At 70.5% G+C, this 115,105-nt stretch carries 102 protein-coding genes, 1 tRNA gene and 3 pseudogenes (1 of these 106 cut by a window edge); 49 read left to right on the top strand and 57 right to left on the bottom strand.

Annotated features, from left to right (window positions below):
- Nucleotides 1–31: 31 nt before the first annotated feature.
- The gene (locus OHA30_RS19235; protein ID WP_328915099.1) at nt 32–2,710 is read left to right on the top strand and encodes a DEAD/DEAH box helicase; all 2,679 of its coding nucleotides are present in this window, start codon (nt 32–34) and stop codon (nt 2,708–2,710) included.
- Between the two features lie 66 nt (nt 2,711–2,776).
- On the opposite strand, the pseudogene OHA30_RS19230 reads toward OHA30_RS19235, so the two are convergent.
- The 7 genes and pseudogenes from OHA30_RS19230 to ssd all read right to left on the bottom strand — a co-directional run.
- Nucleotides 2,777–2,974: pseudogene (locus OHA30_RS19230) on the bottom strand (Rv3654c family TadE-like protein); the annotation flags it as partial.
- A gap of 59 nt (nt 2,975–3,033) precedes the next feature.
- A complete protein-coding gene (locus tag OHA30_RS19225; protein ID WP_443045113.1) occupies nt 3,034–3,339 on the bottom strand; it encodes a TadE family type IV pilus minor pilin in 306 nt (101 codons plus the stop codon).
- A 58-nt stretch (nt 3,340–3,397) separates the two neighbouring features.
- Nucleotides 3,398–3,619: a DUF4244 domain-containing protein gene (locus OHA30_RS19220; protein ID WP_328915097.1), complete on the bottom strand. Its 222-nt coding sequence runs from the start codon at nt 3,617–3,619 to the stop codon at nt 3,398–3,400.
- A gap of 151 nt (nt 3,620–3,770) precedes the next feature.
- Complete coding sequence (locus tag OHA30_RS19215; RefSeq protein ID WP_328915096.1) at nt 3,771–4,568, bottom strand: type II secretion system F family protein; 798 nt, start codon at nt 4,566–4,568, stop codon at nt 3,771–3,773.
- The gene (locus tag OHA30_RS19210) at nt 4,565–5,320 is read right to left on the bottom strand and encodes a type II secretion system F family protein (RefSeq protein ID WP_328915095.1); all 756 of its coding nucleotides are present in this window, start codon (nt 5,318–5,320) and stop codon (nt 4,565–4,567) included. The genes OHA30_RS19215 and OHA30_RS19210 overlap by 4 nt, the downstream gene beginning before the upstream one ends.
- Nucleotides 5,321–5,679: 359 nt before the next feature.
- A complete protein-coding gene (locus tag OHA30_RS19205) occupies nt 5,680–6,834 on the bottom strand; it encodes a TadA family conjugal transfer-associated ATPase (protein ID WP_328915094.1) in 1,155 nt (384 codons plus the stop codon).
- Complete coding sequence (gene ssd, locus OHA30_RS19200; protein WP_328915093.1) at nt 6,831–7,943, bottom strand: septum site-determining protein Ssd; 1,113 nt, start codon at nt 7,941–7,943, stop codon at nt 6,831–6,833. Before ssd ends, OHA30_RS19205 begins: the two co-directional genes overlap by 4 nt.
- A gap of 438 nt (nt 7,944–8,381) precedes the next feature.
- Between ssd and OHA30_RS19195 the strand changes: the two genes are divergently transcribed.
- The gene (locus tag OHA30_RS19195) at nt 8,382–9,227 is read left to right on the top strand and encodes an HAD family hydrolase (protein ID WP_328915092.1); all 846 of its coding nucleotides are present in this window, start codon (nt 8,382–8,384) and stop codon (nt 9,225–9,227) included.
- Nucleotides 9,228–9,557: 330 nt separating this feature from the next.
- On the opposite strand, the gene OHA30_RS19190 is transcribed toward OHA30_RS19195, so the two are convergent.
- The gene (locus OHA30_RS19190) at nt 9,558–10,415 is read right to left on the bottom strand and encodes an oxidoreductase (protein ID WP_328915091.1); all 858 of its coding nucleotides are present in this window, start codon (nt 10,413–10,415) and stop codon (nt 9,558–9,560) included.
- Nucleotides 10,416–10,521: 106 nt separating this feature from the next.
- Here OHA30_RS19190 and OHA30_RS19185 point away from each other — a divergent pair, with 106 nt between their 5' ends.
- From OHA30_RS19185 to OHA30_RS19160, 6 genes are all read left to right on the top strand, one after another.
- Complete coding sequence (locus OHA30_RS19185; RefSeq protein WP_328915090.1) at nt 10,522–11,517, top strand: ATP-binding protein; 996 nt, start codon at nt 10,522–10,524, stop codon at nt 11,515–11,517.
- A 283-nt stretch (nt 11,518–11,800) separates the two neighbouring features.
- The gene (locus OHA30_RS19180; protein WP_328915089.1) at nt 11,801–14,113 is read left to right on the top strand and encodes a SulP family inorganic anion transporter; all 2,313 of its coding nucleotides are present in this window, start codon (nt 11,801–11,803) and stop codon (nt 14,111–14,113) included.
- Nucleotides 14,114–14,201: 88 nt separating this feature from the next.
- Nucleotides 14,202–16,160, top strand: a complete 1,959-nt coding sequence (acs, locus tag OHA30_RS19175; protein WP_328915088.1) for an acetate--CoA ligase — start codon at nt 14,202–14,204, stop codon at nt 16,158–16,160.
- A 195-nt stretch (nt 16,161–16,355) separates the two neighbouring features.
- Nucleotides 16,356–17,744 carry a Na+/H+ antiporter NhaA gene (gene nhaA, locus OHA30_RS19170; RefSeq protein ID WP_328915087.1) on the top strand — a complete coding sequence of 463 codons (1,389 nt, stop codon included), beginning with the start codon at nt 16,356–16,358 and terminating at the stop codon, nt 17,742–17,744.
- 58 nt (nt 17,745–17,802) lie between these two features.
- Nucleotides 17,803–18,279 (top strand): phage holin family protein, encoded by a 477-nt coding sequence (locus tag OHA30_RS19165; protein ID WP_328915086.1) that lies wholly within the window; start codon nt 17,803–17,805, stop codon nt 18,277–18,279.
- Between the two features lie 13 nt (nt 18,280–18,292).
- Nucleotides 18,293–19,240 carry an alpha/beta fold hydrolase gene (locus OHA30_RS19160; RefSeq protein ID WP_328915085.1) on the top strand — a complete coding sequence of 316 codons (948 nt, stop codon included), beginning with the start codon at nt 18,293–18,295 and terminating at the stop codon, nt 19,238–19,240.
- A 345-nt stretch (nt 19,241–19,585) separates the two neighbouring features.
- Here OHA30_RS19160 and OHA30_RS19150 read toward each other — a convergent pair whose 3' ends face one another.
- The 3 genes from OHA30_RS19150 to nth all read right to left on the bottom strand — a co-directional run bounded on the left by OHA30_RS19150 (nt 19,586) and on the right by nth (nt 22,512).
- On the bottom strand, nt 19,586–20,785 hold the full coding sequence (locus OHA30_RS19150; RefSeq protein ID WP_328915083.1) for a MarP family serine protease: 1,200 nt from the start codon (nt 20,783–20,785) through the stop codon (nt 19,586–19,588).
- Nucleotides 20,786–20,977: 192 nt separating this feature from the next.
- Nucleotides 20,978–21,688, bottom strand: a complete 711-nt coding sequence (locus OHA30_RS19145; RefSeq protein ID WP_328915082.1) for an NUDIX hydrolase — start codon at nt 21,686–21,688, stop codon at nt 20,978–20,980.
- A complete protein-coding gene (nth, locus tag OHA30_RS19140; protein ID WP_328915081.1) occupies nt 21,685–22,512 on the bottom strand; it encodes an endonuclease III in 828 nt (275 codons plus the stop codon). The genes OHA30_RS19145 and nth overlap by 4 nt, the downstream gene beginning before the upstream one ends.
- 487 nt (nt 22,513–22,999) lie before the next feature.
- On the opposite strand from nth, the gene OHA30_RS19135 reads away from it, so the two are divergent.
- Nucleotides 23,000–23,674 carry a Crp/Fnr family transcriptional regulator gene (locus OHA30_RS19135; protein WP_037911812.1) on the top strand — a complete coding sequence of 225 codons (675 nt, stop codon included), beginning with the start codon at nt 23,000–23,002 and terminating at the stop codon, nt 23,672–23,674.
- Nucleotides 23,675–23,913: 239 nt separating this feature from the next.
- Here the strand turns inward: OHA30_RS19135 and OHA30_RS19130 are convergent, their stop codons facing one another.
- From OHA30_RS19130 to OHA30_RS19080, 11 genes are all read right to left on the bottom strand, one after another.
- Nucleotides 23,914–24,822 carry an alpha/beta hydrolase gene (locus OHA30_RS19130; protein WP_328915080.1) on the bottom strand — a complete coding sequence of 303 codons (909 nt, stop codon included), beginning with the start codon at nt 24,820–24,822 and terminating at the stop codon, nt 23,914–23,916.
- A gap of 3 nt (nt 24,823–24,825) precedes the next feature.
- Nucleotides 24,826–26,076, bottom strand: a complete 1,251-nt coding sequence (gene kynU, locus OHA30_RS19125) for a kynureninase (protein ID WP_328915079.1) — start codon at nt 26,074–26,076, stop codon at nt 24,826–24,828.
- Complete coding sequence (locus OHA30_RS19120; protein ID WP_328915078.1) at nt 26,069–26,905, bottom strand: tryptophan 2,3-dioxygenase; 837 nt, start codon at nt 26,903–26,905, stop codon at nt 26,069–26,071. Before OHA30_RS19120 ends, kynU begins: the two co-directional genes overlap by 8 nt.
- A gap of 146 nt (nt 26,906–27,051) precedes the next feature.
- Nucleotides 27,052–27,909, bottom strand: a complete 858-nt coding sequence (locus OHA30_RS19115; RefSeq protein ID WP_328915077.1) for a DUF3152 domain-containing protein — start codon at nt 27,907–27,909, stop codon at nt 27,052–27,054.
- A 301-nt stretch (nt 27,910–28,210) separates the two neighbouring features.
- A complete protein-coding gene (locus OHA30_RS19110) occupies nt 28,211–28,624 on the bottom strand; it encodes a DUF3151 domain-containing protein (protein ID WP_328915076.1) in 414 nt (137 codons plus the stop codon).
- Between the two features lie 233 nt (nt 28,625–28,857).
- On the bottom strand, nt 28,858–29,880 hold the full coding sequence (gene fbaA / locus OHA30_RS19105) for a class II fructose-bisphosphate aldolase (protein WP_328915075.1): 1,023 nt from the start codon (nt 29,878–29,880) through the stop codon (nt 28,858–28,860).
- A 218-nt stretch (nt 29,881–30,098) separates the two neighbouring features.
- Nucleotides 30,099–30,641 (bottom strand): orotate phosphoribosyltransferase, encoded by a 543-nt coding sequence (pyrE, locus tag OHA30_RS19100; protein ID WP_328915074.1) that lies wholly within the window; start codon nt 30,639–30,641, stop codon nt 30,099–30,101.
- Between the two features lie 113 nt (nt 30,642–30,754).
- A complete protein-coding gene (locus OHA30_RS19095; protein ID WP_328915073.1) occupies nt 30,755–31,552 on the bottom strand; it encodes an aldose epimerase family protein in 798 nt (265 codons plus the stop codon).
- Between the two features lie 20 nt (nt 31,553–31,572).
- Nucleotides 31,573–32,469, bottom strand: a complete 897-nt coding sequence (locus OHA30_RS19090) for a CoxG family protein (RefSeq protein ID WP_328915072.1) — start codon at nt 32,467–32,469, stop codon at nt 31,573–31,575.
- Between the two features lie 336 nt (nt 32,470–32,805).
- On the bottom strand, nt 32,806–34,380 hold the full coding sequence (locus OHA30_RS19085) for a polyamine aminopropyltransferase (protein ID WP_328915071.1): 1,575 nt from the start codon (nt 34,378–34,380) through the stop codon (nt 32,806–32,808).
- Nucleotides 34,381–34,564: 184 nt separating this feature from the next.
- Nucleotides 34,565–35,089 (bottom strand): DUF2617 family protein, encoded by a 525-nt coding sequence (locus tag OHA30_RS19080; RefSeq protein WP_328915070.1) that lies wholly within the window; start codon nt 35,087–35,089, stop codon nt 34,565–34,567.
- Between the two features lie 355 nt (nt 35,090–35,444).
- Between OHA30_RS19080 and OHA30_RS19075 the strand changes: the two genes are divergently transcribed.
- The 4 genes from OHA30_RS19075 to OHA30_RS19060 all read left to right on the top strand — a co-directional run bounded on the left by OHA30_RS19075 (nt 35,445) and on the right by OHA30_RS19060 (nt 38,902).
- Nucleotides 35,445–36,620 (top strand): pyridoxal phosphate-dependent aminotransferase, encoded by a 1,176-nt coding sequence (locus OHA30_RS19075; protein ID WP_328915069.1) that lies wholly within the window; start codon nt 35,445–35,447, stop codon nt 36,618–36,620.
- Between the two features lie 319 nt (nt 36,621–36,939).
- Nucleotides 36,940–38,109 (top strand): Fic family protein, encoded by a 1,170-nt coding sequence (locus tag OHA30_RS19070; RefSeq protein WP_328917905.1) that lies wholly within the window; start codon nt 36,940–36,942, stop codon nt 38,107–38,109.
- 92 nt (nt 38,110–38,201) lie between these two features.
- Nucleotides 38,202–38,462 (top strand): CopG family transcriptional regulator, encoded by a 261-nt coding sequence (locus OHA30_RS19065; RefSeq protein ID WP_328915068.1) that lies wholly within the window; start codon nt 38,202–38,204, stop codon nt 38,460–38,462.
- Nucleotides 38,459–38,902: a PIN domain-containing protein gene (locus OHA30_RS19060; protein WP_328915067.1), complete on the top strand. Its 444-nt coding sequence runs from the start codon at nt 38,459–38,461 to the stop codon at nt 38,900–38,902. The genes OHA30_RS19065 and OHA30_RS19060 overlap by 4 nt, the downstream gene beginning before the upstream one ends.
- Before the next feature lie 83 nt (nt 38,903–38,985).
- Here OHA30_RS19060 and asnB read toward each other — a convergent pair whose 3' ends face one another.
- The 4 genes from asnB to OHA30_RS19040 all read right to left on the bottom strand — a co-directional run bounded on the left by asnB (nt 38,986) and on the right by OHA30_RS19040 (nt 44,892).
- Nucleotides 38,986–40,827, bottom strand: a complete 1,842-nt coding sequence (gene asnB, locus OHA30_RS19055) for an asparagine synthase (glutamine-hydrolyzing) (protein ID WP_328915066.1) — start codon at nt 40,825–40,827, stop codon at nt 38,986–38,988.
- A gap of 557 nt (nt 40,828–41,384) precedes the next feature.
- The gene (locus tag OHA30_RS19050; RefSeq protein ID WP_328915065.1) at nt 41,385–42,134 is read right to left on the bottom strand and encodes a vWA domain-containing protein; all 750 of its coding nucleotides are present in this window, start codon (nt 42,132–42,134) and stop codon (nt 41,385–41,387) included.
- Between the two features lie 188 nt (nt 42,135–42,322).
- A complete protein-coding gene (locus OHA30_RS19045) occupies nt 42,323–43,627 on the bottom strand; it encodes an MFS transporter (RefSeq protein ID WP_328915064.1) in 1,305 nt (434 codons plus the stop codon).
- Nucleotides 43,624–44,892, bottom strand: coding sequence for an ATP-grasp domain-containing protein (locus OHA30_RS19040; RefSeq protein WP_328915063.1), 1,269 nt, complete (start codon nt 44,890–44,892; stop codon nt 43,624–43,626). Before OHA30_RS19040 ends, OHA30_RS19045 begins: the two co-directional genes overlap by 4 nt.
- A 277-nt stretch (nt 44,893–45,169) precedes the next feature.
- Between OHA30_RS19040 and OHA30_RS19035 the strand changes: the two genes are divergently transcribed.
- The 12 genes from OHA30_RS19035 to OHA30_RS18980 all read left to right on the top strand — a co-directional run bounded on the left by OHA30_RS19035 (nt 45,170) and on the right by OHA30_RS18980 (nt 57,962).
- Nucleotides 45,170–47,665 carry a dCTP deaminase domain-containing protein gene (locus OHA30_RS19035; protein WP_328915062.1) on the top strand — a complete coding sequence of 832 codons (2,496 nt, stop codon included), beginning with the start codon at nt 45,170–45,172 and terminating at the stop codon, nt 47,663–47,665.
- Nucleotides 47,662–48,864, top strand: a complete 1,203-nt coding sequence (locus OHA30_RS19030) for a hypothetical protein (RefSeq protein WP_328915061.1) — start codon at nt 47,662–47,664, stop codon at nt 48,862–48,864. The genes OHA30_RS19035 and OHA30_RS19030 overlap by 4 nt, the downstream gene beginning before the upstream one ends.
- Nucleotides 48,861–49,640 (top strand): HAD-IIA family hydrolase, encoded by a 780-nt coding sequence (locus OHA30_RS19025; RefSeq protein ID WP_328915060.1) that lies wholly within the window; start codon nt 48,861–48,863, stop codon nt 49,638–49,640. Before OHA30_RS19030 ends, OHA30_RS19025 begins: the two co-directional genes overlap by 4 nt.
- Nucleotides 49,637–51,319 (top strand): alkaline phosphatase family protein, encoded by a 1,683-nt coding sequence (locus tag OHA30_RS19020; RefSeq protein ID WP_328915059.1) that lies wholly within the window; start codon nt 49,637–49,639, stop codon nt 51,317–51,319. The genes OHA30_RS19025 and OHA30_RS19020 overlap by 4 nt, the downstream gene beginning before the upstream one ends.
- 14 nt (nt 51,320–51,333) lie before the next feature.
- Nucleotides 51,334–52,461 (top strand): DUF6001 family protein, encoded by a 1,128-nt coding sequence (locus OHA30_RS19015; protein ID WP_328915058.1) that lies wholly within the window; start codon nt 51,334–51,336, stop codon nt 52,459–52,461.
- Entirely contained in the window at nt 52,458–53,015 is a 558-nt protein-coding gene (locus OHA30_RS19010) for a DUF6031 family protein (protein ID WP_328915057.1), read from the top strand. The genes OHA30_RS19015 and OHA30_RS19010 overlap by 4 nt, the downstream gene beginning before the upstream one ends.
- Nucleotides 53,012–53,464, top strand: a complete 453-nt coding sequence (locus OHA30_RS19005; RefSeq protein WP_328915056.1) for an SRPBCC family protein — start codon at nt 53,012–53,014, stop codon at nt 53,462–53,464. Before OHA30_RS19010 ends, OHA30_RS19005 begins: the two co-directional genes overlap by 4 nt.
- Nucleotides 53,461–54,534, top strand: a complete 1,074-nt coding sequence (locus tag OHA30_RS19000; RefSeq protein WP_328915055.1) for a hypothetical protein — start codon at nt 53,461–53,463, stop codon at nt 54,532–54,534. The genes OHA30_RS19005 and OHA30_RS19000 overlap by 4 nt, the downstream gene beginning before the upstream one ends.
- Before the next feature lie 15 nt (nt 54,535–54,549).
- Entirely contained in the window at nt 54,550–55,107 is a 558-nt protein-coding gene (locus OHA30_RS18995; RefSeq protein WP_328915054.1) for a hypothetical protein, read from the top strand.
- Nucleotides 55,104–55,715: a dCTP deaminase gene (locus tag OHA30_RS18990; RefSeq protein WP_328915053.1), complete on the top strand. Its 612-nt coding sequence runs from the start codon at nt 55,104–55,106 to the stop codon at nt 55,713–55,715. Before OHA30_RS18995 ends, OHA30_RS18990 begins: the two co-directional genes overlap by 4 nt.
- A gap of 78 nt (nt 55,716–55,793) precedes the next feature.
- Entirely contained in the window at nt 55,794–57,044 is a 1,251-nt protein-coding gene (locus OHA30_RS18985; RefSeq protein WP_328915052.1) for an ATP-grasp domain-containing protein, read from the top strand.
- A 138-nt stretch (nt 57,045–57,182) separates the two neighbouring features.
- On the top strand, nt 57,183–57,962 hold the full coding sequence (locus OHA30_RS18980) for a metallophosphoesterase (RefSeq protein ID WP_328915051.1): 780 nt from the start codon (nt 57,183–57,185) through the stop codon (nt 57,960–57,962).
- Nucleotides 57,963–58,046: 84 nt separating this feature from the next.
- Here OHA30_RS18980 and OHA30_RS18975 read toward each other — a convergent pair whose 3' ends face one another.
- Both OHA30_RS18975 and clpB read right to left on the bottom strand, forming a co-directional pair.
- On the bottom strand, nt 58,047–58,598 hold the full coding sequence (locus tag OHA30_RS18975) for a YbjN domain-containing protein (protein ID WP_328915050.1): 552 nt from the start codon (nt 58,596–58,598) through the stop codon (nt 58,047–58,049).
- A 113-nt stretch (nt 58,599–58,711) separates the two neighbouring features.
- Nucleotides 58,712–61,327: an ATP-dependent chaperone ClpB gene (clpB, locus tag OHA30_RS18970; RefSeq protein ID WP_328915049.1), complete on the bottom strand. Its 2,616-nt coding sequence runs from the start codon at nt 61,325–61,327 to the stop codon at nt 58,712–58,714.
- 301 nt (nt 61,328–61,628) lie between these two features.
- Between clpB and OHA30_RS18965 the strand changes: the two genes are divergently transcribed.
- Both OHA30_RS18965 and OHA30_RS18960 read left to right on the top strand, forming a co-directional pair.
- Complete coding sequence (locus OHA30_RS18965) at nt 61,629–62,855, top strand: cytochrome P450 family protein (RefSeq protein WP_328915048.1); 1,227 nt, start codon at nt 61,629–61,631, stop codon at nt 62,853–62,855.
- Nucleotides 62,856–63,020: 165 nt separating this feature from the next.
- Nucleotides 63,021–63,428, top strand: coding sequence for a pyridoxamine 5'-phosphate oxidase family protein (locus tag OHA30_RS18960; protein ID WP_328915047.1), 408 nt, complete (start codon nt 63,021–63,023; stop codon nt 63,426–63,428).
- Nucleotides 63,429–63,943: 515 nt separating this feature from the next.
- Here OHA30_RS18960 and OHA30_RS18955 read toward each other — a convergent pair.
- Genes OHA30_RS18955 through dnaK form a run of 4 tightly spaced genes read right to left on the bottom strand, consistent with a single transcriptional unit; the run spans nt 63,944 to nt 68,208 of the window.
- Nucleotides 63,944–64,432: a heat shock protein transcriptional repressor HspR gene (locus OHA30_RS18955; RefSeq protein WP_328915046.1), complete on the bottom strand. Its 489-nt coding sequence runs from the start codon at nt 64,430–64,432 to the stop codon at nt 63,944–63,946.
- 4 nt (nt 64,433–64,436) lie between these two features.
- Complete coding sequence (gene dnaJ / locus OHA30_RS18950) at nt 64,437–65,639, bottom strand: molecular chaperone DnaJ (RefSeq protein WP_328915045.1); 1,203 nt, start codon at nt 65,637–65,639, stop codon at nt 64,437–64,439.
- Between the two features lie 35 nt (nt 65,640–65,674).
- Entirely contained in the window at nt 65,675–66,340 is a 666-nt protein-coding gene (gene grpE, locus OHA30_RS18945) for a nucleotide exchange factor GrpE (RefSeq protein ID WP_328915044.1), read from the bottom strand.
- Complete coding sequence (gene dnaK / locus OHA30_RS18940; RefSeq protein WP_328915043.1) at nt 66,337–68,208, bottom strand: molecular chaperone DnaK; 1,872 nt, start codon at nt 68,206–68,208, stop codon at nt 66,337–66,339. Before dnaK ends, grpE begins: the two co-directional genes overlap by 4 nt.
- 427 nt (nt 68,209–68,635) lie before the next feature.
- On the opposite strand from dnaK, the gene OHA30_RS18935 reads away from it, so the two are divergent.
- Together OHA30_RS18935 and OHA30_RS18930 are read left to right on the top strand one after the other, a co-directional pair.
- Nucleotides 68,636–70,882, top strand: coding sequence for a (Fe-S)-binding protein (locus OHA30_RS18935; protein WP_328915042.1), 2,247 nt, complete (start codon nt 68,636–68,638; stop codon nt 70,880–70,882).
- Nucleotides 70,883–71,293: 411 nt separating this feature from the next.
- Nucleotides 71,294–72,253: a Yip1 family protein gene (locus tag OHA30_RS18930; RefSeq protein ID WP_328915041.1), complete on the top strand. Its 960-nt coding sequence runs from the start codon at nt 71,294–71,296 to the stop codon at nt 72,251–72,253.
- A gap of 132 nt (nt 72,254–72,385) precedes the next feature.
- Here OHA30_RS18930 and dcd (OHA30_RS18925) read toward each other — a convergent pair whose 3' ends face one another.
- The gene (gene dcd, locus OHA30_RS18925) at nt 72,386–72,961 is read right to left on the bottom strand and encodes a dCTP deaminase (RefSeq protein ID WP_328915040.1); all 576 of its coding nucleotides are present in this window, start codon (nt 72,959–72,961) and stop codon (nt 72,386–72,388) included.
- Between the two features lie 429 nt (nt 72,962–73,390).
- Here dcd (OHA30_RS18925) and OHA30_RS18920 point away from each other — a divergent pair.
- Nucleotides 73,391–73,464, top strand: a tRNA-Gly gene (locus tag OHA30_RS18920).
- Nucleotides 73,465–73,529: 65 nt separating this feature from the next.
- Here the strand turns inward: OHA30_RS18920 and OHA30_RS18915 are convergent.
- The 4 genes from OHA30_RS18915 to OHA30_RS18900 all read right to left on the bottom strand — a co-directional run bounded on the left by OHA30_RS18915 (nt 73,530) and on the right by OHA30_RS18900 (nt 76,681).
- Nucleotides 73,530–73,997: a DUF6907 domain-containing protein gene (locus OHA30_RS18915; RefSeq protein ID WP_328915039.1), complete on the bottom strand. Its 468-nt coding sequence runs from the start codon at nt 73,995–73,997 to the stop codon at nt 73,530–73,532.
- Nucleotides 73,994–74,428, bottom strand: coding sequence for a hypothetical protein (locus OHA30_RS18910; protein ID WP_328915038.1), 435 nt, complete (start codon nt 74,426–74,428; stop codon nt 73,994–73,996). The genes OHA30_RS18915 and OHA30_RS18910 overlap by 4 nt, the downstream gene beginning before the upstream one ends.
- Before the next feature lie 445 nt (nt 74,429–74,873).
- On the bottom strand, nt 74,874–75,419 hold the full coding sequence (locus OHA30_RS18905; protein WP_328915037.1) for a flavoprotein: 546 nt from the start codon (nt 75,417–75,419) through the stop codon (nt 74,874–74,876).
- Nucleotides 75,416–76,681 carry a helix-turn-helix domain-containing protein gene (locus tag OHA30_RS18900; RefSeq protein ID WP_328915036.1) on the bottom strand — a complete coding sequence of 422 codons (1,266 nt, stop codon included), beginning with the start codon at nt 76,679–76,681 and terminating at the stop codon, nt 75,416–75,418. Before OHA30_RS18900 ends, OHA30_RS18905 begins: the two co-directional genes overlap by 4 nt.
- A gap of 174 nt (nt 76,682–76,855) precedes the next feature.
- Between OHA30_RS18900 and OHA30_RS18895 the strand changes: the two genes are divergently transcribed.
- The 7 genes from OHA30_RS18895 to OHA30_RS18865 all read left to right on the top strand — a co-directional run bounded on the left by OHA30_RS18895 (nt 76,856) and on the right by OHA30_RS18865 (nt 82,974).
- Nucleotides 76,856–78,196 carry a UDP-N-acetylglucosamine 1-carboxyvinyltransferase gene (locus OHA30_RS18895; RefSeq protein WP_328915035.1) on the top strand — a complete coding sequence of 447 codons (1,341 nt, stop codon included), beginning with the start codon at nt 76,856–76,858 and terminating at the stop codon, nt 78,194–78,196.
- Complete coding sequence (locus OHA30_RS18890; protein ID WP_328915034.1) at nt 78,193–79,422, top strand: metallophosphoesterase; 1,230 nt, start codon at nt 78,193–78,195, stop codon at nt 79,420–79,422. The genes OHA30_RS18895 and OHA30_RS18890 overlap by 4 nt, the downstream gene beginning before the upstream one ends.
- Nucleotides 79,419–79,958 (top strand): dCTP deaminase, encoded by a 540-nt coding sequence (gene dcd / locus OHA30_RS18885; RefSeq protein WP_328915033.1) that lies wholly within the window; start codon nt 79,419–79,421, stop codon nt 79,956–79,958. Before OHA30_RS18890 ends, dcd (OHA30_RS18885) begins: the two co-directional genes overlap by 4 nt.
- Nucleotides 79,955–80,491: a dCTP deaminase gene (locus OHA30_RS18880; RefSeq protein ID WP_328915032.1), complete on the top strand. Its 537-nt coding sequence runs from the start codon at nt 79,955–79,957 to the stop codon at nt 80,489–80,491. The genes dcd (OHA30_RS18885) and OHA30_RS18880 overlap by 4 nt, the downstream gene beginning before the upstream one ends.
- Nucleotides 80,488–81,582, top strand: a complete 1,095-nt coding sequence (locus OHA30_RS18875; RefSeq protein WP_328915031.1) for a glycosyltransferase family 4 protein — start codon at nt 80,488–80,490, stop codon at nt 81,580–81,582. Before OHA30_RS18880 ends, OHA30_RS18875 begins: the two co-directional genes overlap by 4 nt.
- Nucleotides 81,583–81,665: 83 nt before the next feature.
- A complete protein-coding gene (locus OHA30_RS18870; protein ID WP_328915030.1) occupies nt 81,666–82,700 on the top strand; it encodes a serine hydrolase domain-containing protein in 1,035 nt (344 codons plus the stop codon).
- Between the two features lie 40 nt (nt 82,701–82,740).
- A complete protein-coding gene (locus OHA30_RS18865; protein ID WP_328915029.1) occupies nt 82,741–82,974 on the top strand; it encodes a hypothetical protein in 234 nt (77 codons plus the stop codon).
- A gap of 40 nt (nt 82,975–83,014) precedes the next feature.
- Here OHA30_RS18865 and OHA30_RS18860 read toward each other — a convergent pair whose 3' ends face one another.
- The 4 genes from OHA30_RS18860 to OHA30_RS18845 form a co-directional block, all read right to left on the bottom strand.
- Nucleotides 83,015–83,764, bottom strand: coding sequence for a hypothetical protein (locus OHA30_RS18860; protein ID WP_328915028.1), 750 nt, complete (start codon nt 83,762–83,764; stop codon nt 83,015–83,017).
- Nucleotides 83,765–83,849: 85 nt separating this feature from the next.
- Nucleotides 83,850–84,998, bottom strand: coding sequence for an ISAs1 family transposase (locus OHA30_RS18855; protein ID WP_328914635.1), 1,149 nt, complete (start codon nt 84,996–84,998; stop codon nt 83,850–83,852).
- Between the two features lie 131 nt (nt 84,999–85,129).
- Complete coding sequence (locus OHA30_RS18850) at nt 85,130–86,623, bottom strand: caspase family protein (protein WP_328915027.1); 1,494 nt, start codon at nt 86,621–86,623, stop codon at nt 85,130–85,132.
- A 207-nt stretch (nt 86,624–86,830) separates the two neighbouring features.
- Nucleotides 86,831–87,151: a hypothetical protein gene (locus OHA30_RS18845; protein WP_328915026.1), complete on the bottom strand. Its 321-nt coding sequence runs from the start codon at nt 87,149–87,151 to the stop codon at nt 86,831–86,833.
- Nucleotides 87,152–87,515: 364 nt separating this feature from the next.
- Here OHA30_RS18845 and OHA30_RS18840 point away from each other — a divergent pair, with 364 nt between their 5' ends.
- Nucleotides 87,516–87,773, top strand: coding sequence for a hypothetical protein (locus OHA30_RS18840; protein WP_328915025.1), 258 nt, complete (start codon nt 87,516–87,518; stop codon nt 87,771–87,773).
- A 336-nt stretch (nt 87,774–88,109) separates the two neighbouring features.
- Nucleotides 88,110–88,249: pseudogene (locus OHA30_RS18835) on the top strand (VapC toxin family PIN domain ribonuclease); the annotation flags it as partial.
- A 249-nt stretch (nt 88,250–88,498) separates the two neighbouring features.
- Here the strand turns inward: OHA30_RS18835 and OHA30_RS18830 are convergent.
- The 3 genes from OHA30_RS18830 to OHA30_RS18820 form a co-directional block, all read right to left on the bottom strand.
- Nucleotides 88,499–88,990 carry a DUF6907 domain-containing protein gene (locus OHA30_RS18830; RefSeq protein ID WP_328915024.1) on the bottom strand — a complete coding sequence of 164 codons (492 nt, stop codon included), beginning with the start codon at nt 88,988–88,990 and terminating at the stop codon, nt 88,499–88,501.
- Between the two features lie 2 nt (nt 88,991–88,992).
- Nucleotides 88,993–89,463: a hypothetical protein gene (locus OHA30_RS18825; protein ID WP_328915023.1), complete on the bottom strand. Its 471-nt coding sequence runs from the start codon at nt 89,461–89,463 to the stop codon at nt 88,993–88,995.
- Between the two features lie 437 nt (nt 89,464–89,900).
- A complete protein-coding gene (locus OHA30_RS18820) occupies nt 89,901–91,139 on the bottom strand; it encodes a helix-turn-helix domain-containing protein (protein WP_328915022.1) in 1,239 nt (412 codons plus the stop codon).
- Nucleotides 91,140–91,513: 374 nt separating this feature from the next.
- On the opposite strand from OHA30_RS18820, the gene OHA30_RS18815 reads away from it, so the two are divergent.
- Nucleotides 91,514–91,792 carry a hypothetical protein gene (locus OHA30_RS18815; RefSeq protein WP_328915021.1) on the top strand — a complete coding sequence of 93 codons (279 nt, stop codon included), beginning with the start codon at nt 91,514–91,516 and terminating at the stop codon, nt 91,790–91,792.
- A gap of 148 nt (nt 91,793–91,940) precedes the next feature.
- Here the strand turns inward: OHA30_RS18815 and OHA30_RS18810 are convergent, their stop codons facing one another.
- Entirely contained in the window at nt 91,941–92,555 is a 615-nt protein-coding gene (locus OHA30_RS18810) for a hypothetical protein (protein WP_328915020.1), read from the bottom strand.
- A gap of 805 nt (nt 92,556–93,360) precedes the next feature.
- Between OHA30_RS18810 and OHA30_RS18805 the strand changes: the two genes are divergently transcribed.
- From OHA30_RS18805 to OHA30_RS18790, 4 genes are all read left to right on the top strand, one after another.
- Nucleotides 93,361–93,585 carry a hypothetical protein gene (locus OHA30_RS18805; protein WP_328915019.1) on the top strand — a complete coding sequence of 75 codons (225 nt, stop codon included), beginning with the start codon at nt 93,361–93,363 and terminating at the stop codon, nt 93,583–93,585.
- Nucleotides 93,582–93,908 carry a helix-turn-helix domain-containing protein gene (locus OHA30_RS18800; RefSeq protein WP_328915018.1) on the top strand — a complete coding sequence of 109 codons (327 nt, stop codon included), beginning with the start codon at nt 93,582–93,584 and terminating at the stop codon, nt 93,906–93,908. Before OHA30_RS18805 ends, OHA30_RS18800 begins: the two co-directional genes overlap by 4 nt.
- A gap of 149 nt (nt 93,909–94,057) precedes the next feature.
- Nucleotides 94,058–94,378, top strand: coding sequence for a hypothetical protein (locus OHA30_RS18795; RefSeq protein WP_328915017.1), 321 nt, complete (start codon nt 94,058–94,060; stop codon nt 94,376–94,378).
- A 308-nt stretch (nt 94,379–94,686) separates the two neighbouring features.
- Entirely contained in the window at nt 94,687–95,103 is a 417-nt protein-coding gene (locus tag OHA30_RS18790) for a hypothetical protein (RefSeq protein WP_328915016.1), read from the top strand.
- Between the two features lie 166 nt (nt 95,104–95,269).
- Here the strand turns inward: OHA30_RS18790 and OHA30_RS18785 are convergent, their stop codons facing one another.
- From OHA30_RS18785 to OHA30_RS18750, 8 genes are all read right to left on the bottom strand, one after another.
- Nucleotides 95,270–96,253: a hypothetical protein gene (locus tag OHA30_RS18785; RefSeq protein ID WP_328915015.1), complete on the bottom strand. Its 984-nt coding sequence runs from the start codon at nt 96,251–96,253 to the stop codon at nt 95,270–95,272.
- Complete coding sequence (locus tag OHA30_RS18780) at nt 96,247–97,269, bottom strand: glycosyltransferase (protein ID WP_328915014.1); 1,023 nt, start codon at nt 97,267–97,269, stop codon at nt 96,247–96,249. The genes OHA30_RS18785 and OHA30_RS18780 overlap by 7 nt, the downstream gene beginning before the upstream one ends.
- A complete protein-coding gene (gene serS, locus OHA30_RS18775; protein WP_328915013.1) occupies nt 97,270–98,565 on the bottom strand; it encodes a serine--tRNA ligase in 1,296 nt (431 codons plus the stop codon).
- Nucleotides 98,558–99,265 (bottom strand): histidine phosphatase family protein, encoded by a 708-nt coding sequence (locus tag OHA30_RS18770; RefSeq protein ID WP_328915012.1) that lies wholly within the window; start codon nt 99,263–99,265, stop codon nt 98,558–98,560. Before OHA30_RS18770 ends, serS begins: the two co-directional genes overlap by 8 nt.
- A complete protein-coding gene (locus OHA30_RS18765) occupies nt 99,262–100,179 on the bottom strand; it encodes a fructosamine kinase family protein (protein WP_328915011.1) in 918 nt (305 codons plus the stop codon). Before OHA30_RS18765 ends, OHA30_RS18770 begins: the two co-directional genes overlap by 4 nt.
- Entirely contained in the window at nt 100,176–101,426 is a 1,251-nt protein-coding gene (locus OHA30_RS18760; protein ID WP_328915010.1) for a methionine adenosyltransferase, read from the bottom strand. The genes OHA30_RS18765 and OHA30_RS18760 overlap by 4 nt, the downstream gene beginning before the upstream one ends.
- 49 nt (nt 101,427–101,475) lie before the next feature.
- The gene (locus OHA30_RS18755; RefSeq protein WP_328915009.1) at nt 101,476–102,282 is read right to left on the bottom strand and encodes a phosphotransferase; all 807 of its coding nucleotides are present in this window, start codon (nt 102,280–102,282) and stop codon (nt 101,476–101,478) included.
- Nucleotides 102,283–102,356: 74 nt separating this feature from the next.
- Nucleotides 102,357–102,920: an ATP-binding protein gene (locus tag OHA30_RS18750; RefSeq protein ID WP_328915008.1), complete on the bottom strand. Its 564-nt coding sequence runs from the start codon at nt 102,918–102,920 to the stop codon at nt 102,357–102,359.
- Nucleotides 102,921–103,161: 241 nt separating this feature from the next.
- Between OHA30_RS18750 and OHA30_RS18745 the strand changes: the two genes are divergently transcribed.
- Both OHA30_RS18745 and OHA30_RS18740 read left to right on the top strand, forming a co-directional pair.
- Complete coding sequence (locus tag OHA30_RS18745; protein ID WP_328915007.1) at nt 103,162–104,607, top strand: carph-isopro domain-containing protein; 1,446 nt, start codon at nt 103,162–103,164, stop codon at nt 104,605–104,607.
- A 10-nt stretch (nt 104,608–104,617) separates the two neighbouring features.
- Nucleotides 104,618–105,568, top strand: coding sequence for an FAD-dependent oxidoreductase (locus OHA30_RS18740; protein WP_328915006.1), 951 nt, complete (start codon nt 104,618–104,620; stop codon nt 105,566–105,568).
- 898 nt (nt 105,569–106,466) lie between these two features.
- Here OHA30_RS18740 and OHA30_RS18735 read toward each other — a convergent pair.
- Nucleotides 106,467–107,522: a Shedu anti-phage system protein SduA domain-containing protein gene (locus OHA30_RS18735; RefSeq protein WP_328915005.1), complete on the bottom strand. Its 1,056-nt coding sequence runs from the start codon at nt 107,520–107,522 to the stop codon at nt 106,467–106,469.
- A gap of 239 nt (nt 107,523–107,761) precedes the next feature.
- Here OHA30_RS18735 and OHA30_RS18730 point away from each other — a divergent pair, with 239 nt between their 5' ends.
- Nucleotides 107,762–108,031: a type II toxin-antitoxin system Phd/YefM family antitoxin gene (locus OHA30_RS18730; protein WP_328915004.1), complete on the top strand. Its 270-nt coding sequence runs from the start codon at nt 107,762–107,764 to the stop codon at nt 108,029–108,031.
- Complete coding sequence (locus OHA30_RS18725; protein WP_328915003.1) at nt 108,021–108,479, top strand: type II toxin-antitoxin system VapC family toxin; 459 nt, start codon at nt 108,021–108,023, stop codon at nt 108,477–108,479. The genes OHA30_RS18730 and OHA30_RS18725 overlap by 11 nt, the downstream gene beginning before the upstream one ends.
- A gap of 391 nt (nt 108,480–108,870) precedes the next feature.
- Here the strand turns inward: OHA30_RS18725 and OHA30_RS18720 are convergent, their stop codons facing one another.
- The 3 genes and pseudogenes from OHA30_RS18720 to OHA30_RS18710 form a co-directional block, all read right to left on the bottom strand.
- On the bottom strand, nt 108,871–109,134 hold the full coding sequence (locus OHA30_RS18720; RefSeq protein ID WP_328915002.1) for a hypothetical protein: 264 nt from the start codon (nt 109,132–109,134) through the stop codon (nt 108,871–108,873).
- Between the two features lie 225 nt (nt 109,135–109,359).
- Nucleotides 109,360–113,931 (bottom strand): DUF6531 domain-containing protein, encoded by a 4,572-nt coding sequence (locus OHA30_RS18715; RefSeq protein WP_328917904.1) that lies wholly within the window; start codon nt 113,929–113,931, stop codon nt 109,360–109,362.
- 318 nt (nt 113,932–114,249) lie between these two features.
- Nucleotides 114,250–114,387 (bottom strand): annotated as a pseudogene (locus OHA30_RS18710) (IS5/IS1182 family transposase); the annotation flags it as partial.
- 263 nt (nt 114,388–114,650) lie between these two features.
- Here OHA30_RS18710 and OHA30_RS18705 point away from each other — a divergent pair.
- On the top strand, nt 114,651–115,105 hold the 5' portion of the coding sequence (locus OHA30_RS18705; protein ID WP_328917903.1) for a restriction endonuclease. Its footprint extends 73 nt past the window's final position; only the first 455 of its 528 coding nucleotides appear in the window; its start codon is at nt 114,651–114,653; its stop codon lies off the right edge, out of view.

Genomic DNA, 115,105 nt, shown 5'->3' with positions numbered 1-115,105 from the left:
GTCCGTCACACCGGTGACACACTGAGTGCCGATGGCCCAGGATCCCGCTCCGCAGTCGGCGCACGGCCGCCCGTCCCCCCGGACCGCTCTTGAGCGGCTCACCGCGGGGGCGGACCGAGCCGTACGCATCACCCATACGGAGCACCTGCCCCCGCGGGTCGGCCGGCATGCATCCTGGCCGGAGGGCATCCGTCCAGAAGTGGTCGAGGCGATTCGGGCAGCCGGAATCGACCGTCCGTGGGAGCACCAGGCGCTCGCGGCGGCCCACGCGGCCCGCGGCGAGTCGGTGGTCGTGGCCACCGGCACGGCTTCCGGCAAGTCCCTGGGCTACCTCGCTCCGGTCCTCAGCGCCCTGCTGGACGGTTTCGACAGTCCAGCAGGCTCCCGGGGGCGTGGCGCGGCCGTCCGGGGGACGGACGCCCGACCGACCGGCCCGCGGGGAGCCACCGCCCTCTACCTCGCGCCGACCAAGGCGCTCGCCGCCGACCAGCGCCGCGCGGTCAGCGCGCTCGCGGAGCCGCTGGGCGAGGCGGTGCGCACCGCGGTCTACGACGGGGACACGCCGTTCGAGGAACGCGAGTGGGTCCGGCAGTACGCGACCTACGTCCTGACCAACCCCGACATGCTGCACCGCGGCATCCTTCCCGGCCACGCCCGCTGGGCCTCCTTCCTGCGCAATCTGCGCTATGTCGTCATCGACGAGTGCCACACCTACCGCGGGGTCTTCGGCTCGCACGTCGCCCAGGTGCTGCGACGCCTGCGGCGGCTGTGCGCCCGTTACGGCGCCGAGCCCGTCTTCCTGCTCGCCTCGGCTACGGCCGCCGACCCCGCCCGGGCCGCTACCCGGCTGACCGGCGTGCCGGTCGTCGAGGTCACCGAGGACGCCTCGCCGCGTGGCGAGCTCGCCTTCGCCCTGTGGGAGCCCCCGCTCACCTCGCTCCCCGGCGAGCACGGCGCCCCCGTCCGCCGCACCGCCACCGCCGAGTGCGCGGAACTCCTCACCGACCTGGTCCTCCAGGGTGTGCGCACGGTCGCCTTCGTCCGATCCCGGCGCGGTGCGGAACTCGTCGCCCTCATCGCCCAGGAACGCCTCGCCGAGATCGACGCCTCGCTCCCCGGGCGGGTCGCCGCCTACCGCGGCGGCTACCTCCCGGAAGAACGCCGCGCCCTGGAACGCGACCTGCACTCGGGCCGCCTGCTCGGCCTCGCCTCCACCTCCGCCCTCGAACTCGGCGTGGACATCTCCGGCCTCGACGCGGTCCTGCTCGCCGGCTATCCCGGCACCCGGGCCTCGCTGTGGCAGCAGGCGGGCCGGGCCGGGCGCTCGGGGCAGGGCGCGCTCGCCGTCATGGTCGGCCGCGACGACCCTCTGGACACATATCTCGTCCACCACCCCGAAGCGATCTTCGAACGGCCCGTCGAGTCCACCGTCCTCGACCCCGACAACCCCTACGTCCTCGCCCCGCACCTGTGCGCCGCCGCGGCCGAACTCCCGCTCACCGACGACGACCTGGTCCTCTTCGGTCCCGAGGCCGCTGTCCTGGTGCCCCAACTGGAGAAGCGCGGGCTGCTGCGCCGGCGCCCCTCGGGCTGGTACTGGACCCGGCGGGAGCGGGCCGCCGACCTCACCGACATCCGTGGCGAGGGCGGCAAGCCGGTCCAGGTCGTGGAGTCCGGCACCGGGCGGCTGCTCGGCACCGTCGACGCGTCCGCCGCTCACACCACCGTCCACGACGGGGCCGTCCACCTCCACCAGGGCCGCACCTACCTCGTGCGGCGGCTGGACCTGGAGGACGGGGTGGCCCTGGTCGAACGGGCCGACCCGCCCTACGCCACGATGGCCCGCGACACCACCGACGTGCGTGTCCTCTCCAGCGAGGTCGAGGAACCGTGGGGCGAGGCCCGCATTCACTTCGGCTCGGTGGAGGTGACCCACCAGGTGGTCTCCTATCTGCGCCGCCGCCTCATCACCGGCGAAGTGCTCGGCGAGACCAAACTCGACCTCCCTCCGCGCACCCTGCGCACCCGGGCGGTGTGGTGGACCGTCACGGACGCCCAACTCGACGCCGCCGGCATCCACCCCGAGGAGCTGCCCGGCGCCCTTCACGCCGCCGAGCACGCTTCCATCGGCCTCCTTCCACTCTTCGCCACCTGTGACCGGTGGGACATCGGCGGCGTGTCCATACCCCTGCACGCCGACACCGGGCTGCCCACCGTGTTCGTCTACGACGGCCACCCCGGCGGGGCGGGCTTCGCCGAACGCGCCTTCCGCACCTCCCGTTCCTGGCTCGCCGCCACCCGTGAGGCGATCGCCTCCTGCGAGTGCGACTTCGGCTGCCCCTCCTGCGTCCAGTCCCCCAAGTGCGGCAACGGCAACGAACCCCTGGACAAGGCCGCCGCCGTCCGCCTCCTCGACTGTCTGCTGTCCGCGGGCACCCCCGAAGAGCCGACCGGCCCGGGGGCCGGGGCCGAGCCCGGTGAGGGCGCCGCAGACGGCGGCACGGGCGTTGGGGGCAACGCCGGCCCCGGGCCTGCGGAGGACGCCCTGGGCGGCCAAGCCGCCAAGAGCGGGACTCGGACCACGGTCGCGGACGGCGCCCCCGACGACTCGGACGACGGTGTCGCGGACAGCGCCCCGATCGGCGCGGAAGCCGGCCGCGTCGATCCGGATCGCCGGGACGGACCTGGTGGCGGTGTCGGCGGCGAGTGACGGGCCCGCGCGTGAGCGCACCCGGGCCCCCGCCACTTCGGCGACGACATCCGAGATCTCGCCGGTGACCCCGCAGTTCCTCAGCACGGCGCCCTGGGCCACTGCCACCCGGACGGCCAGCGCACAGGCGGCGTCCTCACCGTCCAGTGCGTGGTCGGCCGCGGCCAGCGCCGCCAGGTCCGCGGCGGCGCCCGCGCGGTGACGTGCGATCACCGCGTGGTCTATCAGCAGCACCGCCGCGAAGACCCCGAGCAGCAGACCCATCAGCCCGAGCGACCAGACCGTGGCCGACCCGCGATCCGCCCCACGCCCGGCGTCCTCCCTCATGGCCCGCCACCGCCCTCCACACTGTCCTCGTCGAGGGCGACGGCTTCGGCGCTCAGGACGACCGGGAAGCGCGGTCCGGGCACCTTCACCCGGACCCGGACCAGGTCTCCCGTATGCCGCACGCTCACCTCGGCCCCCGCGGGCGCGGCTTCCCGTGTCACCCGCAGCACGTCGGCGGCCGTTTCGGAACGGGCGGCGGCCCGCGCACCGGCCCGGGCCGCGTCCACACAGCGGACCTCGGCCGCGGCCGCCATCAGCCCCCAGACCAGCAGCGCGGCGAGCACCACAAGCGTCGGGATCACCACGGCCGCCTCCGCCGTGACATAGCCGCGGTCCCCTCGGCCCGGCGGCCCGGCTCGCTCAGAAGGACACATTGAGGGCCTTCTCGATCACTCCCGAGAGAGCGGTCCGCACCGCGTCACTCGTCACGATCTTGTAGAGCACGGCCGCGAACCCGCAGGCCGCGATCGTGCCGACGGCGTATTCCGCCGTACTCATCCCGGCCTCCGCCGCGGCACGGCACCGGTGGACCCTCCGGGCGAGCCAGTGCGCGGGCCGGTGGGTGTTCGTTCGCTTCGTCATCGGAAACTCCTGTTGGTCTTGAGTGCTGAAAGTGACTCGGGTACTGATCGGGTGCTGAGGTGACGGATCGTTGATCTCGGTGCGTGAGCACGTGCCGTCGGCGTGCGCGTTCACGCGGTGTGGGCAAGCGGCTGTCCTGCGGCGGTCGGGGTCAGCGCATCCCGCCTCTCAGAACCGGCCCCGCCAGACCGATCACCACGGGCGCGACGCCGACCAGCAGGAAGGCCGGAAGGAAGCACACGCCCAGCGGTGCGGTGGCGAGCACCGCGGCCTTTCTGGCCCCGGCGAGGGCCGAACGGGCATGCGCCGCGCGGTAGTCGGCGGCCAGCCGGGACATCTCCGCCACGGGCGCGCTGCCCGTCGTGGAGGCCCGGGCCAGACAGCGGCCCATGTCGCGAGCCTCGGGGAGCCGGCCGAACCGGTCCCAGCACTCCGCCGCCTCCCCGCCGAGCCGCAGTTCGGCCTGTGCCCGTATCAGCGCGGCGCCCAAGGGGCCGCCCAGACACCGCCCCACGGCGCCCGCCGCCTCGCCGGGTGTGGCCCCGGCGGCCAGGCAGGCGGCCATCAGGTCGGCGCAGAGCGGTAGTTCGGCGGGGTCGGGCCTGACGACGCGGGCCTCCGGGCTGTCAGCGGCCCGCTGCCGCCTTCCGAGCCACGCCCGGGCCCCGAGGGCGGCCGCGACCCCCGCGAGGCCGCCCAGTGGCCCTCCGACGAGCGCACAGGCTCCGAGCCCGGCGGCCACCGTCGGTCCCCACTCCCGGAACGGCCCCCGGATTCGCGCCAGCCGGACGCCAGGCGGCTTCGGGACACGCCGCTCGCCGAGTGCCTTCCGCAACCGCCGCACGCCGACCGTGTGCTGCCGCCTCTCCAGCACCAGGAGCAGTCCCGCGAAGGCGGCCGCGAGCACGGCCACCGTCATCCCCAGGCTGTGGACAGTCGCGCCGCTCATGACGGCCTCCCTTCCTGCACTCCGGAAGGGAGCACCTTCCGTGCGCGTCCGGTGCCGCTCGGGCCGCCGCCCTCCGCCGAGCGGATGATCCGCGCGGTCCACGCCAGCCCGGCCCATTCCAGGAGCACACCCGCCGTCAGGCAGCACAGGCCGACCGGGGTGTGCAGGAGCACCGCCGCCGGATCGGCGCCGAGGCCCGTGCCGAGGACCAGCCCGAAGACCGGGAGCAGCGCGAGCAGGACGGCGGTGGAGCGTGGTCCGGCCAACTGGGCCCGCAGATCGTCGCGTTGGTCGGCCCCGGCCCGTAGTGCGGCGGCCACCCGGTCCAGGGCCGACGCCAGTCCGGCGCCGCCGTCCACCGCGACCTGCCAGCAGGCGGCGGCCGCGGCCAGGCCGTGTGTGCCGGCCCGGCACTGGGACGCCGACCGCAGGGCCTGCGGGACATCGCCGCCGAACCGCGCGGCCGACAACAGCAGCCTTGCCGCTTCGGCGAGTTCGGGCGATCCCGGCCATCCGGCGGACTCCACCGCGTCGGCCAGTGCCGCGTGCGGCGGCAGGCCCGCTCGCAGATCACCCGCCACCGTGCCGCACAGCGCGCTCACCGCGACCGACGCGCGCTCCGCCGCGGCCCGCTCGTCCTGTCGGCGTAACGCCCGCAGTACCAGGGGCACCGCGACCACGCCCGCCGCCAAAGGCAGCACCGACCGCGTCACCACGGCCAGCACCGCCCCTCCGGCCGGGCACAGCGCCATGAGATGTGCCGGTCGGCGACCCGAACCACCGGGCCCCTCCTTCGGCCGGAACAGGTCTCGCACACCCCGACGTCCCGCCAAGGCACGTCTTTTGACGCGGGCCGCCCACGTCCGTCCACGTCGTGTCAGATCACGCCCGGTCGGATTGCGCCCGGTCGGATTGCGCCTCGGCTTCGTCGGGGTGTCCCCGGAACGCGGCTCCCGTGGGGGCCGCCGTTGCGCGTCGCCGCCCTGCCTGAGCCCGCCGGGCAGTCGGCGCGCCCTGCGTCGCTGGTCGTCCCGTTGCAGCACCGCCCAGGCGGCGAGGCACGCGCAGACCGTCGCGGCCCACATCGTGGCTGTCGGGTCCAGCGCCGCCCTCATGACGCACCTGCCGAACACAGCGCCGTCAGACGCTGCCAGCCGGGTCCGCGGTCGAGTCGGCCGCGGGCGTCGCGCACCAGGGCGGGCTCGGTGGCGACCAGCCCGTCCGGACCGCGCCGCAGGACATGGATCTCAGCGACCCTCCGCCGGCCCGAACCGTCGCGCACCAGGTGAACCACGACCGACAGGGCCGCGGCCAACTGACTGTGCAGGGCGGCCCGGTCGAGCCCGGCGGTCGAGCCAAGGGCCTCCAGACGCGCGGGTACATCGGTCGCGGCGTTGGCATGCACGGTGCAGCACCCGCCCTCGTGGCCGGTGTTGAGCGCGCCCAGCAGGTCCAGTACCTCGGCGCCCCGGACCTCGCCGACGACCAGGCGGTCGGGCCGCATCCGCAGGGCCTGCCGGACGAGGTCCCGCAGGGTCACCTGCCCGGCGCCCTCCTGGTTGGCGGGCCGCGTCTCCAGCCGGACGACATGGGGGTGATCGGGCCTCAGCTCCGCGGAGTCCTCGGCGAGGACGATGCGCGCCGCCGGGTCCACGAGTCCGAGCAGGCAACTCAGCAGCGTGGTCTTCCCCGAACCCGTGCCGCCGCTGATCATGAACGACAGGCGGGCGTCGAGTACCGCCCGCAGCAGCGCCGCGGTCTCGGTGTCCAGGGTGCCCGCGGCGACGAGTTCGCCAAGGGTGAAGGCCCTGGCCCGCACCACGCGCAAGGACAGGCACGGGGAGCCGACGACGACCGGCGGCAGCACGGCGTGCAGCCGGGTGCCGTCAGGCAGGCGCGCGTCGACCCACGGTCTGGCGTCGTCCAGTCGCCGCCCGGCGGTGGTCGCCAGCCGCTGGGCGAGACGGCGGACGGCGGCGGTGTCGGAGAAGCGGACATCGCTGCGCTCCAGCCCGCGGCCCCGGTCGATCCACACCCGGTCGGGGGCGTTGACGAGGATGTCGGTGACATGGGGGTCGGCGAGCAGCGGCTCCAGGGGCCCCGCGCCCACGAGTTCGGAGCGCAGCGCGGCGACCACTTCGAGCACTTCGGCGTCGCCGAGCAGCCGCCCTTGGGCACGCAGGGCGGCTGCCACGCGGGCAGGGGTGGGTTCGCCGCCCTGGTCCGCGAGGTGGAGCCGTACGGCATCCAGAAGTGCGGCGCTCATACCGGCACCACGCTCCCTGTGGCGGTGAGCGCCTGGGCGAGGAAGGCGGTGCAGAAACGGGCGAGGGGGCCGCGGGCCACGGAGCCGGGTGGACCGCCCAGTGGGACGACGTCGGCGAGAGCCGGTTCCGGAGGCAGTTCGCCCGCGAGCGGAAGACCGATCAGCCGGGCGACCTCGCGGTCGTCGAGCCCGGAGCCGGGCGTGGTGCGGACGACGACGCGTAAATCCCTGAGGACCAGGTGGACTGCTCCCGCGACCCGGCCCGCCGCGGCCACCGCCCGCAGTTCGGCGGGGACGACGAGCAGCCCGACGTCGATCTGGGCCAGCGTTTCGGCGACCGCGTCGTCCACGCGCCGCGGCAGGTCGACGACCACCACCCCGCCGCGCCGCCGGGCGGCGCCGAGCACGGAGCGCATGGCCTGTGGCGGGATGTGCACGGAGTCGCCGCGGTCCCAGCTCAGGACGCTCAGCGAGTCGAATCTGGGCAAGGACTCCTCCAGAGCCCCGCTGTTGACCCGGCCCCGGGAGTCCGCGAGGTCGGGCCAGCGCAGCCCGCCCGTGCGCTCGGCACCGAGCAGGATGTCGAGGCCGCCGCCGAGCGGATCACCGTCCACCAGCATCGTGCGGCGCCCGGCGCGGGCCGCGGTGACGGCGAGCGCGCAGGCCAGGGTGCTGGCACCCGCGCCGCCGCGGCCACCCACCACGCCGATGGTCAGCGCGGGGTCGCCCGCGCCCTCGGCGGCGTCGGCGATCCGCTCCACGAGCCAGGTCTCGGCTTCCGGCAGCAGCAGGACCTGGTCGGCACCGATCTCGACGGCGTGCCGCCAGACGTCCGGATCAGTCGGATCCCGCCCGATGAGCAGGACCCCTTTACGGCGTGCGGCGCCGCGTACTCTTCCGGAAGCTTCCGTTCCCACCAGAACAAGTGGTGCGTTGTCCCAACTTGTCGCGCGAGGCCGCGCGGTGAAGACGACTTCCGGTTCCGCTCCGGCCGCGGCGCACAGTCGGAGCAGATCGTCGAGGAGGCTTTCGTCCTCGGTGACAATCAGCGGTCCGCCGGGCCGTTCGGCCAAGGCCGGCAGACAGTCGCGTGTCGTGGTTCCGGTCATTTCCCTGTCTCCTGTCGCTTGTCGGGCGAGCACGGTGTGCTTCGCCCGAGATCAGCTTGGGACAGTCCAGGGAATTGAGATGATCTTGGTCGGAATCGGTGGACAACTCAGCGATTGTGGATAACTCCGCCACTCGAACGGGTGAGTTCACCGAAATCGGGAAACGATTACGGAACGTTACTCGTCATACACAACGAAACGCACACACATACGAAGGAGAGAGACATGCACATGTACGGCGAAGACCCCGGGCCGGAGCGACTGAAGGCATCCGGACATGCGACGACCCCCGCCGGGGGGGAGAGCGGGGGTCGTCCCCACGGTCCGACTCGGGGGGGAGGAGCCAGACCGGGTTAGCACGGTCGCGAACGATCCGTGACTTCCATGGTGTACCCGAAGGCCCTCTCAGGCAAACCCACGCGCCTGGGCTTACGCCGAATGGTGGTTGCCTATGCTCGTCCCGTGGAAAACCACCTGCCACCGCGCACCGCGGCGTTCTTCGATCTCGACAAGACCGTGATCGCCAAGTCCAGCACGCTCGCCTTCAGTCGATCCTTCTACCACGGCGGCCTCATCAACAGGCGCGCGGTATTGCGTACCGCATATGCCCAGTTCGTCTACTTGGTCGGTGGTGCCGATCACGACCAGATGGAAGGCATGCGCAGATATCTCTCCGACCTGTGCCGCGGCTGGAATGTCCAGCAGGTGCGGGAGATCGTGGCGGAGACCCTGCATGACCTGATCGACCCGATCATCTACGACGAAGCTGCCTCGCTGATCGAGGAGCATCACGCGGCCGGCCGTGATGTCGTCATCGTCAGCGCCTCGGGTTCCGAGGTCGTCGAGCCGATCGGCGAGATGCTCGGCGCCGACTATGTAGTGGCCACCCGCATGGTGGTGGAGGACGGCGCGTACAACGGGGAGATCGAGCACTACGTCTACGGTCCGGCGAAAGCCGAAGCGGTCCGACGGCTCGCCGAGTCGGAGGGCTACGACTTGGAGCGGTCCTTCGCCTACAGCGATTCGGCTACGGACATCCCCCTGCTGGAGTCCGTCGGCCATCCGTACGCGGTGAATCCCGACCGCCCGCTGCGCAAGGAGGCCGCCGCCCGGGAGTGGCCCGTGCTCACCTTCAGCCGTCCGGTACGGCTGAACCAGCGCATCCCGTCGCTGTCGATGCCGCCCCGGCCGGTACTCGCCGCGGCCGCGATCGGGGCGGCCGTCACCGCCGCCGGCCTGGTGTGGCTGATGTCCCGCCGCCGTCGGCCGGTGGTTATGTCCTGATCCGCTATGAAAAGTAAAAAGTGTAGCCAGGGGTTCCGCTTCGCCTCGCCCGGCGGTAGAAAGGTTGTAGCGGCCCGCGAGACCACGGAGTTCCGAGAGGAAGACCGGAGTGACAGCAGAAGGCCCCACGGACCGAGCATGAAAGCCGGGCACCCACGCGTAGCCGACCCGCCAACCGGGCCAGCCGTACCAGGCAACGGGCGAAGTTTCCGACCTGATCGGCACAATCCACGCACGCACTGGTAACTCGGCCGACATGTCAGCGGCGGCACCTGTCCGGTGCCGCCGCAACCCTTGCCGCCACCGCCGGAATCCGGCCGGGAAAGCCCGTCAGGCCGCGCCGCGCTGAAGTGCCTCACAGACGGCCACGCTCTCGCGTACGCCCAATTCCAATGCCCGGCCGCAGTGCCCGATCCACTCGGCCATTCCCTCGGGCGTACCGGAGGCGTATCCGTCCAGGGCCTTGAGATAGGCGGCACGGCCCAGCTCCGCGTGGCCGACTTCCGCCGGGCAGATGGACTTCGGGTCGAGGCCGCTGCCCACCAGGACGATGCGCTCGGCGGCCCGGGCGACGGGGCCGTTGAAGGAGCCGAAGGGGCGCAGACAGAGCAGTTCACCGTGCACCACGGCCCCCACCACCAGCGCGGGAGCCGACGAGCCTGTACGCAGTAGTTCCGCCAGGCCGTCCAGCCGGGCCGCCACCTCGCCAGGGTCCGGCAGCGGGATGTCGGCGATCCCGATCAGCGGTTCGGCCACCGGCTCCCCCGCCAGCCGGGGCCGTCCCACCGTCGGTTCGTCCGCCGCGCCGCCGGCCGCCACCAGATGCAGACGGGCCAGGGCCTGAGTCGGCGAGCGCCGCCAGATGCTGAGGAGTTGACCGGCCTCCGCGGTCAGCCGCAGCGCCGCGCCGACCGTACGGCCCTCGTCGTCGGCCGAGAAGTCGCTGCGCCGGCGCACCTCTTCCAGCGGCCAGTCGGCGCCCGCGAGCGCCGCCGAACCGCGGGCGCCGCGCAGCGCCGCCTCGGACGCCACCTCATTGGAGCGGCGGCGCATCACCCGGTGCCCGTAGACCGCGTCCACGGCCCGCCGTACGGAGTCCACGGCATCGGGCACGCCCGGCAGCGTGCCGAGTACGGCCAGCGGGTCCGCCTGCCCGGGGGCGGGGGAAGAAGCAGCGTTCGTAGCCATGCCCACGACCCTACGCATCGCCGTTGACCGGGATCGACCCCGATCGAGTGGCCTTCCCCACTCAATGCGCGGGCCCGGGTCAGCGCCCCCACTACGCTTACCGAACATGAAGATCGCTTTCGTTGGAAAGGGCGGCAGTGGCAAGACCACGCTGTCCTCCCTGTTCATCCGTCACCTCGCCGCCGCGCGCGTCCCCGTCGTCGCGATCGACGCGGACATCAACCAGCACCTCGGCCCCGCCCTGGGCCTGGACGAGGACGAGGCCGCCGCTCTCCCCGCGCTCGGCGCCCATCTGCCGGAGATCAAGGAGTATCTGCGCGGCGCCAACCCTCGGATCACCTCCGCCGAGACCATGATCAAGACCACCCCGCCCGGACACGGCTCACGACTGCTGCGGCTGACGGAGGACAACCCGGTCTACGCCGCCTGCGCCCGGAACGTGGCTCTCGACGACGGCGAGGTCCGGCTGATGGTCACCGGCCCGTTCAACGAATCCGATCTCGGTGTCGCCTGCTACCACTCCAAGGTCGGCGCGGTGGAGCTGTGCCTGAATCATCTGGTGGACGGAAGCGACGCCTATCTGGTGGTCGACATGACGGCGGGCAGCGACTCCTTCGCCTCCGGCATGTTCACCCGGTTCGACATGACCTTCCTGGTGGCCGAGCCGACCCGTAAGGGGGTCGCCGTCTACCGCCAGTACAAGGAGTACGCCCGCGACTTCGGGGTGCGGCTCGCGGTGATCGGCAACAAGGTGCAGGGCGAGGACGATCTCGCCTTCCTGCGCGCCGAGACGGGCGACGACCTGCTGACCTTCGTCGGCCACTCGGACTGGGTACGGGCCATGGAGAAGGGGCGCCCGCCGCGGTTCGAGCTGCTGGAGGACGCCAATCGCGAGGCGCTGGCCACGATGCACGCGCACGCGGGCGCGGCGTACGGGGCTCGCGACTGGGAGCGCTACACGCGGCAGATGGTGCACTTCCACCGCAAGAACGCCGAGAGCTGGGGGAACGAGAAGACAGGCGCGGATCTGGTGGCTCAGATCGATCCCGCGTTCGTGCTGAGCGAGGCGCTGCCCGACCGGGCCGGCACGCTTCCCGGCTGACCGCCGCGGGCCGATGACGGCCGGGGCCGCCCATTCCCCCTCCCGAGGACCGGCCCCGCGCCACCCGCCGCCGACCCGGGCCCGTCGGCCCCCAGCAGGGCCTGGACCACGCTCTGTTCACTCGATAGCGGGAAATAACCCCTCAATCGAGACTCCACACTTCACTCTCTGCATTTGCGGCATTACTCTTCATTTACCGACACTTGAATGTGTCGATGGCGTTACACGGAGTCATGCCGCGGCACCACATCCCGCCGCCACCACCCCAGGAGACGGGAAAGCCATGAGAGCCCACCGACCCGATCTGTCCGCCTCGATCACGGTCTTCCTGATCGCCGTCCCGCTCTCGCTCGGCATCGCGCTGGCCACCGGAGCGCCCCCGCAGTCCGGTCTGCTCGCGGCCGCCGTGGGCGGCATCGTCGCCGGAGCCCTGGGCGGGGCGCCGCTCCAGGTGAGCGGAGCTGCCACCAGCCTGGTCGTGGTGACCGCCGGCCTCGTGGAGCGCTACGGCTGGCGGGCCACCTGCGCGATCACCGTTCTCGCCGGACTGGCCCAACTGCTGCTGGGGGCGCTGCGGGTGGCCAAGGCCGCGCTCGCGATCAGCCCCGCCATCGTGCACGGTCTGCTGGCCGGCATCGGCACGGTCATCGCCGTCGGCCAGCTGCATGTGGTCCTCGGCGGCAGCCCGCAGATCTCCGCGATCGCCAATGTCACCGCGCTGCCCGGCCAGCTGACGCGCAGTCACCCAGCAACGCCGGTCATCGGCGCCCTCACCGTCGCCGTGCTCATCGGCTGGCCCCGGCTGCGGGGCAGAGCGGCGGTGCTGCGTACGGTCCCGGCGCCGCTCGCCGCGGTCGCGCTGGCCACCGTCGCGAGCGTCGGGCACGCGATGCCCCGCGTCGAACTGCCGCGCTGGAGCGCCCCGGTGCTGCCCGCCTTCCCCGAAGGGCCCGTGCTGGGACTGACCGCCGCCGTCCTCACGGTCGCGCTGGTGGCGGCCATGGAGTCGTTGCTGTCCGCGGTCGCCGTCGACGCGCTGGCGGCCCAGCGCCCGGGACCGCCCGCCGCGCACACCGCGCCCGCCGACCTCGACCGCGAACTGCTCGGCCAGGGCGCCGCCAACGTGGTCTCCGGGCTGCTCGGCGGACTCCCGATCGCGGGCGGCGCGATGCGCGGCTCGGCCAATGTGGCGGCCGGCGCCCGTACAAGACGCGCCACGGTGCTGCACGGAGTGTGGGTGCTGCTCTGCGCGGGGCTCGCCGCGTCCGCGCTGAAGGCGATCCCGCTGGCCGCGCTCGCCGCGCTGGTGATGCTGGTCGGGGTGCGCATGGTGAGCTTCGCCCACATCCGGCACATTCACCGGCACCGCGAATTCCCGGTGTACGCGGCCACACTCGGCTCGGTGGTGGTCTTCGGGGTGCTCCAGGGCGCGATCGTCGGTGTCGTGGTCGCGGTGCTCCTGGCGTTGCGCGGCCTCACCCGTACCCGGATCGGCGTCACCGAGGACGAGAGCGGCCACCGGGTGCGGGTGACGGGGCAGTTGACGTTTCTCGCGGTGCCGAGGCTGACCCGCGCCTTCGCCCGGGTGCCCGACGGCGCCGACGTGGTGGTGGAGCTGGACGGCTCCTTCATGGACCACGCGGCGTACGAAGCACTGCGCTCCTGGAGTACGCGACACCGGTCCCGCGGCGGCCGGGCGGTGCTCGGCGACGGCACCGGACGGGCCGTCAGCGAGCCGGTCAGCGCCCACGCCTGCCGCCCCTGGACACCGTGGCGCAACCACCACTGCACCCGGCCCGCCGCCGCACCCGCCACCAGCGGCGGCCAACTCCTCGGCGGCGTCAGCGCCTTCCAGCGCCATACGGCCCCGCTGGTCCGTGAAGAGCTGGCGAGGCTGGCCCGCGAAGGGCAGAGCCCCGGCCAGCTCTTTCTGACCTGCGCGGACTCCCGGCTGGTCACCAGCATGATCACGTCGAGCGGGCCGGGCGATCTGTTCACCGTGCGCAACGTCGGCAACCTGATGCCGCCGCCCGGCTCCGACGGCTCGTGCGATTCGGTGGCCGCCGCCGTCGAGTACGCGGTGGACGTACTCCAGGTGTCCAGCATCACGGTGTGCGGCCACTCCGGGTGCGGGGCGATGCAGGCGCTGCTCGGTTCCGACCACGAGCCCGGCGCGCCGACCCCGCTGGCCCGGTGGCTGAAGCACGGGCAGCCGAGCCTGGCCCGCCTGGCCGGAAGCGGCGAGCCGGGCCGCGGCGGGGTCGCGCTCGCGGACCGACCGGTCGCCGACGACCTGGAACGGCTCAGTCTGGTCAACGTGATCACGCAGCTCGATCACCTGACGGCGCACGCGTGTGTCGCCCGCCGCGTCGCGGACGGCAGTCTCCAGCTGCACGGCATGTACTTCCACGTCGCCGAGGCGCAGGCGTACATCCTGGACCGGTCGACGGGCGTGTACACGGCGGTACGCCCGGACCACAGCCCGCAGACCGCCCCGCCCACCACCGCCACACCCGCGCCCGCACCCGCCGCTTCCACCCCCGCCGGCACCGCGACCAGCGGCCCTCCGCACCCCGGTCCGGCCACAAAGGTCTAAACCATTTTTACCCAGGGCCCTTGTCAGGGTGCCCGAGGACTGGTGAGGTAGTGCTGGGACATCTGGGACACCCTGACAAGGAGCTGGCGTGAGCAGCAAAGAGAGCCTGGCCAATCTGCTGAAGGAGGAGCGGCGGTTCGCTCCCCCGGCCGAACTGGCCGCCGCAGCCAATGTCACCGCGGCGGCGTACGCACAGGCCGATGCCGACCGGCTGGGCTTCTGGGCCGAGCAGGCCCGCCGTCTGACCTGGGCGACCGAGCCCACCCAGACCCTGGACTGGTCGAACCCGCCGTTCGCCAAGTGGTTCGCGGACGGCGAGCTGAACGTCGCCTACAACTGCGTCGACCGCCATGTCGAGGCGGGCAACGGCGACCGGGTCGCGCTGCACTTCGAGGGCGAGCCGGGCGACAGCCGCGCCATCACGTACGCGGAGCTGAAGGACGAGGTCTCCCGCGCCGCGAACGCGCTCACCGAGCTGGGTGTCCGCAAGGGCGACCGGGTCGCGGTCTACCTGCCGATGATCCCCGAGGCCGTCATCGCGATGCTGGCCTGCGCCCGAATAGGAGCAGCGCACTCCGTGGTCTTCGGCGGCTTCTCCGCCGACGCCGTAGTGTCCCGGATCGACGACGCCGACGCCAAGGTCGTCATCACCGCCGACGGCGGCTACCGGCGCGGCAAGCCGTCCGCCCTCAAGCCCGCCATCGACGACGCCGTCTCCCGCACCCCGCAGGTCGAGCACGTCCTGGTGGTCCGCCGCACCGGCCAGGAGGTCTCCTGGACCGAGGGCCGCGACGTCTGGTGGCACGAGATCACCGCCCGGCAGTCCGCCGAGCACACCCCCGAGGCGTTCAACGCCGAGCACCCGCTCTTCATCCTCTACACCTCGGGCACCACCGGAAAGCCCAAGGGCATCCTGCACACCTCCGGCGGATACCTCACCCAGGCGAGCTACACCTCGCACGCCGTCTTCGACCTCAAGCCGGAGACCGACGTCTACTGGTGCACCGCCGACATCGGCTGGGTGACCGGCCACTCGTACATCGTCTACGGCCCGCTCTCCAACGGCGCCACCCAGGTGATCTACGAGGGCACCCCGGACACCCCGCACCAGGGCCGGTTCTGGGAGATCGTCCAGAAGTACGGCGTCACCATCCTCTACACCGCGCCCACCGCGATCCGTACCTTCATGAAGTGGGGCGACGACATCCCCGCCAAGTTCGACCTGAGCAGCCTGCGGGTGCTGGGCAGCGTCGGCGAGCCGATCAACCCCGAGGCGTGGGTCTGGTACCGGGAGCACATCGGCGCCGGCGCCACCCCCGTGGTCGACACCTGGTGGCAGACCGAGACCGGCGCCATGATGATCTCCCCGCTGCCGGGCGTCACCAGCACCAAGCCGGGCTCCGCGCAAACCCCGCTGCCGGGCATCGCCGCCACCGTCGTGGACGACGAGGCCAACGAGGTGCCCAACGGCTCGGGCGGCTACCTGGTGCTCACCGAGCCCTGGCCGTCGATGCTCCGCACGATCTGGGGTGACGACCAGCGGTACATCGACACGTACTGGTCGCGTTTCCCGGGCCGCTACTTCGCGGGCGACGGTGCCAAGAAGGACGACGACGGCGACATCTGGCTGCTCGGCCGGGTCGACGACGTGATGCTCGTCTCCGGCCACAACATCTCCACCACCGAGGTCGAGTCCGCGCTCGTCTCGCACCCCAAGGTCGCCGAGTCCGCCGTCGTGGGCGCCACCGACGCGACGACCGGACAGGCCATCGTCGCCTTTGTCATACTGCGCGGCACCGCCGAGGACAGCGACGACCTGGTGGCCTCGCTGCGCGACCACGTCGGCAAGACCCTCGGCCCGATCGCCAAGCCCAAGCGGATTCTGATCGTCTCCGAGCTGCCCAAGACCCGCTCGGGCAAGATCATGCGCCGACTGCTGCGCGATGTCGCGGAGAACCGCGAGCTGGGCGACGTCACCACGCTCACCGACTCGTCCGTCATGGACCTGATCCAGAGCCGGCTGCCCTCCGCGCCCAGCGAGGACTGACCGGCAGCAGTCCCGCAAGACCCTCGAACGAGTGAGGGGCGCCCGGCAACCACCGTCCGCCCCTCACTCGTTCGGGTTAGGCTGACGTCATGTCGCCCCACAGGGCGGCAGGACCCAAGGGCGCGCCGGGAAGTCTGGTCGGCACACAGGACACCTGTGTCCACCGCCGGCAGACGCCCAGGAGGTCACCTCCCCGTGACTGAGCAGCAGCCCCGTCGTTCCCCCGTACTGCTCGGACGCCTTCCGCTCCCCGAACGGGCCTTCGTCGCCGACGCCCTGCGCACCGAGACGGTCGGCGGGGTACTGCTCCTGCTCGCCGCCGTGGTGGCCCTCGTATGGGCGAATGTGTTCCCGCACGGCTACGAGTCCGTGCTCGACGTCCACTTCGGCCCGGCGGCGCTCGGCCTGCACCTGTCCGCCCAGCACTGGGCCGCCGACGGCCTGCTCGCCGTCTTCTTCTTCGTCGCGGGCGTCGAGCTCAAACGCGAACTGGTCGCGGGCGAACTGCGCTCGCCGTCCGCCGCCGCCCTCCCGGTGGTCGCCGCGCTGTGCGGCATGGCGATGCCAGCGATCGTGTACACGCTGGTCAGCAGCACCGGCGGCGGCTCGCTCCGGGGCTGGGCGGTGCCGACCGCGACCGACATCGCCTTCGCCCTGGCCGTACTCGCCGTCCTCGGCACCTCGCTGCCCTCCGCCCTGCGCGCCTTTCTGCTCACCCTCGCCGTCGTGGACGACCTCTTCGCGATCCTGATCATCGCGGTCTTCTTCACGTCGAGCATCAACTACGCCGCCCTGGCCGGAGCGGTGGTCGCGCTCGCGGTCTTCTGGCTGCTGCTGCGGGCCGGCGTACACGGTTGGTACGTGTACGTGCCGCTCGCGCTGGTGATCTGGGCCCTGATGGACAACAGCGGGGTGCACGCCACCGTCGCGGGCGTCGCCATCGGCCTGATGCTGCGCTGCACCACCGCGGACGGCGAGGAGCACTCCCCCGGCGAGCGGGTGGAGCACCTGGTCCGGCCGGTCTCGGCGGGCCTGGCCGTACCGCTGTTCGCGCTGTTCTCGGCCGGCGTGTCGGTGTCGGGCGGGGCCCTCGGCGACGTCTTCCGCAGGCCCGAGACGCTCGGCGTGGTGCTCGGTCTGGTGCTCGGCAAGGCCCTCGGCGTCTTCGGCGGCACCTGGCTCGCCGCCCGCTTCACCCGCGCACGGCTGGACCCCGGCCTCGTCTGGCCCGACGTGCTCGCCATCGCCACGCTGTCCGGCATCGGCTTCACCGTCTCACTGCTGATCAGCGAGCTGGCCTTCACCGACGACCCACGGCTCACCGACGAGACCAAGGCGGCCGTGCTGGTCGGTTCGGTCCTCGCCGCCGCGCTGGCCGCGATCCTCCTGAAGTTGCGCAACAACAAGTACCGGGCCCTGGCCGCGCACGAGCAGGACGAACAGAGCGAACAGACCGAGCGGGACGAGCAGGACGAGCAGGACGAGCAGGGCAAGACGAACGGCCGGCACGGGCGAGAAGCCCGCGAAAGGCCCCGCGGGCGCGCCCGACCGGCCCCGCGCACCGGCACGCCTGACGAGACGTAAGGCATGATCGGGGGCAGACGCACAAAGACCCTGACGGACCGAAACGACGGAGGACGCCATGAGCGCAGCCTCGAACGGTGACGAGCGCAGCCTCGGCCAGCTGTTCGCCTCCGCCACGGCGGAGCTCTCCGCCCTGGTGCACGAAGAGATCGCCCTCGCCAAGGCCGAGGTCATGCGGGACGCCAAGCGGGTGGCGGTCGGCAGCGGCGCCCTGATCGCGGCGCTGACCGTCCTGTGCCTGGCCGTGCCGGTGCTGAGCATCGCCGCCGCGCTGGGCATCCACGCGCTGGGCATCACGCTCGGCTGGTCGTTCGCGATCGTCGGCGGCGCGTATGTGCTGATCGCCCTCCTGGCCGGGCTGTTCGGTTACAGCCGGTTCAAGAAGGTGAAGAAGCCCGAGCGTTCGATCGCGTCCGCCAAGGAGTCCGCCGCGGTGCTGCAGAAGGCCAGGCCGCATCCGCGCCCGACGGCGCCTCAGGACGTCAAGGCGCTGGGCGCCACAGTGGCGGCGCCCGCGATCGAGAGCAAGATGTGACACGCTCTGCCTCATGAATCTCTCTGCCGGGTCGCACGGACAGCCCAGCAAGGGCGCTTCGGTCGCACGGCTCGACGGGCCGTGGACCCACCGGGACGTGGCCGCCAACGGCGCCCGTTTCCACATCGCCGAGATGGGCGACGGGCCGCTGGTGCTACTGCTGCACGGCTTCCCGCAGTTCTGGTGGACCTGGCGGCATCAGCTGCCCGCGCTCGCCGAGGCCGGTTTCCGCGCGGTGGCGATGGACCTGCGCGGGGTCGGCGGCAGCGACCGTACGCCGCGCGGCTACGACCCGGGCAATCTCGCGCTCGACGTCACCGGGGTGATCCGCTCCCTGGGTGAGCCCGACGCCGCGCTGGTCGGCCATGACCTGGGCGGCTATCTGGCCTGGACCGCGGCGGCGATGCGGCCGAAGCTGGTGCGCAGGCTCGCGGTCTGCTCGATGCCGCACCCGCGTCGCTGGCGTTCCGCGATGCTCACCGATCTGCGGCAGAGCAGGTCGGGCACGTACATCTGGGGCTTCCAGCGGCCCTGGCTGCCGGAGCGGCAGCTGGTCGCGGACGACGCGGCGCTGGTCGGCAAGCTGGTCGAGGGCTGGTCGGGGCCGAGGCTGCCGGACGACGAGGCGGTCGAGGTCTACCGCCAGGCGATGCAGATCCCGTCCACCGCGCACTGCGCGATCGAGCCGTACCGCTGGATGGTGCGGTCGATGGCCCGGCCGGACGGCATCCAGTTCAACCGGCGGATGAAGCGCCCGGTTCGGGTCCCCACTCTGCAAATGCACGGTTCGCTCGATCCGGCGATCGGCACCCGGAGCGTGGCCGGCAGCGGGGAGTACGTCGAAGCGCCGTACCGCTGGCGGCTGTTCGACGGGCTCGGGCACTTTCCGCACGAGGAGGACCCGGCGGCGTTCTCGACCGAGCTGATCAACTGGCTCAAGGACCCGGAACCGGACCGCTGAGCCTTCCCCCCGGCCGTGGCGGGCATCGAGAGTATGTCCGATACGACTTTCGCATGATCGCCAAAATGCCGGACGCATAGGCCAATCGGGCAACCGAACGGCGATTACCGACCAAGGGGCGCGGGCACGTAGCTCGGTATGGGTTGGACGCACGACTACCGTGACGTATCACGCAATCGCCGCAGCATCTCCGTAGCAGCCGTCGGTCGCACGGCTCCCATGGCCATACTCCCGCCGGGGGAGAGCCGTCTCGGCATCCCCCGCATCCTGGGGCGCCGGGCCCGCTGGGTCGGCGCCCGGCTGCGCCACGTCAGGGACTGAGCACGTCCGCCGGGACCGCCCCGCTCACAGCGCGCAGTTCTGGCTGTCCACCCGCTGGTCCGCGGTACGCCCCGCGGTCGCGTCGGGCGCGATCTCGTCGGCGGTCAGCGCGTAACCCGTGTTGGCGTCGTCGAGAGACTTCGCGAAGACCACACCCGCGACCTCGCCGCTCGTGGTGAGCAGCGGCCCGCCCGAGTTGCCCTGGCGGACCGTCGCGTACAGCGAGTAGACGTCGCGGCGTACGGTGCCGCGGTGGTAGATGTCCGGGCCCTTGGCCTCGATCCGGTCGCGGACCCGGGCGGCCCGGACGTCGAAGGCGCCGTTCTCCGGGAAGCCGGCCACGATGGCGTCGTCCCGGGTCTGCTCGTCGCGCGTGGCGAAGTGCAGCGCGGGCGCGTCCAGGCCAGGTACGTCCAGGACGGCGATGTCGCGCTTCCAGTCGTAGAGCACCACACGCGCGTCGTGGAGCCGGCCCTGGCCGCCGACCTGCACGGTCGGCTCGGAGACGCCGCCGACGACATGGGCGTTGGTCATCACCCGGTCCTTGGCGAAGACGAAGCCGGAGCCCTCCAGCACCTTGCCGCAGCTCGGGGCGGTGCCGACGATCTTCACGATGCTCCGCCGCGCCGTGGTGACGACCGGGCTGCTGACCAGCGCCGGGTCGGGGGCGGGCACCGAGGTGATCGACTCGGCGCCAAAGGTGCCGAAGACCTGCGGCAGACCGTTGCGCGCGAGGGTGTCGCTGAAGTCGGTGAACCAGGTGTCGGCCCCGGACGGCACCACCTGCGAGACCCCGAGCAGCACCTTCGAGGAGCGCACTTCGCGTCCTATGGTGGGCAGGGTCGTGGTCGCGAGGGCGCTGCCGATCAGCCACGTCACCAGCAGCATCGCCAGGACATTGACCAGCGCCCCGCCGCTCGCGTCCAGCGCCCGGGCCGGTGACCAGGTGATACGGGTACGCAGCTTGTTGCCCAGGTGGGTGGTGAACGCCTGCCCCACCGACGCGCACACGATGACGATGACCACGGCGACCATGATCGTCACCGAGCCGGGGTCGGCCGTGCCGGTCGCCCGGTCCCAGATCAGCGGCAGCAGATACACCGCGGCGAACCCGCCACCTAGGAAGCCGATCACCGACATGACGCCGACGACGAAGCCCTGCCGGTAGCCGACCACGGCGAACCAGACAGCGGCGAGGATGAGCAGGAAGTCCAGGACGTTCACGGGGACACGGTCTCATGGCCGTACGAGCCCGCGGCACTGTACGGGCCAGGCCGTGCAAGCCGTACGGCCCGGTGCGGCGCACGGCGTACGGGCCACGAGGGCGCACGCCGTACCGACCCGCGGCCGCGCGAGCCGCGCCGATTCCTGCCCGGCGAGCCCTACGGGCCAGGGCCGCGTGCTCGCCGGCGCGGTCTAGCCCAGCGGCACCGTACGGTCCCGGTCCCAGGGCCGCTCCCAGCCCGCGAAATGCATGATCTTGTCGATCAGGCCCGCGGTGAAACCCCAGACCAGGGCGCCCTCGACCAGGAAGGCGGGGCCGCGGAAGCCGCTGGGGTGGGTGAGCGTCGCGCGGTTCGCCGGGTCCGTGAGATCGGTCACGGGGACCCGGAAGACCCGGGCGGTCTCGGCCGGGTCCACCACGCCGACCGGGGTCTGGTCGCGCCACCAGCCGAGCACGGGGGTGACCACGAAGCCGCTCACCGAGATGTAGAGCCGCGGCAGCACGCCGAAGACCTGCACACCTGAGGGGTCGAGGCCGGTCTCCTCCTCGGCCTCCCGCAGTGCGGCACGCAGCGGCCCGTCGCCGTCCGGGTCACCGTCCTCCGGGTCCAGGGCGCCGCCCGGGAACGACGGCTGCCCGGCGTGCGAGCGCAGCGCCGCCGAGCGCTCAATCAGCAGCAGGTCGGGCCCGCGGTCCCCGTCGCCGAACAGAATGAGCACGGCCGACTGCCGTCCTCCGGCGGCGGGCGGCAGAAAGCGGCTGAGCTGCTCGGGCCGTATGTCGTCGACCACCTCGGCCACCGGGAGCAGCCAGTCCGGCACGCCTTCCGCGGTGACCTCGACGGGCGGGGCTCCGGAGGCGCCCGACAGATCCGCGGCCCCCGGCCCCCGGGACTGTGTCATGAGGCGGCCAGGGGCGGCGCGGGCTGTCCCGGGTAGTCCGCCGGCGGCTTCAGGCGCTGCCCGGGGAAGCCGCCCTTCTCGTACTTGAGCAGCTTCTTCGCCTTCTCCGGGTCCATCTCGCCCTCGCCGTACGACGGGCACAGGGCGGCGATCGGGCAGACGCCGCACGCGGGCTTGCGGGCGTGGCACATCCGGCGGCCGTGGAAGACGACGCGGTGCGACAGCATCGTCCAGTCCGACTTCGGGAAGAGCGCGGCGACGTCCTTCTCGACCTGCTCCGGGTCCTGGGACTCGGTCCAGCCGAAGCGCCGGGACAGACGGCCGAAGTGGGTGTCGACGGTGATCCCGGGGACGCCGAAGGCGTTGCCAAGGACGACATTGGCCGTCTTGCGGCCAACGCCCGGCAGCTTGACCAGGTCCTCCAGACGGCCGGGCACCTCGCCGCCGAACTCGTCCCGCAGCGCGGCGGACAGGCCGAGCACGGATCTGGCCTTGGCCCGGAAGAAGCCGGTCGGCCGCAGGATCCGCTCCAGATCGGCCGGGTCGGCGGCGGCCATGTCCTCGGGCGTGGGGTACTTCGCGAACAGCGCGGGCGTCGTCTGGTTGACCCGCAGGTCGGTGGTCTGCGCGGACAACACGGTGGCGATCAGCAGCTCGAACGGGTTCTCGAAGTCCAGCTCGGGGTGGGCGTACGGATACACCTCGGCCAGCTCGCGGTTGATCCGGCGGGCCCGCCGCACCTTCGCCACCTGCGATTCCGGCTTGCCCGGCCGTACGACCGCCTTCGTCTCCGACTCGGCCTTGCCGACCTTGCTCTGTGCCATGAGGGAAGGCTACGCCGTGGGTCCGACAACCCGCGGCTGTTCTCGGACAGCGCCGGAGCGGCAATCCGTGGCCGTTGACGGGCACGCCCGCGCGGGCCGCCGCCGAGGACGCGCGAGGGCCGCCGCTGAGGATGCGCGAGGGCCGCCGCTGAGGACTGGACCATTCCCGGCGCCCGGGTGGACACTCTTCGCGATGAGCGACGCGACGGCTCTGCTGGACCGCGACGAGGTGCTCGTCCGCTGCCGGGCAGTCCTCGCGAACGGCGGTGCAGTGCTGGACGACCGGGGGTGTTCGCTCACAGCGGAATCGCCCATCTCGGCCACTCGTTCGGCCGCCGAGCCCTCCCGAATCACGGAAATCCGACGGCCAATCGGACCCCCGAGGCACTACGGCGCGCACACATAAGACATCCTTGTGATTGATCGCACTGTTTGAGACGTCATGCATCATGGGGAAAACCCGGCGATGTCGACAAGGAGAGAGCTCGTGGACGACGTTCTGCGCCGTGCCCCGCTTTTCGCGGCGCTCGACGACGAGCAGGCCGCTGAACTGCGTGCCTCCATGACGGAGGTCACGCTCGCGCGTGGCGATTCGCTGTTCCACGAGGGCGACCCCGGGGACCGGCTGTACGTCGTCACCGAAGGCAAGGTCAAGCTGCACCGCACCTCGCCCGACGGACGGGAGAACATGCTCGCCGTGGTCGGACCCGGCGAGCTGATCGGGGAGCTGTCGCTCTTCGACCCGGGCCCCCGTACGGCCACGGGCACGGCGCTCACCGAGGTGAAGCTGCTGGGGCTTGGCCACGGTGATCTCCAGCCGTGGCTGAACGTGCGGCCCGAGGTCTCCACGGCCCTGCTGCGCGCCGTCGCGCGGCGGCTGCGCCGGACCAACGACGTCATGTCCGACCTGGTCTTCTCCGACGTGCCCGGGCGGGTCGCCAAGGCCCTGCTCGACCTCTCGCGGCGCTTCGGCGTCCAGTCGGAGGAGGGCATTCACGTCGTCCACGACCTCACGCAGGAGGAGCTGGCGCAGCTTGTCGGCGCGTCGCGCGAGACGGTGAACAAGGCGCTTGCCGATTTCGCGGGTCGGGGCTGGCTTCGCCTCGAAGCGCGCGCGGTCATTCTGCTCGACGTCGAGCGGCTCGCGAAGCGGTCCCGCTAGCCGCTTAGCCGCTTCCAGCGCGGTTCCTGTCCGCCCCACCGGCCGGTGGCCGGACCACGACCGTCGGGGCCACGGGCCCTGTTAGGGGCGCCAGGAACTGCGCGCGCAACCACGACCGGCCCGTGGCCCGGGAACGACCGCAAGGGGCTCGGCCGGCGGGCATGTACCGCCACACCGTGGCCGGCCGCGCAGTTCCTCGCGCCCCTACCGGCGGCCGGAGGACCCACCCGCAGGGGCGACTACCAGGCGAGTTGGGCGATCTCGTCCGCGACGGTCGCGGACGATTCCGTCAGAGGATCGATCAACGCGAAGTGCCCCACATCGGCCAGCCACGCGACCGTCGCCTCCTCCCCCGCCCCGGCCGCCGTGCGAGCGAACCCCGCGCTGACCTGCGCCGGAACCACATTGTCAGTGGTCCCGTGCACGATGGTCGTGGCGATGCCGGTGGGGACGAGCGCGGCCGGATCGGCGTGGGGCAGACGGGCGGCGAGGTGGTCCCGACCACCGAGCAGACCGAGCACCGCGTCCGAGCAGACGCGCAACCGTATCGCCGAGGTCAGGTCGGCGATCGGGGCGAGAGCCACGACCCCGCGCAAAGGGGGAGGTGAGGAGCGGTGCCAGGGGGAATCGGGCGGCAGCACATGACGTGCGGCGGCCCACAGGGCGAGGTGCCCGCCCGCGCTGTGCCCGGTGAGCACGGTCCGGCGGGGGTCGACCGTGTCCGCGCCGAGCGCGCGGAGGGCCAGCTCGGGCAGCGCGTCCACCACGGCGGCCACGTCGTCGAAGGTGTCGGGCCACCGCCCGGCGGGCGCCTGCGCGGCCTCCTGCGGGCCCTGGGTCGCGCCGCCGCGGCGGTATTCGATCGAGGCCACGGCGAAGCCGTGCACGTCCGCGAGGTGGGCGGCGAGCGGCGAGACGTGCACCCGGTCGTAGGCCGCCCGCCAGGCACCCCCGTGCAGCAGCCCCACGAGCGGCGCGGGTCCGCTCCCGCACCGCGGCCGGTAGAAGTCGACCACCTGGTCGGGGTGGTCGCCGTACGCCGCGGTGGCATGGGGCGGTACGGGCGGATGGCCGAACACCGACTCCTCCTCGGCCGCCGCCCGGTCGGCGGTCGGTTGCGGGGACGTACGGGGCTCGGCGGCGTTCATCGGTTAAGCGGTCCCTTCGAGTACGGCGGCCAGCACACGCGCGGCGCGCCACGCGTCGGCGTAACGGGTGTAGAGCGGGGTGAAGCCGAAGCGCAGCACGTCGGGCCTGCGGAAGTCGCCGACGACACCCCGCGCGGTGAGCTGTCGCATCACCTCGTCCGCGCCCTGGCAGCGCAGCGACACCTGGCTGCCGCGCTCCTCGTGCGCGGTCGGCGTGACCGGCTCCACCCGCCCGGCGGGCACGAGCGCGGCCACACACTCCAGGAAGAAGTCGGTGAGCGCCAGGCTCTTGTCGCGTACGTCGGTGACCGACACGCCGTCCCAGACGGCGAGCGCCGCGTCCAGGGCGAGCAGGGACAGGATCTCGGGGGTGCCGACCCGCCCGCGCGGCGCCCCCTCGGCGGGCACGTAGCCGGGGGCCATGCCGAAGGGGTCGGCGTGGGAGTTCCAGCCGGGCAGCGGGGAGTCGAAGCGCGGCTGGAGCGCGTGCCGTACGTAGAGGTACGCGGGCGCGCCGGGCCCGCCGTTGAGGTACTTGTACGTGCAGCCGACGGCGAGGTCGACGGCGTTCGCGTCCAGGGCGACGGGCAGCGCCCCCGCGCTGTGGCACAGGTCCCAGACGGCGAGCGCGCCCGCCGCGTGCAGCGCGGCCGTGATCCCGGGCAGGTCGTGCAGCCGGCCGGTGCGGTAGTCGACGTGGTTGACCAGGGCCGCGGCGGTACGTTCCCCGGCCGCGGCGGCGATCTCCCCGGCGGCCACGGCCCGTACGGTGTGGCCGGTCAGCCGGGCGGCGGATTCCGCGATGTAGCCGTCGGTGGGGAAGGTCGCGGCGTCCACCAGGATCTCGGTGCGGGCGGCCGGGGCCATCCGGACAGCGGCGACCAGCGCCTTGAAGACATTGACGCTGGTGGAGTCGCCGACCACGATCTGCCCGGGCGCGGCGCCGACCAGCGGGGCGATCCGGTCGCCGATCCGCTCGGGCGCCGTCCACCAGCCGCTCTCCTCCCAGGAGCCGATGCGCAGTTCGCCCCACTCCCGGGTGATCACGTCGGTCAGCCGGGGCAGCACTCCGGCGGGCAGGGCGCCGAGCGAGTTGCCGTCCAGGTAGACCGTGTCGTCCAGCGTGAAGCGCTCCCGTACGGCCGCCAGCGGGTCGGCCGCGTCCAGGGCGGCGGCCCGCGCGTCCAGTCCGCCGCCGGGACGGCCCGTGGGCGCGCGGTCGGGTCCGGGGCTGTACGTCGTCGGCTCAGACATGGCTGCGGGCCGTCCACAGCTCGGGGAAGACATTCTTCGTGGCCCGTTTCTCCAGCCAGGCCACCCCCGCCGAGCCTCCGGTGCCGGACTTCGCGCCCATGGCGCGCCGGGTCGCCACCAGGTGGTCGTTGCGCCAGCGCCAGACGAGTTCGGCGACGTCGGTGAGCAGTTCGCCCAGCCGGATCAGGTCGGACTCCTGGTCCTCGGCGGCGTAGACCTGCTGCCAGGCGGCCTCGACCTCGGGGTGGGGCTCGTAGCGCAGCGAGGGGTCACGGTCGAGCACCTGCGCGGGCACCGGGTGGCCGCGGCGGGCCAGCAGCCGCAGCACCTCGTCGTAGAGGCTCGGCTCGGTGAGGGCCTTCTCCAGCTCCGCGTGGGCGCTGGGAGTGCCGTGGTGCGGGACCAGCATGGACGCGGACTTGTCGCCGAGCAGGAATTCCAGCCGCCGGTACATCGCGGACTGGAAGCCGGAGCCCTCGCCGAGGGCGGACCGGTAGGCGTTGAACTGGGCGGGGGTGAGGTGCGCGATCGGTTTCCAGGACGCGTTGAGCGATTCGAGTTCCGGCAGACTGCGCCGCAGCGCGGCCATGGCGGTGGTCAGGTCGTCCTTGCGCAGCGCGGCGGCCGCGGTGGTCCACTCGTGCACGAGCAGGGTGAACCACAGCTCCATGACCTGCGTGGTGACCAGGAAGGCCATCTCGCCGGGCTCGTCGGACAGCGGGTGCTGCAGATGGGTGAGGACGGACGCCTGCACGTAGTCCTCGTAGGGAGTCGTGCCCTCGAACGAGAGGTTCGGGGTCGCCGCCTCGTCGGTCGGTGCGTCGGACATGGGGATACCTCCAGAACGGGGCCCGGGATCACCGGGCTGTGCCGCGATCATCTGCGGTGCGGGCCGTTCCGGCAAGGCCCGCGGGCCCCGGCGCCGCGCTCCGGCGGCTTTGGGGGGTGCGCCGTTCGGGTGGGCGCGGCCGCAGGTCAGGCGGTGGGCGGGCCCTGGAGGTAGTGGCCCTTGGTGTCGTACGGCCAGGCGTTGGCGACACACCCGTGCAGGCCCTTGATCTGCTGCATCATCACCGGTGCGGGCTTGCCCGGGCCGGGGCAGCCCTCGTGGCCGTGGCCGATGCGGTGGCCGACCTCGTGGTTGATGATCAGGGCGCGGTAGTCGTGGATCGGGCCGTTGAACTCCGGCGAGCCCTGCACCCAGCGCTTGAGGTTGACCACGACGGTGGCGCCGACGTCGCAGTTGACCTCGCCCCGGGTGAGCAGCCCCGCCTCGCCGCAGATCGCGTCCACGGTGTCGGGCGTGGCGATCTTGATCACGAAGTCCGCGGAGCCGGAGGCCACCAGTTGGAAGGCGTCGTGGCCGTCGGCGGTCCAGCCGCGCGGGTCGGCCAGGATTCCGGCGATCTCATGGGCGGCGTCCGCGGAGGACAGGTCGATACCGCCCTCGACCTGGACCTTGTAGCGGCGGACCGTGCCGTGCCCGGTGGCCGAGCCGCTGGCCTGGGCGGTGCTGAACACACCGGTGCCCGACTTCGGCACCTTGATCGGCTTCGTCGTGGTGGACGAGGGGCGGGTCGGCGCTTTGTCGTCCGTGTTCCTGCCGCGCGAGGGCTTGGGCGCGGCTTGCGCGGAGGAGCCGCCGGCGGGGGTCGTGGTGGCCGCGGCCCCGCGGTCGAGGGCGGCGGTGTCGGCCGCGCCGCCCTTGGACTCGTGCCAGGCGTACCCCGCGCCGCAGCCGAGGACGACGACGCAGAAGAGTACGAGCGGCCCGGAGATCGAAGCCCGGCCCTGCTCGCGGCTGCTGCTGTCCTTGCGGCGCTGTCCTGCCAAGACTCCCCCTGGGGCGGGCGCAGCAAGCGCCCGCGACCCCGGCCCCCCGTGGCGCTTCCGTGCTGCGGATTCGACGTATGTGCGGCGACGCGTGACGCGTCGTGCCGTCCGGTGCGGAACAGCAGGGATCACGATCGCACACGTGTACGCGCATCCGTTGACCAGGGGCAGCCTGTGGCAGGACTGCGACATTCGGCCGGGGTCGCGGTGGAGGGGGCCGGGGCGGGCCGGGGCAGGCCGGGAAGGAGGGGACCAGGGTCCGGACGGGCGAGCGGACCTCAGGCCGGCGGCCCGGGGGCGGTCAGCCCAGGGTGTCGGCGGCGGTCGGCGAGCTGTCCCGCAGGAAGGCCGTGCAGCGCTTGTACTCCTCGTCCTCGCCGATGGCCTGGGCGGCCCGGCCGAGGGCGTGCAGGGCCCGCAGGAAGCCGCGGTTCGGCTCGTGCTCGAACGGCACCGGGCCGTGTCCCTTCCAGCCGGACCTGCGCAGCGAGTCCAGGCCGCGGTGGTAGCCGGTGCGGGCGTAGGCGTAGGACTCCACGACCCGGCCGCCCTCGAAGGCGTCGTCGGACAGCTGCGCCCAGGCGAGGGAGGAGGTCGGGTGCTTGGCGGCGACCTCGGCGGGCGCCGCCCCGGCGGCGAGGAGTTCGCGCGGCTCCGGGTCGTCGGGCAGATGGGTCGGGGCGGGGCCCCCGAGAAGGTTCTCGTGATTGGACATGGGTTCCAGTCTGCCCGAGTCGGCGCGCGGAAGGCCCCCGGCAGTTGCCAGAGGCCTGATTCCGGGCATCCGATTGACGTGTTCCGTACGTCAACCGGCCCCTGGCGACGTACGGCCGCACCGCCCGCCCCCCGGACCGCGCGGCCTCTATCGGCGCGCCCGCCGTACGCGTACGGCCCCCGTGCCGGGCTCGTGCCCGGCGCGGGGGCCGTGGAGTGCTTGTCCGCCGGGGGCTACTTGGACTTGTTGCCCGCCGAGCGGAGGTTCTCCGCCGCGACGACGACGCGCGCGGCCATGCCCGCCTCCGCCGCCTTGCCCCAGACCCGGGGGTCGTACACCTTCTTGTTGCCGACCTCGCCGTCGACCTTGAGGACACCGTCGTAGTTGCGGAGCATGTGGTCCGCGACCGGCCGGGTGAAGGCGTACTGCAGGTCCGTGTCGATGTTCATCTTGACGACGCCGTTCTCCAGCGCCTCGTTGATCTCCTCGATCGTCGAGCCGGAGCCGCCGTGGAAGACGAAGTCGAACGCGCCGGCCTTGCCGTACTTCTGCGCGACGGCGTCCTGGAGCTCCTTGAGGATGCCGGGGCGCAGCACGACATTGCCCGGCTTGTAGACGCCGTGCACATTGCCGAAGGACGCGGCCAGCAGGTAGCGGCCCTGCTCGCCCAGGCCGACGGCCTCGACCGTACGGAAGGCGTCGTCGACGGTGGTGTAGAGGTTGTCGTTGATCTCGTGCGAGACGCCGTCCTCCTCACCGCCGGTCGGGGTGATCTCCATCTCCAGGATGATCTTGGCCTTGACGGCCTCGGCCAGCAGCTCCTTGGCGATGGCCAGGTTGTCGTCCAGGTTCTCCGCCGAGCCGTCCCACATGTGCGACTGGAAGAGCGGGTTGCGGCCCGCGCTCACCCGCTCCTGGGAGATCTTCAGCAGCGGCCGGACGTACGCGTCCAGCTTGTCCTTCGGGCAGTGGTCGGTGTGCAGGGCGACCGTGATCGGGTACTTCTCGGCGACGATGTGCGCGAACTCGGCGAGCGCCACCGCGCCCGTGACCATGTCCTTGCTGTACTGGCCGCCGAGGAACTCCGCACCGCCCGTGGAGATCTGGATGATGCCGTCGCTCTCCGCCTCCGCGAGGCCGCGCAGCGCGGCGTGCAGCGTCTGCGACGACGTGACGTTGATGGCCGGGTAGGCGAACTTGCCTGCCTTCGCCCGGTCGAGCAACTCGCTGTAGACCTCGGGGGTTGCGATGGGCATCGTTTCCGCTCCTCATGATTCCGCGGGGTGGTACTGCTGGCGTGGCGACGTCATCGTCGCCCTTATCTTCCCAGACTCGCTCCGATACACCACCTCCGTGTGTCGCGGGCGCGCGACGGCCCCCGCGATGTTTCACGTGAAACATCGCGGGGGCCGGAAAACCTCAGGTCAGAAGGGGTCGGACAGGCGCTGACGGCGTCGCGTCCGGTCCCGCCCGGTCAGGCCAGGCCGAGTTCCGCGAGCGAGTACGCCGACAGGTACGGCAGGCCCGCCTCGGCGATCCTCGGCGCGGCGCCGCGGTCCACGATGACCGCGACGGCCACCACTTCGCCGCCCGCCTCCCGTACGGCCTCCACCGCGGTCAGCGGCGAGCCGCCGGTGGTCGAGGTGTCCTCCACGACCAGCACCCGCCGGCCCTTGACCTCGGTGCCTTCGATCCGGCGCTGCAACCCGTGCGCCTTGTTGGCCTTGCGGACCACGAAGGCGTCGAGCCGCTGTCCGCGCGCGGCGGCGGCGTGCAGCATCGACGTCGCCACCGGGTCGGCGCCCAGGGTCAGCCCGCCGACCGCGTCGAAGTCCAGGTCGGCGGTGAGGTCGAGCATCACCTGGCCGGCGAGCGGCGCCGCCTCACCGTCCAGGGTGATCCGGCGCAGGTCGACGTAGAAGTCGGCCTCGATCCCGGACGAGAGGGTCACCTTGCCGTGCACGACGGCCTTGTCCTTGATGTGCCGCAGCAGGGCAGCGCGTACGTCGTCGCTCATACGGATGAGGTTAACGGAGCGTTCGGCGCAGAACGATGCGCGGATCGGCGCGTGGAAGGGTTCGCGGCAAGGCGTGCGAAACGGCTCGGCGGAAGGGCGCGGCGGAAGGGCGCTCAGCCGATCCGGTGCCAGGACCAGGTCGTGCTGATCTCCAGCGGATCGATCGGGGTGACCAGCCGGGGAAGGGTGTTGAGGCCGTTGGGCGGGCCGGACTGCGGCTCCACGCAGACCGCCTCCGGCGGCTCGGTGTAGATCACGGCCCACTGCGCCGGGCTCTCCACCTGGACCCGCATCTCGCCCGGCCAGGTCAGGGTGACGTCCACCCCGTCGGGCATTCCGAAGCAGTCGTCCCACGGGCCCGGCTTGGGGTCGACACGGTTGCCGTTCGGCAGGTGGTTGTCGCCGCGCTCCTCCTGCCAGGCGGCGCTGAAGGCGAGTTCGACGTCCTGGCCGCCCTGGCCGAGATTGCGCAGCCACCACGGGTGCCATCCCGCCTGCGCGGGGAAGGAGTCGCCGGTCGCCTCCACGCTCAGCGTCAGCTTCACGGAGTGCGGCGCGAGTTCCACGGTGTGCGTCACCCGTCCGGGGTACGGCCAGGGGTCCGCGAGGTCGAAGTAGTACGCCGCCGTGGTGCCGGTCGCCGGGGCCGCCTCGTGCCAGGCGACATGGCGTCCGGTGCCGTGGATCGCGTGCGGAGGGGCGTCGACGGGGAGTTGATGGCTCACCGCGCCGTTGCGGAACACACCGTTCTCCGTACGGCCGCACCACGGCACCATCAGGAAGGCGCCGTACTTGTCGCCCTGCCGTAGGAGTTCGGTCCCGCCGACGCGCAGCGAGGCGATCCGGCAGCCCTGATCCGGTCGCAAGGTCAGTTCGGCGTCGCCCGCCGTCAGTTTCGTCTCATTCTCCACAGTCCCGAGCGTAGCGGGCGTCACTTGCGACGGCGCAGCACCCGGCCGACGACCACGGCGGAAGCGAGCAGGGCGGCGGCGGCCGGAGCCGCCCATCGCAGGGTCGCCGCAGCGGACGAGGCGTCCGGCGCCGGCACGGGCGCGTACCGGCCGCGGGGCGGGGCGTGGTCCACTTCCTCCGCGCTGCGGCCGATCATCGTACGGCGGGCGTGGGCGGCCTCCGCGGGCGGTACGAGGTCGTCGAGCGCGGCTGCGCTCTCCGGGACCTCCACCTCGACCTCGACCAGCTCGAAGTCGTCCAGCCCGGCGGGGGGCAGGGGCTCGCCCAGGTCGTCGACGACGTCCTCCTCCGGCTCCTCGGGCTCGTCGGGCTCCTCGGGTTCCCGGTCGGCGGGCTCCCGCTCGGACGGCGGCGCCACGGGGGCCTGCGGCTCGTTGAGGCCCGACGGCTCCGGCGAGGGCGGCTCCTCCGGGGCGTGGGCGGCCAGCTCGGCGGCGAAACGGTCCAGCAGGCGGCGGACCGCCGCTTCCACGACCGCGGGCTCGTACGACGCGAGGCGGCCGTCGGCCTGCGCCCGGCCGTGCCAGGTCAGCGTGGTGCCCGGGTCCGGGTGCTCGGTCGGCGCCACGGTGATCTGCGCGGTCAGCCGGACCGTGCCCGAGCCGCGTACCTCCGTGCCGTGCGCTTCCAGCGTGAACGGGGAGGCGGTGCCGCGGACCGTCACGGTGCCGCGGTAGGTGATGGTCGAGCCGGCGACGCGCAGGCGGAGGCGGCCGCTCTGGCCCGGCCCCTCCGCGCCGGCGGGGGGCGACGGGTCCGGCTGCCAGCCCGGCAGGCTCCGGGCGACCGCGCCCGGAGTGCGGAGGGCTTGGGCCAGGAGGGGGGCGGGGGTCGGGACGAAGGACTCGTGCTCCATGCGGCGGAGCCTACCCAGGAGTGCGGGGCCCTGGCGGGTGGGCGGCGCGGTCTTTTTCGCCCACCCGCCCGCCCTTTGTGTCCTCAAACGCCGGACGGGCTGAATTTGGCGGGCGTACGGCGCTGGGGCGGGCAGGGCGGTGGACGGGCTGAATTTGGCGGGCGTACGGCGCCAGGGCCGGCAGGGCAGTGGACGGGCTGAATTTGGCGGGCATACGGCGCCAGGGCCGGCAGGGCGGTGGACGGGCTGAATTTGGCGGGCGTACGGCGCCAGGGCCGGCAGGGCGGTGGACGGGCTGATTTTGGCGGGCGTAGCTCGCCGTAGCGCTGCTGGCGGTCAGGGGGCGAGGCGGGGGCGGAGGAGGGTGGAGGAGGGGAGGTCGCGGGCGGGTCTGACGGTCTGCGCGCGGTGGGACGCCGCCGACAGCGAGGCCGTCGTGACGGTCAGGCCCCGCGGCGCGCCCCTCGGGAGCGCGAGCCGCGGCGCCCCCGGCGAGGCCAGCAGCAGCCCCCAGTCCGCGGGCTCGTCCCGCCCGCAGGCGCGGCCCCCGAGCACGTACGGCGCCGCGGCGAGCCCCACCGCCCGCAGCGTCGCGTCGACCGTCCACAGCTCGTGCGCCGAACCCCCCGCGTGCACGACCAGCCGCCCCCCGCCGGCGAGCGCCCGCGCGGCCAGCCCGTAGAACTCCTCCGAGTAGAGCTTGGCGCTCCGCGAGACCGCTGCGTCGGGCAGATCCGCGACGATCACGTCGTACGCCCCCCGCCCGGCCTGTCCCCGCAGCCAGTCGAAGACGTCCGCCGTCACCGTACGTACCCGCGGATCGGCGAACGCGTGCCCGTTGAGCGCGGCGAGCCCCGCGTCCGTGCGGCCGAGCCGCAGCAGCTCACCGTCGTCGTCCACCACCGTCGCCGACCGTACGTCGCGGTAGCGCAGCACCTCCCGCAGGGCGAGGCCGTCGCCGCCGCCGAGTACGAGGACGCGCCCGCGCGGGCCGGCCATCGCCGGGTGGACCAGCGCCTGGTGGTAGCGGACCTCGTCCGCCCCGCACACCCGCAGCCGTCCGTCGAGGAAGAGCCGGAGCGAGGAGCCGCCCGAGGAGCCGCCCGTCAGCACGATCTCCTGCACGGCCGTCTGCTCGGCCACCCGCACCCGGCCCCCGTACACCGCCTGCCGCGCGACGCGTTCGAAGGGGCCGGCGGCCACGGCGGCGCAGGCCAGGACGGCGAGCACGCTGACGTTCGCGACCAGGAGCCACACCCGGGTGCGGAGCGCGAGATCGCCGCGGAAGAGCCAGAGCACGGTCGCGCTCCCGGCCACCGCGTTGACCCCGCCGGTGGCCAGCGCGCCCGTCAACTGCCCGAAGTGCGGCAGCAGAAGAAAGGGGAACGCGAGGCCGCCGACCAGCGCGCCCACGTAGTCGACGGCGAAGATGTCGGCGACCGCGCCCCCCGCGTCCTGGCGCCGGATGCGCTGCACGAGCGTCATCAGCAGCGGCACCTCGGCCCCGATCAGCACGCCGATCGCGAACGCGCAGCCGACCATGGCGATCCGGGCCTGCCCGTACCAGGCGAAGAAGGCGTAGAGCGCCATGACGGACAGTCCGCCGACGAGGGCGAGGGCGGATTCGACGGCCGCGAAAGCCGCGGCGGCGCGGGTGCGTAACCGTTTTGCCAACAGCGAACCGCAGCCCATCGCGAAGACCATCACGGACAGCACGACGGACGCCTGGGTGACCGAGTCGCCCACCAAATAGGAGGCGAGCGCGACGAGTTCCAGCTCGTAGACCAGACCGCAGGCCGCGCAGACGAAGACCGCGGCGAGGACTACCGCGCGGGCCGCCTTCGGGGGCACGGGCAGGGGCAGCGGGAGGGGAAGTCGGGGGGTCTGTCGGCGGGCCGTCCGGTCGATCATGAGTGCACGTTATGTCAGGGTCGTGCCGCGACAAGTCACCCACAAGGGTGCAATTGGCAGCAGTGGAGGGTTATATGACGCCCAATGGCGGTAGGGGATCGTGCCGCTTTCCGCGCGCCCCCGCGGCGGGCCGGACCCGTCCGTACGACGGTCCGGCCGACGAGAGGGGGGCGCGCGACGGCCCTCACCCCATGACGCTGACCCGCGTCCGTGTCGTCACCAGCCGCCCCTCCTGCGGATAGGCGTGCCATGTGCGCCAGCGCACGCTCCCTTCCGCGCACTGCACCAGCATCGCGGTGAAGGCGTGCGGATCGCCGGGGAAGGTGCCCGCGAGCCCGTTCGGGTGGTCGGCGACGAGCGCGAGCAACTCCTGGGCCCGGCCCGCGAACGAGCCCTGCGACAGGGTCTCGATGCGCGCCGCGAACTCGTAGTCCCACACCCCGACGCGGCGCGCGACGCCGAAGGGCAGCGGAGCCTGGCTGCCGGGAAGACAGGCGACCGTCTCCGAGCAGTCCACTCCCCGCCCGGCGTCCACGAGCACCTGATGGGAGGCGCCGAGCAGCCGTAATTCCACCTCGGCCCGCAGCCCGCGTGCATCGCCGACCCGTACGCCGAGCACGGCGAGGGCGGGCAGCGCGTCTTTTCCGAGGCACCAGGCGAGATCTCCCGCACGGGTGTCCGTATAAGCGGTCTGAAGGGTGGTGAGCATGGGTCGGCTCCGCAAGCACGCAGGGGGATCAAACACGCGGTGGAAGTTGGGCCGACCCGCACCTGTCGGAAGGTGCGCCGGCTCGTGCCCACGTGGGTCCGTGGACCGAAGGGGTCCGTTCACTACGGAATCATGAATCGTGGGCTGCCCTCAGCCTTTTTACCCATCTGTACGTACTTTCCATCCCTTGGAGCGCTTGTGAGTTCAGGTGTTCCGGTATGACGACCAAGTACGCTCGTTTGATCGGTATCAGCATGGGTATCGGGTTCGGGCGCGGGACCGGGCGGTGGGCGCGGGTGACGCGGGTGGTCGGCGTCGGCCGGCGGCGCGCGCGAGGGGAAGCGGGTGTGGGCGTATGCGGGGCAGACCGTTGCTGAACCGGAGGCTGGACGGCCTCGGGACGACGATCTTCGCGGAGATGTCGGCGCTGGCGGTGGCGACCGGCGCGATCAACCTCGGGCAGGGCTTCCCGGACACGGACGGGCCCGAGTCCGTACGGGAGGCGGCGGTGCGGGCGCTGCGCGACGGGCGCGGCAACCAGTACCCGCCGGGGCCGGGAGTCCCAGAACTGCGTACGGCGATCGCGGAGCACCAACAGCGCTTCTACGGGCTGTCGTTCGACCCCGACACCGAGGTGCTGGTCACCACGGGTGCCACCGAGGCGATCGCCGCGGCCATGCTCGCGCTGCTCGAACCCGGTGACGAGGTCATCGCCTTCGAGCCCTTCTACGACTCCTACGCGGCCTGCGTCGCGATGGCCGGCGGGGTGCGGGTGCCGCTGACGCTGCGGGCGCCGGACTTCCGCCCCGACCTCGACGCGCTGCGGGACGCGATCACGCCGCGCACCCGACTGCTGCTCCTCAACTCCCCGCACAACCCGACGGGCATGGTCCTCACCCACGACGAACTGACCGCCATTGCCGCGATCGCTGTCGAACACGACTTGCTCGTCGTCACCGACGAGGTCTACGAGCACCTCACGTTCGACGGCGCGGCCCACACTCCCCTGATCTCCCTGCCGGGCATGCGCGACCGCACGGTCTCCATCTCCTCGGCGGGCAAGACCTTCTCCTTCACGGGCTGGAAGGTCGGCTGGGTCACCGGGTCACGGGAGTTGGTGGCGGCGGTGCGGACCACGAAGCAGTTCCTGACGTATGTGAGCGCGGGACCGTTCCAGTACGCCGTCGCGGACGCGCTGCGCCTGCCCGACACCTACTTCGCCGCCTTCCGCGACGAACTGCGGACCAAACGCGATCTGCTGGCCACCGGGCTCCGCGACGCCGGCTTCCAGGTCTACGTGCCGCAGGGCACCTACTTCATCACCACGGACATCGCCGAACTCGCCCCCGGCACCGACGCCCTCACCTTCTGCCGCACCCTCCCCGACCGCTGCGGCGTCGTCGCCGTCCCCAACTCCGTCTTCTACGACCACCCCGACATCGGCCGCACCCAAGTCCGCTTCGCCTTCTGCAAACGCGAGGACGTCCTGACCGAGGCGGCATCACGCCTCCGGAAGACCTTCAACGGCTGACCGGCAGCTGCCCGCGTAGACCGACGGCCCGGGTGCCCGCGCTCGAATCCACGGTCAGGGACGAACCATGACGGAAGCCGCCCCGCCATCCGCAGACCGCTCCCGGACCCCGAGGCCCCCGAGGCCCCCGAGGCCCCCGAGCATCGTCAGAGTGACTAAAACTTGAATTTGAAACCATACATTTCAAGCCCTCTCGGGTGAGACATCCACACACCGTCTCCGTAAAGACGCATGTTGGGGATCAGATCCAGGTACTCAAGCCGACTTGAAAAGCCGAGGTCGCTTCTCAAGTTTTTCCTGCTAATCTTGATTTGTGGACATGTCTCGCCTTGCCCAGTCCCCCGTCGGCACTCTCGTCCCGATCAGTGGGTTCGATCCGCGCAACCAGCGCGAGTACACCACGCATGCCTTTCTTCCGGCGCCGCCGCCGACGGAAGTCCCGTTGAGTCCCAGGACGTACACAGCAGTAGTCCGGGCTGCCGGCCTGGTGGCCCGGGCGGACCAAGCCGTGACGCACCTTCCCAATCCCGACCTGCTGGCACGGCTCTCGATCCGGCGTGAGGCCCTCAGCACTTCTGCGATCGAGGGCACCTACGCAGCGATGGAAGACGTCCTCAAGGCCGACTTCGAGGATGCCTCCGCGATCAGCCCGGAGGTCGCCGAGATCCGGAACTACGTCACGGCGGCGGAGGCCGCCACTGGATGGATCAAGGACCGGCCACTCACGGTGGCTTTCCTGGAGCACCTGCAGGGCACCCTCGTGCGCGGGACGTCAAGTGACACTGTCCAGGCGGGCCGTGTGCGCACCACGGACGTGTTCATCGGCCTGAAAACCGCTGATGTCGAGAACGCGCGCTTCGTTCCCTGTCCGCACGGCTACCACCTCCGGGACGGATTGCTCGCATGGGAGGGTTGGATCAACGAGACGAGCGATGACATGCCGCTGCTCGTGCGTATGGCGATCGGGCACTACCAGTTCGAGACGCTGCACCCCTTCAACGACGGGAACGGTCGGCTCGGCAGACTCGTCGCCTTGCTGCAACTGATGTCCGCCGGCGAGTTGGCGCTTCACGCCATCGCGCTGTCACCGTGGCTGGAGTCCCGGCGCCGCGCCTATCAGGACCACCTGTTCGAAGTCAGCGCGACAGGCGACTTCGAGCCGTGGGTGCGGTTCTTCTGCGAGGCGGTTGCCGCGCAGGCCAAGGAGGCCGTGGAGCGCATAGGAACGCTTGTCGAACTGAAGAACAGCATGCTCGACACTCTGCACGACGCGCGCTCCAAGGGCATCACCAGGCGCATCGTCGATGACCTGATCGGCTATCCGATGCTCACGATCACCTGGGCCGCAGAACGTTATGACGTCAGCTACCAGGCGGCGAGCAATGCGGTGAACAAGCTTGTCAGCCTTGGGCTCCTGCGCCAGTTCTCCGAAGGCCGCTACGGTCGGATCTTCGTCAGCGACGACGCCCTGCGGGTACTGGTCGGCTGACCCGTCCAACGACCACCACAAGGCCCACGGGTCGGGCGTCGCGGCATAGGGGAGCCGTGGGGCATCTCTGGTACATCAACAACTCTTGGTACATGTCCATGAAACGTACGAACGTCTACGCGGACCCCGAGGACCTCGCGATCATCAAGGAGGCGGCCGCCCGGCGTGGGATCAGTGAGGCCGAGATCATCCGCCAGGGCATCCATCTCGCGGCCATGGCCAATCGAGTCTGGGACGAACCGCTTTTCTCCCGCACCTTCGAGGGTCCGGGCCGAACCCCCTCCAAGGAGGACGTCCGCAGCGCGGTGGCCGACGCCGTCCAGCGCGAGGGTGAGTCCGGGGTCACCGCGTGATCGTCGTCGTCGCCGACACCTCCGGTCTGCTGGCGGCGCTCGACTCCGCGCACCCGGAGCATCAGGGAGCCAACGAAGCGATCATGGCGGCCGGTCTCCTCGTGATGTCTCCGTTGCTGCTCGCCGAGATCGATCACGTGGCCACCCGCGAGCTGGGACGGGCGGCGGCCGTCAGCGCGATCGACGACATCCAGCGGTGGATGCGTGCGAGTCGGATCGCCGTGCCGGAAATCACCGAAGCCCATCTCTCGGCCGCGCAGGCCGTACGAGCCCGGTACACAGCGCTCAACCTCGACCTTGCGGACTCGGTGAACGTCGCCCTCGCGGCCGAATACGACACCGATGCCGTCCTCACTCTCGGCCGCCGCGATTTCCGGGCCGTGCGCCCGATCGGCCGCCACAAGTCCTTCCGACTTCTGCCCGACGACCTTCCGCTCTGAAACCCCGCGACGGCCGCGGCCGCGCCTCGCGGGGGCGCGGGGCGCGGGCGGCGGGCGGCGGGCGGCGGGCGGCGGGGACGGGGTCAGGCGAGGGTGAGGGTGGGGGTGTAGAGGTCCAGCCACAGGGCCAGGTCGAGCGTGCGTTCCAGGCCGCGGCGCGACGCCTGCGTGATCTGCGGCGTCGTGATCTCCACCGCCCGCTTCAGCCACGCGTGGCTGACCAGGTCGAAGACCGGGTGCGACGGCCGGGTCAGCAGCTCCTTGAGGCCGCGCTGGAGCGCGACCGCGTACGCCGGGTCCTGCGTGGACGGGTACGGGCTCTTGACGCGGTCGTAGACCGACCGGGGCAGCACGTCCGCCGTCGCCTCGCGCAGCAGACTCTTCTCCCGGCCGTCGAAGGACTTCAGCGCCCACGGCGCGTTGTAGACGTACTCGACCAGCCGGTGGTCGCAGAACGGCACCCGCACCTCCAGGCCGACCGCCATGCTGGCCCGGTCCTTGCGGTCCAGCAGGACGCGGACGAACCGGGTCAGGTGCAGATACGAGATCGTGCGCATCCGGAACTCGAAGTCGCTCTCCCCGTCCAGCCGCTGGACGCCGGTGACGGCCGTGGCGTAGCTGTCACGTGTGTAGCCGTCGAGGTCGAGCAGCTTGGCGGCGCCCTCGGTGAGGATGCTCTCGTCCTCGCCGAACTGCTCGGCGAACTTCACCAGCCACGGGAAGTTCCCGCCCTTGCGGGCCTCGGGGTCGAAGAACTGCTGGTAGCCGCCGAACACCTCGTCCGCGGACTCCCCCGACAGCGCCACCGTCGAGTGCTCGCGGATCGCCCTGAAGAGCAGATAGAGCGAGGCGTCCATGTCCCCGAACCCGGCCGGCAGGTCCCTGGCCCGGATCACCCGGGAACGCACCTCGGGGTCGGCGAGCTGGTCGGAGTCGAGCACGATGTCCTGGTGCTCGGTCCGTGCGGTGCGCGCGACGTCGTGCACGAAGGGGGTGTCCGGCGTGGCGCGCAGCTCGTCGGCGACGAAGTTCTCCGCCTGACCGACGAAGTCCACGGCGAAGCTGCGTACCGTCTCGCCGGTCTCGGCCAGCTGGCCGGCCGCGATCGCGGTCATCGCCGAGGAGTCCAGGCCGCCGGAGAGCAGGGTGCAGCGCGGGACGTCGGCGACCAGTTGCCGGCGGATGATGTCGTCGAGCAGCGTACGCACGTGCGCGACGGAGGTCTCCTGGTCGTCGGTGTGCGGCCGGGTCTCCAGCGACCAGTAGACGTGGGTGCGTATGCCGCCGCGGTCGACGGTCACCACCGTGCCGGGCTCGATCTCGCGCATCCCCTTCCAGACCGCGTGGCCGGGGGTCTTGACGAAGGCGAACAGCTCGCGCAGCCCGTCCGCCGTCACGGTCCGCTCGGCGAGCGGGTTGGCCAGGATCGCCTTGGGCTCGGACCCGAAGAGCACGCCGTCGGCGGTCGGGTAGTAGTAGAACGGCTTGATGCCCATCCGGTCGCGGATCATCACGAGCTTCTGCTCGCGGTCGTCCCAGATCGCGAAGGCGTACATGCCGTTGAGGCGTTCGGCGACCGCCGCGCCCCACTCCAAGTAGCCGTGCAGCACCACCTCGGTGTCCGAGTCGGTGGTGAAACGGTGGCCGCGCGCGGCGAGTTCACCGCGTAACTCGGTGAAGTTGTACGCCTCGCCGGAGTAGACCATGGCGACCGGCCCGTGCGGGGTGTCGACGCTCATCGGCTGGCGCCCGCCGGGCAGGTCGATGACGGCGAGCCTGCGGTGGCCGAGGGCGGCCGGCCCCTTCACCCAGGTGCCCCGGGCGTCCGGGCCGCGGCAGGACATCGTCTCGGTCATCGCGTCGACGGTGGCCTGCTGTGCCCTCAAGTCGCGCTCGTAGGAGATCCATCCGGCGATTCCGCACATGCGTCGTCCTCCGCTTCGTTCGGTGCCGTGCGCGGCGCCTGGCCGCGCCCCCGTGATGACCGGGCCGCTCGACGGCCCCTCGCAACGTGCCCGTTACACACATTCAGATGTATTGAGCACCTAACGGGATCGTGAGGTGCCTCGGGGTGGCCGTCAACCAAGGGAAAGCAAGGAGAAGTTGCTCAGGGCATCTTTCGGTCAGAGTGCCTTCGACCCGCATAAAGGGCCCTGGGGTCGGGCAACGATTACGTTCCGCCGAGGGTCTGCCCTGAGCTTCGCGCGCCTCGGCGGCACCCGCGGCGGAGTACGGCTCCGGCGCGGCTTCGTATACGACGTATACGACCGCGGGCCTCGCGGCGGGCCCGCCACCGCGTCCGGGGAAACGGCCGAAAGCCCTCCGCCCGTTTTCGGCCGCCGTCGCCGGATCGAGGGCACGCCGGAACGCCGGGCGGCGACCCCGTAGGACAACGGGCGACGCGCGGCGACGCTGTACGACGTACAGCCCTGGCGTCAGGGCCGAAACACGCCCGGCGGCAACTCCCGTACGGCCCCCGGTGTCAGTCCCGGATCACGCCCGCCGCCCGGGCCGCCGTCAGCCAGAGGGGGAACTCCTGGAGGAGCCGGTCGTAGAGGTCCGCGTCGGAGATGGTCGTGGGCGACTTCCCCGCCGCGAAGAACCCGGCGTTGTCGACCACCCGCCGCCCCGGCGCCGGCAGTTCGTCCAGCTTCCGCAGAAAGCGGAACTCGTCGTCGCCGAAGCCGACGAACTGCCAGAAGATCGGCAGCTTCGCCGCCGTGCACAGCACATGCTCGGCGGCGGTCTTGGAACTCGGGGACCCGTCGGTCTGGAAGATCACGAACGCCGGGTCCGTGGCACCGCACGCCTCGTAGTGGTCGATGACCGCCTGCATGGCGACGTGGTAGTTGGTGCGTCCCATGTGGCCCATGGAGTCGTGCAGCGGATTGATCCGGTCGCGGTAGGCGTCGAGGCTGATCTCGGCGGTCCCGTCGATCTCGGTGGAGAAGAAGACGACGGGCACGACGCCGTCGTCGTCGAGGTTCGCGGCCAGCGCGAGCGTCTGCTCGGCGAGGTGCTGCACGGAGCCGTCGCGGTAGTACGGGCGCATGCTGCCGGAACGGTCGAGTACGAGGTAGACGGCGGCGCGCTGACCGCTGACCCGGTGTTTGGCCAGCGAGACCGCGGCGGTCTTGTAGAGGCTGACGAGTCCGGGCGCGCGGCCCGCGATCTTCTCCAGGCTGATGGCGGCGGTGGGCGCCTTGGGACGCTTGCGGTAGTCGATGGCCATACGACGTGATCATCCTCCAATGCGACTACCGGCGACCGAAATTCGCCGAAACATGTCACCGGCCGACAGCGCCCGCGCACACCCGACCGCCGACCCTGCCGAGAAGCGCCGACCCCAGGCGCCGACCCCATGCGCCGACCCCGAGCGACCCCAAGCGACCCCGAGCGCCGACAAAGCGCGGCGCCCCCTCAGCCCGCCGCCTCCGCGGCAGCCGCGTCCCCCGTGTCCGCCGCCTCCCCCGCGCCCTCCTCGGACGCACCCCCGCCGGAGGCCGCCGCCCCGACCGAACCGATCCCGTACCAGGCCGGCACCAGCGCCAGTACGGACGTCGCGCCGATCAGCACCCAGGCGGCCTGGCCCATCCCGCTCCACAGCAGCACGCCCGCCGCCGGGCCGACGGCCGAGCCGATGCCGAACATGGCGTGCGCGGCCCCGATGTAGCGCCCGCTGGACTCGGGCGGTCCCGCCATCCCCGGGTACGCGAACATCGTCGGGCCCTCGACGATCTCGGCCAGCGTCCACAGCAGTGTGCCGACGACGAAGACGGCCGGTCCGCCGGGCAGGGCGTACAGGGCCATGCCGGAGCCGAGCAGGACGAAGCCCACGGTGAGCACCGTACGCATCCGCCAGTGCTGGACGACCTTGGTCATCAGCAGCTCGAAGCAGATGACGACGGCGCCGTTGAGGGCCACCACGGCGCCGTACCAGACGGTGCTCAGGTGCGCGTCGCGCATGGCCAGCGGGAGGGTGCTGAGGTACTGGATGTAGACGGCCGCGTTCAGCAGCATCGCCAGCAGATAGGCCGCGTAGCGCCGGTCGGCCAGCACCTTGAGGTAGCCGCCCGAGGACTTCGCGGCCCCGGCCGCCGGGTCCGGGGAGCCGGTCGCCGCCGGGCGCGGCGGCAGGGCGAACAGGGCGACGACCGCGTAGCCGAGAGCCGCGACGGCCTCACCGTAGAAGAGCAGGTTGTACGACACCGACAGGAGCAGCGCGCCGAGCAGGGGCGCGGCGGTGGTCCCCAGATTGAGGGCCAGCCGGTACATCGCGAAGACCATCACCTGGCGGTGCCGCGGGGTGGCCTGCGACAGCACGGTCGCCGCGGCCGGCCGGTAGACCTGGCTGATCATGCCGACCAGCGCGACCGCCGCCAGCAGCGCCGGGTAGAGCCGCACATGGAGGACGGCGACCAGCAGCACCGCGGTGCTCGACATGCCCGCGGCGATGGTCCAGCGCGCGCCGAGCCGGTCGGTCAGGCCGCCGCCGAGCAGGACGCCGAGCACCGACCCGACACCGTAGGCGGCCAGCGCCAGACCGCCCTGCACATCGGTGAAGCCGCGGCTGGTCATGAACAGCACCAGATAGACCTGCATGAAGGCGCCGAGCTTGTTGACCAGCACGCCGAAGAGCAGCGCCTTGACCGCGAACGACGACTCCGTGAAGGTGGCGCGGATCCCCGCCTCGCCCCCGGCGGGCCCGGTCCCCGTCCCGCTCACCGCGCGTCGACCCGGCCGCCTTCGGTGACCCGCAGCGCCCGTACCGCGGTGTCGAGCGCCGCCTCGCACTCGGCGGCCGTGGGAGCCGCCGCGGTGAGGTAGGCGACGCGTCCCGACACCAGGCCGCGCGGGGGCGGCGAGACGACGTCGCCGGGCCGGGCCAGCACCACCGCCGCCCGTATCTCTGGCGGGAGCGCCGCGGTGTCGAACTCCGCCCGCTCGATGAGGGTGTCGTCGTGGTCGACGTAGCAGAACCGCACGGCTGCCACCAGGTCGCGGTCTGCGGTGATCTCCGGCTCGCGTCCGCAGGCCACCGCGGCGGCGATCAGTCCGGGGTCGACGCCGGAGGCGAGTTGGCCGAGATGAGGGATCAGGTCGCCGCCGAGCCGGGCGTTGACCTCGATCAACCGGGGTCCTTCCGGGGTGAGTTTGAGCTCCGCGTGGGTCCATCCGTCGGTGAACCCGAGCGCGGTGTGCGTCCGCTGCATCAGCGTCAGGAAATCGGGGTCGGACAGCAACGGGTCGCGGTGGGAGACCACATGGCCGGTCTCCTCGAAGTACGGCGGGAAGCCGACGCGCTTGTGCCCGACGAACAGCGGGCGCACCCGCCCGCCGTGGACCACCGAGTCGACGCTGATCTCGGGCCCGGTGAGGTACTCCTCGACCAGGACGGCCCGGTCGTAGTCGGGCATGTGCGGGACCGTGGCGTCGTCGGCGAAGGTGAAGTACCTCGCCATGTCCTCCGGTGACGCCACCAGGGAGACGCCGTAACTGGCCGCCGCCGCACGGGGTTTGACGATCACCGGGTAGCCGATCCGGGCCGCGGCGGCGGTCGCCTCCTCGGCGGTGCCCACCAACGCGAAGGCGGGCTGCGGCAGTCCGGCCTCCGCCAGCGCGGTACGGCTCTGGTGCTTGTCGCGGCAGCGCCAGACCGCCTCGGCGGGGCTGGTCGGCAGACCGAGTTCGCCGGCCACGATCGCCGTCTGGTGGACCCTGGCCTCGTCCCAGCTCAGCACCCCGTGCACCGGCTCGCGCGCGGCGACCTCGGCGGCGGCCCGGGAGACCAGCTCCACGTCGGTGGTGGCCACCAGGCTGCTGCCGACCAGATACGGCCGCTCCCACGTCGGCTCCACCGTGTTGATCAGGTGGATGCGGTAACGGGTGTGCATGGCGGCGAAAAGGTACTCGCGGTAGTCGCGCGGGCCGGTCGAGACGACCAGCAGAAGGGGGCGCTCGTCGGCGCCGCTCTCGCGAGATCGGTCCATCGAGTTCTCCAGGTCGGACCGGCGCGACGGCGCCGTGAGCCGGGGTGGGGGGCGATATCGCGAGGGCGGGGACGAGTGGAGACACCACGGGTCGGCGCACTCCCGACTGGGTGTCGACCGTATCCAACGGGTCCGGCGGCCATGGGTGGAGACCACAAGTGTGACGATCGTCACTATCAACCGGTAGCACTTGCTGTGAATCAGCCAACTGGCGGATGCTTTGCCGTTGTTGAACAGCGGGTGAATACTTGGTCGAAGGTTCAGACGTGGAGGACGCTTGATCCTGACCGGCAGAGAAATCGAGAAGGAAAGGGCGAACGGCCGAATCACGATCGAGCCGTTCACTTCGGATCAAGTCAACCCGAACAGCTACAATTTCCGGCTCGGCGCCACTTTACGTGTCTATCGGGAAGATTCCCTGGACCCTCGGCACGAAAATCCGTACGACGAGATCACCATACCCGAGGACGGATACGTCCTCGAACCCCGGCGCTTATACCTGGCGCACACCGTCGAGACCCTGGGCAGCGATCATTACGCGCCCACCTTCGCCGCCCGCTCCTCCATCGCCCGGCTGGGCATCTTCATCCATCTGTCCTCCGGCCTCGGCGACATCGGCTACAAGGGCCAGTGGACGCTTCAGCTCTACACGCTCAACCGGGTCCGTCTCTACCCGGGCATGAACATCGGTCAGATGATGTGGTGGCGCCCGCAGGGCGACATCGAGTTGTACGACGGCAAGTACCAGGGCGCCAGCGGACCCCGGTCGAGCGATATTCACATCGACTTCGACAAGCAGGTCGCGCGCCGGCGGTTTCCCGGTCTGCGCACCGCCGTCACCGCCGACGAGGTCGGCCCCAAGTTCGCCGCCCTCGCGGCCCGGAGCGCACGGCACCGGGTGCCCGCGGCGATGTGCCTGCCGGCCCGTGAGCTGGCCGACGCGCTCACCGACGAGCAGCGTGCCGCCCTGGCGGAAGCGTTTTCGGATCTGCGCGCCACCGTCGGCGCCTTCTACGCGGAGTCCGTCGCCCGAATCCACGAGATCGGCTCCGCGATCCGGATGCCCGAGGCCACCCGCGCCCTGCTGCGCCTGCGGCTGAAGGACGTGTTCGGCGACCTCGACGCCGAGCGGTTCGCCGTCCGCTCCTCCGGACTGGACGAGGACAGCGCGGGCGCCAGCCTGGCCGGGGTGCACGACACCGTGCTCGGGGTGACCGGTTTCGACGCGGTGGTCGCCGCGGTCGAGCGCTGCTGGGCCTCGCACTACCAGGCCACCGCGGTGGCGGCCCGGGTCCGCGCGGGCGACCACGACCCGCGGCCCCGGCTGGCCGTCGTCGTCCAGCGCATGATCCGGCCTCGGCTGGCGGGCGTGGCCTTCACCGGCCTCGACCCGGCGGCTGGTGACCAGGTCGTCGTCGAATACGTCGAGGGGCTGGCCGACCGGCTCGTCGCCGGGCTGGACACACCGGTCAGGGCCGACTCCACCGCTCTGGCGGGCGCCCCGCACGAGGCGGTGCTGACCGAGGTGTGCGCCCTGGCCGCCGATCTGCGCGACCACGCCGGACACCACGTCGACGTCGAATGGGCCGCCGACGACGAGGGGGTGCACCTCCTCCAGGTCCGGCCGCTCACCGCCACCAACGAGCGTGCCCGGCACCGTACCGAACCGGTCGCCGAGACCAGGCGGCTGTACTTCGACGACCTGCCCGCCGACTTCGACCTCGGTGACGTGGCGGCCGTCTACGCCGGTTACACCGCCAAGCGCGGCCCGGTCCACCGGCTGGCCCGGGAGAACGGCGTGGCCACCGGCGCCGGTTGGGTGCTGCGGTTCAACGGCCGCGGGCTCGCCGACCAGGACCTGGCCGCCCGGCTGCGGGGCGAACTGGCCACCGGAGCCGCCGCCGAGTGCGTCCTCGACCTCGGCGACAGCCTGCGCCAGATCGTGGTGCCCAAGGACGAGGTGCTGCCCCGGCTCGCCCAGATCACCGCTTCCGCCGCCGACGGCAGCCTGCTGCACGCCGCCGTGGTACGGGACTACGTACGCGGTGAACTGGGCGTCATCAGCCACCCGTCCGGCGACGGGCTGATCGTGGAGTTCACCCCGGAAGGGCTGATGGCGCTCAACCGGGGCACCGCGGGCGGCCGGACGATCACGGTGACCGACGTACGGCGCCCGCCCGACGATCCCGGCAACACCACCGCGCCCCCGCAGGCCGCCCCGCTGCTGCCGCATCTGCCCGCGCTGGCGCGCTTCACCGCCGTGATGCGGGACCGCTACGGGCCGACCACGCTGGAGTGGGTGTACGAGGCGGGCACGGTCTGGTTCGTGGACTACTCGGTGCTCGGCGCCGAGGAACAGCTGCTCTCCACCACCGGCGGGGTGCAGATCTCCCCCGGCACCGCGCAGGGCCCCCTGCTGCGGCTGGAGGAGGACGAGTTGCTGGGCCGGCTGTCCATCGGCCCCGCGGTGAGCATCGACAAGTCGACCGATGTGAGCGAGCACGAAGGGCTCGCGGCGATCATCGCGCGGGTGGCCGCCGCGCCGCGCAGGCCGATCGTGCACACCAGCCGGCCCTACGCGGTGCTCTCCGTCCTCATCGGCCATGTCGCCGGCTTCGTCTTCGACCAGGGATCGGCCCTCGGACACCTGGCCATCCTGCTGCGCGAGGCGGGCGTGCCCGCGGTCGCCGCGCCGGATCTGTCCGGCACCGGCGAGGCGACCATCAGCGGGGGCAGCATTGTGCTGAGCAACCAGAGTGAGGAGATCTCGTGACCGTCGACAGCGCCTGGCTCGTCCTGGGCGGCCTGCACCATCTGAACGGGTCGGCCCCGGTGTCCGGCACCGACCCGGTCGTCGTCGTCCCGCTGGGCGCGGCCCCGCACGAGCACTTCCCGCAGAACACGGTCGTCCTCGACTGGGCCGGCCTCGGGGAGGTCGAACTGCGCGGCCGGGGCGCCGGACGGGCGGCGCTCGCCAAGGTCCACGGCGCCGATCTCTTCCCCGACATGCTGCCGGGACCGGTGCTCACCGAGCTGGCGGGCGGCGGCCCCGGCCCGCTGGTGCCGCTCTTCCACGTCGCCGTACGGCACACCGACGAGGGCGCGCGGGCGCATGTGCACGGGCAGATCCGGTTCACGGCCGAGGACGCCTGCTTCATCCGGATCACGCCCGAACCGCTCGCGGTGTCCGCCGTGGAGGAGCTGGACTGGCTCCCGGAGGCGGTGCGGCTGCACGCGGAGAAGGCGCTGTTCCTCAACAACCACCAGCGCTACTACCGCAAGTGCTTCGCCGGCCAGGAGATGGAGTACAAGTACACGCTCCGACCGCCGGTCGACATCTGGACGGCGACCGTGGAGCTGTACCGGCGGCTGCGCGCGGGCGGTCTGCCGGGGTATGTGATGGAGTACCGCGACGAGTTCCAGGCGTGGGACTACACCAACCACCTCTACCAGGTGACGGCTCCCGAACCGGACCGCGGCTATGTGTCGTTCATCCCGACCACCGACGGCCGCAACCTGGTCAAGCGCAAGTGGTACACCGCCGACACGTTCTCCCGCCGGGAGAGCCACACGTACGGCGTGGACGCGGAGGACGGCTTCGACGCCTATGTGCGCGACGAGCTGAAGGTGGTCTCGACGCGGCTGCCCTCCTTCCGCCGGGTCCGTTACGACGTCAACTTCGAGTCCACGCGCACCGGGCACGTCTACGGCATCTTCTTCGACCACGTCAGCCTGATCGACGCCCCTGACGTCGTGCTCAGCCAGTGCGAGCTGGAGTACCTGCGCAGCCGTACCGCCGTCGAGCCGGACGCGGGCGCCGTGCTGACCGAGATCGACGAGATCGCGCGCTGGCTGGAGGCGTACCTCGGCGAGCACGGGCTCAACAACGAGCGGGGCTACTACTCCAAGCTGACCTTCCTGCTCGACTCGGTCGCCGCGCGGCCGGAACTGGCCGCGGTGGTCGCCCGATGACCGCTCCGCCGGTGGTGCTGCTCGACCTGGAGGGCACGCTCTTCGCCTCCGGCGCCGCGCTGCCCGGCGCGGCCGAGGCGCTGCGGGAGCTGCGGGCGGCGGGCGCCCGGCTGCGTTTCCTGACCAACATCGACTCCCGCCCGCCCGCCGCCGTCGCGGCCGAACTCAACGGGTACGGGGTCGATCTGCGGGTCGAGGAGCTGTTCACACCGGTCAGCGCGGCGCATGTGCTCTTCGACAGCGTGCCCGGCGCCCGGGTGCTGCCACTGGTGTCGGCCGCGCTGCGCCCGGAGTTCGCCGCGCTGACCCAGGAGCCGCCGTACACCCATGTCCTGGTGGGCGACTGCCGTGACGTGCTGGACTACCCGGCGCTGGACGGCGCCTTCCGCGCGCTGCGGGACGGCGCCGAGCTGATCGCCTCGCAGCGCGGCCGGTACTTCCGGCGCGGTGACGGCGACCATCTCGACACCGGGGCCGTCGTCGTGGGCCTGGAGTACGCGGCGGGCACCACCGCCCGGGTGCTCGGCAAGCCGTCCACGGACTTCTTCGACCTGGCCGCGCGGTCCCTGGGCGTCGCCGTCACCGACTGCGTGGTGGTCGGCGACGACGCCACCACCGACATCGAGGGCGGACGCGCGGCGGGCGCCCGTACGGTCCAGGTGCGCACCGGGAAGTACGCCGCCCAGCACGCCGAGGGCCTGACCGGCAAGGCGGACGTCACCATCGACTCGGTGCGGGAGCTGCCCGGCCTGCTCGCCGCCGGGACGCCCGTATGACGGTCTACTGGATGGTGTGGGACGCGGCCGCGCGGTGGATCGTCGACCGGCTCGAAGCCGAGGGCGCGTTACCCGCCGTGAGCGAGCTGCGCGCCCGGGGATGCCGGGCCGCGGGCCGGCCGCCCACGCCCAACTGCCAGACACCGCCGTCGCTGGCCACCCTGTTCACCGGGGCCGCCACCGGTGAGCACGGGGTCAGCGGCTTCGGAGTGCCCGGCGACGGCGACGTCTTCGGGTACGAGTCCGGCTTCGCGCCCGGCTTCCCCGCGCGACCGCCCGTCTGGCGGACGCTGGCCGGGCGCGGGGTCCGTACCGCGTTCGTCCACGCGCCGTGGGTCTTCGACGGCGAGGGCCGGGTCGGCGCCACGGTCGACGCCGCCATCGAGGCGTACAGCACCCGGTCGGCCCGGTACGACGTGCTGCCGCTGACGCCCGGGGCCGTCACCGCGTGGCCGGCCGGCGGCCTGCCCGTCGAGGTCGACACCACGGCGGGCGGCGTCCTGCTGCGGGCCGGCGGCACCTCGTACGACCTGACCGGCTCGCCGTCGTGGACGCCGGTACGGCTCGGCGCGGGCACCGGGTTCTGGGCGCGCTGCCGTGACACCGCCCGGGGTCCGGCGCTGGTGCGCACCGGTACCTGGACCGCCAGGACCGCGGGCGCCGACCGGTCGCTGGTCGACGCGCTGGCCGGCACCCCGGTGTTCGCGGGCGAGGGCGTCGGCCCGCTGTACCGCGGCGGGCTGTTCGGCCCGCGGCTCGTCGACGGCGGCGACGGGTCGGCCGAGGAGGAGTTCGTCGCGTCGGTGGACTGCGTGGTGCGGTCCTTCGGCGCCGCCGTGCAGGCCGTCCTCGACGGCCACCACGCCGACCTGGTGGTGATGTACCTGCCGTGGACCGACGACATCGGCCACGAGATGAGCGGCTGGTGCGACGAGCGCAGCGCCGCCCACCGGCCCAAGGAGGCGGCCCGGATCTGGGACGCCGTCCGCCACTGCTACCGGGCCGCCGACGACCTCCTCGGCCGGGTGTTGCGCCGCGCCGCCGAGGACGACACCGTCATCCTGGGCGCCGACCACGGCATGGTCGGCAGTACGCACCTGGTGCACGTCAACGAGGCGCTGATCGCCGCCGGGCTGGCCGCCCGCGGCGCGGACGGCGGCCTGGACCCCCGCCGCTCGGACGTCGTCTACCACCCGGCGAACAACGGGTCGCTGCGGGTGAACCACGAGGGGCTGGCGCACGGCCGGGTGCCCGCCCGGCTGACCGGTGTGACCATGCGCCGCGCCCTGGCCGCCCTGCGGGAGCTGCGCGGACCGCACGGCGCGCTGCCGGTGGTGCGCGGCTTCCTCGACGAGCGCGGCCGCCCGCTGGACGAGGCCGAGCCGGGCCCCCTGGCCTTCGTGGTGCTCGCCGACGACTACCAGCCCTCGTCCGCCGTCGACGGCGGCCCGGTGCTGCGCCCGATGCCCAAGAGCGCCGCGCACGTGGTGAACACCGGCGACGACCGGCTGCACGCCACCTTCGCCGCGGCGGGACCCGGCCTGCCGGCCGGCGCCGACCTGGGCGAGGTCGACAACTCCCTCGCCGCCCGGCTCGTCCTGCACCGGTTCGGCGCCGGTCCCGAACCGGACGAGCCGTGTGTCCCCCTACTGGCCCGGTGCCCGGAAGGAACTCCGTGACAACCGTGACAACCATGAAAAACACGGTGCTGGAAGCCCTGCTGCCCATACCTCCCGCCGAACTCGTCGCCACCCGGTGGGAGGCGGTGTCGTCCTTCCTGGCCGAACGGGAGCTGGACCCGGGTGACCTGGGCGCCTTCATGCTCGACCGGGTCGGCCCCGGCGAACTGCTGCTCACCAGCTCACCGGTGCACGGCCTGGCCAACCCGACCAGCGACCTGGACTTCATCCGGGTGCAGGAGGCCGGGATCTCCGGGCCGCGGATCTCCACGAAGATCTTCGAGCGGGGCCACCACCTGGAGGTCGTGTCCTTCTCCGCCGCCGAGGTCAAGCGCAACCTCGACGCGCTGACGGAGCTGGCCGGCGCCTCCCCCGCCGAGGTCGTGGCGGGCTTCCGCGGCTGGGACAAGCGGTACGAGCCCCGCCGCAAGCAGACCGAGCGGATCGTGAACGGCGTCACCCTCGACGGCCGCGCCCCCTATCTGTCCGCGCTGCCCGCGCTGGCCCTGATCTGGTCCCGCGCGGCGCTTCAGACCGCGGCCGAGCAGACGGCCCATCTGTGCCTGGCCGAGGCCGCCGGGGAGAGGCGCGGCCGCGTCGGCTACGCCTACAACGTCCTGCTGCACCTGATGGACTGTGTGCTCTCGCTGCACGGCGACGTCTACACCACCCGCAAGTGGTACGTGCTGCGCTGGGTCAGGTTCGCCCGGCGGAACCTCTGGCACGACGACCGCTACCGGGCCCTCGCCGCCGGCATCGAGGACGCCCGTACCACCGTCTCCGACGCGCTGCGCCCGGACCACCGCTCGCCGCTCGCCGGGACCTACGCCGGTCTGCTGACCGACGCCGCCCGGGCCACCGGCGCCGCCGCGTCGATCACGGTCGCCGTCACCCCGGCCGACGACGCCGAGTACCACCCCTTCCTGCCGGGCTCCGGGATGGTCTCCGCGGGCGACCGCAGTCTGCTGGTGACCGGCGACTGGCCGCCGCCCGCCGCGCCGGTCCCCCTGGCGGACCTCGCCTCGCTCGACGCCCGTACCGCCGCCACGGCGCTGCGCGCGATCCGGGCGGGCGTCGCGACCGCCCGGATCGCGTACGAGCCGTTCGACGACAAGTCCGACGACAAGGAGGGCACAGCGTGACCGTGACCGACACCACCACCGCCGAGCGGGTGCCGGTGTATCCGGGCCTGCGCGGCGGCCACGGCAGGGGCAGCGCCGAGACCGTGGCCGTCTGGCTGCCGGTGGCGTGGCTGATGCTCGCGGAGGGCCGGGCCTACGCCGAGGACCTGGAGGGCGGCGCCGCGCAGCCGCAGATGCAGCAGGCCGCCAAGCTGAGGTTTCTCGAACAGCTCGCCGACATCGACAACCGGCTCGCCGGCCGTACCCCGGTGGCCGACGCCCACTGTCTGGCGCTCGCGCTGGAGTACGGCACGCATGAGCTGGTGGACGCCTCCGGCGCCGAACTGGCCGAGATCTTCGGCCTGGACGAGGAGTTCGGCGGCGACGACTGCGCGGTCGAGTCCGTCTTCGCGCTCTGGGAGCGGCTGTTGGCCGGCTTCCCCGGTGAACTGCCCGACCGGCTGGTCGCGCAGGGCCAGCGCGACATGCTGCGCACCCTGCGCGTGTGGGCGGAGCTGGCCCGTTCGGCCGGTCTGGACGTCGGCCTGCTCACCCCCTTCATGAAGGACGCGTGAACGCCAAGATGACCGACATGCGCGCCGTGCGGGCGCACACCACCGCGCCCGGGGTCGATCCCGACCGGCTGTGGTCGCTGCTGACGGCGGGAACGGAACTGCCCGCCGTGTGCGACCAGGTGCTCGCCGTGGCGCCCGGGCCCGACGGCAGACAGCACTGGCGGGTCCTGCTCAACGGCAGCGAGGTCGAGTGGGAGCAGACCACGAGGCCGCGCGGCCCGGACCGGCTCGACTTCGAACAGGTGACGGGCGACCTGGCCGAACTGCGGGGCGCCTGGTCGCTCGACGGCGGGCGGTTGGACCTGGCGCTGGAGTTCCATCTCGGCGTCGACGGTCTCGCGCCGCTGCTCGACCCGATGTGGACGCAGTCGCTGCGGGCCTTCGCCGACTCCCTGGTGCGCGGCGTCGCCGGCGCCGCGGCCCACGACCCGGAGGCGCAGACCCCGTGACCGAATATCTGAACTTCCTCGGCACCACACTCCGTATCGACGTCGACGCGGCGGCGGAGGAGGCGTTCGCGCCCGTACGCCGCTTCTTCCGCGGCCTGTTCGCGCCGGACCCCCGGCAGGCGGTCACCTTCACCGTCGCGGTGCACGCGTACGACCCGGACAGCGATGTCGACCCCGGGGTGTGGACGGTCGAGCAGTCCGAGATCCGGCGCAGCACCGCCAAGGAGTTCACCTTCGACGCCCATGTGGTGGACCGGGACGGGCGCAGGCACTACATCAACCGCGCGACCTACCTGGACGCGCCGCTGGACGCGCTGACCGACCCGGTGTTCGGGCTGCGGATCACCCCGGACTCCACCGTGCAGGTGCTGGACTTCCTGCGGGATCTGGTGATCCGGCACGAGGAGTCGCGCGGCACGGTCGTCCTGCACGCCTCGGGCGTGTGCGACAAGGACAGCGCGGTGGCCATCGCCGGTCCCAAGGGCGCGGGCAAGACCACCACGCTGCTCTCGGCGCTGCGCGACCCCGGCTGGCGCTACTTCACCGGCGACAAGCTCTTCTGCGAGCGGGTCGACGGCGAGGTGCTGGTCCACCCGTGGCGCGACTACCCGTACGTCGGGGTCGGCACGATACTCGCCGACCCCCGGCTCACCGATCTGGTCCGGCGCAGCGTCGCGCCGGACGTCGAGCGGCGGCCGGTGGGCGAGAAGCTGCTGATGGATCCGGATGTCTTCGAGTCCTGGCTCGGCGCCGAGTTCTCCGCGGAGCCCAAGCGGCTCGCCGCGCTGCTGCTGCCCCAGGTGCGTCCGGGCGAGCCGCTGCGCGTGCGGGCGCTGACCGAGGACAACGAGCGCTGGGCCCAGCTGAACAAGATCATCGACCGGCAGGCCGACACCACGTTCTTCACCTGGCAGTCCTACCTGGTGCCGGACTACACCTCCTTCTACGCCTCCCTCGCCCAGCTGCGCCACGACCTCGCCGACACCCCGATGGTGCGGCTGCGCGGCACCCTCGACATCGACGTCGACGCGGTGCTCGACCGGGTGCGGACCGGCGCGGAGGCCGAATAGCGAACAGGAGCTCGCGTGTCCGCTCAGCGTTCCGCACTGCGGCTGGCCGTCATCGGCCTGTCGGGCTGCGGCAAGTCGACCACGGCCGGTCTGGTGGAGAGTTTCGCGGACGACCACGGCCTCAGCCACGCCGTGGTCAAACTCGCCAAGCCGCTCTACGACCTCCAGGCCGAGATCTACCGGCGGGCCGGGGCCGAACTCGCCCCCGGCGCGCAGGACCAGGTGCTGCTGGAACAGCTCGCCGACACCCTGCGCCGGATCAGGCCCGACGCGCTCGCCGCCGACTTCCTGACCCGGCTGGCGGAGGTCGACGCCGACATCGTCGTCAACGACGACCTGCGCGACCCGGACGTGGACGCGGTGACGCTGCGCGCCCACGGCTTCCGGGTGCTGCGGGTCACCGCGGACCCCGAGGTGCGCGCCCGGCGGCTGGCCGGGCGCGGCGACCTGACCCGGGCGGACCGTTCCACCGCCCGGCTCGACCTCATCGAGCCCGACGCCGTGCTCGACAACAGCGGGTCGCTCGACGCGCTGTCCGACGCGCTCCACCGTCTGCTGAGGAGCTGGCTGTGATCCTCACCGGCCAGGAGATCGACCGGGAAGTACGGGCCGGCCGTATCCACATCGACGACTACGACCCCGAGCGCCTGGAGCCCAACAGCTACGGGTTCCGGCTCTCGCGCGAACTGCTGTGGTACGACGAGAACATCATCGACGCCCGGGAGAAGTGCCCGGCCACCACCGTCGTCATGGACGACGACGGCCATGTGCTGCAACCCGGGTCGTTCTACCTCGGCGGCACCATGGAGGCGATGGGCAGCCCGCACTACGCGGCCACGCTCTACGCCTGCCGGTCGGTGTCCACCCTGGGGGTGTGGATCCAGTTCTCCGCGCCGCTGGGCCACAGCGGCGCGGTGTTCCCCTGGACGCTGGAGATCGGGGTGGCGGCCCCGGTCCGGCTCTACCCCGGCATGATCATCGGCAAGCTCGCGTTCTGGAACATGCAGGGCGAGGCGACCGACTACGCGGGCCGCTACACCGGCTCGACGTCCGCGGTGGCCTCCCGGCTCAGCCTCGACGCGGTGCCGGGCGGCGTTCCTGCCGGTGCGCCCGGCGGCGTCCCGGGCGGCGTTCCCGGCGGTGGTCCCCTTGGGCGGGCCGCCGCGGCGCCCCCGGCCTGACCCGCCCCTCGACGAGCCCCCGGGACGCGCGCAGGCCCCGGGCGCGCGACCGACCCCGTACAGACAGGAACCCGCCACATGAGCCCGAACCGCGTCGTCGCGATCGTGGACGCCTACTCCACGGCCCGCTACTTCGCCCCGCTCTTCCACGCCAGGGGCTACCGCTGCGTCCATGTGCAGAGCGCGCCGAGCGTCCCCGCCGTGTACGCGGCGACCTTCCACCCGGACGACTTCGGCGACCACGTCGTGCACCGCGGTGAACTCTCCGACACCGTCGGCGCCCTGGCCCGGCTGCGGCCGGACGCGGTGATAGCCGGGATCGAGAGCGGGGTGGAGCTGGCCGACCGGCTCAGCGAGGCCATGGGGCTGCGCACCAACGGCACGGCCCGCAGCGAGCCGCGGCGGGACAAGTTCCGGATGGTCGAGCAGATCAAGGCGGCGGGCCTGCCCGGCGCCGCGCAGCTCCTCGCGACCGACCGCGACGAACTGGCGGCCTGGTACGCCGCCTCGGGCGCGGGCCAGGTCGTGGTCAAGCCGGTGAAAAGCGCGGGCAACGACGGGGTGCACTTCTGCGACGACGAAGCCGGGGTGCTCGCCGCCTTGGACGCGCTGATCGGCACCGACAGCGCGCTGGACCTGCGCAACAACGCCGTCGTCGCCCAGGAGTACCTGCTGGGCGTCGAGTACTACGTCAACACCGTCAGCCTCGACGGCGTGCACTACGTGACCGACGTCCACTCCACCCGGCACCTCAACGTCAACGGCGTCCGCGACCTGCTCGGCGGCTCGCATCTACTGCCCAGGCGCGGGCCCGAGCAGGACCAGCTGGTGGAGTACGTCAGCGCGGTGCTCGACGCCCTCGGCATCCGCAACGGCCCCGCGCACACCGAGGTCAAGCTCACCGAGGACGGCCCGCGGCTGATCGAGACGGCCTCCCGGATCTGCGGCGCCGATCTGCCGGTGCTGGTCGACGCGGCCATCGGGGCCAGCCAGTTGGCATGGACGGTGGACGCCTACACCGACCCCACCGGCTTCGCCGAGCGCGCCAAGGAGGACTACCGCGTCCGCGAGCACGCCATCTGCGTCAACATGGTCTCGCCGCGCGCGGGGACCCTGCGCGCCTACCCCAAGCTGGACGAACTCAGCGCCCTGCCCAGCTTCCACGGCACGCTGACCCGGGTGCGGCCGGGCGACCGGATCCACCGTACGGTCAACGACTTCACGTACCCGATGCTGGTGCATCTGCTGCACCCGTCGCGGGCCGTGCTCCTGCGGGACTACGCCACCGCCCGCTACCTGGACGGCGACGGTTTCTACGAGGTTGACTGAGCCGCCGTTTCCGGACCGCCGGGGGTGCCGGTCCGCCGCGCGTCGCCCCGGACCGCTGAACCACCGGGCCCCCGGCCGCGTCCGCCGAGCCGTACCCCCTGGCCGGCGGGCCGGACCGTAGGCCGGACAAGGAGAGTCGTGTTCGCCCTGGCCCACCTCAGCGATCTGCATCTGCGCGGCGACGCCGGCGCGACCGAACGTGTCCGGGTCGTCCGCGACCACCTCGCCGGGCTGCTCCACCAGGTGGACGCGGTGCTGATCACCGGTGACGTGACCGACGCCGGTGACCCGGCCGACTACGCCGCGGCCGTCGAGCTCTTCGCCGGTCTCGGCGCACACCTCCCCGTGCTGTTCTGCCCGGGCAACCACGACGAGCGGACGGCCTTCCGCCGCGGGCTGCTCGGCGCGGACGGGGCCGGGGCCGGGGCCGGGGCCGGGCCGGTCAACCAGGCGTACGAGATCGGGGGCGTCGACCTGCTGCTGCTCGACTCCTCGGTGCCCGGCGATCCCTCGGGCGAGCTCGCCGACGCCACCCTGGAGTGGCTGGAGCGGCAGCTGTCGGCCTCCGACCGGCCCGCGCTCCTCGCCCTCCACCATCCGCCGGCCCCGCTCGGCATGCCGGCCCTCGACGCGATCCGGCTGCGCTCCCCGGAGCGGCTGGAGGCGGTCGTCCGGGCGCACGACCGGGTGGCGGCCGTGCTGTGCGGCCACGCGCACACGGCGGCCGCGACGACCTTCGCCGGCCGGCCGCTGCGGGCCGCCCCGGGGGTCACCTCGACCGTGCTGCTGCCCTGGGAGGTCGGCGACCGGTACGCGACGAGCACCGAGCTGCCGCCCGCCCTGGCCTTCCACCTGCTCGACGACGGTGTGCTCACCACCCACTACCGCGCCCTGGCGCTGCCCCCGGCGCGGGGCTGAGGGTCGCACAGGGCCGGGCCCGGGAAACGCCGCGGGCGCCCGCGGTGGAGACCACGGGCGCCCGGAAGACGTGAGTGCGACGGCTCAGGACTTGTCGTCCCCGCCGTCGTCGTCACCGCTGTCGTCGCTGCTGTCGGCGTCCTTCTCCAGGCCGAGCCGCTCGCCGATCCAGTTGTTGTTGAACTCGATCGACGCCTGGATCCAGCTGACCGTGCTGGACACGAAGTGCTCCAGGTTGACGCCCATGCCGATCAGCATCTGCGCCTCACCGATGAGGCGGACATTGCCCTCGTCGTCGGTGTGCGTGTAGATCTTCGGCCACAGGGTCCGCTGGTTCCACTCGTCGATGACCTCGTGCAGATGAGGCTTGTCGTCGACGGAGTACGGGCGGTCGTAGAAGGTCCGGACCGCGAAGACGGCCTGGCCGCCCTCGCCGCGGAACATGAAGTAGGTGCGGAACTCCTCCCAGGGCGCCGCGAGGTCGCCCTCCTCGTCGACGAGGTACTTCAGCTCCATCTGTTCGAGCAACTGCTTGACCAGGTCCTGGTCGGGGATGACCACGCTGCCGGCGGGTCCGGTCGGCTCGGGGTCCGGCTGGCCCCCGAAATTCGGAATCGAGGACGGGTCGATGCTCACCGTGAAGTCCCTTCGTGACGTCTCCCTGCCATCCTCTCTCATCCGCACCCGCGTGGGGAAACCCCGGCCGCACACCGCTGTCGTGTACGTCCGGGGTCCCGCCCGTGCCGCCGTTACTTCGTGAGGTCGGGCGCGGTGGCCGGTCCGACGATCAGACCGTCGACCGCCTCGTCCACCCGTACGGTCTGGCCGTCGACCACCTCGCCGGACAGGATCGCCCGGGCCAGCGGGTCGCCGATCGCGGTCTGCACCAGGCGGCGCAGCGGCCGGGCGCCGTACGCCGGGTCGTTGCCCTCCCTGGCGAGCCAGTCGAGCGCCGAGTCGGTGACCTCCAGGGTGAGCCTGCGGTCCTTGAGCCGCTTGCCGAGCCGGTCGGTCTGGAGCCGGGCGATCCGGCGCAGCTCGTCACGGCTGAGCGCGGAGAAGACCACGATGTCGTCCAGCCGGTTCAGGAACTCCGGCTTGAAGGACGCGCGGACCGTCTCCAGCACGCTCTCCTTCTTCTGCTCCTCGCTGAGCGTGATGTCGACCAGGTACTGGCTGCCGAGGTTGGAGGTGAGCACCAGGATCGCGTTGCGGAAGTCGACCGTACGGCCCTGCCCGTCGGTGAGCCGTCCGTCGTCAAGCACCTGGAGCAGCACGTCGAAGACCTCGGGGTGCGCCTTCTCCACCTCGTCCAGCAGCACCACGCTGTACGGCCGGCGGCGTACCGCCTCGGTGAGCTGGCCGCCCTCCTCGTAGCCGACGTATCCGGGCGGGGCGCCGACCAGCCGGGAGACGGAGTGCTTCTCGCCGTACTCGCTCATGTCGATGCGGACCATGGCCCGCTCGTCGTCGAAGAGGAAGTCGGCCAGTGCCTTGGCCAGCTCGGTCTTGCCGACGCCGGTGGGGCCGAGGAAGAGGAAGGAGCCGGTCGGCCGGTCGGGGTCGGCGATGCCGGAGCGGGAGCGGCGTACGGCGTCGGAGACCGACCGTACGGCCTCGGTCTGGCCGATCAGCCGCTTGCCCAGCTCCTCCTCCATCCGCAGCAGCTTCTGGGTCTCGCCCTCCAGCAGCCGTCCGGCGGGGATGCCGGTCCAGGCGGCGACGACATCGGCCACGTCGTCCGGGCCGACCTCCTCCTTGACCATCTTCTGGGAGGGGCCCTTGGCGGCGGCCTCTTCCTCCTCGCGGGTGGCCTCGGCCAGCTCGGCCTCCAGCTTGGGCTTCTCGGCGTAGAGCAGCTTGGAGGCGCTCTCGAAGTCGCCGTCGCGCTGGGCGCGGTCGATCCGGGTGTCGATGTCGTCCAGGCGCTCCTTGAGCTCACCGACCCGGTTCAGCCCCTGCTTCTCCTTCTCCCAGCGGGCGGTGAGACCGCGCAGCTCCTCCTCGCGGTCGGCGAGGTCCCTGCGGAGCTTGTCGAGGCGCTGCACGGAGGCGGGGTCGGTCTCGTCCTGGATCGCCATCTCCTCCATCCGCAGCCGGTCCACGGAGCGCTGGAGCTCGTCGATCTCGACCGGGGAGGAGTCGATCTCCATCCGCAGCCGGGAGGCGGCCTCGTCCACCAGGTCGATGGCCTTGTCGGGCAGGAAGCGGGAGGTGATGTAGCGGTCGGACAGGGTCGCGGCGGCGACCAGCGCGGAGTCCGCGATCTGCACCTTGTGGTGGGCCTCGTAGCGGCCCTTGAGACCGCGCAGGATCGCCACGGTGTCCTCGACCGAGGGCTCGGCGACCAGCACCTGCTGGAAGCGGCGCTCCAGGGCGGGGTCCTTCTCGATCCGCTCGCGGTACTCGTCCAGGGTGGTGGCGCCGACCATCCGCAGCTCGCCGCGGGCCAGCATCGGCTTGAGCATGTTGCCCGCGTCCATCGCGGAGTCGCCGCCCGCGCCCGCGCCGACGACGGTGTGCAGCTCGTCGATGAAGGTGATGACCCGGCCGTCGCTCTCCTTGATCTCGGCCAGCACGGCCTTCAGCCGCTCCTCGAACTCGCCGCGGTACTTCGCGCCCGCGACCATGGCGGCGAGGTCGAGCGCGACCAGCTTCTTGTTGCGCAGCGACTCGGGCACGTCGCCCTTGACGATGCGCTGGGCCAGGCCCTCCACGACGGCGGTCTTGCCGACGCCGGGCTCGCCGATCAGCACCGGGTTGTTCTTCGTGCGGCGCGAGAGCACCTGGACGACGCGGCGGATCTCCTGGTCACGGCCGATCACCGGGTCGAGCTTGCCCTCGCGGGCGGCGGCGGTGAAGTCCGTGCCGTACTTCTCCAGCGCCTTGTAGGTGCCCTCGGGGTCCTGACTGGTCACGCGCTGCCCTCCCCGGGCGGTCTCGAAGGCCGACAGCAGCGCCTTGGCCTTGGCGCCCTGGCCGGACAGCAGGTCGCCGGCCGGGCCGCCCTTGACGGCGATCCCGATCAGCAGGTGTTCGGTGGACAGATAGGCGTCGCCGAGCTCCTCGGCCCGTTGCGAGGCGTCGGCGATCACGGCGAGCAGGTCGCGGTTGGCCTGCGGGGGTGCGACGGTGGAGCCCTGGACCTTGGGCAGGCCCCCGACCAGCCGCTCGGCCCCTTCCGCGAGGGTCGCCGGGTCGGCGCCGACGGCGGTCAGCAGGTCGAGGATGTTCTCGTTGTCCGTGCCGCTCAACAGGGCGAGCAGCAGATGCGCGGGCGTCAGGTCCGGGTTGCCCTCGGAGACGGCCCGGGCGTTGGCGGCGTTCAGCGCTTCCCGGCTCTTGTTGGTCAGCTCGGCTTCCACGGGGGTCGGTTCCTCCTTCGTCACAGGGGCCGGCGGCTCGATCCACCGCCTGCCGTAGACCTGCTTGCAGCAACATGAAGCAAGTTGAGTCTATTCCACTCAAGTCGGATTGGGGGGCCGAACAGGAGGGTCGTACGGCGTGTTCTGCGGAATTTTGTATGAACGTTGAGGAACTCAGGGCGGCGGTGCGAGAATGCGTGCCTCAACTCTGCCGGGTATGACCTGAGTTGAACCCTCCCCCCGCGCCGTTCACCGCACCTCCGCAGCCGTAGCCGTACGTCCGCCGCTCGTGAGGATTCCCATGACATCTGCGCACCCCATGGACCCGTCCGGCGCCGCCGTCCACGCCGACGCCGACGCTCTGCGCGAGGCGGGGGCCGCCTGCCCGGTGCTGCTGCCCGCCGGCGTCCCCGGAATGATCATCTCCCGGTACCAGGAGCTGCGCGACTTCCTCGCCGATCCGAAGGTCGCCAAGAACGCCCGCCACTTCGCCGCCTTTCAGGAGGGCCGCATTCCGCGGCAATGGCAGCTGAACGCGTTCGCCCTGGTCAACGGCATGACCACCGCCGACGGTGACGACCACCGGCGGCTGCGCGGTCTGGCCACCAAGGCGTTCACCCCGCGCCGGGTGGCCGCGATGCGCCCCTGGATCGAGCAGCTGACCGGCGACCTGCTCACCGCGCTGCCCGGCCGTACCGATGACGACGGCGTGGTGGACCTGCGGCTGCACTTCGCGTATCCGCTCCCCATGGGGGTGATCTGCGAGCTGCTCGGCGTGGACCTCGCCCACCGCGACCGGCTGCACGCGCTCACCCACCGGCTGGTCAGCACCTCGAACACCGCCGAGGACGCGATGGCCGCGCAGGGCGAGATCCACGCCGTACTGGCCCGGGTCGTCCAGGACCGCCGTGCCGCCCCCGGTGACGATCTGACCAGCGCGCTCATCGCCGCCCGCGACGAGGACCGGAACGACGGCGCCGAACGGCTCAACGACGAGGAGCTGACCGGCACCCTGCTGCTGATGATCGTCGCCGGGCACGAGACCACCCTCAACCTGATCACCAACGCGGTACGCGCCCTGTGCGGCCACCCCGGGCAGCTCGCGCTCGTCCTCGCGGGTGAGGTGTCCTGGGACGCGGTGGTCGAGGAGACGCTGCGCTGGGACAGCCCCGTGGCCAACTTCCCGTTCCGCTACCCGACGACCGACCTGGTCGTGGACGGCGTCACCGTCCCGCGCGGGGTCCCTGTACTGGCCGGATACGCCGCCGCGGGCCGCGACCCGCGCGAGTACGGCCCCGACGCCGACCGCTTCGACATCACCCGGCCCGCGACCCGGCATCTGTCCTTCGGGCACGGCGCCCACTACTGCCTGGGCGCGCCGCTGGCCAGGCTCGAAGCGGTGATCGCGCTGCGCTCGCTGTACGCGGCCCATCCGGGGCTCACGCTCGCCGTGCCGGACGACGAGCTGCCGCCGCTGCCCGGGTTCATCGGGAACAGTGTCGCGGCGCTGCCGGTGCGGCTGGGGTGAGGGGTCGCCGGGGTCACCGGGTTCGACGGGTTTGCCGGGGTCACCGGGTTCGACGGGTGGGGCCGGCGGCGGGGGCGGGTGGCCGACAGCGGCCGGGCTGCCGGGCCCGGTGGGGGCTGGGGCCGGGCTGCCGGGCCCGGTGGGGGCTGGGCTACCGTCGTCCCCATGGCACCCCGTGACCCCCGCTCCCCCGAGCCCGGCTATCTCGCGTTCTGGCGTGAGTACCACCTGTGCACCCTGACCACGCACCGCCCCGACGGCACCCCGCACGTCGTCCCGGTGGGCGTCACCTACGACCCGGAGGCCGGACTCGCCCGGGTCATCACCAACACCGGCAGCGCGAAAGCCGCGCACGTACGGGCGGCGGGCCCGGCCGGCGCTCCGGTCGCCGTCTGCCAGGTCGAACGCGGCAAGTGGGCCACGCTCGAAGGGCTCGCCACCGTCTCGGAGGACCCCGAGCGCATCGCCGACGCCGTACGCCGCTACGCCGAGCGCTACGACCGCACCCCGCAGCCGAACCCGGACCGCATCGTCATCGAGATCGCGCTCACCCGGGCCATGGGCAACGCCTGAGCGGGGCCGCTTTTACGGGCCGTGACCGACGGCGGCCCTCCCGGCCGGGCGGCGGCGGGCCGTCCGGCCGGGCCGGGGGCCGCGCGACCCGCGCCCCGGCCGCGATCCGTGGTGTCACGCCGACCGGTCCGGTGCCGGCCTCGCCGGGTGTTCTTGGGTGCCGGCTGGTGGGGGCGGCCCCGTTAGGAGTGCTGGGGGTACCCCCGGGCGAAGCCTGGGGGAGGAACTGCGCGGCCGGCCACGGTGTGCGGGCACGTGGCCGCCGGCCCAGCCCCTTGCGGTCGTATCCGGGCCACCGGCCGGTGTGTGGTTGCGCGCGCAGTTCCTCGCGCCCCTTTGGGGCGTTGCCCCATGGGGTGGGGCCGACCGGATACCGGGGGTCACCCGTCCCGGGAGCACCGGCCCTGTCCCCGCCGGCAGGCCACCGATCGCACCCATGGACGCGAAAAGACCGCCACCCGATCGGGTGGCGGTCTTCGCGTGTGAGCGAGCGGTCGCGGCAGAAGGCGCCGACGTCAGCCGTCGCGCTTCGGCCGCCAGACGACGAGAGCACTGGTGTGCTGGACGTCCTGGTACGGAACCAGATCGCGACGATAGGACGCGTGGACGGCCGCCTCGCGCTGCTGGATGACAGCGGCGGCGCCCTCGACGGCGGCGGACAACTCGGCGACCCGGGCCTGGAGCGCGGCGACCTGGTTCTCCAGTTCGATGATCCGCTTGATACCCGCCAGGTTGATGCCCTCGTCCTGCGAGAGGCGCTGGACCTCGCGCAACTGCTGGATGTCACGGGCCGAGTAACGCCGGCCCCGGCCGGCCGTGCGGTCCGGGGAGACCAGTCCGAGGCGGTCGTACTGACGCAGTGTCTGCGGGTGCAGCCCGGACAGCTCCGCCGCCACCGAGATGACGTAGACCGGGGACTCCTCGGTCAGCTGGTACGGGTTGCGCCCGCCGGGACCGCGGGGTCCGCGGGGGCCGCCACCCCCGACACGGCCGTCGATGCTCATCCGTTCACGCTCCCTTTGCGGCCTTGAACAGCTCCGCCCGCGGGTCGAACTCCGCGGTCGCTTCCCGGTACGCCTCCAGCGCGTCGAGCGCCTTGCCCTCGGTCTTCGCCGGCACCGTCACCTCGACGGTGACCAGCAGATCGCCCCGGGAGCCGTCCTTGCGCACCGCGCCCTTGCCGCGGGCGCGCAGCGTACGGCCGTTGGGCGTGCCCGCGGGCAGCTTCAGCGTGACCGAAGGACCGCCGAGGGTCGGCACCTTGATCTCGCCGCCGAGCGCCGCCTCGGCGTAGGAGACCGGCACCGTCACGGTGAGATTCGCGTCCTTGCGGCCGAAGACCGGATGCCGTCCGACGTGCACGACGACGTACAGATCACCGGCCGGCCCGCCGCGCTCACCGGGAGCGCCCTTACCGCGCAGCCTGATCCGCTGCCCGTCGGTGACCCCGGCGGGGATACGGACCTGCATCGTGCGCGAGCTCTTCGCCCGGCCGCTGCCGTGGCAGATCTCGCACGGGTTCTCCGCGATCAGACCGCGGCCCTTACAGTCCACGCACGGGTCGGTGAGGGAGAAGCCGCCACCGCCGCCGCGCGAGACCTGCCCGGTGCCGACACAGGTCGGGCAGACCCGCGGGGTGCCGTTGCGGTCGCCGGTGCCCGAGCACGCCTTGCAGGGTGCCTGGCTGGACATCCGCAGCGGGACCGTGGCCCCGTCCACCGCCTCGGTGAAGCTGAGCGTCACCTCGGACTCGATGTCCTGACCGCGGCGCGGCTGCACCCGGGTGCCCCCGCCGCCGCGGTTGAACAGCCCGCCGAAGACGTCGCCGAGACCGCCGCCGAAGCCGCCGCCCTGGCCGCCCGTGGTGGTCGTGCCGCCGGGGCCCTGGGCGCCGCCGAAGAGGTCGCCCAGGTCGAAGTTGAAGCCGCCGGTGCCGCCGCCCGCGCCCGGCCCCGGGCGGAATCCGCCGTTGCCGAACAGCGCGCGGCCCTCGTCGTACTCCTTGCGCCGCTTGGTGTCGGAGAGGACGTCATTGGCCTCGGAGATCTCCTTGAAGCGCTCCTCGGCCTTCGCGTCGCCCTTGTTGGCGTCCGGGTGGAACTCGCGGGCGAGCTTCCGGTACGCCTTCTTGATCTCCGCGTCAGTGGCGTCCTTGGGGACGCCGAGGACCTTGTACAGGTCCTTTTCGAGCAGGTCCCTACTGACGCTCATCCTCGACGTCCCTCCTCTCCGTCACTTCCCCACCGTCAGCCCTCGTCCGGGCCACCGGTCTCCTCGTCGTCCGCCTGATCCGCCGAATCCGCCGACTCGTCACCCTTGGTGGCCTGGGTGCCCGGCTGCGGTTCGGCGACCGCGACCCTGGCGGGCCGCAGATTGCGCTCACCGAGGCGGTACCCCGGCTGAAGGATCTGCACGCATGTCGTCTGCGTGACATCCGGCGAATAGCTGTGCATCAGGGCCTCGTGCACCAGCGGGTCGAAGGGCTCGCCCTCCTTGCCGAACTGCTGCAGGCCCAGCTTCGCCGCGACGGTCTCCAGCGATTCCGCGACCGACTTGAACCCGCCCACCAGCTCGCCGTGTTCCCGCGCCCGGCCGATGTCGTCCAGCACCGGAAGCAGTTCGGTGAGCAGGTTGGCGACCGCGATCTCCTTGACGGCGACCCGGTCCCGCTCCACTCGGCGGCGGTAGTTCTGGTACTCGGCCTGAAGACGCTGGAGGTCCGCGGTGCGCTCGCCGACAGCCGTGCGCGCCTGGTCCAGCTGCGCCCGCAGGGCGATCAGCTCCTTGTCGTCCCCGCCGGGGCCCGCCGGGCCCGCCTCGTCGGCGGACCCGGTGTCCTTGGCGGACTCCGGCTTGTCGGCGGCCTCGGAAGGGACGTCGGGCTCCTCGAAGCCCTTCGGCTCCTCCGTCACGCGGCACCGTCCTTCTTCTCGTCGTCGACGATCTCGGCGTCCACGACATCGTCGTCGGCGGCGGACTGCTCACCGGCCTGGGCACCCGCGCCCGGTCCGGCCGCGCCCGCGCCCTCGGCCTGCGTGTTGGCGTACAGCGCCTGGCCGAGCTTCTGGCTGGTGGCCGCGACCTTCTCGGTGGCCTCGCGGATCGCCGCGGTGTTGTCGCCGTCGGTGGACTCGTTCTTGAGCTTCTCCTTCAGGTCGGCGATCGCGGTCTCGACCTCGGACCTGACGTCGTCGGGAAGCTTGTCCTTGTTGTCCGCGATGAACTTCTCGGTCTGGTAGACGAGCTGCTCGCCCTGGTTGCGGGTCTCGGCGGACTCGCGGCGCCTGTGGTCCTCGTCCGCGTACTGCTCGGCCTCCTGGCGCATGCGGTCGACCTCGTCCTTGGGCAGCGAGGAGCCACCCGTGACGGTCATCCGCTGCTCCTTGCCGGTGCCCAGGTCCTTCGCGCCCACGTGCATGATGCCGTTGGCGTCGATGTCGAAGGTGACCTCGATCTGGGGCATCCCGCGCGGGGCCGGCGGCAGACCGGTCAGCTCGAACATGCCGAGCTTCTTGTTGTACGCGGCGATCTCGCGCTCGCCCTGGTAGACCTGGATCTGGACCGACGGCTGGTTGTCCTCGGCCGTGGTGAAGATCTCGGAGCGCTTGGTCGGGATCGTGGTGTTGCGCTCGATCAGCTTGGTCATGATGCCGCCCTTGGTCTCGATACCGAGGGACAGCGGGGTGACGTCGAGCAGCAGGACGTCCTTGACCTCGCCCTTGAGCACACCGGCCTGCAGCGACGCGCCGATGGCGACGACCTCGTCCGGGTTGACGCCCTTGTTCGCGTCCTTGCCGCCGGTCAGCTCGCGCACCAGCTCGGCGACGGCGGGCATCCGGGTGGAGCCGCCGACCAGGACCACGTGGTCGATCTCGGACAGCTGGATGCCGGCGTCCTTGATGACGTTGTGGAACGGGGTCTTGCAGCGCTCCAGCAGGTCCGCGGTCAGCTGCTGGAACTGGGCGCGGGTCAGCTTCTCGTCCAGGTGCAGCGGGCCCTCGGCCGACGCGGTGATGTAGGGCAGGTTGATGGAGGTCTCGGTGGACGAGGAGAGCTCGATCTTCGCCTTCTCCGAAGCCTCGCGCAGCCGCTGGAGGGCCATCTTGTCCTTGCCCAGGTCCACGCCGTGGCCGGAGTGGAACTGCTTGACCAGGTAGTCGACGACGCGCTGGTCCCAGTCGTCACCGCCGAGGTGGTTGTCACCGTTGGTGGCCTTCACCTCGACGACGCCGTCACCGATCTCCAGCAGCGAGACGTCGAAGGTGCCGCCGCCGAGGTCGAAGACGAGAATCGTCTGGTCGTCCTTGTCGAGCCCGTACGCCAGCGCGGCGGCGGTCGGCTCGTTGACGATCCGCAGCACGTTCAGGCCGGCGATCTCGCCGGCCTCCTTGGTCGCCTGGCGCTCGGAGTCGTTGAAGTACGCGGGGACGGTGATCACCGCGTCGGTGACCTTCTCACCCAGGTACGACTCCGCGTCCCGCTTGAGCTTCTGCAGGATGAAGGCGCTCATCTGCTGCGGGTTGAAGTCCTTGCCGTCCAGGTTGATCTTCCAGTCGGTGCCCATGTGGCGCTTGACCGACCGGATGGTCCTGTCGACGTTGGTGACGGCCTGGCGCTTGGCCACCTCGCCGACCAGCACCTCGCCGTTCTTGGCGAAGGCGACGACGGACGGCGTGGTCCTGGCGCCCTCTGCGTTGGTGATGACGGTGGGCTCGCCGCCTTCGAGAACGCTGACGACGGAATTAGTCGTGCCCAGGTCGATGCCGACCGCACGTGCCATGGTGAATCCTCCTGCTGACTTGAGTGGAACTGACTCAAGACTGCCTCAGTGGGAGCGCCAAGTCAATTGACATGAGTCGGATGGACTCAACTTAGCGGCGTGACAGGGACGCATCACGCGCCCTCAACCCGTCGGGCGGCTCGCCGCCAGGAGGCGAAAGGGGCGGCGGGGGCGCGAGGGACGGCCGAGGTCCCGATGTGGCCGCCGACAGGGACCCGCATGGGGCCGGAGGGCGAGCGACCGCCGTACGAAAGCCGCCGCGGCCGCCGTACCCATGCTGTCCGCAAGCTGTGCGACGCGCGACACAGATCACCAGTGACGCGCCTTTATGGGCCCGCTGTTCCCGGGTAACCTCCAGCCAAGACCAGATTAAGTTACCGCTTAGTACCTTTATACGCCTCAGCTCGTGCAGGCCCGAGGAGCCCTCATGCAACTCGCCGCGATCATCGTGTCGCTGGTCCTCACCGCGGTCGGTGTCGCCCTGATCAGCCGCGCCGTCGCGCGGATCTACCGGTTCGTGCGGCTCGGCCAGCCGGTGCCCGAGGGTGCCCGCCGCAATGATCCCGTAGCGCGCACCAAGACGCTGACCAGGGAGTTCGTCGGCCACACCCGGATGAACAAGTGGGGGATCGTCGGCGTCGCCCACTGGTTCGTGGCGGTCGGCTTCCTCACCCTGGGCCTGACGATCGTCAACGCGTACGGGCAGCTCTTCAAGGCCGACTGGATTCTCCCGGCGATCGGGACCTGGCTGCCGTACGAGGTCTACACCGAGTTCATCGCCACCTTCACCACACTCGGCATCCTCACCCTGATCGTGATCCGGCTGCTCAACCTGCCCTCCCGCGCGGGCCGCAAGTCGCGCTTCGCCGGTTCGACGGCCTGGCAGGCGTACTTCGTCGAATACGTGGTGCTGATCATCGGACTGGCGATCCTCACACTTCGCGGCCTGGAGGGCGCCCTGCACGGGGTCGGCCACTACGAGGCCGCGTACTTCGCCTCGTACCCATTGGTGGCCGCCTTCCGCGGACTGCACATCGGCACCCTCCAGAACATCGTCTACGCGACCGCGATGATCAAGCTCGGCGTCACCATGATCTGGGCGATCGTGCTCGGTCTGAACACCAACATGGGTGTCGCCTGGCACCGCTTCCTCGCGTTCTTCAACATCTGGTTCAAGCGCGAGGCCACCGGCCCGGTCGCGCTCGGCCCGCTCCAGCCGATGGTCAGCGGCGGAGTGCCGATCGACTTCGAGGACCCGGGCGAGGACGACCAGTTCGGCGTCTCCCAGGTCGAGCACTTCTCCTGGAAGGGCATCCTCGACTTCTCCACCTGCACCGAGTGCGGCCGCTGCCAGTCGCAGTGCCCCGCCTGGAACACCGGCAAGCCGCTCTCCCCCAAGCTGCTCATCATGTCGCTGCGCGACCACGCGCACGCCAAGGCGCCCTATCTGCTGGCCGGCGGCGGCAAGAACGCCGAGGGCGAGGAGACCGGGACCCCCGAGCAGCTCGCGGACGTGCCCGCGGCCGCGCTCGCCGAGGCCGAGCGCCCGCTGATCGGCACCATGGAGGAGAACGGCGTCATCGACCCGGACGTCCTGTGGTCGTGCACCACCTGCGGCGCCTGCGTCGAGCAGTGCCCGGTCGACATCGAACACGTCGACCACATCGTGGACATGCGCCGCTACCAGGTGATGATCGAGTCGTCGTTCCCCTCCGAGGCGGGCACGATGCTCAAGAACCTGGAGAAGAAGGGCAACCCGTGGGGCCTGCCGAAGAAGCAGCGCCTGGCGTGGGTGAAGGAAGTCGACTTCGAGGTGCCGGTGGTCGGCGAGGACATCGAGGACCTGAGCGAGGTCGAGTACCTGTACTGGGTCGGCTGCGCGGGCTCCCTCGAGGACCGGGCCAAGAAGACCACCAAGGCATTCGCCGAGCTGCTGCACATCGCGGGCGTGAAGTTCGCGATCATGGGCGGCGACGAGAACTGCACGGGTGACTCGGCTCGCCGCCTAGGAAACGAATTCCTCTTCCAGCAGCTCGGCCAGGAGAACGTGGCCATGCTCAACATGGCCTTCGGCGAGGACGACGAGGACCCGTCCAGCCGCAAGCCCAAGGCGTCGAAGAAGATCGTCGCCACCTGCCCGCACTGCTTCAACACCATCGCCAACGAGTACCCGCAGCTCGGCGGCGAGTACGAGGTCATCCACCACACCCAGCTGCTCCAGCGCCTGGTCGACGACGGCAGGCTCGTCCCGGTCACCCCGGTCGAGGGCCTGATCACGTACCACGACCCCTGCTACCTGGGCCGGCACAACAAGGTCTACACACCGCCGCGCGAGATCATCGCCAAGGTGCCGGGGCTGCGGAACGAGGAGATGCACCGCCACAAGGAGCGCGGCTTCTGCTGCGGCGCGGGCGGCGCCCGGATGTGGATGGAGGAGCGGATCGGCAAGCGCATCAACAACGAGCGGGTCGACGAGGCGCTCTCCCTCGACCCGGACATCGTCTCGACGGCGTGCCCGTTCTGCCTGGTGATGCTGACCGACTCCGTCAACGGCAGGAAGAACGAGGGCACCGCGAAGGAGTCGGTCCAGGTGGTCGATGTCGCGCAGCTGCTGCTGGACTCCGTGCGGGCGCCGGAGGCGGCGGGGGTTGTGGCGGAGGGGGTCGGGGGGTAGGGGGTCGGGGGGTAGGGGGTCGGGGGCGGGCGCGGGGCTCCGGGCCCGGGCGCGGGCGCGGGGCTTCGGGCCCGGGAGCGGGCGCGGGCGCGGGGCTTCGGGCCCGGGAGCGGGCGCGGGCGCGGGGCTTCGGGCCCGGGAGCGGGCGCGGGGGGCTCACGCCCGGGCGCGGGGGCGGGGCTTCGGGGGCTCGCGTCGGGCACTCGGGGGCTTGTCGGGGGCTCGCGCCAGGGCCTGGGGGGCGTACGTGGTGGCTTTCGGCGCGCGGGAGGCGTGCGCGGGCACCTCCCGGGTCCTCCAGAGAGGCGCCCGGCCTGGGGCAGCCGGGACGTGTCACAGGTTGGCAGCAATGGACCCCTTCCGTACGGGGGTACGGCCCGGCGCCGGGGCCCAGCAGGTACGTTCGAAGGCGTGGCAGGTTTCAGGAATCGCGAGGGCGACGGCGGGGGCGGTTACCCGCCACGTCACGGGCAGCAGGGGTTTTCGGGACCGCAGGGGTCACCTGGCGGACAGGGGCCGTACGGGGCCTCTGGCGCGTACGGCGGCGGCTCGCAGGGCGCTGGTGCGTACGGCGGCGGGCCGCAGGGGCCGTACGGGGCCGGGCCGCAGGGCGCCGGGCACCCGGGCGGTCATCCGCCCACCGGCGAGCCCGAGTACATCGGCGCGCCGACACCCGCGCCCCCGTACCACGACTCCCCCGGCCATACCCGGGCCTTCACCATGGGCGACGCCTCGCTCGTGGACCCGCAGGCCGGCCAGGACGCGTACCCCTTCGGCGGCGACAACGTGGCCACGTACCGCGCGGGCCAGGCGTCCGCGCCGCCCGCCGGCCCCCGGCTGCACTGGAAGCAGCTGCTGACCGGCCTGATACGCAACCCCGGCCGCACCTTCTGGCAGATGCGCGACCACGCGGTGTGGGGCCCCGCCCTCACGGTCACATTCCTCTACGGTCTGCTCGCCGTCTTCGGCTTCGACGCCGCCCGCAGCGACGTCCTGAACGCGACGCTGGCCACGAGCATTCCGTGGGTCCTCACCACGGGCGTGGCGGTCGTACTGTGCGGGCTGACCCTCGGCGCGGTGACCAACACGCTGGCCCGCCAGCTCGGCGGCGACGGCGCCTGGGCGCCCACAGTGGGCCTCGCAATGCTGATCACGTCGCTGACGGACGCGCCGCGCCTCTTCTTCGCCCTCTTCCTGAGCGGCGGCAACGGCTTCGTCCAACTGCTGGGCTGGCTCACCTGGATCGCCTGCGCGGCGCTGCTCACGTCGATGGTGGGCAAGTCCCACGACCTGCCGTGGTTCAAGGCGCTCGGGGCGTCGTCGATTCAACTCGTCGCGCTGTTGATGCTGTTCAAGCTGCCGCTGATCTGAGGGCGGCGGGGGCTGGCGCGGGGCTTGGCGCGGCGCTGGGCTTCGCACCGCGCGTTGGCGGCGGCGCGTCGGTGGTGGGGGCCAGGCGGCGGGATCCGTGGCCGCGTACGGATCGGGCCCGTCCCCGCGGCCTCAGACCTGCGTACGGTGGAAGTTGAGGAACGAGCGGGAGGCCGTCGGCCCGCGCTGGCCCTGGTACCGGGAGCCGTAGCGCTGCGAGCCGTACGGGAACTCCGCGGGCGAGGAGAGCCGGAAGAGGCAGAGCTGCCCGATCTTCATACCGGGCCACAACTTGATCGGCAGCGTGGCCACGTTCGACAGCTCCAGGGTGACGTGGCCGGAGAAGCCGGGGTCGATGAAGCCGGCGGTCGAGTGCGTGAGCAGCCCGAGCCGCCCGAGGCTCGACTTCCCCTCCAGCCGCGAGGCGATGTCATCCGGAAGACTGATGACCTCGTAGGTCGACGCAAGCACGAACTCGCCCGGATGGAGGATGAACGCGTCATCCCCCTCCGGTTCGACCAGCCGCGTCAGGTCGGGCTGCTCCACCGCCGGATCGATGTGCGGATACCGGTGGTTCTCGAACACCCGGAAGAACCGGTCAAGCCGTACGTCGATGCTGGACGGTTGCACCATCGACGCCTCGTAGGGGTCGACGCGCACGCGCCCGTTGTCGATCTCGGTCCGGATGTCCTTGTCAGAGAGAAGCACGGTCCGAGACTAACGCCCCGGTCCCGACCGGACGCGGCCCGCCTCTGCCGCCGGCCCTTCTCGCGCCCGTCCGGGCGCCGCCGACTCTCCTGGTTCCCGGCTAGTTCTCGGCGCGTACGGCCACCGGCACGGGCACGGCGTGCCGCAGCCGCGCACACCGCGGACACCTCAACAACCGCCCGGGCCCCAGCCGCTCGACCCCGAGATGCTGCATCGGAAACGTTGCCGTACTGAACACATGCCCCTCGGCACAACGGACTACGGTGCGCTCCATGAAGTCCCTTCCCCAACCGCGTGTGGACGACAAGCCACACACGTTAGGGGAAACCGCCGACCTCCTCCGCACACCACACCGCGCCCCCGCCCCGACCCCGCCATGCGGTACAGTGTTGCGCGGAGCCACCCCCCTCACGGGCCCCGGCTTTCCACGCGGATGTAGTTTAATGGTAGAACATGAGCTTCCCAAGCTCAGAGCGCGGGTTCGATTCCCGTCATCCGCTCCAAAGAAAAGGCCCGGATTTCCGATTCGGGCCTTTGTTGTGTGCGGGGAATTCCGCGCGATGGCGTATTAGGCGTCGGGGTGGTGTTGGGCCCAGTCGGCGCGGGCGGTGGTGAGGCGGGGGCGGATTTCGTGGTCGAGGCGGTCGGCCTGGGCTCGGAGCTTGGTGGCGAGTTCGGTCAGAGTGTCGGGGTCGAGGTTGTTGATCCAGTAGTCGTCGACGACGGCGATGTTGACGACCGGGATGCGGGTCGCGGGGTTTTCGGCGTAGGGGCTGCACTCGATGGTGCCCCCCAGGACCTGTTCGTCGGCCGGGCCGGGCTCAGCCGCGGAAGGCGGCGGGCAGACGCGTAAGGCCGTGCCCTCGAAGACCTCGCGGTGGCAGATGTCCGCCAGGCGGATCGGCAGCAGGTCGTAGGGCACGCCGGTCAGGCTCGGGTCGGTATCGGCCCACGCGGGCAGGTAACCGGGGAGCGTGTGACCGGACGTCGTGGTGACGGCCCAGGTCCGGCCGTCGAGGGTGACGGTGCTGGTCATGCCTTCAGGTCCTTGTCCGTGGTTGCGGCGGGCAGGTCGGCCGGGGTGAACTCGCGCAGGTGCATGACGAGCTGGCCCGCCCGCAGCCAGGGCATCAGCGGGTCACCGAAGCGCAGGAGGGCGACGTCGACGGCCTCGGGTCCCGTGGGCCCGGGCTGGTAGAGGGCGCCGCGCACTCCCCACAGCGCGAAGGAACTGGCCCGTACGAGGGTGTGGGCGCGGCGCAGGTGGGGGCAGGCCGTGGTCGAACGGACGGCGCACGGCATGCACACCGGCGGATGGGCGGTGCGTTCCTGCCCGTTCCGCAGGGAGGGGTCACCGGGGTCGGCGTCCAGCAGCCACAGCACCCCGTCAGCGTTACGGTCCGCAGGCCCGGCGCAGATCTGGCACCGCAGCCCGCCCATCGCCACCCGCTGCCGCAGCCCATGCACCTTCCCGAACTCCGGCCGCCCCCGACCCGGCTCCGACGGCATCCGCGACCACAACACCCCACGCTCATCCCGGTCATGGAACCGCTCATCCGCGTACCCGATCCCCGGCCGCCCCCGACCCCGCAACACCACCGGCATCGCAGCATCCCGCTCCCCACTCCACCGCGCCACATACGGCACCACATCACGTGTCCCGCCCGAACTGCCCGGCCATCCCCTCACCGAGATCGGTGCTTTGTCGTTGTTTCCCGCACGCGTCATCAGGTCTCCTCACTGAGTAGCAAGTGACGTGTCTCAGGAAGACCAAAGCGGGCGGGCCGGGGTGCGGACCATGCTTGATGCACACGGAGCTTCCGCCTATGCGGGGCATGCATACGGCCGAGCCCGTGGAAGGGTGCACTCAGTTGTACGGGCGGCCCATCGAGTTCATGGGCAGGCGCCGGGGTCAGCGCTCGCCGAGCACCTTGGGCGCGAGCAGGTCCAGGGCCTCTTCCCACCGGAAACGGTCCGCGCCGCCGCCCGATTTCGGCGGGTGCGGCACGTAGCTGCTGATCAGGACGCCCATCGCACGCAACCGGTCCAAGCTCTCGACATACGACGGGTGGGCGGCCATCGCGCTGTTCACGTACGGCAGGACAGCCGTAGGAATGCCCAGGCCGTACGTCTCGCACAGGATGCCCAGCGCCAGCGTGTCGGCGATCCCGGCCGCCCACTTGTTGACCGTGTTGAACGACGCCGGCGCCACCGCGATCGCATCGGCTGGCGGCAGCGGACGCACATCGCCGGGCCTGCGCCACGCCGACCTGATCGGGTACCCCGTCTGCGCCTCGACCGCGTCCTGATCGAGGAAGCCCAGACCCAACGGAGTCGCGACCACGCCCACCCCCCAACCCCGTTCCTGCGCGGCCGAGATCAGCCTCCCCACATCCCCGGCCACACCGGCAGCACACACCACGACGTACAGGAACGGCCTGTTCGGCGAATGGCTCACGCCGGCACTCCCAACTGACGTGCGAAGTGATGCAGTTCCGGCAGCGTACGGCGGCGGTCACGCGCCGCCATGTCCGCCACCAACTCCCTCACAGCGGGACGGCGTACGTCCTGGGCGGCGCAGCTTTCCGCGATACGCAGCGCCTGGAAGCCATCGGCGAGGCGGCCCTGCTGGCTGTACGCGCGGGCGGCGTCCGTCCACAGCGCGGCCCGGCGCTCCGGAACGGGGATGTGCCGGCGCATGAGCGGCCGTGCGGCGTCGAGCGCCATGCCGGCGTCGCCGAGGACGACGGACGCGTTCACGGCGTGCAACTCGACGTTGATCGAACTGAAGTTGGACCACTTGTCCGGAGCGCTGCCAGGCATCCGCTCGGCGATTTCCCGGGCCTCGGTCAGGAAATCCTGTACGGAGCCGCGGTCACCGCCCAAGGCGGCAGCCGTCACCCCCCGGAGGAGAAGCATCCCGAGGACTGCCAGATGCCGAGGCGAGCGCCGGTCGTACGAGCCCGACATCTGGTCCACGGTGTGCCGCACCAAGGTGACGGCCTGGACGGCGTGGTGTTCCCTGGCCAGCAGGTGGGCGTGCAGGCGAACGCTGGAGGCCAGGACGACCGGGTCACCGGATCGTTCGGCCTCCGCCATGGCCCTGCCGACGGCGAGCCAGGCGTGCCCGTGATCGCCGCGCTTGAGGAGGAGGCTCGCCGAGGTCTGGTAGGCGCCCGCCAACATGCCGATTGCCTCCGAGGAACCTGCGGCGGCAGAGCGGAGATCCCCGATGAGGGAAGGAAGTTGAAGTTCCAGAGCGGCGTAGTCGCAGGCGGAGAACAAGGCTCGCAACCGGCCCATCCGGCCCGCGAGTTGGGACAGATTCTCCTCTCCCGTGCTCGCCACGGGAGCAAAACCCGGAAGGAGTGACTGGACAAGTTCCCCGTACAAGAGTTCAGAGGGCGGGGGAACCGCGAGCGTGGCGACGCTCGCGGCAAGGAATGTACGGCGGTGCATGTCCTCTGTGGTCTCTCGATCTGCGCCGCGTGCGGTAGGAGGCGACGCCAGTCCCAGCGTGTGCAAGGGGATGCGGAGTTCTGCGGCAACGGCACGCAGGACGCGTAAGTCCTCCGCGCCTTTGCCTTGTTCGAGTCGGCTGACCTTTGACTGGTGGTAGCCGAGCGCGGTCGCGACCTCCGTTTGGGAACGTCTCGCGAGCACCCGCGCATGCCGGAGGATCGCGCCGATCCTCTTCGCCTCGTCGTGTTCAGCGGCCATGTGCGCCGGCTCCCTCCGTCATCTCCGATCCTGCCCCGTGGACCACGACCAGGACTAGCCCGACCAGCTGTCATGCGGAGTCTGCATAGCCCATGCCACAGCAGCAGTCCGGATGGAACGCCCGGTTCGTTCGGCGGTTTCGTGGTGAGCCGTACCCGTCCAGGAGGGGCCCGCATGGAATCGCATTACCTCAACGCCCGGGGCGCCGCACCCACCACGGCCGCCGAAGTCATCGCCATTCGCCCCGGGCTGCCGCTCAACGGCACGGTGGCGGTCGACGGTTCGAAGAACGCGGCCCTGCCGCTCCTGGCCGCGGCAGCCGTGCTCGGCAGGCCGATGCAGTTGAGCAATCTTCCTGACAGCACCGACGTCAACGTCATGATCACGCTCTTGCGCGCAGCCGGACTCGATGTTGCCTGGCTCCCGGGCTGCGCCGACACCGCGTTGATCGCGCCGGGGCACGTCCGGCGGACGGCATCCGATCTGTCGGCCACCGCAAGCCGTATCCGGGCGTCGTACTACCTCGTCCCGGCGCTCGTCGCTCTCCACGGGCGGGCTCGCCTGCCCTGGCCGGGAGGTTGTCGCATCGGCGATCGCGGCATGGAGCAACACTTCCGGGTGTACGAGGCGTTCGGCGACCGCTGCACGAGCGACCAGCAGGGCTACGCCGTCGAAATGGGACCTCCCCACCGGGGGACGGTGTCCGTGGCCCTACCGTTCCGCTCCCGGGGAGCGACGGTCGCCGCGATCCTGCGTGCGGTCGCCTCCGCGCAGGAACTGCGGCTGGCCACGCCGAACCTCTCACCCGAAGTCCGGGGCGTACTGGACGCGTTGGGAACCGTCGGCTGGAGCCTCGACGTGCACCACGAACTCCTCGTGCTCGCCCCGCCGAGTCACCCTGCGGAAGGCGTGAGTTGCTGGTCCGTACCCGGCGACAAGATCGAGGCCGGAACCCTGGCCTGCGCGGTCGCCGCGACCGGTGGCAGTGCCCGTATCGAGGGCATCCGCAGCCGTGACGTTGCCCCCGCGCTGGCCCAACTGCGCCGGGCCGGCGTCACGATCACGGAGGAGCAGGACGCGATCGTCGTGGACGCACGGGAGATCCGTCCCGCTGATCGTCCGATGCACGCCTCGGCCTCCCTGTCCCCCGACGGCTTGGACGCCGACTTCGAACCCTCCCTTCTGGCCCTGGCCCTCGGCGTGACGGGGACCCATGCGTTCGCGGACACGATCAACCCCGGCCGCCACGCGAACTTGATCCCGCAACTCCGCAGCATGGGCGCGGACATTGAGGAGATCTCGCCGACGCAGTGCCGGTTCACCGGTCCGCAACGGCTGACAGGCACGGGTGTGGAGACCACCGACATCCGCACCGGGGCCGCACTCCTCATCGCCGGGCTGACCGCCCACGGCATCACCACCCTCGGCGGCCTCGAACAACTCCGACGTGGCCACGCCGACCTGCCGGGCAAACTCCGGTCGCTGGGAGCGGACATCTGCGAGGTCACCCCATGACTCGGCGGCTCCGGCGCATCATCGCCACCACCGACTTCCACTCCGCCTTCGGCGAGGCCACTCCACTGCTGACCCATGTGGCCGCCGCCCGCCCGGACACCCTCATCGTGGACAGCGGCGACTTCTTCGAAGGCACCGGCTACTACCGACTTGGCCGAGGCGCCCTCGAACGGGCCACGCTCCTCGCGCTGTACGACGTGATCGTCCCCGGAAACCACGGCTGGCCGCACTACTTCGAACCTGACCTGCACCGCATCACCGTCTGCGCCAACGCGTACGACGCCGGAGGGCGTCGGCTCTTCCGCCCAGTGGACGTACGCCGTGTCGGCGGTCGAACGGTCGCGGTGACGGGCGTGCTCGGCCTCCAGGCGTTCAACGCCATTCCGTACGCCGAGCGCACCGGCCAGCGCGTGACCGACCCGGTCCACGCCCTGGGCGAACTCAAGGCCGCCCATGGGGAGGTGGACTCCTGGGTGGTGCTCAGCCACTCCGGTTTCGAGGAGGACCTGCGCCTCGCCGACGCCTGTGCGTTTCTCGATGTCATCTTCACCGGCCACTGCCACAGCCACGCCTACGGACCCATACGGGTGGGCGGCGCGAACGTCCTCAAGGGCTACGAACTCGGCGTCGGATACGCGTACGCCGAGCCGTCCGAGAGCGGCTGGACGTCGCGGGTCGCGCGCTTTGACGATGCCGCGCTGCCTCCGCTGCCTCCGCTGCCTCCGCTGCCTCCGCTGCCGGACCATCTGCAAGTTGTGCGCGCACAGGTCTACGCCGTCGGACTACAGCTCTCCGAGGCGCTGGGCCCGGTGACCATGCCGTACCGCCACACCGCATTGGACCGCCGATCCCTGCTGATCGACATCGCTACTTGTCTCAGTGCGGAGTCCGCCGTGGACGCCGTGGTGCTCAACGAGACCGCGCTGCGGACCGTCCGGCTCGGCGCTACCCTCACGCGCGGCGATCTCCTCGCCGTAGAGCCGTTCGACAACCAGCTGGTACGTGCGACCGTCCCCGAGGCTCTGGCCGACCCGGCCTTGCTGGTGACCCATCTGACGAAGTACGCGGGCCCGTTGGTGACGGCACCGGACCCACTTCCGCCGCGCCTGCGAACGGTACGGACCACCGCCTACCTGGCCGACGCCCTGGGCGCACCCGCAGAGGCGCCCGGCCCTCCCCTCGCGCAAGTCGTACGGCACGTCCTCACCGAAGGAGCCGACCGTTGATCCTCACCGGTCCTGAAATCACCGCAGCGGTCGGCGACGGACGCTTACGCATCACGCCCTTCGACCAGACCCAGGTCAACCCGAACAGCTACAACGTCTGCCTCGGCTCGACTCTGCTCGTCTACACCGACGACGTGCTCGACGCCCATCGCCCCAACCTGACACGTCGAATGGACATCAGCGCGGAGGGATGCGTCCTGGAGCCGGGCCAGCTCTACCTCGGCCACACCGTCGAACAGGTCGGCTCGGACGCCTTCGTCCCGCTGCTCTTCGGCCGCTCCTCGGTCGGGCGGCTCGGCCTGTTCGTGGAGATCACCGCTCCGATCGGCGACATCGGCTTCCACGGCCAGTGGACACTGATGCTGTCCCCGATCCGGCCCTTGCGTGTCTACGCCGGCATGAAGATCGGGCAGATCATGTTCTTCGTCGCGGTCGGCCCGATCGTGCCGTACGCGGGCAAGTACCAAGCGGCCGAGGGCCCGAGACCTTCCGCCTACTGGCACGACCTGCCGCCGGCCGCGGTGACCGCCTCGTGATCCTCACCGGCCCCGCCATAGCCGCCGCACTGGCCTCCGGTGAGATCACCATCGAACCGTACGACCCGGGTCGGCTCTCCCCGAACGCGTACGACTGGCGGCTCGGTGAGACACTGCACGCCTGCGACGGCAATCTCGACGCCGCCCAACCCACGGTCGCCGCCGAACTGACCATCCCACCGGACGGATTCGTACTGCGCCCCGGCGTCCTCTACCTCGGCAGCACCTACGAGCGCACCAGCTCGGAGCGGTACGCGCAGCTCCTCAACGGCGACCGGACCACCGGAGCCCTCGGCATCTGGGTCCATGTCTCCGCGCCCCTCGGACACCAGGGCCACGCCATCCGCTGGACGCTGGAGATCCGCGCGGCCAGACCCGTACGCGTCTATCCACGGATGACCTTCGGCAAGCTCGCCTTCCTCCACACGCTCGGCGCTGCGGCGAGCTATCAGCGGCACGGTCTGAAGTACGCGGCCAGCCAGGGCATCGAGACCTCCCGGCTCTACGAGGAGCTGCCTGGAGGTCGTCCGTGAACCCTCCGGTGGCTACCGCGCTCGATCTGCCGTATCCCAGCCCTGGCGGCAGTGTGGAACTCTTCCTCGACCTCTACACCGGCAGCCGGCCCCTCATCCCGGCGTCCGCGTACATGCTCGACGGCGGATCGACCGATCCCGTCCCGGGAGGGCTCAGGCTCCTCCGAGTCCCTGGCAAGGCACTCGAAGGCCGTGCGTTCGACCGTTACGTCGAAGAACTGCACCTCGCCTTGGCGAGTGCTGTCGACCCGACGGACATCAGCATCCTGCACCTCCACCACTTGGCCTTCGGCGCCTCGCCCGCTCTTCTCCGGGCCCTGCCCTCGGCTCGTCGCATCGCCCTGGTACACGGCACTGACCTGCTGTACGCAGAGACATATGGGGACCAACTCGCCATCCTTCGGCATTGCGCTGACGCCGCGGACGCCATCGTGGTCCCGACCGGGGCAATGGCCGACCGCCTGCTCGCGCTCGCCCCGGGGACCGGCCGCAGGAAGATCCGCCTCATCCCTTGGGGAGTCCCGGACCACCTCCTCACCGGCCCACTGATCGCACCGAGACCGCGCCGTACCAGCCATCTACGCCTGCTGTACGCCGGACGTCTCACCGCGGAGAAGGGCGTCGAAGCTCTGCTCCACGCGCTCAGCTCCGCCCCTGCTGTCGAGCTGAGCGTGGCGGCGCCATCCGATCAGTTCCATGCCCTGGCCCCGCTTGTCCATCGGCTCGGCGTCCATGTCCGCTACCTCGGGTGGCTCCGTCGTCCCCAACTGTGGAAAATCTTTCCCGAGCACGACGTACTCGTCATGCCCTCCACCACGCTGGAAGCCATGGGCCTGGTCGCCCTCGAAGCCCAAGCCTGCGGCCTGCCCATCCTCTACCAACCCGTTCCCGGCCTCACCGAGTCCGTGGGCGCCTCCGGCATGGCCACCGACTTCACTACCCCGGTCGCCCTCGCCCGCGACCTCGAACGGCTCCGTACGACCCCCGGCCTGCTTGGTGCCCTCCGTGCGGCAGGGCGCGCAAACGCCGCCCGCTACCCGCTCAGCGCGACAGCGGCCGCCCTGACCGATCTCGGCAACCAACTCAACTGACCCACGTCGTGGCGCGCCCGCCAGCCCTTGGACCCCTTATTACGCTGGCCGAAGGGCAACCATCGGCAGCCGACGAGGAGACCATGACGCTCGACACCGACCGCATCCACCAACTCCTGGACGACGGCGTACGCGACAAGGTCTACCCGGGCGCGGTCTGGGCCGTCGGCGACGCGCACGGCACCACGGCCAGCGGAGCGGTCGGTCTCCTCGACCCCGACCGGCCCGACCAGCCGATGCGACTCGACACCGTCTTCGACATCGCGAGCCTCACCAAGATCCTGGCCGGCTGGTCCACGACCGGCACTCTCGTCGAGGCGGGCAAGCTCCAACTCGACGTCCCGCTCGGCACCTTCTGGCCCGAGGTCACCGGCCACCCCCTCGGCTCGGTCACCGCCCACCACCTGCTGACCCACACCGCCGGCCTCCCGTTGCGCGCCAACCTGCGCAACCTCTACGGCACCGACCCCCAGGACATCCGCGACGGCGTCCTCCACGAAGCCCTCCACCGCCCACCAGGCGAGGCCGTCGAGTACACGGACCGCGCCGCCCTCATCCTCGGCTACCTGGCGGAATACCTCTCCGGCGAACCGCTCGACCAACTCGCCACCACCCGGATCTGGCAGCCCCTCGGCATGACGGAAACTGCCTTCGGCCCGCAGTCCTTGGAGGCTGTGAACCGCAGTGCCCCCACCGAACGGGACGACGAAACCGGCCGCCACCTCAAAGGCACCGCCCACGACTTCTCCGCCCGCCTCCTGAACGGCGTCTGCGGCATCGCCGGCGTCTTCTCCACGGCGGCCGACCTCGCCACCTTCGCCCGCCATATGCTCGCCCCCGCCCAGGCCGCCTTCGGCCCCACCTGGATCAAGGACTCTCTCCGCATCCACACGGGCGAGCTCACCCCCGCCCGCGGCCTCTTCTGGCACCCCGCTCCCGGTACAGCCCCGGAGACCGACGACATCTGGGTCCACTACGGCTTCACGGGCACCGCCCTATGGATCTCCCCCACCCACAACCGCTGGGCCACCCTCCTCACCAACAAACTCCACTACACCCGCGCCCGCGCGCCCCTGACGGACGTCCGCAACAACTTCCGAGCAATGGCCATCGCGTAAACCAAGGCGATATGGGTCCCCTGCTGACCTGGGCGGATACGTGCGTGAGCACTGGGCAATCGAAATCTCCAGCCACCATGTCAGAGATGCGGTGTTCGCCGAGGACGCCTCCACCGGCCGCATCGGCAGCCCGCCGCGGGCGATGGCCATCGGCAGCCTGCGACCGCCGGAAGCGGACAACTTAGCCAAGACCACCCGAGCGATCCGGGACACACCCGAACACGCCATCTGGATCTGGGGTATCACCGACAGCCCACTCCCACCGGGAACTTGAAACCGCCCTGCACCCGGGTACGTCCGGGAAAACGCTGACGTCAAATCGAATCAAGCGAGCTGAACACGTCCTGGAGCATGCGGCAGAGTTCTAGAACGCTCGTACGGGTCATGGCCTCCGGATGCCAGTCGACATAGAACTCGAATTCTCCCTTCTGCCCCGGATGCCGCTGCGCGCGATTTCCGTAGACATTGAGGCAGTTGTCGATGCGCTGGTTCAGCACCCGCCTCATCTTGTCGTTGGAGATATTCTGAAGAGCCACGCGCCGAGTCGGCTGGACGTGCAGGTTGAGCACCATGAGTGAATTGCGCTTACGTTGCTGCTCACGCCAGTCGAAGGTCACCTGCCAGTTCCCCGACGCGCTCACGAACGTGTGGCCATCCACACTCTGCGAGACTCCTCGGTTCATTTGGAAGATCAGTTCGTTGGCATACTCGTCCAGCTCGATGTGCGCATTCACATCACTGTGCGTCAGTTCCTGGCGAATGTCGACCACCCTTGCCAGCACTTCGGCGAACGTCTGAATCCTCTCGGCGGCGTCGAACCGGGTACACTCCCTGTAGAGGTCGATTATCTTCGAGATGGCGGACACTGCACAGGAGTTCGCCAATTTCTGGCTCAACACATTGCAGTTGTCCTCGATCCTCAGCGGGTCGGGGTCCCGATTGGTGAGACAGAAATATGCCAGCTGACCGAACGAGAAGATGTCGAGAGTGGGGTTCTTGCTCCGCACCATTTTAGGATCGTAGGCGATGTACTGCTCCGGGGCTGCATAATAGATGACACCCATGGCCGTCTTGGTGACCTTTTGAGTCTGCGTACTGAACCACGCGAGGTCGAAGTCGGTCAGGAAGGGCCGGTAGTCCAGGGCTTGATCAAGTTCCGGTGAGGTCGGGCTTGGGGGTGATGCCCAGGATGGGGAGGGCTCGTTGTGGTTGGTCGCGGATGGCGCGGGTGGTCTTGGCGATGTTGGTCGCTCCGAGGGTTTTGAGGGCTCCGATGGCGAGGTTGCGGAAGGCGGCCATGGTGCGGGGTGCGTTGCCGGCGTGGACGGTGGAGGCGTCCTCGGCGAAGGTGCGGTCGCGGATGTGGTGCTGAGCCTCCACGATCCAGTGTCCGCGCAGGTAGGAGGCGAGTTCGGCCGGTTTTGCCTGGTGGGCGTCGAGACTGGTGACCGCATAGACGGTCTCGCGGGTCTCCTTCGCGCCGGCCGCCTTGCGGCGGCGGTGGACGCGGATGGCGAGCTTCGCGTAAGGGAAGGCGATGCCGCCGAGGTTGTCGGCGATGGCGAGGGTCTTGATCGACCGGGACTCCCGGCGGCCGTGCCCTGTGTTCGAGTTGGTGTGCTGGACCGCCACCGCGTTCCAGTCCAGACCGTCCAACTGCGTCCAGACGATGGGCTGGTTGGGCTTGACGACCGCGACGTAGTGCGCCTTCTTGACCTCGACCAGCCAGGTGACGTTGGCCTTCACGGTGTGCAGCGCGTCGAAGGTGACCACCTCCCCGTCCAGGTCGAGCGGTGCGAGCAGGGGCCGGAAGTGCCGCACCTCGTTGGTCTTGGACCCGACCTCGGCCTGGGCGAGGGTGACCGGGCGGCCGTGGGTGACGGCGGACAGCAGGTGCCGGCGGGGCTGGTCCAGGCGGGCGGAGCCGCGCAGTGCCTTGCCGTCCACGGCGATCACCCGCCGTCCACCCGGGGCATCTGCGGTCGCAGCGGCGTGGCGGTGGACCAGCCAGGCGCCCACAGCCGCGTCGAGTGCGTCGGCGTCGAGGCGTTCGAGGAGCCGCCCGATCGCCGACCTGGACGGCGCGTGCCGCCGGCGCAGCAGGTGACGGCGGACACCGAGGGTGGCGAGCAGTCGGGCGTCAGCGCGGGCGCCCCACTCGGCGAGTTCGTCGATGGTCCGGGCTCCGGAGACCGCGGCTGCCGCGCAGACCAGCAAGATCGAGGCCAGCGAGTACCAGCGGCCCCGCCGGGAACGCGGATCAGGAACCGCTTCCAGGCAGACGCGCAGGTCAGGCACATCGTTTGGCTCAAGAGGACCCAACTTGGCCAACACAGCAGGGATCGAGGAAGATGAGACAGCGGACACGGGAACCTCTTTGATCACTCGGCTTCGACACCTGAATGATCACGGACCCCGTGTCCGCTCCCTCATCCACCCCAACCCGCCCCAACCTCAGACGGGTTGGACGATCCCGGGAACTTGCACAAGCCCTGCCGGTAGTCACCGTTCTCCCCCAGGCGGCACACGATGTTCTCCGGCTTTATGTCCCGGTGGATGACATTGTGCTTGTGAGCGTGGTTGATGGCCTCGGCGGTTTCAGCGAGGATTGAAAAGATCGAGGACTGCTCCATGAAGGTCCCGACACTGAGCTCCCGCAGGTTGCTTCCGTCGATAAAGTCCATGGTGAATCCAGCAGGGCACTCGCTGTAGTCGTGAACCTTGATGATCGCGGGATGCGACAGCATCCTCATGGCCTCGTAGCCGTTACGAAACCTTTTGATCTTCTCGCGGTCCGTCAGCTCGTACGCGTGGTAAAGCTTGTAAGCCAGTGGTTCGCCGTTGTCCTTGGTGACCCGCCACACCTTACCGAATCCGCCGGCGCCGATTTGGCGGTCGAGCGTTCCCCACCTGGTCTTCGTCTGCGATTCTACGAACCCGAGCTCGCTCTGGTAGCGGATCAGCGAGTGCCGACTCTGCTGGAACGAGGGCCGCCGGGACAGGCCCTCGACTTTCTCCTTACGAGCAAACCAGTTCGCTACCTCTTCGAGCTTTCTGCTGGCGGCGAAATACCCCTCGTAACGCCAGGATTCCGCAGTGTAGCTCGCCTTAATCTCGTGGTACGCCTGAAGGTGTTCACGTGCTTCCATCTCGTACCGGTTGTAGTCCTCTTCGGGCAGGCGAGGAGAGAGGACCGGAGTGAATTCCCGCCCGAGGATGAGTCGGCCTTCCATCCGCCCCAGGAAAACAGGGACCTGGACGTGGCCTTCCTGTCCCGCCATTTCCCTCGACACCACGTCGTAGACGCTGTGCGCCGTGACACATCCGGTGTGATCTGCGGCGTCCCCAAGCAGCGCGGAAAGGAGGTGGTGAGTGAACACCCCATGCCCGAGATTGTCCTTCTCAACAGCCGACTGATCCGATGTGCAGGCAGCCATGACGACCACAGCGGGGTTCGCCTGGCGCACCATCCGGCTAATATCATCCTGTCTGATGGGAGCGACCGCGATACCCGCGGAAGACTGCTCGACAACGCCACCCGAGTGGCAGCAGTCCAGCATAATGAGGACTTGAGTCGTGGAACCGGGGAGAGGACTGGCAATCGACAGCAGACTGTTCAGTGAGATTCCCTCATCGAACTCCGCGTTGTCATGAGTGACCAAAAAGGTGCCAATGTCGGTTGCGGCGCCATGCCCGGAAAAATAGAACACAATCTGTTCCGCGCCGGAATTCTTCGCCTCCACGAGCCAGCGCAGAACCGCAGCCTTGCTGGCCTCTTCCTCGGTGAGTTTGGAAACCGAGAATCCATACTCCGGCTCCGTAAGGACCGCCTCGACCTCGTCGGCATCGTTCACAGAGTTCTTGAGCGTGGCCCATCTGTCACGATAGGAATTGATGCCGACGACCAGAGCGAGACGACTCACTGATTGACTCCTTCGGTTGCCGAGACCTACGGAACGCAATATTGAGCATGGAAGAGGGAGTTTCTGGTTGAGCACTGTCCGACGGTGAGGCGGAACCAACGGTGGCGGCCAGTGCGACGGATTGTACAGCGGAGCCCAACGGTCGAGGGTGAGCTTTCCCAGATTCACAACGGCGGGTTCGCAGACCCCCTCGATCACAGGGCGGTTTCAAGTTCCCGGTGGGAGTGGGCTGTCGGTGATACCCCAGATCCAGATGGCGTGTTCGGGTGTGTCCCGGATCGCTCGGGTGGTCTTGGCTAAGTTGTCCGCTTCCGGCGGTCGCAGGCTGCCGATGTGGCCGGTGGAGGCGTCCTCGGCGAACACCGCATCTCTGACATGGTGGCTGGAGATTTCGATTGCCCAGTGCTCACGCACGTATCCGCCCAGGTCAGCAGGGCTGGCCTGGTAAATGTCGAGGCTGGTGACGACGTAGACCGTCTTCCGGTTCTGCCGCTTGCCGGGCTCCTGGCGGCGCCGGTGGATGCGCAAGGCCAGCCGCGCTTGCGAGATAGGCGATCCCGCCCAGGTTCGCCGCGATGGCCATGATCTTGACCGAGCAGGACTCCCGCCGTCCGTGCTCGGTCCCCGAGACGGTGTGCGCTACGAGCACCTGTTCCCATGGAAGGGCCTTGACCTGGGCCAACTCGGTTGGCTGATTTCCCTTGATCACTGCGATGTAATGGGCCCTTTTCTCCTCCACCAGCCAGCGCACCTGGTCCTTGACGCTGTGCAGGGCGTTGAAGGCGACCCCGGCAGAGCCAGATCGAGTGGTTCCAGCAGTAGACGGAAGGCGGCCGTCTCGTTGGTCTTGGGCCTCCACCTCCCGCTGGGCCAGGGTGACGGCGGACAGCAGGTGCTGGTGGCGCCGCTGTCGGTGCGCGGAGCCGGACAGTGCCTTGCCATCCACCGCGATCGCTGGCGGCAGCGCCGAGCCGATGCCGCCATTGGTGTGGTCGCGTTCGGCCAGGTAGGCGCCAATCGCGATGTCCAGGGCATCGCCGTCGAGGGCGGCCAGAGCCGGATGAGGATGGCATGGGACGGGGCGCGGCGAGGTCCGGGCAGGCTGCGGTGGATGCCGAGTTGCTCCAGCAGCGTGATGGTGGCGCGCTGACCCCATTCGGTGATCTCGGTGACGGTCCGGGCGACGGAGACGACTGCGTATGCGCAGATCAGCAGTAAGCCGACCAGGGATACCAACGCCCGCGATGCGAACGCGGGTCGGGGACGCGCCGGAGGTGGGCGCACAGGCGGTCGGTGTCGTGCTGTTGGAGAGGTCCCAGTTTCGCTAGAACGGCAGGGAGGATGGAGCAGCAGGCACGGGACCTCAATGTGATCAGCTGGGCGTAGACACCCTGGTGATCACCGGTCTCGTGGCTGTGCTGTTGCCGCGTCAATTCCCCCTGGACTGGACGATCTACGCGAACCCAGAACTTGCAACCACCCTGGGGTTGTCGACCTCGTGATCACCGCCATCGCCATCGCCGAAGAACTACCGCTCTTCACCACCAACCCTGACGGCTACAGGGCCTCGACGACCTCCTCACGGTCGTGCCCGTCACCCGGCCCACCGTCCTCCACGACCGTTAGCGCGTGCCCATCGCGCCAGTCCCGCACCACGCGCAGCGGTACAACTCGGTCGGCCACGGGTACCAACGGGCACCGGCCCAGCGGGCACTTCAGGACGGAACGTGCCGCTGACCAGTACGGCCGCTGACAAAGCCCCGTGATTCCCAAGCTCAGAGCGCGGGTTCGATTCCCGTCATCCGCTCCAAAGAAAAGGCCCGGATTTCCGATCCGGGCCTTTGTTGTGTGCGGGGAATTCCGCGCGGTGGCGTATCAGGCGTTGGGGTGGTGTTGGGCCCAGTCGGCGCGGGCGGTGGTGAGGCGGGGGCGGATTTCGTGGTCGAGGCGGTCGGCCTGGGCTCGGAGCTCGGTGGCGAGTTCGGTCAGAGTGTCGGGGTCGAGGTTGGTGATCCAGTAGTCGTCGATGACGGCGATGTTGACGACCGGGATGCGGGTCGCGGGGTTTTCGGCGTAGGGGGTGCACTCGATGGTGCCCCACAGGACCTGTTCGTCCCTGGCCGCGCCGGGCTCAGCCGCAGAAGGCGGCGGGCAGAGGTGTAAGGCCGTGCCCTCGAAGACCTCGCGGTGGCAGATGTCCGCCAGGCGGAGCGGCAGCAGGTCGTGGGGGATGTCGGTCAGGCTCGGGTCGGTGTCCGCCCAGGCGGGCAGGTACCCGGTGAGCGTATGGCCGGAAGTAGTGGTGACGGTCCAGGTCCGGCCGTCCGGGACGGGAGTACCGGGGTGTCCCGTGGTGGTACTGGTCATGCTCACAACTCCTTGTCCGTGGTTACGGCGGGCAGGTCGACCGGGGTGAACTCGCGCAGGTGCATGACCAGCTGGCCGGCCCGCAGCCACGGCATCAGCGGGTCACCGAAGGGCAGCAGGACAACGTCGACAGCCTCGGGCCCGCACAGGCCGGGCTGGTAGAGGGCACCCCTCACACCCCACAGCGCGAACGAACTCACCCGCACCAGGGTGTGGGCGCGCCGCAAGTGGGGGCAGGCCGTGGTCGAGCGCACCGCGCACGGCATGCACACCGGTGGATGAGCGGTGCGTTCCTGCCCGTTCCGCAGGGTGGGGTCGGCGGGGTCGGCGTCCAGCAGCCACAACACCCCCTCGGCGTTACGGTCCGCAGGCCCGGCGCAGATCTGGCACCGCAGCCCGCCCATCGCCACCCGCTGCCGCAGCCCGTGCACCTTCCCCAACTCCGGCCGCCCCCGACCCGGCTGAGACGGCATCCGCGACCACAGCACCCCACGCTCATCCCGGTCATAAAACCGCTCATCCACGTACCCGATCCCCAGCCGCCCCCGCCCCCGCAACACCACCGGCATCGCAGCATCCCGCTCCCCACTCCACCGCGCCACATACGGCACCGCCTCGCTCCGGCCGGGCGATCCCTTGCCGAGCTGTCCGGCACCCTTCGCGGGACTCAGGGCAGCCTCGCGGCGATTCATCGGTACGTGGTGGACTGCGGGTTCGGTACGGAAGCCACAGGGTCGCGTCACATCAGGCATCACCATGCTCGTCTCCTCCCTACCGGACCGGTCGTCCGGGCGTGGCAAGGGACGCTACGAGCGCAATGACACGCTGGTGTTCACGACTGTGAACCGCTCGGGCGGCACGCACTGGCGTACGGGCGGCCCTAGACCACCCGGGCGCGGAAACGGGGAGCTCAGCCCTGGACGCCCATCCGGTGGGCCAATGCCCGGAGTTCGCGGGCGGTACGGGCGGGCAGTTGGCGGTCAAGAAGGGTGGAGACGGTGTCGCGGACCATGACGTTGGCGTGGATGCGCTGCGGTGCGGTGCGTTCGGCGGCGAGGAGTTCGGTCACCGCGTCGGCGTCCCGACCGTGCAGGTGGGTCAGCGCGCGTCCGAGGTCGGCGTGGAAGGTGGCTTCCCGGCCGGAAGCGGCCAGGACCCTCGGCCGTACGCCACCGGAGGCCGCGACGGCGTGACCGTGGCGGCCGAGGTCGGTGTTGAGGCTGACATGGTGGATACCGACGTTGGTGGGGCCGAAGTTGAGGTGCCACGCCTTGGTTTCGCCGGTACGGCCGGCCAGCTTCGCCGCCTCGGCCAGGTGCTCGTTGACCTCACGGGTGCGATCGGCCCCAGAGCGGCGGACGTCCAGGGTCAGACAGGTCGCCCGGATCAGATGCAACTCGCCCAGCAGCGCGTACGCCTTGGGCTCCGCGAGATGGCGCTCAACTTCATCAGCCGCCAACTCGGCACGATCCAGGGCGAGATCCGGGCTGCCGATGGACATCAGGACGTGGGCGTGGAAGAACCCGGACAGCGCGGTACGCAGCGGGTCGTCCAGTTCGGCGGTCGCCTCGGCGGCACGCGTGACGGCGATAAACGCCAGGTCCGGGTAGCCGAGGTACTTCAGCAGCATCGTGCACGCCGGGTGGTAGGCATCGGCGAGGAGCCGTAACAGCTCGGGGCGCTCGGGCGGGGACGCGTGCTCGACCGCCGTATGCAACTCGCCCAGCAGAGCGGGCAACTTCCTCGCGAGGATGCCGTAATCGCAGCCGTGGTAAAGCCGGTTGGCCTCGACGACACGTGCACCGAGCGCTCTGATCGGCTCCGCGGAGGGGCCTTGGTCCGGCGGCAGACCCAGGTGCATGCCCATCAGCGCCAGCCGAAGCTCCGGAACTGCCTCGTGCGCGGACGCCGTGGAAGGATCGGTCGGGGCGAACGGCCGGCCGGTCAGCTCCGTCGGCGCGATCCGGAGCGCATCGGCCAGAGCGGTGATGTGTCCCGTGCGGTCCAAGTGCCGCTGACCGTTCTCGACCATCGACAGAAAGCCGATCGACAGCCCCGACAGGCCCGCCAACGTACGCAGGGACATACCGCGTTGACGCCGGGCCGACCGCAGCCGTCGCCCAGTGTGGTGGGACTGGTCTTCGTTCATCACGTCGTCATCCGTTGTCACGAGGAGCTGGACCTCAGCGTAGGCGTCCGGTGACGATGCGTCGACGTGTCCCCGGGAATTCAGGTGACTTCATTCATCTCAAGCATCGGCGTAGTGCGGCGGGTTGGGCAGCAGATGACGATCGTGAGGCTCGTGGATGGTTCATGAGGATCAGTACCCAACGCGGACTTGCGCGCCTAGGGCCACGAGGGTGTAGACGCGCGAACGAACCCCTCAGCCCCCTTCTCATCAGGGGAAAACGCGACTTGCGGGGCTAACCCCCGGCTCCTCGATGCTCTGGGACACACCCCGGCCGGGACTGTCCCATTCCTCTGCGCACCGCCAGTCGTGCGCCCCCTGATCTTGGAGAAGCCTTGCCCGTCTACGCCCTGATCGCCGCCGCGGCGGTCGCCATCGCCCTCATCCTCGCCATCGGCGTCACCGCCGTCGCCGGGGTACACCACGCCGAGTCGGCCGTCGTCCCCGACGTCCTGCGCGAACTCGGCGCCAAGGTGGTCGCCCTCGCTGTCGTCACCGGTCTCACCATCGTCGCCACCACCGCAGTGCTTCACTCCGAGTCGGCCGCTGTCCCGGACGTCCTGGGCGAACTCGCCGCCATGGCAAACCTCCTGCTGCTCCGCCGACGCCGGTAGAGCGGTTCCGGGCCCGCCGCCGACCTGACCGGCGGCGGGCTCCGGGCCTTCCGAGTAGAGCTGTGACCACTACCCGACACGGATCTGGTGTGCCTCACAAGCCCAATAGAGATGACTTCACAGCTCGTGAATGAGGCCAATTGAAGGGTTAAGGCAGCCCGGCTCGCTGGGCGACTGCTCGCAGCCGTCCCACCACCTCGGGGTCCGTGATCCGGGTGGGCAGCGCCGCCAGCAACTCCCGGGCGAACGGGTCGAGCAGAAGCCGCAACGGCGCGGTCGCCTCGGCCTGCTCCAGGTATCCGGCGGCCTCGTCCGTGCGGCCGGTGCGGGCCGCTGTCGTGGCGAGATTGACGAGCAGCGTCGTACGGGTGGCGGGCGTCAGTCGCTGCGGCTCGGCGGCCGTGGCGTATTCGGCTGCGGCGCCGAAGTCGCCGGCTTCCACGGCAACGGCCACACGGGCGGCGGCCACCATGGCGTGGGCCTCGCCGCTGTCAGCCCGCTGGGCCGCAACGTCCAAGAGAGCGGTAGCCCGCCCGGGGCGGTCGGCCATCGCATGCGCGACGGCTTCCAGCAACGGAAGTTGGGGGTCTACGGCCTGTTTCGCGCGGAGCAACGCGGACTCCGGCAGACCCAGGTCAAGCAGCAGACGTACCTCCTCGGCCCGTACCGACCCGGCCTCGGCCCCACCGCAGCGCGCTGCCCGGTGAAGGAACAGCCAGGCCAAGTCGCTGTAACCGAGCCGCCGCAGAAGTCCCGCAGCCACCGCATGCCCGCGCGAACGAAGTGTCACCTCCCCGTCCGGACCGTCACGTACTGACCGGCCGGCCGAAATGAGATCGGGCACGACCAGGGCGAGACCGTGCTCGTCACCCGCAGCCTCCGCCGCCTCGGCCACCGCGAGTAGGTGCTCCAACTCGCCCTGTCGCACAGCAGAGTGCTCCGGAGCCGCCGGGGAACCTGCCAGTACCCGCCTCACTCGATAAGCGACCGCCCGTACCTCCGCGTGCGCGGCGTTCAGCGGCGGATACGGCTGACCGGTCAACTCACCGACATCCAGCCGGAGGGCAGACTCCAGCGAGGCAAGGGGACGACGCCGGTCCACCCACTCCCCGCCCACCTCGACCGCCGAAACCCACGCCACGTCGAGCCCGGCACGGTCGGCCAACGCCTTCTGGCTCAGCCCCCGCCGCACCCGCCACATCGCCACCGCCGCACCGATCGGCCCAGCTACCGGAGCGCCGTCTCCCCGATGTACCCAGCCTCCCACCGGCTGCCCACCTCCACTCGGCGCGGTCCTGACGACGACTTCCGGCCATACGGAGCCGCGTTCGCCCGCCTCGCACCTGCCCTTGCCGCGACACAGTAATCACGCCGACGAGTTGGGTCTAACACCCGCTGACCTTGCCACTTCCCGCGCGCTCGTCTGCAATCCCAGGTCGTTCCAATGAGCGCCGGAACCCCGGGAGATGACCGCTCCTCGCCTGAATGTGGCCGACCACGGATATGTTCACGACGGTGAACGCCACGGGGTGAGGACCCGCATACGCTCTGACACCTGGTCGCGACGTATGACTGCTCCCAGCGCAAGGTCGTTCGTCACTGACAAGCGGTGCGAACCCCCGCTCCCGGCGCTGTCCGCGGTGCCGCAGCGCGAAGTCGTCCTGCCCAACGGCCTCAACCCCGACGCCCTCGCCCAGTGCTTCACCAAGCTGCGCACAAAGGTCGATTGCCTCGACCACGACGCACTCCCCCGCCTTCATCACCGTCCTAGCCAACTGGACCGCCCACCATGACCAAGCCGACCCGGAATCCGCAGAGTGGGCAATGCGGACACGACCACGCAACCCCGCGTCCGAACCCGGCCGCGCAAGCTCCACCAGAGCCCGAAGCCGGCACCCGGGCACGGGAAAAGGCCGGACTGACCAAGCGGGACATGGCCGCCCGGATCGGCATCTCTGAGCAGCTGAGGGGCGAAATCGAATCCGGCTGGCGCAGCGCCACCCCAGCCAACCTGATCCGCATCGCCGACGCGCTGAACTGCCCCCTCGTCGCCCTCGAACGCAAGCGCGCGGCGGTACCGCCGTCGTGTCAGCACGCTGGAGTCCGCCCATGGTGACGGCAAGGAGTGGCCGACTGCCGTCGGGGACGAATCACCGCCCAGACACAGTGGCCTGCAATACGGGAGGGGAAGACGGACAGGCTCCTGGCCTGTCCGAGGCGGCCTCATCCCGCCCGCCTGTGGTTCCGCACAACACGGTTCCGTCGATGGCCGGTTGGCCGGACAACGGGAGTGCAGCGTACGACAGGCGGCTGCGGGACCTGGAGGCACAAGCGTTCCGCACCGCCCGCACCCTCACCGAGCACAGCGAGCAACTGGCGGCCGTACGCGAGCGGCGCCGCGCTGCATCCGACAGCACCGACCGCCTCCCCCACACCACCGGCGCACGGGACGAGCGCCCGACCGCGAAACGGCTCGACGCGTTGACCGAGCGTCTCGGCACGGTGAAACAGCAGCTTGACACCATCGAGCGCGTCTTGTTCGCTCTCGCCCGCGCACAGGGCATCGCCCCCGAGACCACCAGCTGAGCCTCTGCCGGCATACGGTCAGGCCCGCGAACACCACCGACCCATCGACACACGGTAAGGCGTCAGGTGGGCCGCACCGCATGCCCGCTCGCGCGCAGCGTCCTGGCGGTCGGCGCGAACGCAAGCATCGAGGCCAGTCGCGATCTCCTTCTGACCTTCCAGCGCCGAGTGCTGGTCGATCAGGGCGACCTCCTCCGAAAACCGGCCGGCTCGGACCATGGCGTCCTTGAGGGTGCCGCCCGACTGGGTGATGAGGGTATTGCCGGTGCTGGGCAGTGGGCGAGCCGTGGAATGCGGCCGTCCACGGCTTGCCCACCGCCCAGCCCACACCCCGCAGCAATTACTCCGGCGTCTGGCTCTCGCGGTACGAGTACGTCTCCTCCGGCCGCGACAAGGACGCCATGCACACCACGGCCCGCGTGCTCGGCGCGCTGTCCGGGGACGAGCACAACCGCGACCAGGACGAGGAGGAGCCCGGCAGCGCCCCGGTGCCGGTGGTCGACAGCATGGGCATGGGCGGCGGCGTCGTGGACCGACTGCGCGAGCTGGGCACCCCCGTGCTCGCGTACGCCGACGCCGCCAAGTCCAGGCGCAGGAGCCGGGACGGGGAGTTCGGGTTCACCAACACCAGGTCCGCGGCGTACTGGAACCTGCGGGAGCTGCTGGACCCCGCGTTCGGCGCGGAGCTCGCGCTGCCCCGGACGACCTGCTGGCCAGCGACCTGACGACCCCCACGTGGGACGTCACCACCGGCCTGCCGCCGAAGATCCAGGTGGAGCGGAAGGAGGACGTCGTGACCCGCCTCGGCCGCTCGCCCGACCGGGGCGACGCGGTCGCTGGACAGACCCTGCGGTCGAGCCCCGTGTGCTCGGTGCCACCCAGTACCTCGACTCAAGCTCCGTTCTCGGCGAGTTGCTCGTCCATCTGCTCTGCAACGGCCTGCCAATTGCCGGTGAGCGGGTGGGCACCTTGCCAGAAGCGGGAGAACTGGCGGACAGCGCGGCTCAGTCCGAGTGCGACCGTGCCTGGGGGAATCCGCTGAAGCACTCGGCGTGTGATGCTGCCGGCGCCTCGGGCAGTGGGGGTGATCCCGTTGGCGAGGAGGAGGGTGGCGGTGCGGATGGCGTCAAGTACGTCGTAGGGGGCGGCCTCGGTAAGGGGACCGAAGATCAGGTGGTGCCAGGGGATGCGTGCCCGGGTCCAGGCGAGGCGTTCGAGGGAAGTGCCCAGGTCGAGTGCGAGGCGGTCGGGGTGGGCGGCGTTCCAGAGGAGGACGAGGTCGCCGAGGGGGGCGCCGGCGTGGTCGAAGCGGAGGGTAATCCCTTCGACTTGGCGGCGTTGCCAGATAGTGAGCCGGCCGTGGAAGGTGATGTGGCGGGCGTGGAGGCTCAGGCGGGACAGGACGCTGAGCAACTGGTCGAAGGCGGCGGCGTACGCGTCCAGGTCGGGGATGAGTTCGACGCGGGACGTGTTGACGAAGGACGTGAGGAAGCCGTCCTGCAGTGAGCCGTCGGCGGCTCGCTCGGCGGTGAGCCGCACAACGGGCTGGGGGATGAAGCCTTGGCGGTAGGGGATCGTGCCGCCGTCCTTGAGGACCGGGTCGAGGGCCTGGACGGCGGAGATGGTCAACTCGGTCTCTCGGCCGCAGCGCAAGGGGAGGCAGACGGCACAGGGGACACCTTGGTCAGCGAAGGCTGCCTCCAATAGCGCGAGCAGATCGGGCCAGGGCAGAGCCTGCCGGGGCGGGCAGTACGGCGTCGCGTGGTCCTGGTGGCAGATCTCCAAGCGGTCGCCGTCAATGGTGAAGTCCCATCTGGGCCCGAGGACTTTGCGGAGCAAGCGCGGTATCTCGGCGGGGTCGACTGTGCTCAGCATGGCCGCGACGCCAGACCCTCGAAGTGCCGCCTCGCGTCGAAGCGTTGCTGCCCGACCGCCTGGACGTGGGCCGGGTCGAGGTCTTCCGTGCGGGTGATCGCTTCGGCGAGTGCCCGCGCAGCCGTTTCGTCGTCCACGTCCGGCGGCTGGATCATGACCTTCCCTGTAGCGCCGCAGAGGGCGGCTTGGGCACACGTACCTTCGCGCCAGGTCAGGGCCGCCACTGGTGTTCCTGCCCGCAGCGCCTCCCCGAAGACCGCAGCGCCGGCTTCGACGTAGTCGCGGGCGTAGGTGTAGACGAAGGTGCCCGCGCGATGGAAGGCACCGGTCTTGGCGGCGCCGCCCAACTCGCCGTCCCACTGAACGTGGTCGGCCGCGAAGAGGCGTTCGTACTGCCGGATGTACGCCGAGTCGAACACCGGGCCGATCAGGCGTATGCGGCGGCCGAGGATTTCGGCGGCGCGGAGGGCCAGGTGCGGGGCCTTCTGGGCGTCGATACGGCCGACCCAGACGAGGGCGTCGCCCTTGACCGCAGGTGGTTCGGCTTCGTTGAGGCCGAAGTGCACGGCCAACTCGGCGCGGGGCTGCCAGGCCGCATACCGTTCGACCATCTCGGGCGAGTAGCAGTACAGGCGATCTCGCACACCGTCGAATGCATCGGCCGCGTGCTGGAAGTCAGGGTTGTGCTGGAAGGTGGCGACGTCGCAGTCGAGCATGTCGCGGATACGCCGCCAGGTGGGCAGCGTCGGGTACTCGTGGCCGACGACCAGCAGGTCGTAGCCGGTGGCAGCCAGATCGCGGGCGGCAGCCGAGCCTGGCGCGGTGTCCTCCAGCCGCACCGGTCGCCGGGTCCACTCCGGGCCGAGGTCGTTGCGCCAGGCCGGTCCGAGGAGGTGTACTTCGGCGCCTGCGGCTTTCGCTCCGAGAGCGACCGCCCATAACCAACGTTCGATCCCGCCGTATCCGGTCGGGGGGAACGCGTAGCTGCCGGGGAAGTCGCAGACGCCGATTAACACCTATGCCTCCGAGGGTTTTCCGTCCGCCGTGATGCGGCGGAAGCCGAGGTAAGGGACGAGGGATTGCGGGAGCAGAACCGAGCCGTCCTGCTGCTGATGCTGTTCCAGGACTGCGGCCAGGGTGCGGCCGACGGGCAGGCCGGAGCCGTTGACGGTGGCGACCGGGGTGGACTTGTTGTGCTCGTCGCGGGTGCGGATACCGGCCCGACGGCCCTGGAAGGTACCGAAGTCAGAGATCGAGGAGATCTCGCGGTACGTGCTCTGGCTGGGCAGCCACACCTCGATGTCGTAGGTGAGCTGGGCGGAGAAGCCGGTATCGCCGGCCGCGAGGGTGACAACGCGGTAGGCGAGGTCGAGTTCCTTCAGGCACGCCTCAGCGTGGCCGACCATTTTCTCCATCTGGGCCCGGGAGTCGTCGGGGGCACAAATGCGGACCATCTCAACCTTGGAGAACTGGTGCTGGCGGATCAGCCCGCGGGTGTCGCGCCCGTACGAGCCGGCCTCGGAGCGGAAGCAGGGTGTCTGCGCAGTCAGGGCAACCGGCAGGTCCGCGGGCGGGATGATCTCGTCGGCGTAGAGGTTGGTGAGGGGAACCTCGGCGGTGGGAATGAGGAAGAGTTCACGGTCGGCGACGCCCGTCGCGAACAAGTCCTCCTCGAACTTGGGTAGTTGGCCGGTGCCGGTCATGGTCTTGCGGGTCACCAGGAACGGCACGGAGTGCTCGGTGTATCCATGGCGGCGGGTGTGCAGGTCGAGGAAGAGCGTCACGAGGGCGCGTTCCAGCGCAGCACCGACGCCGCGCAGGACGCTGAACCGCGGGCCGGAAAGCTTCGTGGCTCGCCCGAAGTCAAGGATGCCCATTCCCTCGCCCAGGTCCACGTGGTCCTTCGGCTCGAAGGAGAACGCGGGCGGGTTGCCGACGCGGCGCTGTTCGACGGCGAAGTCCTCGGAGTCGCCGTCGGGCGCCTCGTCGGCCGGCAGATTCGGAATGGTGAGGAGGAACTGGGTCAGCTCCTCCTGGACCTGCTCCTGCTCGGTCTCCGCCTCGCGGATCTGCTCCTTGAGCTTGCGGGCTCGGTCCTTGAGGGCGGAGGTGTCGCCGCCCGACTTCGCCGCTTTCTGGACCTCGGCCGCGACGGTCTTGGACTCGGAGCGCAGTTCGTCGGCGATGCGGATGCTCTGGTTGCGGCGGGACTGGAGAGACTCCACGGAGGAGAGGTCCAGGGTGTAGCCGCGGCGGGCGAGGCGGCGTACCGCCTCATCTCCCATGTCGATCAGAGCGCGTGCATCATGCATGACGGGATCTCTCCTCCGGCGGGGTCCGTAGAGGATCGAAGTTAGCAAGGATGGGCATCCCTTCCCGACCTGATTCCCGCCAGCCGGCCCCAGACGGTTGCGCCTGGCGCCGACTCCCGTCGAGGTCATCGATCAGGCGGCTGGTGAGGCTCAGCAGCCGGGCGTCTGCGATGGCCAGCGGGTCCAAGGTGGACGCTTCCGGGAAGAACAAGGGGATGGCCGTGCCGGGCGGTTCAGCCAGGGCCCACGCGAGCAGGGACAGCAGGAGACCGTGGGCGACGATCACCCGTGGGCCGGGGTGTCTGAGGGCGTCCCTCACTCCGGTGAGCATGCGGAGGAAGGCTTCGCCCTGGGACTCGGCGGAACCTGGCGGGCGGGTCCCAAGGCCGTGCTTCTCCAGCCAGGCGGCGTAGTCGAGGAAGGGGCCGCCTTCGAAGTCGCCGTAGTCCAGTTCGTTGACGCGAGGGTCGACGCGGAACTCAGGCTGTACGGGGCCGGCGAGGAGGACGGCGGTCTGTTGCGCTCGGGCGAAGGCGCTGGTGATCCACGTTGGGGCGTCGCTGAGGTGGCCGCTGTCACGGAGGCGGTGGCACGCGGCGACGCCCTCTGCGTTGATGGGGAGACTGACGCTCGGGTCGCCGTTCACCAGGTGGCGGATGCTGTAGGAGGTGCTCGCGTGCCGGAGCAGGAACGTTGTCATTGCCCCGGTCCCCTGTCGGCGTAGGAGCACAGGGCGGCCAGGACACCCGCCATGCGGTCCAGGCGGGGATCGCCGGTCTCCTCGTAGTAGAGAAGGCCGTCAAGTCCGATGAGCAGGCACCACGGCAGGATGCTGACTCGTGCGACCCCGGAGCGGCGGGCGGCTTCGCGGAGCCGTTCCTCGGTGTCGTGCCCGAGACGGTAGTAGAGGGACCAGAAGGCCCAGTCGAAGACGGCATCGCCTTCCATGGGCAGTGGGTCGAGCAGGACAGGGCGGCCGTGGCGATTGAAGGCGACGTTCTCCCGGTAGAGGTCGGCGTGCAGCACAGTCCTGCGGGCGGGGTCGTCGGACAGGCCGGCCAGGTGCGGGGCAACTCGCGTGGTGAGAAGGCCGTAGAGACTGGTGGCCTGGCGCTTCCGGATGTGGGGAAGGATCTCGTCGCGGAGGTGGTCCGAGAGCAGGGGGAACGTGCCAGGGCTCACGCTCCGGCCGATGCTGTGGGCCTGCTGGATCGCTTCGGCTACCGGGCTTGTCTGGTCAAGCGGCGGTTCGTCGCCGCCCGGCTGTGCGGCGATCATGCGGAGGGCTGCTGCGGACAGGTCGTCGTCGGAAGCGAGGACGATTCGGCCGGGACCGGGGTGCCACAGGCGCAGGGCGGCCGTCTCTCGGCTGTAGCGGTCGGGGTCCGGCCACACCTTCACCAGAACCGGGCGGCTCTGGGAGTCCAGCGCCGTGGCGAGAACAGAGGCGTGGCCGGTGTCGTGGTAACCGGTGAGGTTCAGGTCCCATCGGCGAGCGGCAGTGGTGAGCAGGTCGGGGACGCGGTCGAGCCACGCCTCTACCGGCGAGCCGTAATGCGCGGTGAGCCGACTGCGGCAGGTCGTCGGGAGAGGAGGAAGGGAGGCCGTTTTCAACTGAGCAGCACCCCGTCCTGGACCAACTCCTGGGTGAGTGCCGGGAGTCCGGCCAGGGTCTCCAGGACGAAAGCCTGGATCTTGTCGACCTGGGCGTTCGGTTCGGAGAGACGGATCAGGATGCGCCACGGCTGATCCAGCGGCTCGCCCGTCGCGCTGACCATGTGCACTTCGGCGTGCCCGCCGGTCTCCTGGTGCAGTCGGTGGGCCAGGCGGGTCGCGGCCAGGTTGTAGAGCTTGCCGACGTGGTAGACGGGGTTCTTGCCGCTGGCGCCCTCCATATTCATGGGGCGCAGCGGCGTGATCAGGCCGTTGACCCTGTTGCCCCTGCCGACCACGCCCTCGTCACCGGACTCGATCGAGCTGCCGGTGTACGTGAAGTACAGCTCGTCCTTCTCGGGCACGTCGCGCACATTCAGACGGAAGTCGACGGGCGTGCCGGGCAGGTGCAGTCCGGCCAGACTGCGGCACTCGGCGAGGATCGTCTCCTTGTTGGCCAAGTACGCGGCGCGGTCCGGCACGAGCGGGCTCTTCTGGGGGACGCACAGGACGACGTCGGCCCGGTCGCCCTCGTAGTAGCCCATGACCTTCACGTCGCTGCCGCACCAGGGGTGGGTCTCGGTGAAGGGGCTCACACCGGAGAAGTCGTCGGCCAGTTCGCACACGAAGGACTCGAACGGGCCCTTCGGGGCCCAACCGGTACCCATCGAGGTGTCGTTGGCGATCAGGACCCGCCGCTCGCGTAAGTCGTCGACGGATCGGGGGGCGAACCAGCGCGTGCGCTCCGGGGCGTCGGCGTCGGTGATGACGGCGCCGGGGCTGGAATTGCTGGTGATGTGGAAGTGCAGGTCGAGGTGATCGCTGACGGCGGGCAGGCGCTCGGCGAAGAACGTCCGTACCGTGTTCTCCGCCAGTTCATCCACGGGAATCTCGGTGTCGCCGCAGGTACGCGCGGCCCTTCCGTTGATCAGGACGCGGACGGGGGCCGTCATTCCACCGCCGCCGTACTCGACCCGACTCGCCCCGCCCAGGAGGGCGAGCTTGTCGAAGTTGTGGTGGAGCACGGCGCCGAAGTTCTCCAGCGTGTAGCGGCTGTACGCCTGCGAGAGGCGCTCGGCGAGGTGGTCGGCGAGGGTGTCCGGGTGTCCCAGGCCCTTCCGCTCCACGATGGTGGTTGCGTCCGGGTACGGCGTACCGGTCTCGATGACGATCCGGCTTCGTCCTACGTTCCTGGCAGTTCGGTTCACGGCATGCTCCTGTGTCTCTTGAACGGAAGGAACGGGCAGGTGCGGTGGGTCACCGCGGCACCCCGGCATCGCGCAGAGCGGTGATCAGACGGGCGAGGACACGTACGGTGCCGGGCGGGTCGGGGGAGGCCGTCAGGTCGCGCAGACTCTGGGCGGGTACGAGGTCGAGGTCGCCCGGGCGGCGCCGGTCGAGCCAGCGCAGCAGGCGCCAGGCGGCGACCGGGCCGGTTACGGGAAGCCGGCCGATCACGTCGAGGGGCAGCGGCGAGGGCCCGGCGTAGACGAGGTCACGGATCAGGTGGAAGGCGGCGTCCGCGAGATCGCAGACGACCGGTCCTCGGGCGGCCGCCTCCCAGTCGACGACGTGGACGCTGCGTCCGGAGCGCAGGAAATGCTCCGGCTTGATGTCGCCGTGCAGGTGCACACACTCCTCGTCGTCCACGCTGGTGAGCGACTGGCACAACTCCGGCCACCAGGGCTTCGGCCGGCAGCGCTGCGACAGTTGATGGAGGAGCGCGCCGCTGTTGGTCAGATTGCCGGCGCGTGCTGGTAACCAGCCGGTGCCCGGACCTCCGAGGGCAGGTCGGTCTCGGAGAACGGCGGTCAAGCGCAGTGTGTGCTGGACGAAGCCTTCGACGCTCTTGCGTGAACTGAGTCTGGCGGCCGCACCGCCGACGGCGTCGACCAGTACCCAGCAGTAGCCGTCTTCCTCGCCGACAGCCCGTACGGCCGGGGTGGACACACCCCAACTGCGAGCCAAGGTGAGCGCTTGGGCTTCGCGGTTTCGCCGCTCCACCGGTTCGATCGCGCGGTAGACCTTGAGCAGCGCCTCGCCACCGCATGCCCACCACGTCACGGACAACGGCTTATCGTGGTGGAGTGTGAGAGGGCCGAAGCGCTGCTGCAAGCCGCTTTCCACGGCCGTCGTCATCACGACCATTCCAGGCAAGAGAGGCGGCGCGGGACTGCTGTCGGCCGGCGACGTTGCCCAGGTTGACGCTGCGGGGTGGAGGCAGGCGCGCTGTCCTGTGCTCTCTCGATCCTCGCCTGCGCGGTACGTACGAGCCCGCTCCGCTGCTGGGAACCGGTAAGCACAGCCTCATCGGCGACGACGAAGAAGACGGTCTTGCCCAGTTCCCTGGGAACCCAGCCCCAGCCGTGGGAGAAGCTCTCCACCAGCACGAGACCGCGGCCGGAGGTGTCGTCGGACGAGGCTTCGGAAGCGACGGGCGGGCGGAAGGAGCGGTCGGTGACCTCGACTTGGAGGAACTGGCCGGTCCACTGCGTCCGCACCCAACACTCCTTGCCGGCGTGCGTGAGGGCGTTGGCGATGATCTCGCTCGCGCACAGTTCGACGTCGGCCAGGGCAGCGTCGGACAAGGGCACGTTCCAGAACCGCGCCGTCACGGAGATCCTCCGGCGTGCGCGGCTGACGGCTTCCGCACCGGCCCGGACATGGAACTCGTCCGGAGCCGGAAGCTGCTGGTGGTTCATGCGGCGGAGCCTCTTCTCGGCATCGGGGTGGCGGCTGACACCTGACGGGGGTTGCAGATGCCAGCCGCCGGTCTTGGTTGCCCTCTGTTGCCGAACCAGCACACCGGATAACGTGCGAAGGCAAGAGCCCATCAAGCGGTCAACTCGGTCAACTTCCCGGCGGCGAGGGGTGACCGCGGACGCGGAGCTGCATCATCAGGTGGGAGAAGGCGCGTACGGCGACGCGGGGGTGAACCGCTGAATGAGCCGACGATCGGAAGGGCCGAACCTGCGGCTCACCACGTGCCTGGACGAACTGGGCTGGACCCCCAAAGTCCTCGCGCGCAAGGTCAACCGGGCTTTCGGCGCGGGAACCGTCGCCGAGTCAGCCCCCTATCACTGGCGTGATCACGGGAGCCTGCCCCGCTCGCCGCTCCCCACCGCGGTCGCCCACGTGCTCTCCCAGGAACTGGGCCGAACAGTGACCGTCGGGTGGCTGTGGCACGGGCGGTCGGCACCCGCGCAGGCACTGGTGCCGGTGGACAGCGACCTGGCGCGGCCTTGGACCACTGCTGAACTGGGAGGGATCATGGAGGACTGGGTCGTCGCCGGTCTACGCGACCGCAGACGCTTCCTGGCCACCTCGGGCAGCGCGCTTCTGGCGATCGTTTCGCACTACCTGGACGGTACGGCCGGCCGTGGCTCGTTCACAGACCGCCTCGCCCGCCCTGCCGGGATGGACCCCCTCGTCGAGCAGGTGGAGCAGAACCTTCCTCTCCTCCAACTCCTGGACGACGAGCACGGCGGCGCACGTCACCTGTCCTACGTCGGTGCGCAGTTCCGAGCTGTTGCCCTACTCCTCTACGAAGGCGGTCACTCGCCCTACACGACAGCCCGGCTTCTGCACGCGCTCGGGGAAGTCGGGCAGCTCGCCGGATGGATGGCCTTCGACGCAGGCGACCACGGATTGGCCCAGCGCTACTTCGCCACCGCCCTGCGCGCCGTCCACCAGGTCAACGACCGCCCCTTGGCCGCCCACATCCTCGCCGACCTCGCCTTCCAGGCCGCCAGCCGCGACCACCCGTCCGACGCCATCACGCTCGGCGAAGCAGCAGCACGCACCAGCGAGGGCGCTCCGGCCGGTGCCCGAGCATCAGTGCTCTCCCGTCTCGCCTACGCCTATGCGACTGCGGGACGCACGACCGACTTCGACCGCACGCGCGAAACCGCCCGTCAGCTGGTCGAATCCTCCTCACCCGACGGGTCCGAGCCGAGGTGGATGTACTACCTGACCGGCAACCACCTCGACTGCCAGGCCGGCTACGCCCTTATCCAGTTCGGCCGCGTACGCCGCAGCGAAGGTGCCACTTCTCAGGCCCGCCGCCTCGTCGCCCAAGGGACTGATCTGCTTTCCACGGGCGCCCATACCGTTGCTCTCGCAGACCCGAGCCAACGCCGCGCCCTGTTCGAGGGCTCCTGGCTCGCACTCGGTTACACCGCCCTCGGCGAGACTGAACTGGCCTGCCAGATCGCGGGCACCGCTACCCAACGCCTGACGACCGTACGCTCCCCACGCAGCACGGCCGTCCTCCAACTGCTCGCCGGAGACCTACGTCGCCGCCAGCGCAACCCACACGTCCGCAGCTTCCTCCCCGAACTCGAACACATCCTCGCCGGGCACCCGGCCGAGGCAGTTTCCGGACGCTAGGGTCGGTTCCGTGACTGGAGTCGAGCACGTGACCGTCATCGGGGCCGGCGTGTCCGGCCTGACAACTGCCATCGCTCTCGCCGAAGCCGGCGTACGTGTGAGGGTGGTTGCCGAAGAGGTGCCCGGCCGCACGTCCCTTGCCGCCGGGGCGATGTGGGGACCGTACCTCGTCGAGCCCAAGGACAAGGTCGACGAATGGAGCCGGCACTCCCTGGAGGTCTTCCGGTCCCTGGCGGACGACCCGAGCACGGGCGTGCGCATCACCTCCGGCATCGAGGCTTCACGGCAGGCGGACGCACCGCCCGAGTGGGCCACGACGCTGCCCGGCTTCCAGCCGTGCCCGCCGGAAGACCTGCCGACCGGCTTCACGACGGGATACCGCTTCGAGGTCCCCCTCATCGACATGCCCGTCTACCTCAATCACCTGCGGGCCCGCCTGCTCGCGACCGGCACCACCATCACGCAGGGCACGATCACCGACCTGGACGACCCCACACTCGGCCCTGTCGTCGTCAACTGCTCCGGCCTCGGCACACGCCAGCTGGCCGCCGACAACGACCTACGCCCCATCCGAGGCCAGCACGTGATCGTCACCAACCCGGGCCTCACCGAATTCTTCTCCGAGGACACCGGCACCTCCCCCGACCTGCTGTGCATCTACCCCCACGGCGACACCGCCGTCCTGGGCGGCACCGCCATTGACGACCGAGGTGACCTCTCCCCCGACCCATCCGCCGCAGAGGCCATCCTGAACCGCTGCACAGCCGTCGAACCCCGCCTCGCACAAGCCCGCATCCTGTCCCACCGGGTCGGCGCCCGCCCCACACGTCCAGTAGTGCGCGTCGAAGCCGAACACCGTGCCAACAGCAGAACCATCCTCCACAACTACGGCCATGGCGGTGCCGGCGTCACCCTCTCCTGGGGCTGCGCCCGGGAGATCGCGCAATTGAGCACCGCATAGGGGCCGCGACTCACGCTTCAAAGCGATCGACGCGCCAAACGTCTCGACCGAAAAGGCCATTGCAGCGGTCGCTCACTCCATCAGCTGATCGTTCGTGGAGCACGAGACAGGTCACCGCCGAGTGCTGAGTAGCACACTCAGGAGGCTGAGCCCAGCAATCAGGGTCTGCCACCACGGTAACTGCTTCGTGTGACGTTTTTTCCTTTAGCCAAACTCCACGGTGAACTGGGGCTAATGGCCCTCGGAGCAAGGCCGTGGTCATGTCGGGTGGAACATCAGTGCGTTGCGGAGGATGGGAAACACCCCCCACTTGCGCAGAAGCACAGACGAACCTCCCGATGCCCGAGCACGAAACGGGAAAATCTCTGCGGGCGCGGGGAGAATTCTGGCTGACCTGCGAGTTTCTACGGAGCCAAGCACTGGAACTGGTGCGGAAGTTGTGCGGCGTAACGCTTGCAGGCGCTGTGGCCGTCGAGGCGGTGGGCTTCATCCGACTCGTTCGGATCCGCTCTGTGCGGCGGCCGGGCGATGGGTCATGGCGATTGTACCCTGTTCATCAGGAAGTCGACATTCGACTTCGCAGGTACCATGCCCTTTTTGTCGCCTTCTCGGGAGTTGGTTCAATGTGAGTATTCCACGGACAGTCGCGGCCAGACACCCGACTGCCAGCCAGCATCCCAAAAACCACAACAGCCAGCTGCCCAGAAGCTACGTAAACAAAGCCCCCGTGATTCCCAAGCTCAGAGCGCGGGTTCGATTCCCGTCATCCGCTCCATATAAAAGCCCCAAGTTCAACAGCCTGGGGTTTTCTCATGGCCGCAAACCACTATAGCCGCTCTGGCGATTTCGGCTGCGGATTCAATGGGGCAAGCCGCAGGCTCGACGGAAGCCTGCGGAATTACGCCGAAGGCTCGCTGCCCAAGGAACGCTCGGCGTTGTCGATCAACTCCTTGTACGTAAGCACCTCCACGCGATTCACATGGGTATTGAAGGTGCGAAGTGCCTCGTTGATCGACTCCTCCGGAACGGAGGGTTGGACCGAGGGGTGTCCTATCAGGACTATCGCGCTGGCCCGGCGGGTTTCGATGCCGAGTTCCTCGCGGATCCGGTAGCGATTCTCGTCCAGGCCGACCAGGTAGTTCACCGCCTGGCCGACGGCGTCGTGCACCTGCGCGGTAGGCACCCACGAACCGCGGTGCCTCTTCACCAGCGGGCCGACCAGGCTCGCTGCGCGCTTCAACTCGACTACGTGCAAAGCGCCGTCTCCGCGAATCAGAGGAATGTCGACCTCATCCCCGGGCACCAGCCTGCGGTGGGCTGCCTCTCCGACGAACCGCCCGCCGAAGATCCAGTGCTGCCCCTCCAGGGCGCGCTGAAGCGCGTGTTCGGAAGCCGTGGTGTCCTCCACGACCTTGCGCAAAGCCTTCAGGCCGACCGCTCGGCGCTGCAACTCCGCCGCTCTGAAGATCATCTGCCCCTGCGTGTCGGCGGCAAGAAGAGCAATGGCTTCGGGTGAGGTGACGATCCGACGCGCAGCCTCTTCCGGGTCCTCGATGTCCACTCGTTCCTGCAGTACGCGTTCCAGCCACACGGCGATCTCGGCCCTTCCCCGGAGAACGCGATACCGCCCGGGCCGGTCCTCCGGTGCCTCAAGGAACCGCGCGTCCTCCGCGAGCGAGCTGAAGTACGCGATCAGATCGTCCACTCCCGCCTGGGGCTTCGCGTCCGCGTACTCGCGGCTCGCCTCTGCGGCAAACCTGAATCCGGTCCGCAGCACGTTTCCGACACCCCTCTGCAGGTTCGTGTTGCGCACGCCGTCCTGGAACAGTCGGTACCGGTCATTGAGGTCGGGCTGGAGGATTCGTCCTTCGGCGTAGTCCAAGGAGTCCTGAACGAGCCGGACGACCTGCCACTCGCCGACGTCCGCCGCGCGTCGGCGAACTGCCTCCAGCATGTGGACAAGGATCTTTCCGCCCCTGCGGTGACCCCTGCTCCCGCTGTTCATATGCCGTCTCGCTGACACGAGAGCCGCTTTCACGTCCGGATGCACGGCCGCATCCAGCACACGCCCGAGATGCACATCCAAGGTCAAGTCTGATCTCACGCTCATACGACGAGCCTGGTTGAGGGGTCTGACAGGGCTCCCGCCCGCGTCGCGGAGCACCTGGTGCTACCAAGTGCTACCTTGGAGCCATGTCAGCGCAGCCCGAGATCACCCAGCGCGACCTGCGCAGCCGGTCCAAAGAGATCATGGACGCCGTCCAGGGCGGGCAGTCCTTCACCGTCACCCGCGACGGGCATCAGATCGGGGAGCTGATCCCGCTACGCCGACGCAGGCGGTTCGTTGCGCGTGCGGAGTTCGCGGCCATGTCCCGCACGGCGTCGGACGTCTCGCTGGAGGCGTTCCGGGCCGACCAGGACGCCACCGCCGAGCAGGAGACGGACGACCCCTATGGCCGTTGAGTACGCGCAGGGCCTGCTCGACACCAACATCGTCATCCTGCGCAAATGGCTCGACCCCGCGGAACTCCCCGCCGAGGTGGCGATCAGCGCCATCACCCTGGCCGAACTCTCCGCGGGACCCCACGAAGTGCGCAGGAACGAGGAGCAGAGCGACTACGACGAGCACGCGGAAAGGGGCCGGCGTCTGGACATCCTGCAACGCGCCGAGAACGAGTTCGACCCCATCCCCTTCGACACCGAAGCCGCCCGCCTCTACGGCAGGGTCTGCGCCGCCGTGATCGGCGCCGGCCGCAAACCACGCCGCCGTGTCGCCGACCTCATGATCGCCGCCATCGCCATCGCCGAAGAGCTCCCTCTCTTCACCACCAACCCCGACGACTACAAGGGCCTCGACGGCCTCCTCACCGTCGTCCCCGTCACCCGGCCCACCATCCTGCACGAGCGGTGATGCGTGCCCGGCGCACCACGCCCGCACCACGTACAGCGGTATGGCTGGGTCCGCCACGGGCACCAACGGAACCCGCCCATCTGGTACTTCGGGGCCGAACCGGCCGCTGACCAGTACGGTCGCCGACAGAGCCCCCGTGATTCCAAGCTCAGAGCGCGGGTTCGATTCCCGTCATCCGCTCCATCGCAAAGCCTCAGGTTAACGGCCTGGGGCTTGTTTGTTGTCCAGGTCAATTCGGGGGCGCGCAGGCGCCGAATGCCCGTGGTTGACCGCTGGTCACCGAGGTTTTCTCAAATGGCGAGACTCATTTTCAGTGACCTGAACACGTTGTCGCTCTCGGCCACCGCCTTCGCGTGGAAACGGCCGGCCCCTTGGAGACGGTCACCTCGGGTCAGGTGGGGGAGGGCCAGGTGAGCGTGTATCCGTCCGTACGATCGAAGGTCACCGCGATGTCCGGAGGGGTGAAGTCGAACTCCCGCGCCGCCCATCCCGCGATGGCCGCCGCCGCCGCTTCGGGCTGGTAGTCGGTCAACGGGTAGCTCAGGGCCTCCACTTGTACGACCACCAACTGCTCGGGGCGCGCGGTCGCAATCGCGTCGGCGACCTGACGCAGGCCGAACTCCAGCTGCTGCACGTCCTCTTCAAGCGCTGTCATGTCAACCACGGCCAACCACAGGTGGTCGGTGATGCGACGGGCATCCCGCGGCAGCGTGCCCGGCGTGCCCGGGGCAACTCCCGCAGTCAGTTCCACGTAGAGAGCCCAGGGGCCGAGGATCTTGCGGTAGACGAATGGGCGAGGGTTCAAAAGGACTCCTGGTTGATCGCGCGTACTCATCGACGTACCCGTCGACGTGCTGGTCGAACGCGTCAGTCGAACGTACTAGTCGAACCTGAGCAGACCGAAGACGGACTTGTCGAAGAAGTGCTCCGGGCCCATCCCGGTGGGCCTGGTGATGTATTCGAGACCGTGATCGGCTTTTCCGGTATCGGACATCAGACTGTAGCGGTCGAGAAAAGCCTGTGCCTCGTCGTCGGTCATCTGCGAGATGTCGACCTTTTTGAGCTTGGCGAAGTCCTTCTCATGAACGGTGAACCTCATCAGTTCGAGATCGGCGTTCTCCGATCTGCGCAGCTTGAGAGCGAGGTATTTCTCGGCCTCGGTTCGAGACCCCCAGGAGTACACGCCCGGACCGAAGTGCGCTCGGTGCATCTCCAGTGGCCACGGTTCGCCGGTGCTCCGGAACCGCGCCGCGTCGTCGAGTCCCTGAACGGTGAAGAATTCCAGGCACTTCAGCCCGAGGGGGTCGCACCAGGACATGGGGTTGGGAACGTACGCGTGAGGATTCGGTCCGGCGTCGAGCCCGAGGGGGTCGGGGCTGTAATACCCGCCCACTTCGGGGTCGTAGTAGCGGAAGACGTTGTAGTGGAGTCCCGTCTCGGCGTCGAAGTACTGGCCCGGGAAACGCAGCGGGCAGTCGACGCTCCGCGCCGCGCCCGGCCCGCGGTTGCCGTAGAGGGTGCTGTCCGCCTGCCACGCCACCTCGCCGTCCATGCCGATCAGTTCGGTCGGCGACCCGACGAGGTCGGTCACGATGCAGTAGAAGCGCGCGTCGATGTCGCTCTGCGCCGACGAGGCGGTGAGGACGCGTTCGGTCTGGCCGACCGGTTGACGGCTTCCGGGCATGGCGTCCCAGGTCACAGCGGTGAGGGAGGCAGACCCGTCCCCGGCGGAGAGAGTCTGTTCGGCCAACTGCGTGCCGTCCCACACGAAGTCGGTCCGGGTGACGACGGTGCCGTCCGCGGTCGTCTCGACCTTCGCCGTCCGACGGCCGAGGGGATCGTAGAGGTAGCGCCAGCGACGGCCGTCGGGAGTGTGTGCCTCGGTGAGCCGGTCCTCGGCGTTCCAGACGAACCGCCAGGTGGCCTTGGCACCGGAGAGCGTCCGGCGGACCCGCCGCACGACCCGGCCCTGCTCGTCGTGCGTGTAAGTGGTCCGGCCCGCACGCCGGATGAGTGTCCCGTCGTAGGAGCGGCTCCCGGTCGCCGGGGAGGTGTCGGGGGCGCTGCTCCCGCCCGCCGCCTCCGCGGGCCACATGCCGTGCACCATGTTGCCCGCGGAGTCGTACGCGTAGCTCTCCGCCCAGTCCTCTGCCGAGACGGTGAGCACCCGGCCGACCGGATCGAGGGCGAAGTCGTGTCCACCGGACTCGTCCGTCACACCGGTGAGGTGGTCGTCCTCCCGGTAGCGGTAGCTCCGATGGCGTACCAGCGCCCGGGGCTCGTCGGCCGTTCCGCCGCGGCTGACCGTTCGGGAGACGACACGGCGCTTGGCGTCCCACCGCTGCCGGATGTCCACGACGCCTTGGTCGACGGTGCGGCCGGTCTCCGCACCGCCGCCGTCGTACGAGAACGCGACCCGCCGTCCGGCGGTGCGCAGGGCGCCGGCCCGCGTCCCGGCGTCCCATTCCCATGTGCTCACCGCGCCTATGGGGGTGCGGCGTTCCGTTCTGCGGCCCAGTGCGTCGTAGACGTTCGTCAGTGTCCTGCCGTTGACGGTCTGGCGGACTGCCCGGCCCAACGCGTCGTGCTCGACGATGAGTTCCGCGTCGGCGTTGACCGCGCGGACGACACGGTCCGCCGCGTCGTACTCCATCGTGGTCACCGCGGCGCCGCTGTGCCACTCGACGGCCCGGCCGGCCGCGTCCCTGACGTATCGGACGGCCTCGCCGGCACCGTTGACGCGTTCGACGAGCTGGCCCGCGGCATCGTGCCGATAGCGAATCGTCCGCCCGTTGAAGTCCGTCTCGCCGACGAGCAGTCCCCGGGGGTCGTACTCGTACGTCCAGCGCCGGCCGGCGGCGTTCGTGACCGAGGTGATGCGCAATTCGGTGTCGTAGTCGAATCTCAGGACCGTGCCGTCGGCGAGCGTCTTGGCCGTCAGGAGGTCGAAGGCGCCGACCGCGAAGCGGGTCACCGCTCCGTGCGGCTCTGTGCGCTCGATCAGATTGCCGTCGGCGTCGTGCTTCCAGTGCTCGCCGGATCCGTCCGGCCATCTCCGGCCGCGCAGCTTTCCTTCCGGCGTCCACGTGAGCGTGGACTCGCCGCCGAGCGGATCGACGATCGTGACGATCCGGCCGAAGGGGTCGTGTGCGTAGGCGGTGACGGCGCCGTCGGCACGGATGCTGGTCACGGGAAGACCCGCGTCGTCGGGGACCACCTCGTGTACGCCACCCACGGCGTCGGTGATGCGGACGAGGCGACCGTGGTCGTCGTACCGGCGAGCGGTGGCGGCTCCCAGCGGGTCGACGGTGCGGACGCGGTTGCCCCGCTCGTCGTATTCGTGTCGCCAGCGAGCACCGTCCGGCAGGGTGACCGTTTCCGGCAGACCGAGGTCGTTGTAGGCCATCGTCGTGGCGGCCCCGTCGGGCCGGATGAAACGGGTCAGGCGGCCTGCCGCGTCGTGTTCGTAGTACGTGGTGCGGCCCAGGGCGTCGGTGCGGGACAGCAGGTTGTCGTACCGGTCCCACCTACGGACGGTGGCGTGACCGAGGGGATCGATCGTCCGCACCAGCTGGCCCAGCTCGTTGAACTCGTACGTCGTCGTGTGTCCGAGGGAGTCGGTGACGCGCGTGGTGCGATTCTCGGTGTCGTAGACGTAGCCGTAGTCGAGGACCCCGTCCGAGCCGGTGGTGCGTATGCAGCGGCCTGCGGCGTCGTATGTGTAGTGGTACTTGGTGCCCCCGCGGGCCACCCAGCTCACGACCCGGTGGTCGGTGTCGTAGCCCAGGCGGAACGGCAGGCCGGAGGAGTCGGTGACGCGCCTCAGGTCACCGCGGTCGTCGTACCCGTAGCGCAGCAGGACCGGCCGGTCGGGGTGGCTCAGCAGACGGAGTTCGGTCACCCGCCCGTCGGCCGTCGACAGGCCGATGCGATATCCGCCGTTGTGGCGGATCTCGCGCGGGATGCCGTCCTCGCCGTAGACAAGGGTGCTCGTATTGCCGTTGCGATCGCTGATCGCGGCCAGGGGCAGCTCGGTGAGAGAACCGCGGGACAGTGCGCGGAAGTGGAGGGTCTGCCCGCGGTCCGGTCGGGTGATACGGATCTCCCCGCCGGGTACACCGTCCCAGCGCAGCGGCCAACGGGGCCCTTCACCGGGAAGAACGTCCCAATCCGGCGCCGGGACGGGGTAGTGGAGGACCATCCCGTCCTCGGAGGTGTACCGCACTCCTTGGTCGTCCAGGAGGAGACGCTGGTCGAGTGTGGAGGCCCACGACGGTCCGAACCACCGGCCGGTGCGGTAGGCCGAGACGTGGTGCCGTTCCAGGACCAGTGGCAGTACTCCGGGCAGTTGCACGTCGACTGCCGACATGACCATCTCGCCGGTGGCGACATCGACGGGATCGCCGCACTTGAAGCGCTTGGACATGTTGACGGCGGTTTCGCGCAGATCCCGCAGGGCCGCGCCGCTTTTGCGGATGCTGTTGGCGATGTTCTCCAGGGCTTTGCCGGATTTAAGGAGGGTGGGGAGTTCGCGGGCCATTTTGAGGAGGCCGCCTGCGGTGGTGAGGCCTTTGAACATGGGGATGCAGTCGAGGGCGGCGAAGAGGACGTCCCAGAGGCTGGCTTGGCCTTTGAGGTATTTGGTGAGGGTGTCGGCGAGGACGAGGATCGCGGCGGCGAGGACGAGCCAGGCCAGGGGTCCGCCGATGATCATCACGACGATGCCGAGGACGGCGACGATGATCTTGCAGGCGGCGATGATCTGGTCCCAGTGGTCGGCGACGAAGTCGACGGCCTTTTCCCACCAGTGTTTGTTGCGGATGCCGGCGTGGGACGCCTCGTGCAGGGCGTGGTGTGCGGTGGTGGCGGCGGTGTCGCGCAGGCCGGCTGCCTGGGCGGCGAGTTCCTTGGCGGCGTTCAGACGTGCCTGGGCGTCGTGGACGGCCGCGGAGGCGGTGGTGCGGGCGATGTTGGCGTCGGTGGCGTTGCGGGTGGCGGCCCGGACTTCTTCCTCGGTGGGCGGGGGGACGCCGGGTTGGGGGTCGGCCTGGTACTGCTGGGATTTGTCCTGGGCGCGTTTGACCCAGGCGTCGGCGTTGGTCAGTTGGTTGTGGGCGGCGTCGAGGTCGGCGCGGGCGGTGCGGCCGTGGGCCAGGGCGCGGTCGGCGTCGGCCTGTGCGGTCTGGAGCTGGGGCCAGTAGTCGTCCAGGGCGCCGGAGGCGAGGCGGTAGGAGCGTTCGAGTTTGTCGAGTTCGCCGGGCAGGTCGCCGAACTGGCTGCGGTACTCCTCCCCCGACAGCCCCGCCCATTCCTGGACGGCGGTGTCACCGCCCAGCCCGCGGACCGAGCGCAGCGCGGAGGCGACATCGTCGGCGAAGTCCCCCAGCCTGCGGGCGAGTTCCTTCACCTCGTACGGATCACCCGGCACGGGGTCCCGGTCCAGATCCAGCACATGCCAATCCGTCGGCCGACCCACAGCCACCCACCCCCGAGCCGTGCTGGTTACGGTATCCCCATCGAGAATCACCCGGTGCCTGTGACTCCCCGCCCTCGGCACCGACGACCTCAAAGTACTCGATGTCCTACTCAGCGTCACCCATGGGCCGCACCCTCTCTTTCGCGCCGCCACCCGCCATGAGGCATGCCTGGTGCCGTTTCCAGATGAGGTCTCGGGCCGTGCACCGCTGCCGCACCACGGTCCAGCGGTGCCGCACGGTCGACCACAGTCCGGCTCTGCACGACCGGGGAGGCGCTTTGCTGCTCGGCGATGGTGTGGTCGCGTGGGCACCAGGGTGCCGTCCACGATGAGCACGGTGTCCTTGCGGAACCGCTTACAGGGCCGGAGTGCGAGCGGCGGGCCGAGGTGGTCGATGATCCGGTCGGCCGAGGACTTCGACACCCCGAAGACCCGAACGGGCCAGCCCCGCAGCGCGAAGCGTCGTTCGGCCTCCTCCCAGTCGGAAGATCCTCCACGGACCTCGACAAGTGCTGCCACGCGCCGTATCGGAGGTGTCCACCCGGCACAATTGCTCTGCCGTACGAGGTCCTTGGGGGATCAGCTTGGCCGTTCCACAGCGCCGCGATGTCCGACACAGAAGGCCGGCTTTACGCCGGTCAGGCGTACGCACCGAGCGGCGCCTCACTGTCGGCGCCGCAGCGATCGGGGTGATCATGCTGATCGCCTTCATTGCCGCTCACCCGGTGCTCGGGGTGCTGATCCTCGTCGGCTTGCTCGCCGCCACCGTGACGGTGGCGGTCCGACGTATCCGGAAGCGGACCGAACTCCGAGCCCTGTGGGCCGCCCGGGCCCAGCACACGGAGGCGTACTGGACCATGTCGCCAAAGGAGTTTGAGCACGCGCTGGCATTCCTGTGCCGACGGGACGGATGCAGGGACGTCCGGGTCGTGGGTGGCTCCGGGGATCTCGGGGCGGACGTCATCGCGACCGCCCCTGACGGTCGCCGCCTGGTCCTCCAGGCGAAGCGGTATGGTCCCAGCTCCACGGTCGGCAGCGGTGACGTACAGAAAGTGAACGGGACGTACCGCCACCCTCATGGCGGCCATTTGGCCGCGATTGTCACCACGAGCCGGTTCACCCGGCCCGCACGGGACTATGCGGTGCGCGT

The organism is Streptomyces sp. NBC_00223 (assembly GCF_036199905.1).
In the GTDB taxonomy this organism is placed as follows: Bacteria; Actinomycetota; Actinomycetes; order Streptomycetales; family Streptomycetaceae; genus Actinacidiphila.
Note: the sequence above shows the minus strand (reverse complement) of the source record. Positions and strands in the feature narration are given on the sequence as shown.

Bases quoted from the DNA above. Each gene is read 5' to 3' on its own strand.
- OHA30_RS19075 (WP_328915069.1), top strand. From the start codon at position 35,445: ATGCGGGGCAGACCGTTGCTGAACCGGAGGCTGGACGGCCTCGGGACG.
- kynU (WP_328915079.1), bottom strand. From the start codon at position 26,076: ATGTCTGAGCCGACGACGTACAGCCCCGGACCCGACCGCGCGCCCACG.
- OHA30_RS18960 (WP_328915047.1), top strand. From the start codon at position 63,021: ATGGCACCCCGTGACCCCCGCTCCCCCGAGCCCGGCTATCTCGCGTTC.
- pyrE (WP_328915074.1), bottom strand. From the start codon at position 30,641: ATGAGCGACGACGTACGCGCTGCCCTGCTGCGGCACATCAAGGACAAG.
- OHA30_RS19085 (WP_328915071.1), bottom strand. From the start codon at position 34,380: ATGATCGACCGGACGGCCCGCCGACAGACCCCCCGACTTCCCCTCCCG.
- OHA30_RS18825 (WP_328915023.1), bottom strand. From the start codon at position 89,463: ATGCCGTCTCAGCCGGGTCGGGGGCGGCCGGAGTTGGGGAAGGTGCAC.
- OHA30_RS18730 (WP_328915004.1), top strand. From the start codon at position 107,762: ATGTCAGCGCAGCCCGAGATCACCCAGCGCGACCTGCGCAGCCGGTCC.
- OHA30_RS18860 (WP_328915028.1), bottom strand. From the start codon at position 83,764: ATGGGTGTCATCTATTATGCAGCCCCGGAGCAGTACATCGCCTACGAT.
- OHA30_RS18900 (WP_328915036.1), bottom strand. From the start codon at position 76,681: ATGGCCGCTGAACACGACGAGGCGAAGAGGATCGGCGCGATCCTCCGG.
- nth (WP_328915081.1), bottom strand. From the start codon at position 22,512: ATGGCACAGAGCAAGGTCGGCAAGGCCGAGTCGGAGACGAAGGCGGTC.
- OHA30_RS18725 (WP_328915003.1), top strand. From the start codon at position 108,021: ATGGCCGTTGAGTACGCGCAGGGCCTGCTCGACACCAACATCGTCATC.
- OHA30_RS18795 (WP_328915017.1), top strand. From the start codon at position 94,058: ATGGCCGGTTGGCCGGACAACGGGAGTGCAGCGTACGACAGGCGGCTG.
- OHA30_RS18770 (WP_328915012.1), bottom strand. From the start codon at position 99,265: ATGACAACGTTCCTGCTCCGGCACGCGAGCACCTCCTACAGCATCCGC.
- OHA30_RS18935 (WP_328915042.1), top strand. From the start codon at position 68,636: ATGCAACTCGCCGCGATCATCGTGTCGCTGGTCCTCACCGCGGTCGGT.
- OHA30_RS18800 (WP_328915018.1), top strand. From the start codon at position 93,582: ATGACCAAGCCGACCCGGAATCCGCAGAGTGGGCAATGCGGACACGAC.
- OHA30_RS19065 (WP_328915068.1), top strand. From the start codon at position 38,202: ATGTCCATGAAACGTACGAACGTCTACGCGGACCCCGAGGACCTCGCG.
- OHA30_RS18830 (WP_328915024.1), bottom strand. From the start codon at position 88,990: ATGACCAGTACCACCACGGGACACCCCGGTACTCCCGTCCCGGACGGC.
- OHA30_RS18955 (WP_328915046.1), bottom strand. From the start codon at position 64,432: ATGAGCATCGACGGCCGTGTCGGGGGTGGCGGCCCCCGCGGACCCCGC.
- OHA30_RS19215 (WP_328915096.1), bottom strand. From the start codon at position 4,568: ATGAGCGGCGCGACTGTCCACAGCCTGGGGATGACGGTGGCCGTGCTC.
- OHA30_RS18870 (WP_328915030.1), top strand. From the start codon at position 81,666: ATGACGCTCGACACCGACCGCATCCACCAACTCCTGGACGACGGCGTA.
- dnaK (WP_328915043.1), bottom strand. From the start codon at position 68,208: ATGGCACGTGCGGTCGGCATCGACCTGGGCACGACTAATTCCGTCGTC.
- OHA30_RS19185 (WP_328915090.1), top strand. From the start codon at position 10,522: ATGAAGATCGCTTTCGTTGGAAAGGGCGGCAGTGGCAAGACCACGCTG.
- OHA30_RS19235 (WP_328915099.1), top strand. From the start codon at position 32: ATGGCCCAGGATCCCGCTCCGCAGTCGGCGCACGGCCGCCCGTCCCCC.
- fbaA (WP_328915075.1), bottom strand. From the start codon at position 29,880: ATGCCCATCGCAACCCCCGAGGTCTACAGCGAGTTGCTCGACCGGGCG.
- asnB (WP_328915066.1), bottom strand. From the start codon at position 40,827: ATGTGCGGAATCGCCGGATGGATCTCCTACGAGCGCGACTTGAGGGCA.
- OHA30_RS19015 (WP_328915058.1), top strand. From the start codon at position 51,334: ATGAAAAACACGGTGCTGGAAGCCCTGCTGCCCATACCTCCCGCCGAA.
- OHA30_RS19050 (WP_328915065.1), bottom strand. From the start codon at position 42,134: ATGGCCATCGACTACCGCAAGCGTCCCAAGGCGCCCACCGCCGCCATC.
- OHA30_RS19025 (WP_328915060.1), top strand. From the start codon at position 48,861: ATGACCGCTCCGCCGGTGGTGCTGCTCGACCTGGAGGGCACGCTCTTC.
- OHA30_RS18820 (WP_328915022.1), bottom strand. From the start codon at position 91,139: ATGAACGAAGACCAGTCCCACCACACTGGGCGACGGCTGCGGTCGGCC.
- OHA30_RS18745 (WP_328915007.1), top strand. From the start codon at position 103,162: ATGAGCCGACGATCGGAAGGGCCGAACCTGCGGCTCACCACGTGCCTG.
- OHA30_RS19040 (WP_328915063.1), bottom strand. From the start codon at position 44,892: ATGGACCGATCTCGCGAGAGCGGCGCCGACGAGCGCCCCCTTCTGCTG.
- OHA30_RS19160 (WP_328915085.1), top strand. From the start codon at position 18,293: ATGAATCTCTCTGCCGGGTCGCACGGACAGCCCAGCAAGGGCGCTTCG.
- OHA30_RS19090 (WP_328915072.1), bottom strand. From the start codon at position 32,469: ATGGAGCACGAGTCCTTCGTCCCGACCCCCGCCCCCCTCCTGGCCCAA.
- OHA30_RS19070 (WP_328917905.1), top strand. From the start codon at position 36,940: ATGTCTCGCCTTGCCCAGTCCCCCGTCGGCACTCTCGTCCCGATCAGT.
- OHA30_RS19130 (WP_328915080.1), bottom strand. From the start codon at position 24,822: ATGAACGCCGCCGAGCCCCGTACGTCCCCGCAACCGACCGCCGACCGG.
- OHA30_RS19110 (WP_328915076.1), bottom strand. From the start codon at position 28,624: ATGTCCAATCACGAGAACCTTCTCGGGGGCCCCGCCCCGACCCATCTG.
- OHA30_RS18720 (WP_328915002.1), bottom strand. From the start codon at position 109,134: ATGACAGCGCTTGAAGAGGACGTGCAGCAGCTGGAGTTCGGCCTGCGT.
- OHA30_RS19205 (WP_328915094.1), bottom strand. From the start codon at position 6,834: ATGAGCGCCGCACTTCTGGATGCCGTACGGCTCCACCTCGCGGACCAG.
- OHA30_RS19020 (WP_328915059.1), top strand. From the start codon at position 49,637: ATGACGGTCTACTGGATGGTGTGGGACGCGGCCGCGCGGTGGATCGTC.
- OHA30_RS19165 (WP_328915086.1), top strand. From the start codon at position 17,803: ATGAGCGCAGCCTCGAACGGTGACGAGCGCAGCCTCGGCCAGCTGTTC.
- OHA30_RS19080 (WP_328915070.1), bottom strand. From the start codon at position 35,089: ATGCTCACCACCCTTCAGACCGCTTATACGGACACCCGTGCGGGAGAT.
- OHA30_RS19220 (WP_328915097.1), bottom strand. From the start codon at position 3,619: ATGACGAAGCGAACGAACACCCACCGGCCCGCGCACTGGCTCGCCCGG.
- OHA30_RS19195 (WP_328915092.1), top strand. From the start codon at position 8,382: ATGGTGGTTGCCTATGCTCGTCCCGTGGAAAACCACCTGCCACCGCGC.
- OHA30_RS18750 (WP_328915008.1), bottom strand. From the start codon at position 102,920: ATGAACCACCAGCAGCTTCCGGCTCCGGACGAGTTCCATGTCCGGGCC.
- OHA30_RS18785 (WP_328915015.1), bottom strand. From the start codon at position 96,253: ATGCTGAGCACAGTCGACCCCGCCGAGATACCGCGCTTGCTCCGCAAA.
- OHA30_RS19120 (WP_328915078.1), bottom strand. From the start codon at position 26,905: ATGTCCGACGCACCGACCGACGAGGCGGCGACCCCGAACCTCTCGTTC.
- ssd (WP_328915093.1), bottom strand. From the start codon at position 7,943: ATGACCGGAACCACGACACGCGACTGTCTGCCGGCCTTGGCCGAACGG.
- OHA30_RS18895 (WP_328915035.1), top strand. From the start codon at position 76,856: ATGGAATCGCATTACCTCAACGCCCGGGGCGCCGCACCCACCACGGCC.
- OHA30_RS18965 (WP_328915048.1), top strand. From the start codon at position 61,629: ATGACATCTGCGCACCCCATGGACCCGTCCGGCGCCGCCGTCCACGCC.
- OHA30_RS18890 (WP_328915034.1), top strand. From the start codon at position 78,193: ATGACTCGGCGGCTCCGGCGCATCATCGCCACCACCGACTTCCACTCC.
- OHA30_RS19180 (WP_328915089.1), top strand. From the start codon at position 11,801: ATGAGAGCCCACCGACCCGATCTGTCCGCCTCGATCACGGTCTTCCTG.
- OHA30_RS18915 (WP_328915039.1), bottom strand. From the start codon at position 73,997: ATGACCAGCACCGTCACCCTCGACGGCCGGACCTGGGCCGTCACCACG.
- serS (WP_328915013.1), bottom strand. From the start codon at position 98,565: ATGCATGATGCACGCGCTCTGATCGACATGGGAGATGAGGCGGTACGC.
- dnaJ (WP_328915045.1), bottom strand. From the start codon at position 65,639: ATGAGCGTCAGTAGGGACCTGCTCGAAAAGGACCTGTACAAGGTCCTC.
- OHA30_RS18805 (WP_328915019.1), top strand. From the start codon at position 93,361: ATGACTGCTCCCAGCGCAAGGTCGTTCGTCACTGACAAGCGGTGCGAA.
- OHA30_RS19210 (WP_328915095.1), bottom strand. From the start codon at position 5,320: ATGGCGCTGTGCCCGGCCGGAGGGGCGGTGCTGGCCGTGGTGACGCGG.
- OHA30_RS19190 (WP_328915091.1), bottom strand. From the start codon at position 10,415: ATGGCTACGAACGCTGCTTCTTCCCCCGCCCCCGGGCAGGCGGACCCG.
- OHA30_RS18735 (WP_328915005.1), bottom strand. From the start codon at position 107,522: ATGCTGGAGGCAGTTCGCCGACGCGCGGCGGACGTCGGCGAGTGGCAG.
- OHA30_RS19145 (WP_328915082.1), bottom strand. From the start codon at position 21,688: ATGACACAGTCCCGGGGGCCGGGGGCCGCGGATCTGTCGGGCGCCTCC.
- OHA30_RS18985 (WP_328915052.1), top strand. From the start codon at position 55,794: ATGAGCCCGAACCGCGTCGTCGCGATCGTGGACGCCTACTCCACGGCC.